At 55.9% G+C, this 115,343-nt stretch carries 84 protein-coding genes and 4 pseudogenes (1 of these 88 only partly in view); 46 read left to right on the top strand and 42 right to left on the bottom strand.

Going from position 1 to position 115,343, the window contains the following annotated elements:
- The 4 genes from OSO_RS0115580 to pilM all read right to left on the bottom strand — a co-directional run.
- On the bottom strand, positions 1-458 hold the start of the coding sequence (locus tag OSO_RS0115580; RefSeq protein ID WP_010584176.1) for a serine/threonine-protein kinase. The gene continues 745 nt to the left of window position 1, outside the view; the window shows 458 of its 1,203 coding nt (coding positions 1-458); it begins with the start codon at positions 456-458; its stop codon lies beyond the left edge, outside the window.
- Positions 451-1,161 carry a sigma-70 family RNA polymerase sigma factor gene (locus OSO_RS43680; RefSeq protein ID WP_050986117.1) on the bottom strand — a complete coding sequence of 237 codons (711 nt, stop codon included), beginning with the start codon at positions 1,159-1,161 and terminating at the stop codon, positions 451-453. Before OSO_RS43680 ends, OSO_RS0115580 begins: the two co-directional genes overlap by 8 nt.
- 155 nt (positions 1,162-1,316) lie before the next feature.
- The gene (locus OSO_RS0115570) at positions 1,317-3,017 is read right to left on the bottom strand and encodes an Ig domain-containing protein (RefSeq protein WP_010584174.1); all 1,701 of its coding nucleotides are present in this window, start codon (positions 3,015-3,017) and stop codon (positions 1,317-1,319) included.
- 38 nt (positions 3,018-3,055) lie between these two features.
- Positions 3,056-4,576, bottom strand: coding sequence for a type IV pilus biogenesis protein PilM (gene pilM / locus OSO_RS0115565; RefSeq protein WP_010584173.1), 1,521 nt, complete (start codon positions 4,574-4,576; stop codon positions 3,056-3,058).
- A 547-nt stretch (positions 4,577-5,123) separates the two neighbouring features.
- Here pilM and OSO_RS0115550 point away from each other — a divergent pair.
- Complete coding sequence (locus OSO_RS0115550; RefSeq protein WP_010584172.1) at positions 5,124-7,838, top strand: zinc-dependent metalloprotease; 2,715 nt, start codon at positions 5,124-5,126, stop codon at positions 7,836-7,838.
- Positions 7,839-7,950: 112 nt separating this feature from the next.
- The gene (locus OSO_RS0115545) at positions 7,951-9,558 is read left to right on the top strand and encodes a hypothetical protein (protein WP_010584171.1); all 1,608 of its coding nucleotides are present in this window, start codon (positions 7,951-7,953) and stop codon (positions 9,556-9,558) included.
- Between the two features lie 25 nt (positions 9,559-9,583).
- On the opposite strand, the gene coaE is transcribed toward OSO_RS0115545, so the two are convergent.
- The 4 genes from coaE to OSO_RS48045 form a co-directional block, all read right to left on the bottom strand.
- Entirely contained in the window at positions 9,584-10,288 is a 705-nt protein-coding gene (gene coaE / locus OSO_RS43675) for a dephospho-CoA kinase (protein WP_010584170.1), read from the bottom strand.
- A gap of 100 nt (positions 10,289-10,388) precedes the next feature.
- Positions 10,389-11,192, bottom strand: a complete 804-nt coding sequence (locus OSO_RS0115535) for a hypothetical protein (protein WP_157605204.1) — start codon at positions 11,190-11,192, stop codon at positions 10,389-10,391.
- A gap of 178 nt (positions 11,193-11,370) precedes the next feature.
- Positions 11,371-14,985: an isoleucine--tRNA ligase gene (locus OSO_RS0115530; RefSeq protein ID WP_010584168.1), complete on the bottom strand. Its 3,615-nt coding sequence runs from the start codon at positions 14,983-14,985 to the stop codon at positions 11,371-11,373.
- Between the two features lie 319 nt (positions 14,986-15,304).
- Complete coding sequence (locus OSO_RS48045; RefSeq protein WP_010584167.1) at positions 15,305-15,958, bottom strand: Maf family protein; 654 nt, start codon at positions 15,956-15,958, stop codon at positions 15,305-15,307.
- 375 nt (positions 15,959-16,333) lie between these two features.
- On the opposite strand from OSO_RS48045, the gene OSO_RS0115515 reads away from it, so the two are divergent.
- From OSO_RS0115515 to rsmD, 11 genes are all read left to right on the top strand, one after another.
- Complete coding sequence (locus OSO_RS0115515; RefSeq protein WP_010584166.1) at positions 16,334-16,612, top strand: hypothetical protein; 279 nt, start codon at positions 16,334-16,336, stop codon at positions 16,610-16,612.
- A 179-nt stretch (positions 16,613-16,791) separates the two neighbouring features.
- A complete protein-coding gene (gene pheA / locus OSO_RS0115510) occupies positions 16,792-17,946 on the top strand; it encodes a prephenate dehydratase (protein ID WP_010584165.1) in 1,155 nt (384 codons plus the stop codon).
- A gap of 4 nt (positions 17,947-17,950) precedes the next feature.
- Complete coding sequence (gene tpiA / locus OSO_RS0115505; protein ID WP_083842909.1) at positions 17,951-18,730, top strand: triose-phosphate isomerase; 780 nt, start codon at positions 17,951-17,953, stop codon at positions 18,728-18,730.
- A gap of 35 nt (positions 18,731-18,765) precedes the next feature.
- Positions 18,766-19,416 (top strand): preprotein translocase subunit SecG, encoded by a 651-nt coding sequence (gene secG / locus OSO_RS51725; protein WP_010584163.1) that lies wholly within the window; start codon positions 18,766-18,768, stop codon positions 19,414-19,416.
- A gap of 41 nt (positions 19,417-19,457) precedes the next feature.
- A complete protein-coding gene (locus OSO_RS0115495) occupies positions 19,458-20,339 on the top strand; it encodes a YicC/YloC family endoribonuclease (protein WP_029247058.1) in 882 nt (293 codons plus the stop codon).
- A gap of 6 nt (positions 20,340-20,345) precedes the next feature.
- Positions 20,346-20,933, top strand: coding sequence for a guanylate kinase (gene gmk, locus OSO_RS0115490; protein WP_010584161.1), 588 nt, complete (start codon positions 20,346-20,348; stop codon positions 20,931-20,933).
- Between the two features lie 75 nt (positions 20,934-21,008).
- Positions 21,009-21,275 carry a DNA-directed RNA polymerase subunit omega gene (locus OSO_RS0115485; protein WP_010584160.1) on the top strand — a complete coding sequence of 89 codons (267 nt, stop codon included), beginning with the start codon at positions 21,009-21,011 and terminating at the stop codon, positions 21,273-21,275.
- An 18-nt stretch (positions 21,276-21,293) separates the two neighbouring features.
- Complete coding sequence (locus OSO_RS0115480; RefSeq protein WP_010584159.1) at positions 21,294-21,854, top strand: flavoprotein; 561 nt, start codon at positions 21,294-21,296, stop codon at positions 21,852-21,854.
- 16 nt (positions 21,855-21,870) lie between these two features.
- Positions 21,871-22,506 (top strand): phosphopantothenoylcysteine decarboxylase domain-containing protein, encoded by a 636-nt coding sequence (locus OSO_RS0115475; RefSeq protein ID WP_010584158.1) that lies wholly within the window; start codon positions 21,871-21,873, stop codon positions 22,504-22,506.
- Positions 22,507-22,883: 377 nt separating this feature from the next.
- Positions 22,884-25,610 (top strand): DNA translocase FtsK, encoded by a 2,727-nt coding sequence (locus OSO_RS0115470; RefSeq protein ID WP_010584157.1) that lies wholly within the window; start codon positions 22,884-22,886, stop codon positions 25,608-25,610.
- A gap of 48 nt (positions 25,611-25,658) precedes the next feature.
- Positions 25,659-26,279, top strand: coding sequence for a 16S rRNA (guanine(966)-N(2))-methyltransferase RsmD (gene rsmD, locus OSO_RS0115465; protein ID WP_010584156.1), 621 nt, complete (start codon positions 25,659-25,661; stop codon positions 26,277-26,279).
- Between the two features lie 289 nt (positions 26,280-26,568).
- Here the strand turns inward: rsmD and OSO_RS43660 are convergent, their stop codons facing one another.
- The 5 genes from OSO_RS43660 to OSO_RS0115440 all read right to left on the bottom strand — a co-directional run bounded on the left by OSO_RS43660 (position 26,569) and on the right by OSO_RS0115440 (position 30,297).
- Entirely contained in the window at positions 26,569-26,991 is a 423-nt protein-coding gene (locus OSO_RS43660; RefSeq protein WP_010584155.1) for a TadE family protein, read from the bottom strand.
- Between the two features lie 55 nt (positions 26,992-27,046).
- Complete coding sequence (locus OSO_RS0115455; RefSeq protein WP_010584154.1) at positions 27,047-28,273, bottom strand: vWA domain-containing protein; 1,227 nt, start codon at positions 28,271-28,273, stop codon at positions 27,047-27,049.
- Positions 28,270-28,698 (bottom strand): TadE/TadG family type IV pilus assembly protein, encoded by a 429-nt coding sequence (locus OSO_RS43655; protein ID WP_010584153.1) that lies wholly within the window; start codon positions 28,696-28,698, stop codon positions 28,270-28,272. The genes OSO_RS0115455 and OSO_RS43655 overlap by 4 nt, the downstream gene beginning before the upstream one ends.
- Before the next feature lie 152 nt (positions 28,699-28,850).
- A complete protein-coding gene (locus OSO_RS48035; RefSeq protein ID WP_050986116.1) occupies positions 28,851-29,591 on the bottom strand; it encodes a class I SAM-dependent methyltransferase in 741 nt (246 codons plus the stop codon).
- Positions 29,592-29,958: 367 nt separating this feature from the next.
- A complete protein-coding gene (locus OSO_RS0115440; RefSeq protein WP_029247057.1) occupies positions 29,959-30,297 on the bottom strand; it encodes a hypothetical protein in 339 nt (112 codons plus the stop codon).
- A gap of 205 nt (positions 30,298-30,502) precedes the next feature.
- Here OSO_RS0115440 and OSO_RS0115435 point away from each other — a divergent pair, with 205 nt between their 5' ends.
- The gene (locus OSO_RS0115435) at positions 30,503-32,158 is read left to right on the top strand and encodes an aldolase/citrate lyase family protein (protein WP_162130548.1); all 1,656 of its coding nucleotides are present in this window, start codon (positions 30,503-30,505) and stop codon (positions 32,156-32,158) included.
- Between the two features lie 272 nt (positions 32,159-32,430).
- On the top strand, positions 32,431-33,084 hold the full coding sequence (locus tag OSO_RS0115430) for a phosphatase PAP2 family protein (protein ID WP_010584149.1): 654 nt from the start codon (positions 32,431-32,433) through the stop codon (positions 33,082-33,084).
- Between the two features lie 207 nt (positions 33,085-33,291).
- Here OSO_RS0115430 and OSO_RS0115425 read toward each other — a convergent pair whose 3' ends face one another.
- From OSO_RS0115425 to OSO_RS0115415, 3 genes are read right to left on the bottom strand one after another with little or no spacing between them, the layout of a single operon-like run.
- Positions 33,292-34,731: a proton-conducting transporter transmembrane domain-containing protein gene (locus tag OSO_RS0115425; RefSeq protein ID WP_010584148.1), complete on the bottom strand. Its 1,440-nt coding sequence runs from the start codon at positions 34,729-34,731 to the stop codon at positions 33,292-33,294.
- Positions 34,728-36,134: a proton-conducting transporter transmembrane domain-containing protein gene (locus OSO_RS0115420; protein WP_010584147.1), complete on the bottom strand. Its 1,407-nt coding sequence runs from the start codon at positions 36,132-36,134 to the stop codon at positions 34,728-34,730. Before OSO_RS0115420 ends, OSO_RS0115425 begins: the two co-directional genes overlap by 4 nt.
- Before the next feature lie 45 nt (positions 36,135-36,179).
- Positions 36,180-39,281, bottom strand: a complete 3,102-nt coding sequence (locus OSO_RS0115415; protein WP_010584146.1) for a DUF2309 domain-containing protein — start codon at positions 39,279-39,281, stop codon at positions 36,180-36,182.
- A gap of 207 nt (positions 39,282-39,488) precedes the next feature.
- On the opposite strand from OSO_RS0115415, the gene OSO_RS0115410 reads away from it, so the two are divergent.
- The 9 genes from OSO_RS0115410 to OSO_RS0115355 all read left to right on the top strand — a co-directional run bounded on the left by OSO_RS0115410 (position 39,489) and on the right by OSO_RS0115355 (position 51,228).
- Positions 39,489-40,190, top strand: coding sequence for a response regulator transcription factor (locus OSO_RS0115410; RefSeq protein ID WP_010584145.1), 702 nt, complete (start codon positions 39,489-39,491; stop codon positions 40,188-40,190).
- Between the two features lie 123 nt (positions 40,191-40,313).
- A complete protein-coding gene (locus OSO_RS0115405) occupies positions 40,314-41,789 on the top strand; it encodes a sensor histidine kinase (protein ID WP_010584144.1) in 1,476 nt (491 codons plus the stop codon).
- 25 nt (positions 41,790-41,814) lie between these two features.
- Positions 41,815-42,897: a tRNA dihydrouridine synthase gene (locus OSO_RS0115400; protein WP_010584143.1), complete on the top strand. Its 1,083-nt coding sequence runs from the start codon at positions 41,815-41,817 to the stop codon at positions 42,895-42,897.
- A 680-nt stretch (positions 42,898-43,577) separates the two neighbouring features.
- Positions 43,578-44,591, top strand: a complete 1,014-nt coding sequence (locus tag OSO_RS0115390) for a DUF1559 domain-containing protein (RefSeq protein ID WP_050986151.1) — start codon at positions 43,578-43,580, stop codon at positions 44,589-44,591.
- 226 nt (positions 44,592-44,817) lie between these two features.
- On the top strand, positions 44,818-45,246 hold the full coding sequence (locus tag OSO_RS0115380; protein WP_157605203.1) for a hypothetical protein: 429 nt from the start codon (positions 44,818-44,820) through the stop codon (positions 45,244-45,246).
- A gap of 103 nt (positions 45,247-45,349) precedes the next feature.
- A complete protein-coding gene (locus OSO_RS0115370; RefSeq protein ID WP_010584140.1) occupies positions 45,350-46,711 on the top strand; it encodes a sulfatase in 1,362 nt (453 codons plus the stop codon).
- Positions 46,712-46,776: 65 nt separating this feature from the next.
- Complete coding sequence (locus OSO_RS0115365; protein WP_010584139.1) at positions 46,777-49,470, top strand: PSD1 and planctomycete cytochrome C domain-containing protein; 2,694 nt, start codon at positions 46,777-46,779, stop codon at positions 49,468-49,470.
- 87 nt (positions 49,471-49,557) lie between these two features.
- The gene (locus tag OSO_RS0115360) at positions 49,558-50,961 is read left to right on the top strand and encodes a DUF1501 domain-containing protein (RefSeq protein WP_010584138.1); all 1,404 of its coding nucleotides are present in this window, start codon (positions 49,558-49,560) and stop codon (positions 50,959-50,961) included.
- 63 nt (positions 50,962-51,024) lie between these two features.
- Positions 51,025-51,228, top strand: a complete 204-nt coding sequence (locus OSO_RS0115355) for a YezD family protein (RefSeq protein WP_010584137.1) — start codon at positions 51,025-51,027, stop codon at positions 51,226-51,228.
- Between the two features lie 168 nt (positions 51,229-51,396).
- On the opposite strand, the gene OSO_RS0115350 is transcribed toward OSO_RS0115355, so the two are convergent.
- The 8 genes from OSO_RS0115350 to OSO_RS0115315 form a co-directional block, all read right to left on the bottom strand.
- On the bottom strand, positions 51,397-52,965 hold the full coding sequence (locus OSO_RS0115350; RefSeq protein WP_010584136.1) for a permease: 1,569 nt from the start codon (positions 52,963-52,965) through the stop codon (positions 51,397-51,399).
- Positions 52,966-53,073: 108 nt separating this feature from the next.
- Positions 53,074-53,598 carry a hypothetical protein gene (locus OSO_RS0115345; RefSeq protein ID WP_010584135.1) on the bottom strand — a complete coding sequence of 175 codons (525 nt, stop codon included), beginning with the start codon at positions 53,596-53,598 and terminating at the stop codon, positions 53,074-53,076.
- 51 nt (positions 53,599-53,649) lie between these two features.
- A complete protein-coding gene (locus OSO_RS0115340) occupies positions 53,650-54,615 on the bottom strand; it encodes an AAA family ATPase (protein ID WP_010584134.1) in 966 nt (321 codons plus the stop codon).
- Complete coding sequence (locus OSO_RS0115335; protein ID WP_010584133.1) at positions 54,612-57,068, bottom strand: transglutaminase-like domain-containing protein; 2,457 nt, start codon at positions 57,066-57,068, stop codon at positions 54,612-54,614. Before OSO_RS0115335 ends, OSO_RS0115340 begins: the two co-directional genes overlap by 4 nt.
- On the bottom strand, positions 57,058-58,362 hold the full coding sequence (locus tag OSO_RS0115330) for a DUF58 domain-containing protein (protein WP_010584132.1): 1,305 nt from the start codon (positions 58,360-58,362) through the stop codon (positions 57,058-57,060). Before OSO_RS0115330 ends, OSO_RS0115335 begins: the two co-directional genes overlap by 11 nt.
- 78 nt (positions 58,363-58,440) lie before the next feature.
- Positions 58,441-58,836 carry a hypothetical protein gene (locus OSO_RS0115325; protein ID WP_010584131.1) on the bottom strand — a complete coding sequence of 132 codons (396 nt, stop codon included), beginning with the start codon at positions 58,834-58,836 and terminating at the stop codon, positions 58,441-58,443.
- Positions 58,837-58,968: 132 nt separating this feature from the next.
- On the bottom strand, positions 58,969-59,943 hold the full coding sequence (locus tag OSO_RS0115320) for a DUF1559 domain-containing protein (protein ID WP_010584130.1): 975 nt from the start codon (positions 59,941-59,943) through the stop codon (positions 58,969-58,971).
- A gap of 733 nt (positions 59,944-60,676) precedes the next feature.
- Complete coding sequence (locus tag OSO_RS0115315) at positions 60,677-61,108, bottom strand: RbsD/FucU family protein (protein WP_010584129.1); 432 nt, start codon at positions 61,106-61,108, stop codon at positions 60,677-60,679.
- A gap of 257 nt (positions 61,109-61,365) precedes the next feature.
- Here OSO_RS0115315 and OSO_RS0115310 point away from each other — a divergent pair, with 257 nt between their 5' ends.
- Positions 61,366-62,901: a DUF1501 domain-containing protein gene (locus OSO_RS0115310; protein WP_237729288.1), complete on the top strand. Its 1,536-nt coding sequence runs from the start codon at positions 61,366-61,368 to the stop codon at positions 62,899-62,901.
- A gap of 232 nt (positions 62,902-63,133) precedes the next feature.
- Positions 63,134-64,069, top strand: coding sequence for an alpha/beta hydrolase (locus OSO_RS0115305; protein WP_157605202.1), 936 nt, complete (start codon positions 63,134-63,136; stop codon positions 64,067-64,069).
- 23 nt (positions 64,070-64,092) lie between these two features.
- Here the strand turns inward: OSO_RS0115305 and OSO_RS0115300 are convergent, their stop codons facing one another.
- On the bottom strand, positions 64,093-64,302 hold the full coding sequence (locus tag OSO_RS0115300) for an RNA-binding S4 domain-containing protein (protein ID WP_010584126.1): 210 nt from the start codon (positions 64,300-64,302) through the stop codon (positions 64,093-64,095).
- A 459-nt stretch (positions 64,303-64,761) separates the two neighbouring features.
- On the opposite strand from OSO_RS0115300, the gene OSO_RS0115285 reads away from it, so the two are divergent.
- Both OSO_RS0115285 and OSO_RS0115280 read left to right on the top strand, forming a co-directional pair.
- A complete protein-coding gene (locus OSO_RS0115285) occupies positions 64,762-65,592 on the top strand; it encodes a 3'-5' exonuclease (RefSeq protein WP_010584123.1) in 831 nt (276 codons plus the stop codon).
- 222 nt (positions 65,593-65,814) lie between these two features.
- A complete protein-coding gene (locus tag OSO_RS0115280) occupies positions 65,815-66,888 on the top strand; it encodes a PfkB family carbohydrate kinase (protein ID WP_010584122.1) in 1,074 nt (357 codons plus the stop codon).
- Between the two features lie 207 nt (positions 66,889-67,095).
- Here the strand turns inward: OSO_RS0115280 and OSO_RS48030 are convergent, their stop codons facing one another.
- From OSO_RS48030 to OSO_RS48025, 3 genes are all read right to left on the bottom strand, one after another.
- Positions 67,096-68,223 carry a TPM domain-containing protein gene (locus OSO_RS48030; protein ID WP_010584121.1) on the bottom strand — a complete coding sequence of 376 codons (1,128 nt, stop codon included), beginning with the start codon at positions 68,221-68,223 and terminating at the stop codon, positions 67,096-67,098.
- Positions 68,224-68,306: 83 nt separating this feature from the next.
- Entirely contained in the window at positions 68,307-69,776 is a 1,470-nt protein-coding gene (locus OSO_RS0115270; RefSeq protein WP_010584120.1) for a DUF1501 domain-containing protein, read from the bottom strand.
- Positions 69,777-69,990: 214 nt separating this feature from the next.
- Complete coding sequence (locus tag OSO_RS48025) at positions 69,991-71,361, bottom strand: DUF1501 domain-containing protein (RefSeq protein WP_010584119.1); 1,371 nt, start codon at positions 71,359-71,361, stop codon at positions 69,991-69,993.
- Between the two features lie 528 nt (positions 71,362-71,889).
- On the opposite strand from OSO_RS48025, the gene ilvB reads away from it, so the two are divergent.
- On the top strand, positions 71,890-73,677 hold the full coding sequence (gene ilvB / locus OSO_RS0115250) for a biosynthetic-type acetolactate synthase large subunit (RefSeq protein WP_010584117.1): 1,788 nt from the start codon (positions 71,890-71,892) through the stop codon (positions 73,675-73,677).
- Positions 73,678-73,812: 135 nt separating this feature from the next.
- On the opposite strand, the gene OSO_RS0115245 is transcribed toward ilvB, so the two are convergent.
- Positions 73,813-74,331 (bottom strand): OsmC family protein, encoded by a 519-nt coding sequence (locus tag OSO_RS0115245; protein WP_010584116.1) that lies wholly within the window; start codon positions 74,329-74,331, stop codon positions 73,813-73,815.
- Positions 74,332-74,489: 158 nt separating this feature from the next.
- Between OSO_RS0115245 and OSO_RS43630 the strand changes: the two genes are divergently transcribed.
- Positions 74,490-75,602 (top strand): glycosyltransferase family protein, encoded by a 1,113-nt coding sequence (locus OSO_RS43630; RefSeq protein ID WP_010584115.1) that lies wholly within the window; start codon positions 74,490-74,492, stop codon positions 75,600-75,602.
- A gap of 57 nt (positions 75,603-75,659) precedes the next feature.
- Here OSO_RS43630 and OSO_RS0115235 read toward each other — a convergent pair whose 3' ends face one another.
- Positions 75,660-77,051, bottom strand: coding sequence for an aspartate aminotransferase family protein (locus OSO_RS0115235; protein WP_010584114.1), 1,392 nt, complete (start codon positions 77,049-77,051; stop codon positions 75,660-75,662).
- 763 nt (positions 77,052-77,814) lie between these two features.
- Between OSO_RS0115235 and OSO_RS50820 the strand changes: the two genes are divergently transcribed.
- Entirely contained in the window at positions 77,815-78,150 is a 336-nt protein-coding gene (locus OSO_RS50820; RefSeq protein ID WP_157605201.1) for a spore coat protein, read from the top strand.
- 148 nt (positions 78,151-78,298) lie between these two features.
- Here the strand turns inward: OSO_RS50820 and recG are convergent, their stop codons facing one another.
- Positions 78,299-80,398, bottom strand: a complete 2,100-nt coding sequence (gene recG / locus OSO_RS0115225; RefSeq protein ID WP_010584112.1) for an ATP-dependent DNA helicase RecG — start codon at positions 80,396-80,398, stop codon at positions 78,299-78,301.
- A 1,188-nt stretch (positions 80,399-81,586) separates the two neighbouring features.
- Here recG and OSO_RS43620 point away from each other — a divergent pair.
- A complete protein-coding gene (locus OSO_RS43620) occupies positions 81,587-81,934 on the top strand; it encodes a DNA polymerase ligase N-terminal domain-containing protein (RefSeq protein ID WP_010584109.1) in 348 nt (115 codons plus the stop codon).
- 38 nt (positions 81,935-81,972) lie between these two features.
- Here the strand turns inward: OSO_RS43620 and OSO_RS0115200 are convergent, their stop codons facing one another.
- The 4 genes from OSO_RS0115200 to OSO_RS0115180 form a co-directional block, all read right to left on the bottom strand.
- The gene (locus OSO_RS0115200) at positions 81,973-83,133 is read right to left on the bottom strand and encodes a hypothetical protein (protein ID WP_157605200.1); all 1,161 of its coding nucleotides are present in this window, start codon (positions 83,131-83,133) and stop codon (positions 81,973-81,975) included.
- A 332-nt stretch (positions 83,134-83,465) separates the two neighbouring features.
- Complete coding sequence (locus tag OSO_RS0115195; RefSeq protein WP_010584107.1) at positions 83,466-85,616, bottom strand: HEAT repeat domain-containing protein; 2,151 nt, start codon at positions 85,614-85,616, stop codon at positions 83,466-83,468.
- Between the two features lie 177 nt (positions 85,617-85,793).
- On the bottom strand, positions 85,794-87,080 hold the full coding sequence (locus OSO_RS0115190; protein ID WP_010584106.1) for a Gfo/Idh/MocA family protein: 1,287 nt from the start codon (positions 87,078-87,080) through the stop codon (positions 85,794-85,796).
- Positions 87,081-88,182: 1,102 nt separating this feature from the next.
- Positions 88,183-88,638 carry a SecDF P1 head subdomain-containing protein gene (locus tag OSO_RS0115180; RefSeq protein WP_010584105.1) on the bottom strand — a complete coding sequence of 152 codons (456 nt, stop codon included), beginning with the start codon at positions 88,636-88,638 and terminating at the stop codon, positions 88,183-88,185.
- Between the two features lie 883 nt (positions 88,639-89,521).
- Between OSO_RS0115180 and OSO_RS0115170 the strand changes: the two genes are divergently transcribed.
- The 3 genes from OSO_RS0115170 (at position 89,522) to OSO_RS0115160 (ending at position 94,430) form a co-directional block, all read left to right on the top strand.
- Positions 89,522-90,655 carry an efflux RND transporter periplasmic adaptor subunit gene (locus OSO_RS0115170; RefSeq protein WP_010584103.1) on the top strand — a complete coding sequence of 378 codons (1,134 nt, stop codon included), beginning with the start codon at positions 89,522-89,524 and terminating at the stop codon, positions 90,653-90,655.
- 54 nt (positions 90,656-90,709) lie between these two features.
- The gene (locus OSO_RS0115165) at positions 90,710-93,880 is read left to right on the top strand and encodes an efflux RND transporter permease subunit (protein ID WP_010584102.1); all 3,171 of its coding nucleotides are present in this window, start codon (positions 90,710-90,712) and stop codon (positions 93,878-93,880) included.
- Between the two features lie 220 nt (positions 93,881-94,100).
- The gene (locus OSO_RS0115160) at positions 94,101-94,430 is read left to right on the top strand and encodes a DUF952 domain-containing protein (RefSeq protein WP_010584101.1); all 330 of its coding nucleotides are present in this window, start codon (positions 94,101-94,103) and stop codon (positions 94,428-94,430) included.
- Between the two features lie 226 nt (positions 94,431-94,656).
- Here OSO_RS0115160 and OSO_RS0115155 read toward each other — a convergent pair whose 3' ends face one another.
- Both OSO_RS0115155 and OSO_RS0115145 read right to left on the bottom strand, forming a co-directional pair.
- Positions 94,657-94,878 carry a hypothetical protein gene (locus tag OSO_RS0115155; RefSeq protein ID WP_010584100.1) on the bottom strand — a complete coding sequence of 74 codons (222 nt, stop codon included), beginning with the start codon at positions 94,876-94,878 and terminating at the stop codon, positions 94,657-94,659.
- Between the two features lie 735 nt (positions 94,879-95,613).
- Positions 95,614-95,925, bottom strand: coding sequence for a hypothetical protein (locus tag OSO_RS0115145; RefSeq protein ID WP_010584099.1), 312 nt, complete (start codon positions 95,923-95,925; stop codon positions 95,614-95,616).
- Between the two features lie 1,171 nt (positions 95,926-97,096).
- Between OSO_RS0115145 and OSO_RS43615 the strand changes: the two are divergent.
- From OSO_RS43615 to OSO_RS50810, 5 genes and pseudogenes are all read left to right on the top strand, one after another.
- A pseudogene (locus OSO_RS43615) lies at positions 97,097-97,810 on the top strand (ISL3 family transposase); the annotation flags it as partial.
- A 971-nt stretch (positions 97,811-98,781) separates the two neighbouring features.
- Positions 98,782-98,928: pseudogene (locus OSO_RS52615) on the top strand (hypothetical protein); the annotation flags it as partial.
- Between the two features lie 7 nt (positions 98,929-98,935).
- The gene (locus OSO_RS52005; RefSeq protein ID WP_237729286.1) at positions 98,936-99,076 is read left to right on the top strand and encodes a hypothetical protein; all 141 of its coding nucleotides are present in this window, start codon (positions 98,936-98,938) and stop codon (positions 99,074-99,076) included.
- A gap of 15 nt (positions 99,077-99,091) precedes the next feature.
- The gene (locus OSO_RS0115120) at positions 99,092-99,589 is read left to right on the top strand and encodes an IS5 family transposase (protein ID WP_162130546.1); all 498 of its coding nucleotides are present in this window, start codon (positions 99,092-99,094) and stop codon (positions 99,587-99,589) included.
- A 98-nt stretch (positions 99,590-99,687) separates the two neighbouring features.
- Positions 99,688-100,566, top strand: coding sequence for a leucine-rich repeat domain-containing protein (locus OSO_RS50810; RefSeq protein ID WP_010584094.1), 879 nt, complete (start codon positions 99,688-99,690; stop codon positions 100,564-100,566).
- Between the two features lie 406 nt (positions 100,567-100,972).
- On the opposite strand, the gene OSO_RS51330 is transcribed toward OSO_RS50810, so the two are convergent.
- Positions 100,973-101,599, bottom strand: a complete 627-nt coding sequence (locus OSO_RS51330) for a hypothetical protein (protein WP_010584093.1) — start codon at positions 101,597-101,599, stop codon at positions 100,973-100,975.
- 147 nt (positions 101,600-101,746) lie between these two features.
- Here OSO_RS51330 and OSO_RS52795 point away from each other — a divergent pair, with 147 nt between their 5' ends.
- The 5 genes and pseudogenes from OSO_RS52795 to OSO_RS49865 all read left to right on the top strand — a co-directional run bounded on the left by OSO_RS52795 (position 101,747) and on the right by OSO_RS49865 (position 109,387).
- Positions 101,747-102,202: a transposase gene (locus tag OSO_RS52795; protein WP_010584092.1), complete on the top strand. Its 456-nt coding sequence runs from the start codon at positions 101,747-101,749 to the stop codon at positions 102,200-102,202.
- A gap of 245 nt (positions 102,203-102,447) precedes the next feature.
- Positions 102,448-107,757 (top strand): RHS repeat domain-containing protein, encoded by a 5,310-nt coding sequence (locus tag OSO_RS0115095; RefSeq protein WP_010584091.1) that lies wholly within the window; start codon positions 102,448-102,450, stop codon positions 107,755-107,757.
- Positions 107,758-107,841: 84 nt separating this feature from the next.
- Positions 107,842-108,480, top strand: coding sequence for an ankyrin repeat domain-containing protein (locus OSO_RS0115090; protein WP_010584090.1), 639 nt, complete (start codon positions 107,842-107,844; stop codon positions 108,478-108,480).
- A 98-nt stretch (positions 108,481-108,578) separates the two neighbouring features.
- Positions 108,579-108,833, top strand: a pseudogene (locus tag OSO_RS52605) (transposase); the annotation flags it as partial.
- 41 nt (positions 108,834-108,874) lie between these two features.
- Entirely contained in the window at positions 108,875-109,387 is a 513-nt protein-coding gene (locus OSO_RS49865; protein WP_237729285.1) for an IS5 family transposase, read from the top strand.
- A gap of 219 nt (positions 109,388-109,606) precedes the next feature.
- Here the strand turns inward: OSO_RS49865 and OSO_RS0115080 are convergent, their stop codons facing one another.
- The 4 genes and pseudogenes from OSO_RS0115080 to OSO_RS0115060 form a co-directional block, all read right to left on the bottom strand.
- Positions 109,607-110,233 (bottom strand): hypothetical protein, encoded by a 627-nt coding sequence (locus OSO_RS0115080; RefSeq protein WP_010584087.1) that lies wholly within the window; start codon positions 110,231-110,233, stop codon positions 109,607-109,609.
- A gap of 372 nt (positions 110,234-110,605) precedes the next feature.
- A pseudogene (locus OSO_RS43600) lies at positions 110,606-111,847 on the bottom strand (IS4 family transposase).
- 632 nt (positions 111,848-112,479) lie between these two features.
- Entirely contained in the window at positions 112,480-113,400 is a 921-nt protein-coding gene (locus tag OSO_RS0115065; RefSeq protein ID WP_010584086.1) for a leucine-rich repeat domain-containing protein, read from the bottom strand.
- 216 nt (positions 113,401-113,616) lie between these two features.
- Positions 113,617-114,639: a DUF1214 domain-containing protein gene (locus tag OSO_RS0115060; RefSeq protein WP_010584085.1), complete on the bottom strand. Its 1,023-nt coding sequence runs from the start codon at positions 114,637-114,639 to the stop codon at positions 113,617-113,619.
- Positions 114,640-114,967: 328 nt separating this feature from the next.
- Between OSO_RS0115060 and OSO_RS51995 the strand changes: the two genes are divergently transcribed.
- A partial coding sequence (locus tag OSO_RS51995) for a transposase family protein (protein WP_010584083.1) occupies positions 114,968-115,343 on the top strand: 376 nt, incomplete at its 3' end.

The raw sequence follows: 115,343 nt of genomic DNA, 5'->3' as shown, positions 1-115,343 counted from the left end.
ATGTTGGGGTGTCTGAGCTGTGCGATCGTGGATGCTTCGCGCTGCAGATGGTCTTTCCACGTCGACATATCTGCGGCGAAACGCCAAGGCAGAAGCTTGATTGCAACCGTCCGCTGCGAGATGGCATGAACGGCCTCGAACACGACTCCCAATCCGCCGCGTCCCAATTCATGAATGAGCTGGTACTCGCCCAGGCGATCAAAGGAAAAATGTCGAGGAACATTTCGCCTCAAACACTCGACCTCTTTGTCATCTTTCCACCGTTCCAAGTTTTCGACGAGCGGAAAGAGGTCGCGAATTTCGTTCGCCAATTGGGGATATCGCAGGGCATAGGCTTCGATCGAAGGTGACTGTCCTTGCCGCTTTTCCTCGGTGAACTCGGACAATGCCACTTCGAGCGGATCGCGCGCATTCAGGTCGACGTCTTGCTTGGGCGGTTCAGGCACGCCGTCACCCATTCGCCTTCTTGCTGACTTTTGAATCAAATGCGTCTGGAAGGACCAGTTCGAGGATTTGTTTCAGACGGCCGAGTGCCCGGATGTAGCGTACGCTGGCCGCCTGTTCCGAAAGGTTCAGCAGTTTGGCAACTTCATTGTTGTTGAGCGCTTCGAAATGGCGAAGTGCCAGAATCTCGCGATCCACTTCGTTCATGCCGAGCAACACCGAATCGAGTTGCTTTGTCAGCTCGGCATGCGACGCATTACTGCTGGGGGAGCGAGCCGAATCCGACAAATGGAAGGCCAGGCATGACGACGTCGAAGCGGATGTCCAACCTCCATTGATGGATTGCTCACGCGTGGCAGATCGTTTTCGCGCCCCGAGATGAAACCGCTGCAAATCGATCAGCGTTTGAGTCACGATGGTACGAAACCACAGAAATGACTCGCCCGCGCCTTCGTAAAAATGATCGATTCGTTCGATGGCCCGCAACCATGCGTCCTGCAGCACGTCTTCCGCGTCGATTCGTCCTTGCAGGCTGGGGTGCAAACGAAATGTGACCAGCCGCCAAAGTCGGGGACGGTAGATTGCGAATAGCTCACCCAATGCTTCTTGATCGCCAGTGAGGATTCGCTGGACGATTTCGCTATGTTCCGCGCTGCCATCCGGCACGGAGTGGCCCGAGTGGGAATCGATCGGTGTTGGTTCGTATTTGTCTGACATGTCCAAATCGTAACGCACGAATGCCATTCACGCACAGTGCATCTGACACTGTTGTCGTCCTTTCCGTCATCTCCGCGAATCCGTTGTGAGACTCATTCCACCGGAGAACGACACGCTACCGCGATGACACGAACGTCTCGGAGTCAGCAATTGAATCAATTGCCTTTAAGACGCGCCTGGGCTTCGCGGAGTGATTGTCCCATGTCCCAGCGAATTTCACGCTGCCCCAGGGTCATGATCAGGAACTTGCGGTCAATTTGTTTGATTGTTCCCTGCAGGTCCGAAATGGCAAATGCGTCCCCTTCGTGCAGCTCGGTCTTCCGATCGGTTGACTGATCTGTCAGCAGGGCCCGTTTGTTGTCGCCGAGTGCGAAGATCCCCGTTAATCGCGTGAACTGCGCGGCGTCGTCCTGAACGTTCAGTTTCAATGTCAGTGTTGTTGCTTGAGGCGGCGAATCATTGTCGCTGATGATCATGGCAACGGGCAATTCGCCGATGGCGATTTCGTCACCCGGCGTCCATGTCAGTTCGCCTGTCTTGGCGTTAATCGCCAGTCCCGCAGGGGCTCGGTCGCCCAGTTTCCATGTATAGGTCGACGGATTGTCATCCGACTTGGTCAGCTCGGGTTGAAACTTCCACTCGCGGTTCAGGTAAACCTTTGGTGTCTGGTCTGTAACAAGCTTGGGCGGAGTCTTGGGGTCTCGCAGGCGGATGGCTTGCGTCTCTGCCATTTGGCCTTGGGGGGCTGAAGGATGACGAACTTCGAATTTGAGCTCATATCGCCCAGCTGGAATGTCATCGGCAGGCTTCCAACTGACTTTGCCAAATCGATCCAACTTCAGACCTGGTGGGGCCGTACCGACCACCGCGAATTCAGGCTTCCCTTGTGATGTGTCGTAACCCGAAACCCCAATGGTGAAGTCGAGCGATTTGCCACGGGTCAGCACTTTTTCTCCCGAAGCCATGAGCTTCATTCGGTATGCCGGCGGCGGTTTGACGAAGATGTTGCTCGCGATCAACGCGCGAAATTCTTCCAGTGTCCGTTCAGATTGCTCGGGCTTCATTCGCACCAGATCGATCGTCGTTCCTTCTGCTGCCGCACTCGGAACGGTGCGTTCCACACCTCGCTCGACCGTCCAGCGGTTGCCATTCATCTCCACGACCTTCAGAAATTCGTTCAGCACCTGGACCCGAAAGCCGGGTTCTTTCGGGAATCCGGTCGATGAGACCACTTCGAGTGTCGTGTCGCTATCAGAGATGTCGGCATCAAGAACGGTCTGAGGGAAAATCGTGCGTCGGGAAGGAGCTGCGATCAGTGCCAGGCCTTCGGCATCGAGACTGATCTTCAGTGCGGGGTCGCCCTCAAATACCTTGTTGGAGATCGTGAGTGACGTGACGCGGTGCATCAGTTCCGTCCGATAGAACAGGTCCAGAAATCGGACCAGTTGATCGTACTTTGCTTCGGCATCCAATTTGACGACGACAGCAATGTAGACATTCCCCTTTTGGGTTTGGCCGCTGGTCGTCACCTTAAGCTCTTCGAACCCACAAAGCTGTGCCAGATCGGTCAGCCATTGCATGTAAAGCCGCTGTGCATCCCGGGCGCTCGGCTTTTTCGATTTGGCGAGATCGTCGGGAGGAAGGCTGATCGCTTGCCATTCCTTGAGTAACTTTCGAGCGCGGGCCAGCGACAGCAGCTTGTCTCCCTTGTCGGCAACGGCCTGCTGCAGGCGGGTCAGTTCCTCGCGACGTGTTTCAAAGGGGCCAAAAATCGCAGACGCGACCCATCCGCTACCCTGCCAGATGAGGACAACGGCAATCAAACCACCGAGCAGATATTGTTGACGACGCTGCATCTTTCACTTCCGCAAACGGGCCAGGATTGGCCCGCCGACTATTGGCCTGGGTTCGCTGACGATGCGGGTTGATTCGAAACGGGGGGCACGATGGCGGGTTTGGCCGCGGGTTTCGGCTTCAGCTTGACTGCCACCAGATCGGCTTCGAGTTCAAAGCGACTGACATATTCCGAGTCACGACTCATTCCGGGGGCGGAGCTTGGCGACACGCTGAACTTGGGCAAGTCTGCCAGGCTTTGTCCAAGTTGCTCGGCATCGGCTCGGCTTTTCGCCATCCCGGTCGTTTTCAATCGTCCCAACACGTTGCCCAAACCGGGCGAGAACTTGTATTCACTGACCAGGACCCGCGGTGTTCCATGCATCAACTGATAGAGCTCGCCGATCTGATTCAATTGGTTGATGTTGCGTGACTGCCAGTCTTCGACGTTTTTGGCGGCCTCCAGCGTTGGCTCGCTTTCTTTCACGCGGAGGCCTAACTGGTTGTCTTCTGTTCGTAATTCCTTGATGCGCGCGTCCATCCCCACCAGTCCTTGGTGCATAATTCCCATTGCGAGCGCGGTCAGCACCAGAGCCGCTACGGCACCGACTGCCATCAATGGCTTACGGGGATCTCGCTTGCGAGGCGGCTGACGGGGATGTAGCAAATCGATTTTTGGCGTCAGCGGATGGGACTGGATCAGAGCGAGTCCTGTCGCAATCGCGAATTCCGTCGACGCGCCGTCGATCTTGGTCGACCCCAATGCCACATGTCCGTCGCGCCACGGATCGAACCGTTCGACGGAACAGTTCCAGCGCTGCTGGATCGCCGCAGGCAATTCACCCACGTCGACATCGTCACCGAGAACCCAGGCGCGCTGCAACGTCCCATTGGGCAGCCACGCCTGCACTTGGACAAGGACTCGCGAGACTTCCGCCAGCATTTTGGTGACGGGAGGAATCTCGTTTATTGAGGACCATTTCACCGCATGGGCCGCAATCAACTGCTGTTGGCAAACGACCGCCAACTCCATCCGAGCTCCCTGCCGTAGAACGACCAGACTCGCTTCCGCCGGATCAAGCGACCGCCGTGTCGCACCTCGCGCAATCAGTTCAGACAGGCACAGTGAACTGAGCGTCAGTTGAACCACGTCCAGCCCGGCTTCGCTCAATAAACTTCGAATCGGGGCGACCGTGGCCAGTGATGTTGTCGCCAGCCAGACCTCTTTTTGAGCGACGCCCGGACGTGATGGGAGCGGTAGGTAGTCGAGCAGTAGTTGATCGATCGACTGAGCGGTGCGCGCAGCGGCCTGAAAGCGGACCAGCGTGGGCAGTTCATCATCGGGAACACTGGGCAATTCCAACAATCGCAAAACGACATCTTCGCGAGGAATTGCGATGGCGACATGCCGCGCTTTAATTTCAAATCGTTGCAACGTTCCGCGTAGCCATTCGGCCGTAGGTGGCTGTTCAGGCCAGTCGACCCTGAACCCCTTCACAACGCGAGGGCCGGCAACCGACGGAACAACTTCCAGTCCGCTGAGCTGCTTTCGATCCCAACTGAGGGCCAAGATCTCGGCCATGACGGACCCTTGTGCGCTGTTTTCGGTGAGAAAATTACCAAACCCCTTCACTGTGGAAGAGTTGCGAATGCCTAAGTTGGCGGCTGTTCCACGGATCGAGATTATTCAGGCTATTCGCTCGTCCTGAGCGGTGCGACTCCGAATTGACCGTTCACGCGGAATTCAGGTTTTCTGGGCATCGTCATCCGTCGTGAACTGTCACGACATCGAAATTCATCGCGTTCGGTGACCTCCATTATCGGCCGTTTAATCAATCCACAGAGAGCGGAAGCTGTTGCGGCGAACCACGACAACCCACTTTGCATTGGGAGTCCGGCAGATTTCGATCGCCATCGGCGGCAAATTCAGCTCAATTGATTCATCCGGAGCGTTCTGCACAGCCTATAATCTGACAGAAATGTTGAAGTTCCGCCGGAACCTCTCACTTTTCCCAGTTCGCGTATGCCTCCACCACTTCTCTCGTGCCATAATGATGTTAAATTTAGGCAGAATGCGTAAATTGTCCGGAGCGGTTCTACCTGCGATCACTTGCTCAGAAGGTTTCTTCATGCCTCGACCTGCTTGCCTGTTGATGTTTGTGGCACTCACAGCATGCCTTTCCTCCATGACCGTCGAGGCGCAACAGCCTGCCGCCGCCACCCCGTCGAAGTTCGAGACGTTGACGACCGGAATGAAGAAGGTCGACGGGCTGTTTACCGTTTATTCCAAGGATCAGCAGATCCTGATCGATCTGAAGCAATCGAAGTTGAATCAGGATTTCCTGATGCTCAGTTCGATCGCCCGGGGGGCCAGTCAGGGAATGGTGCTGGGTGGGATGACCTGGGGCGATGATGTCCTTTGGTCGTTTCGAAAAGTCGGCGAAAAGATCCACGTCCTGCGGCGGAATGTGAAGTTTAAGGCGAAAGCCGGAACCCCTGAAGCGCAAGCGGTGAAACTCGCGTACAGCGATGCCGTGCTGTACGCGCTACCCATTCTGACGGATACGCCGGGTGGCCATCTGGTCGATATGACGCGCATTTTCTTGAGCGACGACGAATTGATCGGACGAATGCTGGTCGCGTCATTCGTCTACGACCGAAGTACGATTGCGAGCGTCAAAGGATTCGATAAGAACATTGAAATCGACGTCGCCGCCGTTTACTCGCGCGATCCCATGCATGAATCGGATGCGGTGCCCGATGCTCGTGGGATGCAGGTGATGGTGCACTACAGCATCAGCCAGCTTCCTCAGACTGGTTATCGCCCACGCAAAGCCGATGATCGGATTGGATACTTTCTGACGGTGACGAAGGATTTTAGCGACAATAGCGACGATCAAAACTTCGTGCGTTACATCAATCGCTGGGACCTGCAGAAACTCGATCCGAGCGCGAAAATCTCGCCGCCGAAGAATCCCATCGTCTTTCACTTGGAAAAGACGGTTCCCGTGAATTTGCGACCCATCGTTCGCGAGGGGATTGAAGAGTGGAACAAGGCGTTCGACAAACTAGGCTTTGACAATGCCATCGAAGTGCGTCAACAACGTGACGAAGACACGTGGGATCCGGAAGACGTCGAGCACAACACCTTCCGCTGGATTACCGCCGAAGCCGGTTTTGCCATGGGCCCCTCGCGCGTCAATCCGTTGACGGGCCAGATTCTCGATGCGGACATCATCTTCGACGCCAGCTTCCTGCGGTCATGGAAGACGACCTACGAAAACTTCACCCCTTCCACCGTGGGTGTGCTGCTGGGCGAAGAACCACCACAAGGGGCATCGCGACTCAGCCATCTTCCTGCTAATCACCGTCACAATGAATGCCGACTGTCCTGGGGCATGCAGCAGCAGACCAGCTTTGCCGCCGCGGTGTTTGCCGGCATGGGGCTGACCGAGAAACGCGGTGAGTTGCCTGAAGACTACTTGAAACAAGCCTTGAAAGAGGTCGTGATGCACGAAGTGGGGCACACACTTGGTCTGCGTCACAACTTCAAAGCGAGCACCTGGAAGACACTTGCCGAGATCGAAGATCCCGCCAAAGTTAATGAGCCGACCGTGGCCAGCGTTATGGACTATTCGCCAGTGAACATCGTTGCGGCCGGGGTGAAGCAGACCCCCTATTACACGACAACGCTCGGTCCCTATGACTACTGGGCGATTGAGTACGGTTACAAGCCGGTCAGCGGCGACGAAAATGCCGAACTGCTAAAAGTCGCAGTGCGCAGCGGTGAACCCGGTCTCGATTACGGGACCGATGAAGATACCGAGGCCAATGATCCCGACCCGCAATCCAATCGATTTGATTTGGGGAAAGATCCGATTGCGTATGCTCAGCGCCAGGTCGCGACCGTGAATGCGATTCTGCCGAAGCTTCTGGAGCGGACGGTTGACACTGGCGATGGTTATCAGCGGGCCCGACAGGCCTTCGCGATCCTGTTGCGTGAGCACTACCGTACCGTCCACCTTGCCGCGCGGTTAATTGGTGGTGTCCAGGTTTATCGCGATCATAAGGGCGATAACCAGGCACGAATCCCCTTCAAGCTCGTCGATCCCGCACAACAGCGTGCGGCCACCAAGCTGTTGCTCGAGCAAGGATTTGTCTCACACAAGTTCGATCCGACCGTTTTGAATTCGCTCGCCGCCACGCGTTGGTCACACTGGGGTTCACCGGAAGTTCGACGCGTCGACTTCCCGATTCACAGTTTGATTGCCGATTTCCAAACCGGTGGCGGGGGGATGCTGAACCACTGCTACGGGGCCGCCGTGTTGGCTCGATTGCAGGATGGCGAACTGAAAGCCGCGGCCACAGACGATGTCTACACGTTGGCTGAGCATCTGAAGTCGGTGACGGAAGGCCTGTTCGCGGAACTGGCCGCACCACCTGCGGGGGAATTCACCAATCGCAACCAGTACATCTCGAGCTTCCGCAGGAATGTGCAGCGCGCCGCCTTGCGACAGTTAAGCGATATCGTTCGCAAGACTCCGTCAGACAGCGCGCTCCAGTTGAAACTTCCAGAAGACGCGCGGGTTCTCGTCAGACTGCATCTCGTCGATTTGCAGTCGCGCATTGATGCCGCGGTGGCAAAAGCCGATTTGAAACTGGATGACTATTCGCGGGCACATCTGCTCGACTCGAAGCTGAGAATCAAGCAGATTCTCGATGCCGAATCTGAAGACTATGGGAAGCCACAGTCGTCACGCGGTGGCGGGTTCTTCCTGTTTAGCGAGCCCAATGGAAAAGAACGTCAGGAACCGATCGAATTGATTCCTGCGAACGAACCTTGAAGTTGTTGCCAGGACCTGATCTCTCGGACTTCACTTGTCGGACGATTTTGTTGAGGATGGGCATTCGTGGTCGAAGAATGTCACATCGAGACGTCGTGCAGGTAACCGGGACGTGAAAATCTGGCTGTCTCTCCTCATTGGTTCACTGGCGATGCTCGCCGTGCTCTGGTGCACGTCCCTCCCACTGGGAGTTCCAGGGGAGTGGACGTGGGATCGTGCCGCGACTGAACCAGATTCCCCTTGGAATCTGGCGAGCGGGCTCGTGATCAGCTCGATGTTCATTGCGTTCGTCATTCGTGGCCGACAGCGGTTTGAGGCATTTGCCGAATCATCGAGGTATCGCTTCGAATCGGTCGCCTGGCTCGCGGGACTTGTCGTGTTGGGCGTCGCCTGGTTGTGGCTGGTCCAAGAGATTGCGCCGATCAAGAACCGCGTCGGGAAATCGGCCTTTGTGCTCTACTACCCCAGCTCGTCGGGCTATTTCACGCGGGCGCGTTACGATGATCCGCGTGCCGGGGCATTGCTGGCCCGCTATGAGGAATTGATGCGTGAAGGGGATGTCCTGCACACCGGGACTCATCCGCCGGGCCTGTTTCTCGTCTTTCACGGCCTGTTCATGCTCTGCGAATCGTCCCCGGTCCTGTCTGCTTTTCTTGATGCGACACAGCCCGGATCGTTCCGTGAATCGTGCGACGTGATCGCCACGAATTCGTTGCGAGGGCATCCGCCGAGGACTCTGCTGCCGCTCGATCGACGTGTGCTCTGGCTTGCGACCCTGATCGTGATGTTCTCGGCATCGTTGACGGTGGTACCGCTCTACGGCCTGATTCGGCGATCCGTTTCGGCCGCCAACGCCTGGACCTGTGCCGCTCTTTGGCCCGCGGTTCCCGCGCTGGCCATGTTCATTCCCAAATCGGACGCGGCCTTTCCCTGCCTTGGCATGCTGCTGGTCTGGATTTGGCTGACCGCGTGGGAGCGGCGTTCATTGTGGCTGTCATGGCTCGCGGGGCTGATGACCTGGTGTTGCCTTCTCTGCAGTCTGGCCTTCTTGCCGGTCCTTCTTGCCGCATTCTGCTTGACGCTGGGGGGCAACCTCTGGCAGTTCGTGCGAGACCGGCGAGGCCGTACTGCAATCAATTCAGGGACAGCGTTCACCTCTCCACTGACCTTGCGACACGGCCTTTGTTTATTAGCCGCAGTTGTCGGTGGCGCAATTCCCACGGTGCTTCTGGGCGTTTTTGCTCACATCAATCTGCTGACGGTTTGGTGGTGGAACTACCAGAATCATGCGGGATTTTATCGGCAGTATCCCCGCACCTATTGGAAGTGGCTGCTGGTCAATCCGCTCGAACTCTCATTCGCCGCGGGCTGGCCGATCGCATTCCTGGCGCTATTGGGCTGTGTTCATGGATTGAGTTCTGGCTTTCGCGGTCGCGGAAGCGGCTGGGGGACTCAAACTCTCAAGATCGTGACTTCGTTGACGCTGGTGTGGGGCATCCTGTGGGTCACAGGAAAAAACTCCGGCGAGGCGGCAAGGCTTTGGCTGTTGTTCATGCCCTGGCTGATCTGGTTGGCAAGTTTCGAAATCGAATCGATGTTGTCGCAATCAAACGATCCCGACGTTCGTCAGCGAATTTCGCTCCGCATCCTGGCGATTCAGTTTTTGGTGTGTCTGCTGACGGTGACACGAATTAGCGGGTTTCACATGGACTCGAACTAAATCGCTGTGCATGACGTCGTGATTGTCATGCGCTGCTTCGACGATCCGATTCCGTCAGCCGATACGAGTTGCGAGGTATGATGCTGCGTTCTTCCAGTGCCGTCAAAAGTTGCTGTCCGGCATGATCGAGGTCGCGATCGTTTGCGATGATCAGATCTGACTCGCGTCGTTTCTCCATCAGGCTCCACTGGCTCGATTCGCGTCGCCGCAGTTCCTCTTCAGACCATCCGCGGTTTTCCTTCACGCGTGACAGGCGAATCTCATCCGGCGTGTCGATAAACACCACCAGGTCACAGCGAGTTCTCCAGCCCGCTTCCAGCAGAATGGCGGCATCCAAGAGAACGGCGTCTTGATTGGCCACAATCGCCGCGTCGACTCCGGCCATGATCTGGCGATGGATCTCTGGATGCACGATCTGTTCGAGATCCTGCCGAGCCTTTTGATGACTCGCGTCATTTCCGAATACCTGCTGCGCCAGCGCCGCTCGCACGATTTCTCCATCGCTCCCCAGGATGGAATCGCCGAATCGCTGACACAGCGCCTGTTTGACGGTCTCTGCCCGCAGGGCGAGATGGCCCAACGCGTCGGCATTTAAAACCGTCAATTTGGCGCGTTCGGCGACCCAATTGGCCACCGCGCTTTTTCCAGAACCGATTCCCCCGACAATCCCGACAACAGGAATTCGACGTTGAGATTCCAACGTGGCCGAAGCAGTTGATGCACTGGCCACACGGGCCTCACTTTCTCATTCGTAGTCAACACTCAATCTGTCGCACGCCGGAATCGACGGTCTATTCGTCGAGGAATCTCGCTGCACGCCTGTTGCGGGTTCAGCGGATCGAACGCAACATGGCATGAATTTTTGCTTCGTCATATTCGTCGGCGTTTAACTGCAGATCCAATTTGCATCGCCCTTTTTTGCCAGGAAACTCGCCATGGATCCACCAGGTTTTCTGCCCCCCTGTTGTCGTCGGCAGCGCCGTGTCGATTGGTTCCGTCGTTGATGCCGCCGTGGCAGGCGAGTCGGATGGAATTGCAATCGGCTGATTGGCATCCACATCCGACGAGGCCTGTTCTGAGGATTTTGATTCCATGTCCTCGACATCGTCATCCGTCGTGCGTTCCGCGGGTGCTGGTTTTGCCTCGCCGAAGACGAAGGTGAACGGATACGCCTTGCCACGTATTTCAAATTCTTGGACTGTTCTCGTGTAGTGAATGAAGCGCTCATCGATCGTATCGTCAAACGTGGTGTCCACCTCGAAGTGGATCCCATTGCCGTCCTTCGAATTGGGAATGGAAACCAGGGCCAGTTCAGACGCGTCCTCGTCATTGCAGGTGCCCGACGGGCACCAGTGGTACGAGATGATTCGAGTGCCCAGAAACGAGATGGCGTTTTTAGGCTGCAGTTCGCGAGGCAGCTCAATCTCGACGATCTCTGCGGTCAGTTCACGGACTTGCGTCGGATCAGTCATGTGAAGGTGCGCAAAGCTTCGCTGCAACCAGATGTAGCCCGCGACCCCCAGTCCCGCACAAAGTAGAAAACCGCCTCCGCATACGACCACCAGTGTGATCAGCACGGCTTTCATCGTGCTTCCACCGCGAGCGTGAGACGCCTTCAATCGATTCTCGGTCACGAAGCTGCGTTCATTCCTTGGTGGAATCCTTGGGCAACGTGCCCGCGCAAAGCGGTCATTGATTTGGCGCACGGAGTCGGTCCCCCCAGTACGAGCGGTGTCGAATAGGTCGTTCTCAATCAGACACACTGCCGTTTCGTTCAGCCTGACTGACGCGAAACGATCGCCCGGTGACAGTTCAGACTCGTTCAATCCAGACAAAGACTTTGGCTTCGCCCACGTTGACTGCGGCGCTATCAGACGCTGCCGTCCCCGCGGATGTCAATTCATCTGCCAGGGTCTCGCTGCGAATCAGATCTGCCCATTCGCGCAACATCCAAATCACTTGATCGTCGTCGGACATGTATCCGATTCGGATATGATTTTCGATTTCCAGGTCCGCGTCCTTGCGCAACTGTTGAACCTGTCGAATAAAGTCGCGCGCCATTCCTTCGCGAATCAGCTCGGAAGTCAGCTCGGTTGAAAGAGCGAGTTGGATTCCGCGATCGTCAGCGCAGACCCAACCCGTTGCCTGCTCCGTACCAACCTGCACATCTTCAGGGGCGAGCGTCACGGTGTGGCCATCGAGCGAGATCGTGACGGATTCTCCGTTTCGGACAGGGGCCAGCAAGCTCGGATCGACTGTCGGCAATTTTTCTCGCAGTAGGTTCAGCAGTTTTCCGTATTTCGGCCCTAAAGTCTTCAGGTTTGCCTTGTAAACATACTTGACGATATCCGCGAGGCTGTCGCAGAAGGTCACGCGTTTGACGTTCAATTCTTCACGAATCACGTCGTTCAATTGCTGGATCGCGTCGCGCTGCGCGGCACTGCTGGCCGAGACGCGCAGTTCCAAAAGTGGCTGACGCACGCGCTGATTTGTTTCGTCACGCAATTTGTGACCGAGTGCGACAACCAGTTGGGCGGTCGACATCCGGTCGTTCAGGTCACGATCTAAATAATCGAAGTTGGGCGTCGGATACGCGCAGAGGTGGACCGATTCAGGCACCGTGGCCCCGTCCTTGTCCTTTGCGGGCTGAACCACAAGATTTTGATACATCCGCTCGGCGAGGAACGGGATCATTGGTGCGAGCAGCTTGGTCAAAGTCACCAGGACTTCATACAGAGTCTGGTATGCGGCGAGTTTGTCGGCGTCGCCCGCGTCTTTCGACCGCCAGAATCGACGTCGATTGCGGCGGATGTACCACGAAGACAGGTTATTGATGAACTCGGCCGCCAGTCGTGCGGCGTCGGGCGAGTTGTAGTCTTCGAACGCGGTTCTCATCCCGCTGATTAATGCTTGCAGGTTGGACAGCAACCACCGATCGATCTCGGGACGGTTAGCAACAGGTACCTGCGGCGCATCGGGGTGGAATTCATCCAAGCGAGCGTAGTTCACGAAGAACGCGTAGCTGTTCCACAGTGGGATCAGGACCAGGCGCCGCGTTTCGTCAGCCGGCGTGCTGGTCACGACGTGCGTCTTCACCCCGTCGATCGTCGTGTCCGTCGGACCATGCACCGTTTCCAGTGTCACGGGCTTATCGGGATGGCGGGTACCAAAGCGTAAATCGCTGGCGGGATTTTGAGCCAGGTACATCCAGCGCATCGTATCGACGCCCAGTTGCTCGGCCGCTTCTTCAAACCAGATTGCCGTGCCATCCGACTTGTGCATCGGCTTGCCTGCTTCGTTCATGACCAGGCGATGACCGAGCAGCGTCTTGAACGGCTTTTTCTGTTCCGGATCTTCCGTACGGTCCCAGTTCATCATCGTGGCCATCGACAGCAACGAATAAAACCAGTTTCGGAACTGTCCCGGAAAACATTCCGTGACCAGATCGGCCGGATACCACTTGCGCCAGTACTCGGGGTGCGTATTGAATCCCAGTGTGCTGAACGACACGATCCCGGCATCCAGCCATGGATTGCCCACGTCAGGAATGCGTGACAAGACGGCGCCCGTTTTCTCGCTACGGATTTTGACGAGATCGATCCAGGGCTTGTGAGGTGTGTGGCCTTCGAATTGATCCCAGCCTTCGACGGCGCGCGACTTCAACTCGGACAGTGATCCCATCACTTCGAAGTCGGTGGGATCGTCGGGGTTGATCCAGATCGGTAGCGCCAGACCCCAGAATCGCTTCTTCGAGATCATCCAGTCGCGCATGTTGGTGAGCCACTCGCGCTCACGCTCGCCCCCCTGAATGCTGTCGGGCAGCCAGCGGATGCGATCGGTGACTTGCATGATTTCATCACGCCAGTCCATATCGATAAACCACTCATCGACCAGACGGAAGACCAGTTCATCACCGGTCCGCCAGCAGAACGGATAGATGTGCGGATACTTCTCGTCCGCGACGAGCAGATGTTTTTCTTTCAGTTTGGCGAACACCAGATCGACCGTGGTGGGATCGGTCGCTTCGCGGCCCGTGAAATCACCGAACCCATCGACAAAACGTCCGTCTTCGGCCAGTGGCGCGATCCCGACAACGCCGGCGGCGATTCCCAATTGATGATCCACGTCCCCGCAACCCGGTGCGATATGGACGATGCCCGTTCCTTCGCCTGCGACGACATTGGGATTGCCTTTGAAGTCGCGTCCGCCATCGATCACGCGATGGCAGGTGATCCCCGTTTTTTCGCCCAGTCGCGGATCGCGCGGAACGCCGCCGATGGAAGATTGAGCCGGTAGGTCGTCAAAGGGGCCTGTGTATTGCCAGCCGACCATTTCGGCACCTTTGATCGTTCCTTCGATCTCGTAGCCGCCTGTTTCTTTGAAGAGCTGGCCGAGCGTCTTGAGCTTGGGTGTGCCGTGAGGCCAGTTCCATTCCGGTCGTCCAAATCCTTCTTTGAACTCTTTGGCGAGCCGCTGGAATTCCAGGTTGTCTTTGGCGAAGTAATAAATCGCTCCATCGCGCTTCGTCTTCAGCTTCACATAATCCAGGTCGGGATTCACCGCCGCAGCGACGTTGCTCGTCAGCGTCCAGGGGGTCGTGGTCCAGACCAGCAGGAATTCCGGCGGCTGACCTTCAGGGGCCGGATCACGGACGACAGGAAAGCGGACGAAGCAACTGCGGTGCACGGTCAGTTTGCGGCCGTCGGCCACTTCCATCTGGCTATAGGCGCTTCCCCCGCGCCCCGACCACGGCATCACGTCGTGACCGCGGTAAACTTTGCCGCGTTCGAAGCATTTCTTCAGGAAGGTCCAGATTGTTTCATTATTCTCGGTCGAGAACGTGAAATAGCTACCGCCCCAATCCGGATTCCCCAGCCTGGAAACGATTGCTTCCGCCGTGTCGCTGATGACTTCGTTGGGAAGCTTGGGAGGCGTGAATTCGACACGGTCGTCAGTGCCAATGGCCTCGGCCAACCGGCGCAACTGTTTTGGATCGTCCCACTCCATCCAATAGCCAAGGCGGATGGATTGTTCCGTCTGAATCGCGGCGTATTTCAAGACACGCTGCTTACAGGCATGGACGAACTTGTCGATGCCATAGGCTTCGATCTGGCTCTTGGCCCCCAGTCCCAACTGCTTTTCGACTTCAACTTCGACCCACAGGCCCTGGCAGTCGAAGCCGTTTTGGTAGCGGAGATCTCGACCGTTCATTGCCCAATAGCGTTGAAAGGTGTCTTTGTAAGTGCGTCCCCAGGCGTGGTGCACACCCATGGGGTTATTGGCGGTGATAGGACCGTCCAGGAAGCTCCAGGTGGGTTTCCCGGCAATTTGTTCGCGCAGCTTGGCAAAAATCGACCGTTCGTTCCAGAACTTGAGCGCTTCATGCTCACCGCGAACAAACTCTGCATCACCGACTTTTTCAAACATCGTAAGCCGAATCCTTGTTCATTTCGTTCCCGCCGGATGGTTCCGTAGGAGTGCGATTGATCAATTCTATCTATGGCAATTCGAACAACTTCAAACGTCGTCGTCTCGACAGACGCTTTGGCTGATTATTCAGCCCTGTCGCCATCGTCGGACCAGTTAAGACACTTCGCTGCGAGCGTGGTGATTGCTCGCGTCGCCCCAGTTCGTCGATCGCGGAATTCTCGCCACCCACATGGACGAGGGCAATACCTGCGATCCCTGATGTACGCGAAAATTGGTGGGTTGCGGGGCGATATGCTGCGGGCGGAGAGATGTCACATCACCTCAAGGCCACTTCTGCGAACAGTTCGAGAAGTGCTTCCAGAGGCAATCCCACCACGTTGGTGAGGCTGCCTTCGACGCGCTCAACAAAAACGCTACCTGCTCCTTGCAGTGCGTAGCCTCCCGCCTTTCCTCGTGGTTCGCCGGTCAAAAGGTACCAATTGAGCCACGGCGAAACATCCGAGCGAAACGTCACGCGTGTTTCCACAATCCGCTCTGACGATCGGCCATCAGGCGTCACGACATATACCGCCGTCGCGGCGAGATGGGTTTTGCCTGCCAGGTGTGTCAGAAACCAATCGCGCGTGATTTCACGCCAGTCCTCTGATTCTGGTGGCTGCCCCAGGACCTGGGGGCGGCTGAGGCCTTCTGTGATAATGACCGTCGTGTCGGCGGAGATGATCAAGGTGCGAGGCCGTTCGAAGAGCCCTTCTTCTTCTGCGTTGAGCTCATTGCGCACCTGATTGGCCTTGTGCCGGGCAATCTCGAGCATCCTTTGGCGAATGGAAGCGAGGTCTTCGCAGTCGTCGAATCCCGCCTCTTCGGACGAAGCGGGTGGGCGAACGGCGATCAGGTCTGGGTGAACAATTAATTGCAAAAGTTCGAGTCGACGTGGTGATCGCGACGCGAGGAGGTAACGGCGAAATGACATAGCTTGCTTATGTTGACCAAAGTAGGTGGGCTGCCCAAATTCGCGGCAGATGATCGGCGTGTTGGCAGCAGTTCTAGTCGTTGCACGAGGTGATCAACAGCAGAACACGGCGAGACAAGTATCCGCTCGTCGGGGTGGTCTCACAAGACTGGTCTTCGGCGATTTCAGCCGCTCTGTACGATCAGGGGATGTGTGCAGGGGGTCCGAAGATCGATTCGGAATGTTTTTTGAGAGAAAAAGAAAATCGTTGACATTTACCCCCATGATCTTAACAATGCCCGGTCGAAATTGAGATTCCGCGACCATAGTCGGCGGTCTCATTGCATGGAGCAGTGCTTAAAACTCGTCTAGTATAGCGGCTTGTGGAGCTAACGAATGTCGTTTGACTTTGAAGTTGACGAAATGGAATCCGATTTGGATTACGTTGAAGGTCTCGAAGAGTCTGAACTCGAAGGCGGCGAAAGCTTCGAGGAAATTGATTTTGAATCGCTGGGCATTGATCCCGGTGCTCCGACTGTAGCCAAGCCTGGTTCTGAGGAAAAAGTGCTGATGCTCGCCGCGCGATATGCCGCGGGAGTACCTTTGTGGCATGAGAAGGATTGCTATGACCACAGCCCCGGCGCGATGGCCGCGCGCTTGGTTCAGAAGGGTTAAATACCCCGAATTGCCGAAGCCCTGGCAAACGGAAGTCGTTTGCCAGGGCTTTTTTCGTTGCATGGGCGGTCTCCTTGACAATCAGCGAAGCTCACCTGTAAAAAGATTTCCCGTCAATTTGACGATCTCTCTCATTTAGATTCGGTGAAGCGTAACGAACCCATCTTGGAGTCGCTTGGATGGCCAGTAAACCGGTGCCGAAGAAGCCCGTAAAGTCAAACACTGCACCGGCTTCCGCGAAAGCGCCAACCAATACTGCCGCGAAGGCCTCGGCCGGTTCCGCCCAGGAAATGGCACGGCTGGACAACGAAATCCTCAAGCTGCTCAATCGCCGTGCTGCCGCGACTGCGAAATTGATCGAAGCAGACCCCAACTGGTGGTCAGCAACGTACGATCCGCGTTCCGACGACGATCTGCTGAAGCGGATTGAAAGTGAAAATCAGGGGCCCCTGCCTGCGGATGCTGTACGCGGTGTGTTCCGCCAGGTTTTGAGCGCGGTTCGGAACCGTGTTCGGCCTCGTCGCGTTTCATATCTCGGCCCTGCATTTAGCTTTACGCACATGGCGGCTGTTGAGCGATTCGGCGAATCGTCTGATTTGATTCCGGTGAACACGATTGCCGCCGTCTTCGAAGAGGTGAACCGCGGTCATGCCGATTTCGGAGTGGTTCCAATCGAGAACAGCACCGATGGTCGAATCATCGACACGCTCGACATGTTCACTCGTTTGCCGCTTCGAATCTGTGGCGAAATCCAGTTGTGTATTCATCACAACTTGCTCGGAAAAGTTTCGCGGGGCGAAATTAACGAGGTTTACAGTAAGCCGCAGGCGCTGTCGCAATGCCGTGACTGGTTGAGCCGCAATATGCCGCAGGCCCGGTTAATTGAAGTGACCAGCACTTCGACCGCCGCACAGTTGGCTCGCGATAAACCCGGGGCGGGGGCGATTGCCAGTAAGCAGGCCGCCGTTGAATATGGGCTGCAGATCCTCGCGGACTCCGTCGAGGACAACAAGAACAACGTCACGCGATTCGCGATGATTGGCGATAAGCCAATCGGCCCAACGGGTCGCGATCGCACGTCGCTGTTGTTGCAGATTGGTGATAAACCGGGAGCGTTGGCCGATGCGTTGGCGTCGTTCAAGCAGAACAAGATCAACTTGACGTGGATCGAGTCGTTCCCTTTACGTGGCCCCGAGAGCGGCTACATTTTCTTCATCGACTGCGAAGGCCACTCGAAAGACGCCAAGGTCAAGCGAACGCTGGATGACCTGGCCCGCCTGGCAGTTCGAATGGAAGTCTTAGGCTCATATCCTCGCAGCGAACTGATTGGGTAGTCATTTGAAACGGTCCTTGTTTATCGTCGGCAATTGGAAAATGAACACGACCCTGCAGTCCGCGAAATCGCTGGCGGCGGATGTCGTGAAGGGCCTTGATGGGAAGCTGTCCGGTGTCGAAGTTGGGGTGTGCCCTCCTGCTCCGTTCCTGCTACCTGTTGCCGAGGCCCTGCGCGGCTCGCAAGTCGTGCTGGGGGCACAGAATGCCTCCAACGAGAAGCCCGGCGCATTCACTGGCGAAGTCGCCATCGAGATGTTGCTCGACGTTGGCTGTCAGTGGGTCATTCTGGGCCACAGCGAGCGTCGTCAGTTCTTCGGTGACACCGATGAAATCATCAACAAAAAGGTGCTGGCGGCATTGGATCGCGGCCTGAAGGTCATCTTTTGCATTGGTGAATTGCTGGACGACCGTCAGTCTGGCCGGACCGAGGCGGTGTTGGAAGTTCAGCTCGCGAAGGGGCTGTTGAATTTGACTGCCGCTCAGATGGAACGCGTCGTCATTGCCTACGAGCCGGTTTGGGCCATTGGCACCGGAGTCACGGCATCGCCCGAGCAGGCGGAAGAGACCCATGCGTACATTCGCAAGTGGTTGACGACCCGCTTCAGTTCGTCTGTCTCGGATGCAACTCGCATTCAGTACGGGGGTAGCGTGAAGGGCGACAACGCCAAGGAACTGCTGGCCAAGCCAAACATTGACGGTGCGCTGGTCGGTGGGGCGAGCCTCAAAGCAGACCAGTTCCTCGCCATCGTGCGGGCTGCCAGCGAAGTCGCTACAATCTCGTGAAGCTCGTTTTCTGAGCCTGGAAGGATGTCGGTTTCATGGTCATGTTTTCGTATGTCCTGATGACGTTGTTGATGTTCTCAGGATTGTTTTTGATCGGTCTGGTGCTGCTCCAACGCGGACGCGGCGGCGGTCTTGCCGGTGCGTTTGGCGGGATGGGCGGACAAAGCGCATTCGGCACCAAGGCCGGCGATGTCTTTACACGCATCACCATCGGCGTCGCGACCGCTTGGATCCTGTTGTGCGCTGGCAGTGTTGTTGCGCTGCACCATGCCAGCACCGGACGGACCGATTCTTCGGTGTTCAAAGACGAGAAGAGTGACGCGATCAAGCCGGGTGACGTCATCAAGGCAGACCCGAAAGAATCGACACCCGGTGACGAAGCCGAGATCGGTATTGGCAAAGATCAGCCAAAAGCTCCTGTGGTGATCCCTGAAGGTGCGAAGACAGACGGCGACAAGAAGGCGGAAGAGAAGCCGGCCGACGCGAAGCCGGCAGTCGACGCCAAGCCGGCCGAAGACGCGAAGCCCGCTGAGCAAGTCAAACCAGCAGAGGAAGCGAAGGCTGGTGAGGCGGCTAAGTCCGAAGCGGCACCCGCTGACGAGAAAAAGTCAGAGACTCCAAAGGTGGAAGAAGCAAAGCCTGCTGAGCCGACACCAGAGCCAACTCCGGCAAAGCAGCCCGAGTAGGGCTTTCGGGGCCTGCGCAAAACTCTTTTCGGGTAGATTCCGTGCTGCTCAGTATGACGGGTTATGGCGAGGGGTCTGTTCAGAATGAACAGGCCTATTGCCGTGTCGAGATCCGAACAGTCAATAACCGACATTTCAAGCTTTCGCTCCGCTGCCCCGATGGGTTGCAGCAGCAAGAAGCGGAATTCGAACGGCTATTGCGCGACTCGATCTCACGCGGGACGGTGCACCTGTCAGTGCGCATTGACCAGTCGGCCACACTCGGCGGACCGCGACTGAATGCCGAGATGCTGAAGGCTTACTGGCACCAGTTAAATCAAATTGCGCAAGAACTGTCCGTGCCAGCACCCGATCCCGTTCGCCTGTTGAATCTACCCGGGGTCCTCAACGAGAACGGGTTGAGCTCGGATGCGGTCGAGGCTGTCTGGCCACTTGTCGAGCAAGCGGTCAAAGCCGCTGCACTGCATCTGCAAGAGTTTCGCCGAAAAGAAGGGGAAGCGACGGCCGGTGAGTTGAGACAGCTTCTGAAGTCTGTGGAGGATGTACTGGGGCAGGTTGTCAAAATTGCACCACAGGTAGCTCAAGAGTATCACGAAAAGTTGGTGCAGCGGACGCGTGATTTGCTCGCGGGAACAGATGTTCGGGTTGAGCCTGCGGATGTCTTGCGTGAGGTTGCCCTCTATGCGGATCGATGCGATATCCACGAGGAAATTACTCGACTGCGCAGTCATATCAGCCAGTTTCTGACGCTGATCGATAAGGCGAACGCACCCGGCCGCAAGCTCGATTTCCTGTGCCAGGAAATGTTTCGAGAAGTGAATACAATTGGCTCCAAGGCCAATCATATTGATCTGTCCCATTCGGCGGTCGACATGAAGTCGAGCATCGAGCGAATTCGCGAGATCGTTCAGAACGTGGAGTGATGTGGCATGACCGAACGTGTCGGGCCCAATAACTTTCAGATCCTCGTTTTGTCGGGACCTAGCGGTAGCGGCAAGACAACTGTCGTCGAACGTCTGATTCGCGAATCGCCGGTGAAATTGGTGAAGGCGGTGTCGGCAACGACGCGCCCCCAGCGAAAAGGGGAAATCGAGGCCGAATCCTACTATTTCCTGACGACAGACGAATTTGTGAAACGCCGCGATCATGGGGAATTTCTGGAAACTGCGGAAGTCTTTGGTGCCGGATACTGGTACGGTACGCTAAAATCAGAGATCCAGCGCGCCAAAGATCTGCAGGGTTGGGCGTTTCTGGAAATCGACGTTCAAGGTGCATTAAAGGTTATCGAGTTCTACCCGGACGCTTTGACGATCTTTTTGCAGCCACCGTCCTTGGAAATTTGCGAACAACGTCTGCGAAACCGTGGTACCGATTCAGAAGAGACCATTCAACGGCGGCTGCGGAAGGTGCATGAAGAGCTGGCCTTGGCCGATCGATACTGCTATCAAGTCGTTAATGACGATTTGAATCAGACTGTGAACGAGATCAATGCAATAATCGCGAAGCATCGCGTTTGAAACAGAGACGGCAACTCCGAAGATCAATTTGGGCCCAATGGGGTCAGGCTTTTAACGAAGAATTGGAAGACGGTTATGCTCGACGAACTGAAGGAAGAAGAGATCGTTAAGAAGGTTGGCGGCCGTTTCAAGCTGTCCTCGTTGATTCAAAAGCGGATGGTTGCGTTGAATCGCGGAACCCGCCCTCTGGTGGAACTGCAGTCGAAGAACGCGATGGAAATCGTCGTTCAGGAAATCATTCAAGATAAGATTTTCCTCGACGCCAGCGGTGCTGTGATGACCCGCAATGACGAAAACCGCGAGCGTCACTTCTCCAGTGGCCCGTCGCTCGACGACATGTAATCTCGACGACACCGAATTATGAACGGTCGCGAAATATTGCTGGGGGTTACAGGTGGGATCGCTGCTTACAAAGTGGCTGACCTGTGTAGCAAGCTGATCCAGACGGGTGCGTCGGTCTCGGTCGTTATGACCGAGTCGGCAAGCCAGTTTATCGGTGCGACAACGTTCGAGGCCTTGACCGGGCGTCCTGTGTACTCGAGCACATTTCGCCCTGTCGAGCACTTCCGTGGTGAACATATCGGACTGGCCCAGCGTGCCGATCTGTTCGTCGTGGCTCCCGCGACGGCACATTTTCTCGCGCAGGCCGCGGGTGGGTTTGCGGGTGATCTGCTCACGACGCTCGTGCTGACGTCTACCTGCCCCATGCTCGTGGCACCGGCCATGAACTGCGAGATGTGGGCCAAAAAATCCGTCCAGCGAAACGTAAAACTGTTGCGTGAGGATGGCGTTCATTTTGTGGACCCCGGTTCTGGATGGTTGAGTTGCGGGCAGGTCGGCGCAGGACGCATGGCGGAACCAGCCGAGATTCTGGCCGCGATGACAAAACTGTTGGCTTCTTCGTCGCAACCATTTACCTAGATCCCACGGCAGCGCTATGCGAATTCTGATCACAGCCGGACCTACGCGCGAGTATCTGGATGATGTTCGCTATCTGTCGAACGCCAGCAGTGGACGCATGGGCTATGCGATCGCGGAAGCTGTGCTGGCCGCAGGCCATGAAGCGGTTCTGGTCAGTGGGCCGGTCTCGTTGACGCCGTCGCTCGGATGCGAAGTGCATCAGGTTGAGACCACCGAAGAATTGCATACCGTCTGTAATCGACTGTTTGTCGGGTGTCAGGGCGTAATCGCCACGGCGGCGGTCTGCGACTATCGACCACGTGAACGCTTTCAAGGAAAACTCGCGAAAACAGGCGTGTCACTGGAGTTGGAGCTGGTCGAGACGGCTGACGTTCTGGCGGATCTGGGGCAACAAAAAGGACCTCGGTGGATCGTGGGGTTCGCGCTCGAATCCGACGAATTTGCACACATTAATGCCCTGCGTAAGCTGAAGCAGAAGAATTGCGACGCGATTGTGTTGAACCGCCCGACTGCCATTGGTTCGACCGACAACCAGATCGAAATCATCAATCAATCCGGCCAGAGCGTCGTCAAATACTCGGGAACAAAGTCCGATGTCGCCCGCGAGCTTTGGCAATGGATTGAAAACCACTTAGTGGAACCGTTGGCCTAAACTTCTGTTGAAGTAACGGGGACTGGCTCCGGCTAGCGTAAAAAACGCCATAACATCGTCAACGCCAAGGTGCCTGTCCCCCCTTACGTCAACAGACTGCTAAGGTGGCGTCGCGATGAACTCGCGGCGAGCAGATCGGCTTGCCTGCGGACGACGATCACGAACCTGTCGGGGCAGTGCGGCGAAGCTTTGGCCTTCCCTTTTGGCACAACCGGTGGTTTCGGTTTAATTGGCGTGACCCGATCAGGTGTGGCGAAAACGCGTCGCAACCTGTGGCTTTTTTTCATCGTCTCGCGAAATCGGTGCTAGGTTTTCTCAAGAGAGTTTTCTCAGGTGGCGAGCGGTGTTCGCTCACATTGAGGAAACTCGGTCCTGGTATGCCGTTGGACCCTGGATTTCGACGGCAGAGCCAACAGGCATCAGCTCGCGACCGCATTGTGACGGGGTGGGTTGGCCTGGTGAGCTCGACAGGCGAAGGGACTCATGCTGGCGAGGGAATCATGATCGACTACGGGCGGCTCAGGACCGATCTGCTGGCGCTCGCCGTGCTGGCGATGGCCGTCTTTGTCGGATTGAGCCTCGTCAGTTATCACCCTGCAGATCCGCCTGCCCATGTGATCTATCCTCCCCACGCACATCCGACCAATTTGTGCGGATTCGTCGGGGCACGCGTGGCTCATGATCTGATCGTTTCGTTTGGAGCCGGGGCGTACTTCGTCCTGATCGCACTGATTGTCCTCGATATTCGCCTGCTCGCCCGCGACGTTTATCGTGATCCCGTCGTTCGGTTCTGTGGTGCGTGCCTGATCGTGACCGCCGTTTCGGTCACGGCGCAATGGTACATGCCGCTCTCTGTGTCCGGTTCGATGACGGGTAGTGGTGGCTATCTGGGGGCTTGGGGCGCGATCTTGCTCGACCAGCACTTCTCTCGTGTTGGCAGCCTGATTTTGTTGGCCACGATGACTTTGGCTGGCCTCTTGCTGACGGGTGAACAGCACTTGGCGAAAACCGCAGTCTGTTTTTCTTTGCTCCCGATCACAATGTGGAGTCGCCTGGCATTCGGACGTCGTCCGTCTGATCCGCCGCGCGTCAAGCCCGCGGTACCCGTTGATCCTCGTCCCCCGGTTCAGGCCGTGCCCAATGAGGCAGAGATCCAGACCATCCCCATGTGTGAGTCGGCGTTTGAACCGGTGGTCGAGCCGGAATTGGTTGCGTCACCGATTCGGATCAACGCGCCCCCGGTCTTAGTCCCCGCTCAGACAACGCAAATCATTGTGCAAGATGGTGCGTTGTCGCCGGAAGCGGCAGCGGCCATCGCGACGATCTTGACGCCGTGCGAAGAACCTCTGGAATCGATTCCAGAGGCGGTCGTGGATTCAATTCCACTGGCGGAAGAGATTCCGGTCGAAACCGTTGCGCTTCACGACGAAATCGTCGAGGAACTCGAACCTCTGCCGATTCCCGCTGACGAACCCCACGTGACCGAGTTCTCGCTGTCACCCGATCGTTCACCGATTCGTGTCAATCCGCCTGTGGGGATGACGCCCGTCGATGTTGCCTCATTGCCAGAACCCGCGTTCGAACGGGTTCCGCATCGTCTGCCCGAGACGGCGATTCTCGAAGACGCCGAGGCGTTTCCGTATGATATCCTGGCTGCAAAAGCGCAGTCCGCCGCGGCGAAGCTGGAAAAGACATTCCAGGAGTTCGGGCTGAACGTCAAAGTGGTCGAAATTGACACTGGGCCCGTGATCACTCAGTTCGAACTGGAGCTTGAAAAAGGGCTGCGGCTGTCCAAGGTGACGTCGCTGGCCGACGATTTGGCAATTGCCTTGCGCGTCCCGTCTGTGCGCGTGATCGCGCCGATTCCGGGCAAGAACACGGTTGGGGTGGAAGTTCCCAACGATGTGCGGGTGATGGTACGTTTGAAGGAGTTGATCGATTCGTGTCGCGCCGACATTGAATCGAAGGCGATTCCCATGTTTCTGGGCAAAGACGCGAGTGGAAAGCCGCTCGTCGTCGATATGTGCAAGATGCCGCACCTGTTGATTGCCGGCCGCACGGGGACAGGAAAAAGCGTCTGCTTGAATACGCTGATCGTGTCGATGCTGATGACGCGGACACCCGAGCAGGTCAAGATGCTGATGATCGACCCAAAGATGGTCGAATTGAGCCCGTATAGCCGCATCCCGCACCTCATGCATCCGGTGATTACCGACATGAAGAAGGCGGAAGCCGTGCTGGGGTGGGCCGTCGAGAAGATGGAAGAACGCTACCAGTTGCTGTCGGCCGTCGGTGTTCGCCACATCGACAGTTTCAACAAGCTGGGCCGTGAGAAAGTCCTGAAAAAGCTGGGGTTGGAAGCCGATTCCGAAGAAGCCGCGTTGATTCCGGAATCGATTCCGTACATTGTCATCGTCGCCGACGAGATGGCAGATATGATGATGACTTCCGGTAAGGACGTCGAAGGCCATATCATACGGCTTGCGCAGAAATCGCGTGCCGTCGGGATCCATCTGGTTCTCGCGACACAAAAGCCAACGGTGGATGTGATCACGGGACTGATCAAATCCAATCTGCCGGCCCGAATTTCCTTCCAGGTGGCCAGCCGCATGGACAGCCGCGTGGTTTTGGATGAGATGGGGGCCGACAAACTGTTGGGCAAAGGAGATATGCTGTACATGGCCCCAGAAACGAGCGCGCTTCAGCGTGCTCAGGGGACGTACGTCAGCGACGACGAAGTCAACAAAGTGATCGAGTTCTTCGCAGATCAGGAACCCGAATACGATGAAGAACTCGTTCAACTGAAAGCCGCTCCGGCGTCGGGCAAAGGTGGAAAAGGCGGCGGATCGAGCGAGCCGCGTGAGCGGGACGATTTGTATGACGATGCCGTGGAAACCGTGATTCGCGAAGGACGCGGAAGTGTCTCGCTGTTACAACGAGCACTTGGCGTCGGATACGGACGTGGAGCCAGAATGATCGACTGGATGGCCGAAGACGGCATCGTCGGCGGTTATAATGGCAGCCAGGCTCGGGAAGTCGTCATGTCCCTGGCGGAATGGGAAGAGGTCAAAGAATCACGCGAGATGGCTGGCGGTCGCAGGTGACCGTTACCGGTCATCGCGTCGTGGGTGTTTCGAGTGGAAAGACCGTGAATGCGAATCATTGCCGGACAGTTTCGTCGACGAACATTGCTGACCAATCCTGGTCAAACGACTCGTCCGATTATCGATCGCGCCAAGGTGATGTTGTTTGATCACATCCGTCATCGGATGCCGGGCAGCAAGGTGCTCGACATCTATTCCGGAACAGGCTCGCTTGGCTTTGAAGCCCTGAGCCGTGGTGCGAAAAGTGTCGTATTCTGCGAGCAGGACCATCGCGCCCACGAATTACTCGTGAAGAACGTTGCGAGCTTAAAGGTCGAGGATCGAACGCTGTGCTGGCGCGTTGACTGTCTGCGGTGCTCGTTCAAGGCCCAGGGCGGCGAATGGTATCCGTACGACATTGTCTTTTTCGATCCCCCGTACGTGATGATCGAAAAGGAACTGCATCCCGGCACCCTGCTGTATCGATCGGTGGATCGTTTGACGCGTCCGGAATTGACCAGTGATGACGCCCTGCTGGTCGTGCGCACGCCCAAAGAGGCCAAATTCATCATGCCGCTTGCCTGGGAAACGACGCAAGTACTGACCATCGCCAGCATGGACATCCATCTAATGCGAAAGCGACTCGACCTGATCTCGACACCCGTGGCTGAAGAGCCCGCGGACGAGTAAGCCGTCCGAGAAGGATCGAGACGAGCCACCACGTTGTTCCGGTCGTGGTGGCAACAAATGGGACAGGCACCTTGCGGAGCCAGTCCCATTTATTGTTCTCCTCGTTACCTGAATTCCGCTTGGTGACGCCTCATGCGATCTTGTTTTCTGTCGAGCAGCAGCGTGACCTGGGAACCTCGCACTCACTTCCGATGAGGAGGACGCGTTGCCGAACGGGAACTTGGTGACGAGCAGTTTGAAGAGAAACTCCTCGCGGTCCGCGACCCTCCGAAATCAAAGCGGACTCGGACTAGTTCCCGGCGGTCTTTTCTCGTGTGAGTGTACAGCTTCGAAGAATCGTCTTTGACTTCGTGAACATCGGCGTGATCCATCCCACACTGTCCATGCTGACCGCCACACCAACGGTGATCGTGGTTGTGGTGTCGGTGATCGTTGACGGCGTCACCGTAATGCTGCTGCGGCCGATGAAATTGGCGTCCAGGATCGTTTGCGCGGCGGACGTTGCGGCCGTTGCCGAACCACCGGGAATAATTCCCTGGCGACAGCCGGTATACGCCGAAAACGCGGCCGCATTTGCGATCTGGTTGGCCCGGGCGAATTCGATGGCCCCCACAAATACCGCCAGCACGATCGGGGCGACGATCGCAAATTCGACCGTCGCGGCGCCTTGCCGACGTGACGGGGGTGATGGCTGTCGTCGAATCACGTTCATGGTGGATACTTCGCCGTCAAATCGTCGACGTGGCAATGCACGTCGAGCCGTAAACTTACTTGGTCAGGACGACAGGCAACGAATACGCCAGCTTCTGAAATGCGGCCGTTAAGCTCGCGGCGTCACTGGCATAGTAGAACTGGCCACCCGTCATCGATGCGATCCGTTGAGTCGTCGTTTGATCCGAGTTCTTCAGAAAGCAGATGCAATGAATTGTGATGTTTTTCGCCAGCGCATCCGATGCAGCGACCACCGGGTCGCGTCCCGAGTTCCATTGCCCATCGGTCATCAGAATCATCACTTTTTTGGCGTACGGCCGAACATTGCTGGCGGTCAGGATCGCCGTCCCTTGATCCATGCCGGCAGACATGTTGGTCGCGCCCAGCATCACGTTTGTCGAACGGGCGCGGACCGCGGCACTGACGGCTGACATCGTGGACGTCAGCCCCAGATCAACTGTCACTGCGGGGGACGTCTGTCCGGTCAGAGAATATTCCGTTGTGTTCGTGCCGATCGTATCCGCCCAGGTGACGACGGCTACACGGGGTGGTGCATTGGCGGCACTAAGAATTTCACAGAACGAACTCACCGCCGCTTGCAGTGCCAGCCAACGGCTGCCGGTCACAGGTGGTGTTTTGATTCCCTGATTGATATTCGTGTAAATCGGCGGCGGATAACTGAATTGGGTTCCAGTCTGGTCAAAGCACATGGAGTGCGATCGATCCATGACCAGGCAAACTTCGCAGGCAAATGCCGACGCAACGGACGTGTTTGACGTCGAATACGTTTTCGTGCCCAGGATCGGGCCGAATAGCAGCGGGACGCTGCCGTTTGTACTGGCGTTCGACAGGATTGATGTGACCTGCACGGCCTGCGAGGGCTTCAATCCCGCGACGAAGGCCCAGGTTCGATCGGCCTGCTGAATCGACTGTCCCAGCACGATGTCCGAGGCAGAGATGGAGAGCGGTTTTCCGGCAACTTTGTTCAGCGATGCCATGGCGATGGCCGCAGCGGTGGCCTCCGCGTCCGCTTTCCCCTGCACCAGTGCGGATGTTCCCGCCTTGGCGGCGGCATCCGTCGCCGCTTTCAATTGCGTTCGGACGAGTTGAATGTAGGCCACGTCGATTGACAGCGCGGCCATCGCGATCAGCACCACGACAAAGACGGCAACCAGCGGAATGACGGCGCCGCGTCGTTCAGATTGTGAGTTCGCCCCCATTCCAGGGCGATGCTCAATTCCACCGAGCATTTTTTTCCGACTCCAAAATTCAATCCAGTTCATAAGCGAGGGACCGTGTAGTTTGCTGTAAAAGTACGTCCGCTTAGACACCAACTCGTCACAGAATTGCTGCTGAGCTTCGCCGAACAGGTAATGACGATTGTGGTGCCAACCGGGGTGTTGGCATCGACATTGGGGTTGACCGCAATCGTCGCGGATTTAATTCCCAGTCCCGTCAGAACGGTGTTGGCACGCGCGATACCCGATGCCGATGTACCCCCGATTGCGGAAACGACATTCCCCGCTTCATAGGCCGAGGCGGTCAATGCCTGCTGTAGAAAGACAGCGTTGGAAGTCTCAATGACTCCGAACACGAGCGCCGCGATCATGGGCAGGCACACCGCAAATTCGACCGACGCCGCGCCGGAACGCCGATCTGTTCGCGGACGTCTGGCCGACCGACGGGCCATTTGAACGTTGAGGGACATCAATTCAACTCCGAGTATGACGACGACAACCGCCGCCCCCGGAACCTTACGTCAAATTTAGAATGTGGCAAATGAAACGAGGCGAATGCACGGTGATCTGTGAATTCGCCAGCTGTGAGCCTCAATGTCACCCAAGTTTCTGAAACAGGCGACTAAGGGCGTCTGGCGACAAACCACGTCTGTCGAATGGAACGTCCGGTAGCGACGCGGACGTCCTGAAAGCCCACGTTCTGCAGCATCGTGTGGACTGCCGAGGCCGGGTGATAATGCCGCATGAATTGCGGGCTGGTTGGCCAGCCGCGCCATTGCTTCACCCCGATCCCATAGAGGACGGTTCTGAGTGCCAGGCTGGCACGCGTCACCAGCGAGAATGGCTCCATATTCATTTGAAAGACATACTCGCCATGCGGACGCAGCAACCGATACGCGTCCTCGGAATAGCGTGTCAGCGTTTTCCAGTTCAGATAGTGGAAAACTTCGTTGGCAAATATCGTGTCGTAGGTTCCGTCCTGTCCCGGCTCGATGGTGGTGAGCGACATTGGGCGGAAGGTCACATTGGTCGAGGAATTGTGTGATTGCGCTTCGACGAGCATGGGCTCTGCAATATCAACGCCGACCACTTCGCCGAAATGCTCAGCGAGGCAGTACGACAGTCGGCCGATCCCGCACCCGATATCGAGCAGGCGCAACGATCGCCCGGTCTTCATTTTTGCCGCACTGAGAGCGAGTGCGACTTCTTCGCGGCCCGATTGCAGAATCTCGTCCCAATTCGCGTTGGCACTCAGCGTGCGATCGATGGTTTTCACCCCGACGCTGGCGAGCGACTGTCCCCAGTATGGATCATCTTTTGCAGGTTGAGAAACAGGTGCATTCATCGCGTGACTCTGAGACATTTGCCAACTCGTCAACCAGGGCGTCTGGATCTGTTTCGACACAACAGCTGCTCATTCAGCGAACAAGAGACGTTGCGCAATCAGGGCTCTGAGAATCGAGTTCTCGTGGAGCGTCAAATCGGAACTGATACGTGGATGAACTCGCTGTAAGCCAGCCAGTTTGCGGGCGAGGCTCACGAACCTGTCTGGACCGTGGGGCGATGCCATTAGTGACTATATCACGCCTTTCGCAAGCGGGCGGACATCCTGATCGCCCTTCCGTCAAATGCGGCGGGCCCGCCGTTACGACCTGCACGACTGGACTGATCCCGTCAGGTTGATCAACCGATGTGATCCATCAGACGGCGATGAACGGCCGGTGATCGCATCAGTTCTCAGGTGCGAATTGCTCGTAGCCCAGTTCACGTAACCTGCGTGAGAGGAGTTGCAGCCGTTCTGATTCCTTCAACCCGTTCAACACCCCGAACAGGACGCACCCCATGACGATGCTGGTCACATCGACGACGCACATCGGGAGGTGGAATGGTTTCAGGTCCGCGAAGATCTCATCGGCACTACAGTACTCGCCAAATTTCTGGCCATTGTACAGCATCTCGACGCCACAAAAATCCGGAGCCCATTCGTAGTCGAACGGGCCGTATATGCGCCGGCGATGCTTCACCCAGAAACGGGTGCCGTCCATTTCGATACCATGGCTGCCAGACACGATGGAGCCTTCACAAATGGCCACAAACTCTCACAGAGATTGATTTGATGATAGAGATCGCGTCGTTTTCATCAAGATGGGATGGTTCCCTCTGTTGAGCGGCACAAGCCCCTGTCGATACGATCCCCAACGAATTGTGTATCGAATTTGCAATGCGGCAATTATTGCCGATTTCTTCGCCCAGGTGCGCTTTCCGAGGTTGTCGATGAAAACCGCCGCCTTGACCAAATTTCGCCGCAAGCTGGCCGAGGATCAACCGGTCTTCGGCATGTGGATCACGTTGGAATCGCCCAGCGTCACCGAGATTGCGGTGGGCCTGGGGCTCGATTGGGTCGTGATTGACGCGGAACACGGGCACCTCGACTGGAAAGAAATTGTCGAGCATCTGCGGGCGACGGTTCGAAGCGACACCGTCGCGCTGGTCCGCATTGCCGAAAACAACGTGGGATTGATCAAGCGAGCCCTGGATATTGGCGCTGACGGCGTTGTCGTCCCATGGATTGAAACCGCCGAACAGCTTCGACAGGCCGTGGCGTACTCGCACTATCCCACGGACGGGGTTCGAGGAATCGGTGGCGAACGTGCGACCTGCTGGGGGCAATGTCTGGTCGAACACACTGCCGAAGCCAACGAAAATGTGCTCGTGGTTCCGATCGTGGAAACCGTTCGCGGCATTCGCGACGTGCCGTTGATGTGTCAGGTCGACGGCGTCGAGGTGATGTTCTTCGGTCCAGCCGACCTTTCCTCGAGCGCCGGGCATCGCGGCCAGTGGGAAGGGCCTGGTGTCGCGGAACAGATTCTCCAGGCCAAAGACGCGATTCGCCGCTCGGGGCGACACTGCGGATTACTCGCAACCAGTCAGGAAAACCTGCGCGAACGTCAATCGCATGGGTTTCGAATGATCGGTCTGGGGATGGACACCGGGCTACTGGTCCGATCGATCCGTTCGTCTCTGGTGGCAGTTGGACGCGATCGCGCGATCCAGGCGTCGTTTGTCCCAACGGCGTCCACGGTGCCTGCAGCCCCGCTCACCCGTCCCCCCGAATCGATGCGTCCCGACCGCGACGAACTGATGAATCCGGTGGGCAGCGGGCCACGTGTCGAAATTGCGCGCGGAGTGAATTTTGAGTGTCTGGTCGGACGCCATAACAGCGCGCGCAATTTGACGACGGGCATCGTCACGTTGACGCCTGGCGCCGTCTTGCCCTATCACACGCACACCTTCACCGAGTCGATCACACTGCTGAGCGGATCGGTCACGATTGACGTGGAAGGCCGTTCCTACGCAATGAAGAAGCTGGACAACGCCGTCATTCCGCCGGGCGTGGCACACGCCGCTCGAAATAGCTCGATGACCGAAGCGGCCGTGCTTCATATCGCGATGGCTACGGACACCCCCGCGCGAACCCTCGTGGATCGGTTTTTCACGCGCCGGTCGATGCCCGATGATGCGACCGGGATTCCCGGTGCGGAACGCGTCAATCGGTTCGCAACGGCCAAACGAGGCGTTGCGGGGCCGAATACGGAATTCATCGACTGCTTCAACGAAGATCTGATGCCGGGCATCGAAATGAGCGGCGGATACGGACTGTTTCAACCGGGCGGACGCCTTCCCGCGCACGTTCATGATTTCGATGAATCGATCTGCATCATCTCGGGTACGGCGATGTGCATCGTGGAAGGTCGGCGATATGCGATGAGCGATTGTTCGACAGCCCTGCAGCCACGCGGACGCGTCCACTACTTCATCAACGAGTCAAAAGGCCCTATGGAAATGCTCTGGGTCTACGCCGGCCCTCGTCCAGAGCGGATCATCGTCGACGAACGTTGCGCGACGGTTGAAGGAAATCCATGGAAATGAATGACTGAGCGACCGATGTAATCGTGTGGTCGTTTCGTCGATTGATTCAGGTGAGCCGGTTGCGCCAGGCGTGTTGAAATCCTAAGGACGGGCTCCGCTCAGACTCAAAAAAACAAGACAACATGAACGTCCGGCTGCTTGCCTCTGTAAGTTCAACACGCCGGTCAGATCTCGACGTTTCGATTCTCAGACAAATCGAACTTCCCTGTCGAAATTGATCTGAACTATGATCCGCGCAGGACGTCATTGAAGTGTCTGTGGAGCGCGTGCGGATGGATGCTGTTATCGGGGGCGAATCATTGAATCACGGTGAGCGATCCCGACTGAAGCCGGGCTGGCTGGTGCCGGGTCTGCTGCTGGTGGCAAGTGCCTGTTCGTTGCTCATTGATGTGCCGCTTGCGACTGTGTTTGCCGCAAAGCAGTTGCCGGAAGGAATCGACCGTCCGTTGCGCGAGATGCTGGAGATCTGCGAGGCATTCGGGCACGGATTTGGTGCTTCGCTTATTCTGATTACGGTTGTCGTATTGGACCCGCGTCAGAAGCGATGTCTCGGTTGGATGATTGCCGGCTCGCTGGGGGCCGGACTGATGGCGAACTGTGTCAAACTGCTCGTTCGCAGGACCAGGCCACGCGATTTCAACTGGTCTGCGACATCGGTCTGGGACACGTTCGTCCGTGATTACAACGAGAGTGGGGCGATGCAGAGCTTTCCCTCGTCCCATACCGCACTGGCCGTGGGGTTGGCCGTGGTTCTGACATCGGCCTACCCGCGTGGTCGCTGGTTGTTCGTCGCGATGGCAATCCTGGTTGGAATGCAGCGGATTGTTTCGTCCGCACATTTTCCCAGTGATGTTTTTGCCGGTGCAGCAGTTGGATGGATCGTCGGTAAAGCCAGTGTCTCGATGATGCGGCCTCGCTCGGAGTAAATTCGAGCCAAGCTCCTCGTGCGGCGTCACGAACCGAAACTCGAGTTGTGAGCGATGGCAGCGGCGCAGTCGGTGAAGCGGTGGCTTCTCGACTGCTCGTGTTTCGCGGACTGCTCGACGACGGGGGGGCGAGCAACGGCATCCGATCCCTCATTCGTGATCCCGCCCCCGCCCCATGCAACTTGTCAGTATGTGCATGGTTCTGGCTTATCCGGCCTCGTGTCCCGAGTGAACGTCCTCTGGGATGGGGTGGCCTGAAATCGCGCTGCGTGATTTCAGAATTCGATCCGACGCACGCTGGCGTGATGCCACGTTGTACTGCGGCATCAGGCCGCCGATGAAGATCAACGCCATCAGCGTGAAGACGGCGAATCGTTCACGTCGACAAATCCCCAGTGAAACCATCGAGTGATGCTGCGTTCCGGTGAAGAGGCGGAAGTAGGCATGTACAACGGCGATGCCACTGAGTGTTGATGCAATGACGACGGCAACCCCCACGAAGGGAAAGGCTTCAACAGCGCCATCGACCAACATTTCCGTTCCCACAAAACCGAATGTTCCGGGAAAGCCGACGCTCGCCAATCCCGTGATCAGGAACAGGGCCGCAAGGGCGGGGGTGTGGTTGTAAAGCCCTTGAAAATTGACGAGCGACAATCGGCCACGGCGGGCCTCGAGCGCGCGAAGTGTCAGGCCGAATCCCCCCAGCGAGACGCTGACAGCCATCCACATGCAAAGAGCCCCCGTCAGGCTGATTGGCGTGACCGCTTCCAGTCCAACCATCACGATTGCGGAATAGCTCAGGAACAAATAGCAAAAAAAACGGCGGGCATCGGTCTGCACCAAAGCGATTCCCGCCGCATAGACCGTCGTCATCAGAGACAACAGGCCGATGGTCCGCATGACCCAGTCCGGGGCGATCGGAAGCACCAGGCGAATCGTGGCATAGGCTCCGACAAGTGGCATGGCAACCAGTAACGCGGTTCCGAACGTGGCGCGCTCAAACAGGTCACTCATCCAGCAGTGGAAGGGAGCGATCCCGCTACGGATGAAGACGGCGATCAGCAGCGGAATAATGGCAACAAGCGAATGGACGCGCTTCTGGCTTTCCATTTCCACGAATGTCCAACCGATGACCAGTAGGATGACGAAGAGCAACATATGCTTGACGTAAACGCCGGTATTTTGACCACGAGCCCGCAACTCGACATACGGCGGGATCGTTCCCGCGGCAAGCAGGGCAATGATCAACCACGGGTCTTCACAGCTGAATGTTGCCAGGACGATCGCTTCTGAGACCAGCGTCCAACCGAACGAGAACCGTCGGATCTTCGTCCGCAGGGTTGTTAGTGTCACCAGAAAATAGAGGAGCGCAACCAGAGATAGCAGCGGTGCACTTAGCGGGTCGATCACGAAGATGGGACGCCCCACCAGATCTGTCAGCGGATTCCACAGATCCTGAGCATCGCCTTGCGGGAGCAGGAATTCGTAGTCAATCCACGCACCGACCGATGTAAACAGTGCCAAGCTGTTGAAGACCAGCGAACGCCGACTGGCGACGAACGGATCACGAACAAAGGCGACCCAGATGGCGCCGAACAAGCAGATGAAGACCGATGCTTCGAGCCAGGGAAAATTCAGTTCACTCATAGTAATTCCTCCAGCGTGGCGGGCGTCTCTGAAGGAATTGGTTCCACCGTCTTTGTTCCGGACAACTTCTGTGTCCAGCGGCGTTCGAGTGCATCACAGTGCCGCAAGACATCGAGGAATGGCCGTACGAGCTTCACTTTGAGAAACGCGTCGAGGTACCCGCGCTCCAGGGCCAGACGATAAAACCAGGTGCGCTGCTGTTCGCTGATGCGACTGAGCCAGGCACCGGAAAACTGCGGCAATCGTTCGCCGATCGCGTCTTCCATGATGCGGTAGTCGTGCAGAATGGTCGGGGCACGCAGGAACTGCAGTGTTCGTAGACAACCGTGACCGAGGATGTGAATCAACGCCAGGTACTGAAATCCCAAACCAATTTCGACGAAGATCAATCCGACTTGCGTCATCGAGGCGAACGTGAGTGCGCTTTTGATATCCGTCTGAACTTCCCCTGCGAACTTGGCGAAGATCGCGGTCGTCAAGCCCACCAGAACGACAATGACCTGCAGTGGAACAGACTGGTGCAGAATGGGGCTGAAACGCAGCAAGAGAAAGGCGCCCAAGTGAACGGACAGGGCGCCATAGAACACGGCACTGGATGGCGTGGGGCCTTCCATGGCGCGGGGTAGCCAGCCTGAGAAAGGGACCATCGCCGATTTTCCCATCGCGGCGACCAGCAACAGCAGACCAACGAAAAACGCCTGACCCGACGTCAGTACGGTAGTGCCAAAAGGCCATTCGCCAATCAAGAATTGATCGAAATCCCCTTCCCCCTTCATGTGGTGCAGCGCGACGGATGCTAAGAGCAACGCCGCATCCGAAATGCGATACACAATCCAGACGTGCAGTCCGTTCGAAGCCGGGGCCGGACGTTCGTGAAAGTACGCGACCAGCAATGCAGACGACAATCCAATCAGTTCCCAACCGCTGAAGAGCGTTTCGATCGTTCCGGCCAGCGACGTGGTGACCATCCCGACGACGAAGAGCGACAGCAGCACGAAAAAGCGATTAAAACCGGGTTCGCGGTGCAGGTACCGATTGGCGAATGCGCCGACCGTGCCACAGAGCACAAACGTGAGAATCACAAAGGGAACGGACAGACGATCGAATTCAAATTTGAAGACGAAGTGATAGTGCGCGTGCACATGATCACTGACGTGGACCCAGCTGCCAAACGCAATCGGCACCTGCGTGTCGTCGTAAACGAGCATCATAGTTAGCATCGCGACGGCCGCAACGAGCCCTGTCAGAATGCCCGATTGCACGCAGCGTGCAATCGTCCGCTCGGACAGTGGGCGTTCTCGCAGCAACGATGCCAACCCAAGTATCGCGAACATCGCAACGGGGGCACCCACGACAAGCAACCCGAGTGCTTTGAAAGCAAGCTCGCGATCAAACATGGACATGGTTTTGGATTCTTCTCCGATTATTTCATCCGTGGCCGGCCTCGATCAGGCCTCGATCTGTGCAAATCCCAGATGTTCGCGCCAGCCACGATACCAGTCGAGTGACGAATTTGCTTTGGGTAAATCGGTCACGCTGGGGTCGAAGACATGAAATTCATCATCGCGGTAGACAAGAATCTTACTCGAATTGGCGTCAATCAGGGCAAGTTGCACCCAACCATTGTGAATGATATTGCGCACGGTCTCGCTACGGGCCATGATTTGGCGAATGCCGTTGGGAGTCGTTTCTATCACCATTAGCAACCGGACTGGTTCGTGGATTTCCACGCCTTGCCAAGGCAGCCCGGGGCGCAAGTCGCTTTGTGCACCGTCCATCACACCCATCAGCGACGTCACGTTGTGGGGCAGCTTGGTCCCGCAGCCCCAGCCGGGTGAATCGATGTACGAGAAAAAATACTGAAGGTTAATGCCCGAACAGACCGGAACGACGGCACCGAGAATCCGCCCCAGGATCGTGCACTGCTCGTCATCAGCGGCGGGGTCATACGAGTGCATGAAGCAGCGTCGGTCGAGGTACAGACCGCGCGTGCGGCCGCGTCGGCCGACGAAACAGATTGCATTCGAAGCGTTTCCGAACTCGGGCCGCGTTTGCGCCAAGTCCTCGGATCGTCCTTCGACATGCCGACGTGCGCCCGCGAACGACAAATCCAGGGGGGCCGATTGAAACCGCCGACAACGTTCGTGCGCATTTCGTTCGCAGGTGTTTTCCAATTGCACTTTCGCGAATTCGAAATCGGCCTTGTGTGATTCGGGCAGGCGATCAATGTCGTAGAACGTCAATGAATCATTGCAGGTATTGTGCAATCCCCCGAGAAAATGAGTCTCGTCGGGGATCACCAATCCATGGCTTTTGACGATCTCACGCACGCGTGGATCATTCAAGATCGCCGCCAAGGCCCGCGCATTCGGCGCGCCGGCACTGCCCGAACAGGCACCGCAGTCGTAGCAGGACTTGTGCGGATTGTTCAAGCAAAACGAGCCATGTCCAAAGAAGAAAACCAACCTCGCAAAATTGCTGGTCAGGCCGATGTCTTGCAGCAATCGCTCGCCCATCGTCGCCATTTCGTCGACGGTGAAGCCGATTCCGTCACCCGTGGGACCGGGGTTTGGTGATTTTCGTTCCAGTCTCAATCGTGTGATTTGGGGCGGCTGCACAAAGGCACTGGCGCGTCGCCGGATTCTTGATGTCAGACGCGGGAAGAGCACTCGGGCAACCAACGGAATCGAGGCAAGGACACCAAAACTCGTCGTCAACAATGCCCCTGCGGCAATGCTGCGGCTGCGGACATGGACGCTGTGAGACGCGGCACCAAGGACGCGCCGCGTCTTGGCACGGCGAAGGTGCAAGGCTTCTAAAGTCGCGTCGACTTCTTCCGTAATCCAGTGTTGAGGCATGATGACGATGGGGCAGAGTGCGGCATAGTGTGCATCGGCCACGCCCTTGTAATACATCGGCACGCTAAAAAATCCCGCAGCGCCGAATGTTTCCGCCTGGGGGCAGACCTCTTCCAGGTGGCGTCGGAATGATTCCTCGCGCGAGTCGATGCAATAGACCGACTGAAATCTCGGCGATTCAATTCGCTGCGACGGTGACTGACAGTGTACTGATAGTGCGTCGAGTGTTTGCGCCCGCAGGTGTCGCTCGAACGCCTGATGGAAGATCCGGCGGCGCTCCATGCAAGTGAAAGATTCAATCTCGTGAATCAAATCCGTCCAGTCGTGGGCCTGCAACCTGCTTAATGTCGCTGGCGACCAGCCCAGGACCTGCGCCAACTGGAAAATTTGGAATGCTCGCTGCTCGACGCTGGTGTGTGTGACGGTCGGCAAGAACGAGGTTGCAACTTGCCGCAACTCAGCCAAAGGACCGTCGAATTTCAGTAGCTGGCTGGCCGAATACTTCAGGGCCATTCGTTCCAGGATCAGGCGGATGGCCAGAAATTCGATCAGGCTGCCGGGATTGGCTGACAGGGCCTGCCGATCAGGACGAACTTCCAACTGCCAGATCAGACCAGCCCAACCTCGCAAGGCAAGCAGGCTGGCGGTGATGAAATCATTCCACTCATGGTGCGAAACCCCCAGCAGATCGAGCGACTCCATGACCGATTCGATCGGTGTCATGTTGGCATTTTGAATGCGTGTGAGTTCTCCAGGCAGCTGCGCCATCCACTCGTCGGGAGGGCCGCTGGGCTGGGAATACAGCGTCAGGAACGATTTGAAAATTCCTCCGTCTCGATTGGGCAGCGACCAGTTCGCAAATCCTTGATCGGCGAACGAGGCACAGAATCGAATCAGCACGGGGTGGACCAGGCTGTCCGTGTCGAATTCGGTGGCGCGTATGATCAGGTCACGATGTCGCGCGGGCATGAGTACCTGTTCGGCCGAGGGGGCCACGCCGAAGATTCCGTTCCGGCAGATTCGCCAGAGCGCTTGCAGCGAGAAGGCTTCCCACGTGGCGGGTGTCCATCGTTCGATCGACGACTTGCCGAACCGATCGATCAATTCGATGATCGACAACGGATGTTCGCTGGGGGACTGTGGCTGTCGCGGTGCATGATTCAGCTTGGTGCGTAGATCTCGCATCACCCAGTGTTTGGTGTCGATGAGAAAATGATCTCGAACCGACGACGGTGTGTCGGGCCGCAGTTTGGTGAGTGCGTCGGTTTCGGCGACGAACCACTGAAGTTCCTCGGTGGGGCCGGTTCGCAGGGGGTGTTTGAGCATTGCCAGACGCAACTGGTGACGTGTCACGACCGTGCTCACGACGACATCGGCCTGCTCTTTCAAATCGCGGCGAAGCGCCAACGCCAGATCGTCCAGGTGGATTCGATCTTGTGCCAGCTTATCGCGATAGTTGTCTTCGGTCAGATAGGGCTGGCAGCCGAACAGTCTCGCCCCTTTTTGGACGCCTTCATCGAAGGGCAGATCCTCCATCGCCTGCAGCGTGTTCAAGAACACGAATGCCGTGATGGGGCCTTGCGAGGGAAGTAACGCTCCCGCATGTTCGATCAGGCGTTTGAGTTCGGCCGTGAAGTCTGAGTGGGCAGTGCCGGGTGATAGTGGGTCTGTCTGGGGGATGGAATCTTGCACGTGAACTGCTTTACCCTTCGTCCCATTTCTAAAGAATGCGTCATAATTAATATATGAGGGCAAGAAATCGGCGAGAAGGATGGATACACTTACATCCCCGACAGGTGTCACTCTCACTGTATTCGACAGTCAACAATTCTGCTCAGATTCGTCTTAGAGATGGAATAGGCCCCTTGCGCAAATGCGTGCATACAGGAGTGTCAAGAAATGCGAGTTTTGGTCATCGAAGACGACCCGGCAATCGGGAAAGCGCTTGTCAAAGGTTTCACCGAAGCTGGTTATCAATGTGACTGGATGCAAGACGGTGAATCGGGCGCCGCGGCGGCGCAATCGCAACAAGCCGACGCGATTGTGCTCGATCAGATGTTGCCCAAAAAGAGCGGTCTGGAGCTATTGCGAGAGATTCGAAATGGGGGGGTCATGACCCCCGTTGTCTTGCTCACGGCGATGGGGTCTGTTCAGGACAGGGTGACGGGGTTAAATTCCGGCGCGGATGACTATATCCCCAAGCCGTTCGAGTTTGCGGAACTGCTGGCCCGATTGAATGCGGTTGTCCGAAGGACAAGCGTTCGGCCGACTCCTGTCCTGGCCGTCACCGACCTGACACTGGACCTTTCGACGCGGCGTGTATCTCGCGACGGGAAAGACGTCGACCTGACACCCATTGAATTCAGTTTGCTCGAGCTGCTGATGCGATTCGCGGGGCAAGTTGTCACGCGAAAAATGCTGTGTGAACATGTTTGGGGGTTCAACTGGGACGGAACGACGAATGTCATTGAGGTTCACGTCAATCGCTTGCGAGGAAAGCTCGACCAGGGACGTTCGGAATCGATCATCAAGACGATTCGCGGTCGCGGGTATTCGATTGCCGCGGAAGATGTCGTGCCGGTCGAGAAGGTTTCCAGTTGAACCGCCTCAGGCTTAATCGAACTGCCAGGTGCAGCGAAGGTCGCTCATTCGCTGCACCGCCGACGATTCGTTATCCTCTCCTCGATTCGGTGTTGAAAACAACGGGATCGGGTGAGAGTTCTCATGAAGGAAACTAGTCCAATCGCGCGGTCCAGGTTCGCCAGCGGATTTGATTCCGCGGCTTTGTCCTGGCGGCGTTTTGTTGATTTCAGCCGGTCACTGCGATTTCGCCTAACCGTGTGGAATACGCTTGTCGTACTCCTCACGGTGATCATCGCCCTGATCGTCGTTCGTGAAGGTCTCAGGCACTATCTTCTGATTGAGATCGACACGGTCTTGGATGATGAGGTCCAGGAAATTCTCTTGACGGTCGAAAAGCTGTACCCCGATCGCGATCAGGTCGAGGCATTTCTCAGACGCAAGGACCAAGCGCATCTCGTACATGGATGGCACATCCGCTGGCTCGACGAAGATGGCGTCACCACGCTGTGGAAGAGCGAGCTTGCTCCCGATCAACCCCTCTCGAAGCTGGCGAAGAAAACCAACGGTCGCAATGTTCTAGTTTCAGAGACGCATCGCTCGGTCGAGCGTGAAATTGATAGCCCCGGTATTCCCAACTATCGCATCCGAGTGGGAACCCTGGTGGCATTTGTCGATGAAGATGTCGGTCGACTGACGCGCGTTCTCGCGCCGGTCGGGCTGGCGATTCTGTTGCTGGCGCCTGTCGGCGGACTGCTGCTGGCCGAACGCGCCGTCGAGCCACTTCAGCGGTTGATTCAAACGACCGAACGACTACGTCCCAGCCATCTCGAAGAGCGCCTTGAGCTGCGCGGAGTTGGTGATGAACTCGATCAGCTCGCCTCCAAGATCAACGAGTTTCTGGACGAGATTGCCGATCATCTGCAGAAAAATCGTGACTTTGTGGCCAATGCGGCGCACGACCTGCGATCGCCACTCGCTGCGATTCAGAGCCTGGTGGAGGTCACCGTCGAAAAGCCACGTTCCGTCGAAGAGTACGAAGATTTGCTGTTCCAGATTAACGACGAAGTGCATTATCTGGGACAGTTGGTGAACCAGTTGCTGCAACTGGCCGAGACCGAGTCGACCGCGTCGGACATGCCGATGGAACCGGTGAGGCTGTCGGAAGTCGTCGCACGTACGGTGGAGATGTTTGAGCCCGTCGCCGAAGAACGCGGGGTCGATCTGAAGTTTGATCTGCTCGAAGATCTCGTCGTGACAGGCGTTCCGAGACAGTTACGTCAGGTGCTCACGAACCTCGTAGATAATGCCGTTAAGTTTTCTGTTAAAGGGGGCGTTGTGACAGTGACACTTGGGCGTGACAATAAGCCCGGGTTTGGCCTGTTAACCGTCTGTGATACAGGGTTGGGGATCCCTGCCGAATCCGTCAGTCGGGTATTTGATCGCTTCTACCAGGTCGAAAAGGCCCGCCAGCGTTTCGGGGAAAAACGCGGCAATGGATTGGGGTTGAGTATCTGCCAGTCCATCGTGCATGCTCATAGTGGATCGATCAGCGTGGTGAGCGAACTTGGCAAGGGTTCGACGTTCTCCATGTCGCTTCCTCTGTCCTCAGGCACGTAACTCTTTGAAAACAAGCCTATCGACTATGTCTGCTTCGTCGACAGCCCCGCCATTGCCCGAAATTGTCGAATCGGCAGGGCTTCTCATCGGTCACCGCGAACTTCCTTCGCGCTACTTTCTGGCTCCATTGGCGGGGTACACCCACCTTGCGTTTCGTCGAGCGCTGCGTGAAGTCGGTGGATTGGGGCTGGCGACGACGGATCTGGTTCATGCCACGCAGCTTTGTGGAGAACATCGCCATTCGCTGGAGCTTGTCGCAACTCATCTCGATGATAACCCCTTGACTGTCCAGATCTTCGGTGGAGGGGTTGAACAATTAGTGGGGGCGGCCCGCTGGTTGGAATCGCACCGCTATGCGGGAATCGATATCAACATGGGGTGTCCCATGGCGAAGGTCAACGGGCAGGGCGGCGGTGCGCGACTGCTGTGCGATGCGGACAATGCCTGCCGAATGGTCGAACAGGTCGTTGCCGCCGTATCGTTGCCTGTCACGGTGAAAATGAGGCTTGGGTGGGATCGCGATTCGATCTCCTCTCCGTATCTCGCGAAACGATTCGAAGAGGTCGGTGTCCAGGCGATCACAATTCATGGACGGACCCGGCAGCAGGGGTTCCAAGGCGTCGTTGACCTTGAGGGGATTGCAGCGACGGTTGCAGCAGTCAAATCGATTCCCGTCATCGGAAACGGAGACGTTCGACCCCCCGCCGATGCACTCCAGATGCGCCGCGTGACCGGTTGTGCGGCCGTGGCGATCGGCCGCGGTGCGATGCTCGACCCCTGGATTTTTCGTAAACTGGCGGATCACCACCGAGGTCAGCCGATGCGCGAGCCCACGCGCGATGAGCAAGTCGACTTTCTCGCTCGCCATTTTCAACTGATGACAGAACAGCACGCGGAACGAAGTTGCATCTTGTTTCGCAAGTTTGCGGCGTGGTACGGAGCCAAGCTGGGGATACCGGAAGATCTGGAACACCGGCTTCGGCTTTTCAATGACTTCACGGAATTCGAACAGATCGTCAGCGAAATACGCGAGCGACACGGCGAACGGCGAAACACCATTGCAACGGCATTGATCAAGGTCCCGAATGGACCGGTCGAGCGATGGTAGCGTGTCGACTTTGTGAGGGCTGTGCTTGGGGTTGCTACGTCTCCTGCGCGCACGCCTTGGGCGGCGTGTGACGGGTTTCGACAGAGTGTCCGCCTAAGGTTTGGTGCATAATCTGTACGCAAGAACACTTTCGGCTTGAGTGTGCGTCTCGCTTGAATAAATCACGACTTGTTGTGTGAAACTAAAGTTCCGAGCGTGTCAATAATTCAGGGAAAGTGTGATTGACAAGCACAACAAATCCCGAAATAATATTGCACCCACTAAATGGGTGGTATATTCCGCTGTGGCCGAGGGCCACGCGATTGACTCTGTGCTGCTCACTGGACGACTAGAGGCGTGCACGCATGACGAGGAGCTTGCGTATGTCGATCCTTCGCTGTTGTCGTTGACCCCCCAACTGGGACGTGCGGTCATCGCTCTGGCCGTACGAGCAGAAACATTGATCTGAATAATTCCATGCGCCCTTCTGTAAAGGGTGGTGGCGCGTGGTTGTGTGCCTGTCGCCCCAACGCTGTTGGTTCATCTCGGACCGGCAGTTGATGTTGTCGGGGCTTTCTGAATTGCCATTTCCGGGGACGCTTCGCGAGGGCGTTTTCGTGAGCAAATCTGTCGCGTCGCGCTGATTGTGCGCGCCGGCATCGTGTATTTCGAATTTTGAATGGAATTTTGAGGAGATGAACATGTATTTCAGTCGGGTCACGGAACGGCGTCGTTACTCACGCCCACGTGCATTTACGCTGATCGAGTTGCTGGTCGTAATTGCGATCATTGCTGTCCTAATCGCCTTGCTGTTGCCGGCAGTTCAACAGGCGCGTGAAGCCGCTCGTCGTACCCAGTGCCGTAACAATCAGAAGCAGATTGGTCTGGCACTGCACAACTACCACGACATCTACAACACGCTACCGCCAGGGGTCGTTCATAAAGTTGGCAATCAGAACGTGGCCGCACTCGGCTCGTATGGATGGGGGACGTTCCTGCTGCCACAGCTTGAGCAGGCAAACCTGTTCAACGCCATGCAAACCAACGGTGTTGATCTCGATCAACTGCTTCGCAATACCGCAAATCCTGATGCGCAGAGCCTCACAAAGAAGACCATGCCGTTTTATCGCTGCCCGTCTGATACCGCTCCGGATTTGAATTCGAAGCGGGAATGGGATACGCCCTACAGTGCCTTTTTCGGGAATCAGCCGGTCTATCTGGCAACGGCCAACTATGTGGGCGTTTCCGGATCTCGCTGGTCAACACCTGAAAATTGGATTGTCAGCAGCCAGGATCCATTCGGCACGTTCTGGGGCGATAGCGCGGTCAAGTTTCGTGACATCACCGACGGTCTGTCGAACACCTTCATCGTGGGTGAACGCGATTGGCAGCTTGGTTGGGCCGCGAACTGGGTGGGACAGCGAAACTATACAGGCACCGGAATCTGGGGTTCGCGTCAGAATCTGGCGATCCTGAATGTGAAGATCAACGATCCAGTCCTGCAGCCAAATGGAAATCCTGCCGTCAGTCGTGGGTTCAGCAGCCGACATTCGGGGGGGGCCAACTTCCTGTTTGCCGATGGCCGCGTGCAGTTCATCAGCGAAAACATCGATTTCAATGATGTCGATACCACGATCGCGAATGCCTCCAGTTCGCTTGGTTTGTTCCAACGTTTGGGCCGCCGCAACGACGGGCTGACCTTGGGCGAATACTAGTGAAACCTCAAGCCTGATCTGACAGGTTGGAGTGCTCGTCACGAACGCACCAACCTGTCCGGACTGTGTGACTGTGCCACTCGGCGGCTGCAGTCACCACGAGTCGCCCGGTTCCTGGACTGCCACCACAACCACCAGGGATCGGGCGACCATCTCCTGATACTTCACTTTGCCTGTCATGAACACAGGTGAAGCGACCCGCCTCAATTCTCGAACGGTGATTCCAATGAACTTTCGATCTCTCACATGTCTATTCCTCGCGGCCATTAGCCTGACGATGGCCGCGGGTTGTGAGCGCGGGCCGCACCTGGGCACGGTGAAAGGCCAGGTGACAATGAATGGCACTCCCGTCCCCTTCGCCTACGTCAAGTTTCAACCGATTGCTCCGCGCGGGACATATGGATCGGCCTATACCGATGCGAAGGGAGTCTACTCCCTTCAGTTCTCGCAGACTCGCCAAGGAGCGTTGGTTGGCAAGCACAACGTCTCTGTTCGCACGTCCAAGCGCGATGAGATGGAAGTGGAGGATAAGAGCACTGGGTTGCTGGTCGTGACTCAATTGCCCAGCGGCTACAAGGAAAACATGCAAGTGCAGTACGAACGAGACGTCAAGTCGGGCCACAACGTCTTGGATTTCGAACTGAGTCAAAAGTGATTCTATGGTTCGCACACTGAGGTGCTTCGGTTTTCTTCCATCTCGATTCCAGGGCGAACCAATCGTTCGCATTCTGATCGCCACATCGAACTGAAGGGTAGACATGCCGGTATCAATGACGGTTGGCCGCAATCTGGCCGCGGCCTTGCTTTTCTCCATGACGGCTGTCGTGGGCTGGGCCGCTGATGCGTCCTCCAAACCGAACATCGTGTTGATCGTGGCCGATGATCTGGGCTACGGCGATCTCGGCTTTCAAGGTGGTCGTGATATTCCCACTCCACGAATCGACGGGCTTGCCCGTTCGGGGGTAACCTGTTCGTCAGGATACGTCTCGGGACCTTACTGCAGTCCAACGCGCGCCGGGTTGCTTACAGGACGCTATCAACAGCGGTTCGGGCACGAGTTCAACCCGGGCAACGCCGCCCGCGTCACGGAAACGTTTGGCCTGAGTCTGGAAGAACGGACTTTGCCGCAGCGTTTGAAACAGGCGGGCTACGCGACGGGCATTGTGGGCAAATGGCATCTTGGGTTTGCTCCGCAGTTCCAACCGCTCGAGCGTGGTTTCGACGAATTCTTCGGGTTCCTTGGGGGGGCTCATCCGTACTTCCCAGATGCCAATAGCAATGATCCGATCCGCCGCGGACGCGAGGCCGTCGTCGAATCCGAGTACCTGACCGACGCGTTCGCGCGTGAGTCGGTGGCCTACATTGATCGGAACAAAAATCGACCGTTCTTTTTGTATCTGGCCTTCAACGCCGTTCACAATCCACAACACGCCAAGCCCGAACACCTCGAACGGTTCAAATCGATCGCCGATGAGCGTCGACGGACTTATGCCGGGATGTTGACTGCCATGGACGACGCGGTTGGGCAAGTGCTCGACAAATTGGCCGCCGAAAAGCTCGAACAGAAAACGCTGGTTGTCTTCATCAGCGACAACGGTGGTCCTCCTGCTAATGGTTCGACGAATACGCCGCTAAACGGTCAAAAGGCGACCACGTGGGAAGGCGGTGTTCGAGTGCCGTTCGTGGTGTCGTGGCCGGGCCAATTGGCTGCGGGCAAAAAGTATGAAGAACCGGTGATTCAGTTGGACCTATTGCCGACCATTCTGACCGCCGCGGGTGTTGTCGCAGACGATGCGGCGAAGCTCGACGGTGTCGACCTGGCTCCGTTCCTGAAAGGTGAAAAGGCGGGGGCTCCCCATTCCGCGTTGTACTGGCGGTTTGGTGAGCAGATTGCCTTGCGACAAGGTGACTGGAAGTTGCTCAAAGTTCGTGGCGACACCAAGCCACGCCTTTACAACCTGAAAGAGGACATTGGCGAGCAGCAGGACCTCGCCGCGACAAAACCAGAATTGGTCGCACGTCTTCAATCGGAATGGGATACCTGGAACTCAACGCTGGTTCCCCCGTCTTGGATTCCTGCTCCGCAGCAGCAGGCCCGTAATCGCCAGAACGACAAGTGATCGATTCGAATTGGAATTCCGCGGCCACGTGTCGCGATTAACTCATACCACCAGAAAGTCGGTTCATGTTCCCACGAGTGAAAGCATTCGCAACGATTGCGATGGCGTTGTCAGCCGGTTCGCTTGCTGCCAACGACGCGGTTTCTCCAGCCGCACCTTCCCCAGCGGCTTTGGAGTTCTTCGAAAAGAAGGTACGTCCGCTACTTGTCGAGAATTGCTACAACTGCCATTCGGCCGACAACAAGGCCGCGGGGGGATTACGGGTCGACGACCGGAACGGTTTACTGCAAGGTGGTGGTCGCGGGGCGGCGGTTGTTCCCGGTCATCCTGAAGACAGCGTGCTGCTGAAAGCGATCAGTCACACTGATCCCAAATTGAAGATGCCACCCGAGTTCAAGTTGGCGGATGAGCAGATCGAAGTGCTCACCAAATGGATTCAGGATGGCGCCGCGTGGCCCAAAATCGACGTCCCCTCGGATCTTACGGTCGAGCGAGCGGACTATGACCAACTTCGGCGCGAGCACTGGTCCTGGCAGCCAATTCGGACGGTCACTCCTCCGGTAGTGAAGGAAGCGAGCTGGCCGCGCGATGACGTTGACAGATTCCTTTTGGAAAAGCTTGAGCTCTCCGGGCTGAAGCCGGTGGAGGACGCCGACCGCGCTGCGTGGCTTCGCCGCATTACCTATGACTTGACCGGCCTGCCTCCATCCGCCAATGAAATCACGTCGTTCCTTCAGGATCATGATCCGAAGGCGAACGAGCGTGCCGTTGATCGTTTGCTCCAATCACCCGCATTCGGCGAACGATGGGGCCGACACTGGCTGGATGTGGCTCGTTACGGTGAATCAACCGGTTCCGCACGCAATTTGCCTTATCCCTTTGCTTGGCGATACCGCGACTACGTCATCGACGCGTTCAACAACGACAAGCCATATGATCAGTTCGTACGCGAGCAGATTGCGGGCGATCAGTTGCCGTTCAACTCGGAAGAGCAGCGACAAGAGCAATTGATTGCCACCGGGTTCCTGGCGATCGGTGTCAAAGATGTGAATCAGCGGTTCAAAGTCCGATTCACCATGGACAACATTGATGAGCAGATCGATACGTTCTCGCAGGCGATTCTGGGGCTCACCATCAGTTGCGCGCGGTGCCACGATCATAAATTCGACCCGATCTCGGCGAAGGAGTATTACGGCCTGGCGGGGATCTTCCACAGCACCGACTTGTGCGGTGGTTTGAAAAACAAGATGGGTGGCGGCGGCCTCGATTACTACGATCCGCAAATGCTGCTGATCTTGTCGCAATCGACCGAAGTCGATCCCAACTACGATGTGAAAATCGCCGAGGCAAGGAAGGCTGCTGACGAAGCCAAGGCACGGTTTGAAGAACTGCGCGATAGCGAAGAAGGTGCGAAACTGGCACCGAACGGCAGACCGATGCGACAAGTCGCTCGCCAGAAATGGAATCGGCTTCAAGCCGAATTTGTCGCGATCAGCGACCCGGCGGCTCGTGGCAAAGTGGCGTTGGGGCTGCGTGATTCAAAGACCGTCAGCGATACGGAAATTCGTTTGCGAGGTGAAGCCGAGAAGCTGGGGCCGGTGGCGCCCCGTGGGTTTCCGAAAGTTGTGGAATATGAAGGCCAGCCACAAATTCCGGCCGATCGAAGTGGTCGACTTGAGTTGGCTCAATGGCTGACCAGCCCACAGAACCCGTTGACCTCACGAGTGATCGTGAATCGCGTTTGGCATCATCTGTTCGGTCAGGGATTGGTGTCGAGCGTTGATAACTTTGGTGTCAACGGCGCCAAACCAACACATCCCGAATTGTTGGATCATCTGGCTCAGCAGTTCGTGGCGGACGGCTGGTCGATCAAGAGGCTCATTCGAACCCTCGTCCTGACGCGAACGTATGGGCTGGCCTCGTCAGCCACGGAAAATCATCTCGCCGTTGATCCCAGCAATCAGTTGCACTGGCGTCACAGCCCTCGGCGACTGTCGGCTGAAGAGCTGCGTGACTCGATCCTTACTTCGGCGGGAACCTTGGATCGGGCACGGCCTGAAGGATCTCCGGCCCAGGAATTGAAGGTCATCGAACTGCGGAACAACGGCCCCGAATCTCAGCGGATCATGGAGCTGGTTCGAACCAGTCGCTATCGCAGCGTCTATCTGCCCTTGTTGCGAACGCTGGTTCCACCTTCACTCGAAGTGTTCGACTTTGCAGATCAAGGTCTGGTCACTGGCCAGCGCGAAATTACCACGGTCGCGACGCAGGCCCTGTACCTGCTGAACGATCCATTTGTTCGCGGCAATTCGCAAGTGTTTGCCGAGAATTTGCTGGCACGATCTGATCTCGACGATTCGCAGCGAATCGACCAGTCGTACCTGGTCCTGATCGGGCGTTTTCCAACGAGCACGGAACGGGATCGCGTCCGATACTACCTGGCCGACTATGCGTCCGTCGCGGCCGCTTCATTGCAAGAAGAATTTGCAGCGGTTGCGGAACGGGAACGTCAGACCGCGATCGCCGCGGCACAGCCCGCCGATGCCTCAACGCCCAGCAACTTGGCTGCCGGGGCCGCGAACCAATCGTTGGCGGCGGCTCAGCAGCGCACGGCACAGGCGCTGAATCCTGATGATGTTGAGCAAACCGAATCGACTGCTCAGGAAGAAAAGGTTCTGTCACGCGACGCGCAATCCGCCGCTTGGACCAGCCTGATCCAAGCTCTGATTGGATCGGCTGAGTTCCGTTACACGCGATAGATGCTCCTGGTTGGAACCCTATCGCGATTCAGCAACCCAAACGTTCAATAATTAACAGATCAAAACCAAAACTCGGAGAATCTCGTCATGTCTGACGATCAACGATTGAAGACTCAGGTGGCATCCGTCACTCGCCGACAAGTCCTGCAATCTGCAGGGACTGGATTTGGCTATGTCGCGCTGGCTGGGTTACTCGGCTTACAACAGCGAAAAGCGGCCGCTGCCAACGTTCCTGCCGAACTGGCCAACAAGCCACTGTGGCCAAAACCCCAACACCGGCCCGCCAAGGCGAAGCGAATTATTTTCCTCTTCATGGAAGGTGCGATGTCGGGCGTTGACACGTTCGACTACAAGCCAAAGCTGCAAGAGAACGACGGTAAGGCTGGGACGGGCGGCGGTAAGCTGGTCGCCTCGAAATTCCAGTTCAAGCAACACGGTCAATCCGGTGCTTGGGTTTCTGAGTTGTATCCACATGTTGCACAGCGGGTGGATCAACTGTGCTTCATTCGCGGTTTGCATACCGACACGCCGGCGCATCCTCAGGCCGTGATTCAATTGCACACCGGTGCACGTGTTGTTTCGCAGTCTCGCCCATCAATGGGCGCTTGGCTGCTGTACGGTTTGGGGACCGAAAATCAGGATTTGCCGGGCTACATCACGATCAATCCGTCACCGAATTTCGGTGGCGCGGTCAACTATGGAAGTGCCTTCCTGCCAGCCCATTTTCAGGGGACGCGGATCAACGACACTGGCTATCTGCCGAACCTGAAGGCACAGACGGCTAGCCCACTGCAACGACGTCAAATCGATCTGGTGCAAGAGCTGAATCGGAACCAGCAGGCCGATCTTGGTGCGCCGGAAGGATTGGATGGGATTATTCAATCGTACGAACTGGCATTCCGGATGCAGGGCAAGGTTCCTGAACTGCTGGACCTGTCGAAAGAACCTCAATCCGTTCTTGATGCCTATGGAGTCAAGCCGGGCCCCGCGGGCAGCTTTGCGCGTCAGTGCTTGATGGCACGTCGGCTGAGTGAGGCGGGTGTCCGGTTTGTTCAGATTCGACAACCCGGTTGGGATCATCACAACAACTTGCATAAGGGGCTGATCGCCAACGCGTCTGCCACCGACCAACCCACCGCCGCGTTGCTGGATGACCTGGGACAACGCGGACTGCTCGACGACACGCTGGTTCTCTTCGGCAGCGAGTTTGGACGACTGCCCACGGCGCAGGGGCCTGATGGTCGCGATCACAACATTACCGGGTATGGCATGTGGCTCGCAGGAGCGGGCGTCAAACCAGGCTTCTCGTTCGGCAGTACCGATGAGTATGGCACACATGCCGTCGAAGGCCGAATGCACACCATGGATCTGCATGCGACGCTGCTCGCACTAATGGGGCTTGATCATGAAGCGCTGACATACCGGTACGCGGGTCGTGACTTTCGGCTGACCGATGTGGCCGGCGAAGTCGCCAATGAGATCTTTCTCTGAAATATCACCCTTTTAATGACACGGAATTTGGTTTGATCGCTGACCTCACTCAATGGAGTTGCCATGAATAGTTCACCACGCCTGGAAAGTGCACCAACACAAGCCCCGTCCGATTCCGATTCCTCAAACCCAGGCTTTGGCCAGGAGCTGCGTCGGCTGCTTCGCGGTTTGGAGCATGGAGAACTGACAATCAAAGTCCATGAAGGCAAAATCGTTTCGATTGAACGACTCAGCAAATCGAGGCCGAAACCGTTTCGGCGAATCTGAACAAGCGATGCGTGAGCTTGGGCGCGCAGGCGAAGGATGTGATCACCACGATCAGATCCTTCGTTTGCGCTGTTTGAAGCCGCTCGTTTTTACTGGTGAAGATTGTTTTGTGGGGGGCCGCGGCTTGGTCAGCAACGTTCGCTGCATCGTCGTTTCAGGGCCAACAATTCATTGGGATAATTCCTCGCGATAGGCTGTTGCCAGTCGCAGAAATGCGCGCGATGTCAGCGAGATCTGCCGACGGATCTCTTCGTCAGAGTCGCGGTTTTCGATCATGTGTTCCAAGACTTCCAGGCGATCGCGAAAAACCCGTGCTTTCATGCGATGGTAGTCGCTCAGATGCCAGTGACGCAGATAGGCTCCGACTTGCAGCCGACGATTCCAGCTCTCGCATACCGGAATCCAGTGCAGTGCATGTTCCCGGTGACCAGTGAGCGCCGCACCAAGTGCTTCCGTCTTCGCGAGACTCAGTTCATCGAGAGTTTCGTGTGGTGTCGGATAGTAGGCGTAACATCCGACAATGCTGAACGCGATGATTGTGGCCAGTCCGATCCCCGCAAGTATCGGGCCTGGAATCGTGACGTCCCACGTTCGTCGCGCGGGATTGGCCGTGGGCTCTGTCGGACGATTTAACCACGTCTCGATCACCCAGTACCGATCCAAACAGGCCAGGAACTCGCCCAGCGTGACCATCAGAAATAGTATCACCGCGCCTGCGGCCTCGTGTGGCTGTGTTTCCAGTCGGACACGGCGCCAGATCTCGGAGGGATAGCCGCCAGCGGGGGGGGATGCAGAACTGAGGAACGGCTGGCAATAGGTGTCGAACGCATGCGTGTGATCTGCGGCTTCCAACTCGTTGGGATACAGGGGGCGTTCGATTCCGTAAGACAGCCCCAGGACGATCGCGAGCATCAGGCCCATCCACACCAGCGATTTTTTAATTCCATAGTTGAGAACGATCCAGGTGAGCAGACCCAGATTCAATCCGGCTCCGAACACAAGCAGGATAAATGCCGCGCCAATCGAATTTCCGTGCTGAAACATCGAACCGAGTTGCCCCATGGCCGTCATCGGAGTCGCATACGCCGGGATCGCGATTGCCGTCATCACCAGCGGTGACCAGGGATTGTCGTGCGCCATCGTTCGCTGCAGGCTTCCCGGTGGCAGCAGCACACTGAGCAGTCCCACCCCGGCGAGTCCGATGGCGATGAGTCCGGCCGTTCCGCTGACCGATTCGCGGGCCATGACGACCAGGATCGCGAGCAAACGTTTGATTCCATGTGGCGTTGCTGGCGGCTCGGAAAGTTCCGGCTCAATCGCGGGAAACATTCGATCAAACAGACTTCCAGAGATCGTGACAACGACCAGCGAGCACAACGCGAAGGCGACGATCGTAAATGGTTTCGAGAGCGTCAGTCCGTACAAGATGGAGAGCGGATCGAACAACGGCGACGAGAGTGCAAAGGCGAGAATGGTTCCGGCTGCGATCCCGCTACGACGCAACTGTTTCACGATCGGAATCGCGCCCAGTGAGCAGCCAGGCAACAGCAGTCCGATGACCCAGGCTTGCAGCAGCGATGCCACAGAATTCGAACCAAACAACCATCGCGTATGTTGTTGGCCCATCAACCGGTGCAGCAGGCCCATGATGCAAAGCCCTGTGAAAATAAACGGGGCTGCCTGCAGCGATGCTTGTGCGATTCGTAGACAGGTTCCCCAGACAATGGCTTCCCACATGTGTCCCTCACTTTGACAAAAGAGCCACGAAACAGCTCGCGGAACAGAGTGAATCGAGTTCGTGACGGGCGATTCGCGCGAGCTCGATCCATTGAGTGAACGATGGATTCAATTCGTCGGCTTGATTGCGCTTGGACTATTGGCTGACGATGCCGATGGCGATTTGTCGTCGGTTCCCACGTGGGCTTCCGCGGCAGCAGGCATCAGCAATTCCAGACTGCGAATGACCGCATCGACCTGAGTCATGGTGTTCTGCCAATCGGCCTCTTGCGTCCCGGCATTCGCGACGTGAAAGGCCCGCAGCAAGTCCTCGGATCTCGCCTTGGCCCGTTCCCAGTCTTGCTGATTCAGTGGACTCTCCGCCGCGAGTACGGGCAGCCAGCCTGTAATCTCGATCAGCTCCTTGATCTCACGCTGTCGTTCGATTGCTGAGTTGTTCGGGGGCGCTTCTGCGATCCTCATTAGTCGAGGACGCAATTGACGGACGCCATCGCCGAAGGTATTTGGCCGATGCGCTGGGACGTGATGCTCAAGCCGCTCGTCATGCTCGGTTGCAGAGGACGTGCAGCCGCAGACCTGTGCGGCAATCCAAAGAAGCAATGGGATGGTGTGGATTGGCTTGGTGGCGGACATAATGCCTCGTGTCTTCGTGTAACTCGTACGGGAATTCGGTTCGTGAACCATTCAGCGGCCTGCGGGAACAGGAACTTGTTCGAGCAGCTCATCGATCAGGGCGTGTGGATCGTCCCGTTCAATGCCCAATCGCACGGACAGCACCGGCCACGCCACTTCCTGAATGTCGCGAGGTGTCACGAATGTGCGGTCGTTCAAATAGGCCCACGCTTGAGCGACACGCTGCCATGTCAAAAGTCCGCGCGGACTGAGTCCAAGACTAATCTCGCGATGACTTCGCGTAAGCTCCGCCAGTCGCACCAGGTACTCCTGTACCGAAGCGATTACCGCCACTCGGGCCACGGATCGTTGGATCTGGTTCAAATGAGCTAAATCCCATGTCGACTCGACGTCCGTCTCTGTGATGTCTGTCACGGGAATCGCGTCTGCCAGCATCGTTAGTTCATGTTCGCGCTCGGGATAGCCGATGCTCAGTTTCATCGCGAAGCGGTCCAGTTGCGCTTCGGGTAACGGGTACGTTCCATGTTGTTCATGCGGGTTCTGAGTGGCGATCACAAAGAATTCATCACGCAGCGGATGCCGGACGGTATCGATGGTGACCTGCCGTTCGGCCATGGCTTCCAGCAATGCACTTTGTGTCCGCGGCGTCGCACGATTGATCTCGTCGGCCAGCAGGATTTCTGAAAAAACGGGACCTGCACGAAATTCGAATTCGTGCGTTCGCTGATTGAAAAGCTGAAATCCCGTAATGTCGCTGGGCAAGAGATCGGGCGTACATTGCACCCGCGCAAAACGTCCTCCGAGACAATCAGCGAGCGCTTTCGCCAGCGTCGTTTTCCCCAAGCCCGGACGATCTTCGAGCAACAGATGCCCGCGTGCCAATAGGCATGCAATGACATATTCAATCACGTCTGACTTGCCTCGCAGGGCCCGATTCAGACGCGACCGAACGAGGTCAATGTCGTCCTGATCTGCCGTTGAAGGACGGCTTGAATGCCGATCCAAGATCGAGTTCATGCTGTTGTCATCTCCCGTGTACGAGCAAGTGGATTCGGATGTGTGATCGTCTCTGGCCATCGACGGTCGGGTCGCTTCGTGGAGCGAAGTTGCAATTGCGTCGTGGGCAATCGCCACCAGATTTGAACCGTGTGGCGGCAGACGGCTTCAGCATCGGGTTCCGCGAGCGATGTTAGTTCGGGCGAGAACTGAGCCCAGTCGGCGAGCCGTCCGAAGTAGATCAGCGTTTGTCGCTCGATTCCTCTCTGCGGGACCGACAAGGACATCAACCACATCGAGCCCGAAATCGATTGAGGGCACGCTGCTCCCCACCGACGAGCGCGACGTTCCATCAGTCGGAGTGTGGCCAGAATCCGCGCACGCACATTTCGGGTTGAACGCCATGACCAAACCAGCACTTCGACTCGATCGACCAACGTTCGCCGCATCAGGAACAGGACGACCGCCGTGCCCGAACTGACGAGAACCAGGACGGCATGAGAAACCAACCAACGCCAGAATGTGTCGACGATGTCACTGAGAATTTCCCAGACGGTTGGCAAGGGGCGAAGTAATTCGTACCCAGGTGTCGGTTCGATGGGAATCCATGTTCCTCCGATGGTTGAGACCTCCGCCCACACATGGATGTCGTCGCTGTGTACTGGCGTGTGCTGGGCGCGGTGGTCATAGCGGCTTGGGTTGGCATAGAAGCCTGCAACCAGTCGAGCGGGATAGCCCAACGAACGCAGCAACAGAACCGCGGCCGTGGCGAACTGATAGTCGGGGCCACGTTTCGCCGTGAATAAAAAGTCGATTGTCGTGTGGGTGCAGTCTGCCGCAGGACGTTCGTCATGATCATGGACATAGTCGCGACGCAAATGCTGGATCACCTGCTGAATTTGCGGCCAGCCCGTCGGTACCGATTCGGTCCAGAGGCGTCCCAGTTGTTCAATTCGGTCTGAGGATGCACCCTTCTCTGTCTTCCGATAACGCCCGCTGTCACCGTGCGCCTGAAGTGCAAGTTGTTCAAGTTTCCCTACATCGGCGATCCGCGATTGAAGGTGGATCACCGTCAACGAGGGCAGGCGTTCCCGGTCCATCTGCAGAATGTCGGGCTGAGCCCAGCGATAGAAATCCGTTCGATCGAGTTTATCGATATGAACGCCGAGCAACTGAGTTGGCGAAGGGATTCGGTTGGAGTTGAGGCGAATGATTTTAAGGGCATGAGTTTCCGGCCGAGCAAAGACCGCTCCATCCACAGGTCGCGAAATTTGCAGCCACGGACGCTCGTTCAGCCGTTCCATTTGCAGCGACGGACCGGAGCCAAGGAATTCGTCGACCGTCCAATCGTGGCCGTCAAATCGATCGAATGCCTCCAGTCTCAAGTGGAGCGGGACGCGCCCCTTGACGAACAACAGGGCGTTGTGCGTGCGATTGCCAATCTGGCCACTGTTCGGTTGACCTGACTTTCTGACTGTGGAAAATTCCTTCCCGACCGACTGAGACTCGGCGAGGTCACGTTCGGACGGCTGAGCGGAACGCGGATTCGAGATCGATATCGCTCGTTCCTGTTGTTCGACCTTGACCGGTTCGTTGTACGAATCGTCGAACATGTCGTAGAGACTTGGTTCATGCGAATTGAGAAAAGGCGCGTCGTCGATCGCGGCGAAACTCTGGATATTCTCGATTCCGGCGACAAGCGAATCGCCATCACCGACCCCTCCTTGAGCCGTTTCGAAATACCAATCCTTTCCACCAGAACTCGGCATGAATCCGGGCAACGCGCGCGTCGAGAGTCCCGCGACCGGCAGTGCCAACAGGAAACCCAACGGAAGCAACAGGACCGCTCTCCACCGCGACGGTGTCTGGTGGGATGTCGATCGGATGATCGACCGGCCTCGCAGTGTCTCGCGGTGAAGATCCGACAGCCAGAAGACTCCGATGACGGCAAACAACACGAATGAACCGATCAGCCAATTGTGAGCCGACAGGGTGGATGTGAAAATCGTGAGAAAGAGGCTGAGCGAACAGGCGGCGCGCTGACAGTCTTGCCGATTTGCAAAGAGCAAGAGTGCCAGGATGGCATTGCGGATCAGGATGAGCAGCAACTGCTCAAGCGGCAGCATGCTGTTCGAAACGGCTCGAACAAGAAGTTCGACCGCGAAGACCGCGATTGTCAGACAGGCGATTGCAGTGAGTCGTGATTCATGGGACGTCTCGGGTCGAGCGAATCGTCGAACAAGTTTGCCCGACAACGCCACGGCAAGCACCTCGGCCGTCACGAGCGATAGAATCTGTGCGTAAGTTCGTTCGCCGTCCCCCGCCGAATTTTCGAAAGTCAGAATGGCGAGCAGCGCCAGGGACCAGGTCAGGCGCGGTGTCGTCCTGAGGGCCATCCCGGCGGAAGGCGGTGCGTTCGCAGCATCCTCGCGAAGGCGTCGCACGGCGCGATGGGAAAGTCGTTCAACCCACATGGCAGGCCAGTCTCCACTTGCGACGAAATTCGGCAGCGATGTCGTCCGAACGATCAAGGATGATGGAGTGTCGTTGTGGCGTGTTGTGCGAATCGCCACAGATCTCGCACGATTTCTCGCTGGATCGTGTTCTCAGTACCACCCGTTTTTGCTCACCATGCACATGCCGATGCTCGACTCGATGGCCGACTCCACGATCTGTCGTAATCGTGAGCTGAAATACACCACAATTTCGATGATGAATTCGATGACAGGCCGCCTGTCGATGATCATGCTGGCACGCTCGGGCGTGATGTGAGTGGCAGGGTTTCCATTTGGCCAACGAATCGAGGAATCGAGCCAGTCCCAATGTTCCGCCACGCAACTCGATCGACTCATGGCCGAAACAGCACTCGACGAGCGCGTTCTCGCGGTGATAGGCGGCGCAGACACTCGCAGCAATGCGAATCGACCATTCGAGTGTTCCATCTGGATCAGATCCATCGTGAAGCTGGGGATCAGAATCGAAGACAACTCGGATGGCGGGTTGCGTGGCCATCTGCCGTTCGCTCACGATCATCTTGCCAGTGCGCGCGGTCTGGACCCAGTGAACGCGTCGCAACGAATCGCCATCGCGGAACGGACGCGTTCCAATAACGTCGCCACGATCGCCTGTACGCACATCGCTGAATGCATCGGCCGTTGGTCGAGTCTCGGCGGCATCGAGCAGTGTTTCCAGAGAAATCAGGCTCGGCCAGACGATGAGCTTGTCGAACCGCCTGATGGGACGTCGCGTGGTTCGCAGTCCGAACGGAAAATCTGTCGCCATGTCGGGAGCCCGCAATGGATACTCGCCGCGACTCGGTGGAATCACCTCCCAGGTCACTTCCTGATTCGACCAGCCATGGATGAGGTGAATCACCACCGATGAAGAACGCGACTCGGCGTCCATCGCGAAGCCAGGGTCAATCACCAGCCCCCAGACGGGCCATGGGCAGCGGTTCGAAATCTGTACGACAATCCGAACCCGCTCCCCTTCTGTAACCCGACGTTCAGAAAAACGGACAGTGCACGACACACCGCAGGTCGAGATGACGGGCCAGAACCAGCCGAGACACACGATTGCCGTGAGAACAACAAACGCCAACAAGGCGATCGATTTCACAAACAACCCACAGGCCAGCGCCGCAATGGCGGCGAATGCCAGGTTGGACACGGGATGCCTAAGACCCGCCAGCCAGCGATTGGCCCATGGGCAAAAGTCGTAGTGCAGAATCGCGGTCAAGCCTTGCCAGATTGATTGATCACGACGCATTCACACTTCCTCTGACATCACGCAGCGCGAATTTCCGGACGACAAAGACACCTCGCGATTGTTTCGATGGACGTCTCGTCACGCCGATTTCTTCTCGCCCCGTTTTTTTCGTGATCGCTCTTTCAACCGCTCACGGTCTTCGGCGGTGGCTGTTTGACCTTCACTGAGTTTGAAGCTCTCCACTTGTGCCTGTTTCCAGTCTCCTGAGCGTGCACGATCGATCACGGAGATGAGCGCTTTCAATTCTCGATCGGGAATGGCACTTCGATTGTGTGTGGCAAGGATTTGATCTTCACACGCGTCGAGCCATGCGGTGTTCTTTGCGGAAACCGCCGTTTGCAGACGCTGCAAAAGTTCGCGACTGTCGGAACCAAGCTGGGGTGTTCGCTGGCAGCCACTCAACAGCAACAGGCCGCAGAGAACGTAGCATTGGGGGCAGAGCATTCCATGAGGTGATATTGAAAACTTGTCCACAGTTCGACAATTCCTGGTATTGGACATGATGGGGTTCTTGATCACGGAATGGTGAACGCTTACGACAGCGAGCGTGATGCGACATTCGAGTCAGGCTCCAGAGAAGTACCGACTGGCGACAATGAGGTTCTGTCACCAGTCACCCACGACTTCACCACTGGCGCGGGTTGCCAAACGAGACCATGTCACCCCGTCCATAAACTTGGATGCAAAACGCACGCTGCCGTCACCCAACAGGACGTTGCCACCAGAATCATGTTGTGAATACATTTCGTCGACATACCCAAAATTGCTGTTGGGGGGATGAATGATCGGAGGAAATTCGTTGATGCCGGGTCCCGAGTGCACATTCACCTGCGGAGCAGCTCCGTCGCATCCGGCATAGGCAAACAATGGCGACGGACACGTTACGGAATTCGGTACAACACCCACCCAGGTGGAGTCACTGTGATAGGGAGTCTGCTCGCCAAAAAAGACCGTGTTGGTCAGGCCATCCGAAATATCGCGGATCCTGGTTGCACTGTTTCGATAGAGCGGCCCGTCGGCCTCTGAGGAGAGGTCGGCGTCGGTCAGATCCCAGACGTCGATGCGCCCAGCGTTAGCCACGTAGTTGCTGCGTGCGAACTTCGCCAGCACCGTTCCGCCTTCGTCGACGACGTTGTAGACGTTGTTCCCGTTCGTGGCCGAAGGGCAAAGGTACGAGGGGATCGTGCGCTGCACGAACGACGCATTCGATGCGGACCAGCACGGAGCATTGAAATCGAGCGCGTGATACAGGTTGGCCTGCTCAAGTTGAGGCAGTAGTAGCGCCAGGCCCGCCCATCCCGGTCCCGCGTCACCGGCGTCAGACGGCGGCCCCAGCGTGGCATTTCCCCCGGGCTGAATCAGATACGAAGGCGGAAAGATGTTGTGAACATCGTGATAGTTATGCAGCGCCAGGCCAATCTGCTTCATGTTGTTCTTGCATTGTGTCCGCCGCGCGGCTTCTCGAGCTTGCTGAACCGCGGGTAATAGCAACGCAATCAGAACCGCGATGATGGCGATCACAACGAGAAGTTCAATCAACGTGAATCCGCGTTTGCGAACGATGTCCGATAAGAAACGCATCAAAATCTCCCGGAAAAACAGCAATGCAAACCACGCCCGCCTCGTCTAACGTCGCAATTGTAGTGTTGATGCATACGATATGCAAATATGTTTTGGATGCAGATCGTCGAGGTGTGCGAAATGTAAGCCGGAGCGAACTGCTGGTAGATTGCCGTGAGGCGACCACGCCCTGATTTTCCTCGTTACCAAGCTCCCGCTTGGTAACGCCTCCGCGTTCTCGATTTCAGCCGAGCAGAAAAGTGTCCTGGGGCCATCGCACACGCTTCCTCGTTATCGGAAACGCACAGGATGGGCCGCGTCAGGTCGTTGGGCGCTGGGAAAATTCGTGCGAAGAAGCATGACCAAGCGGGAGCTTGGTAACGACGGGAAGCGAGGGGGAGTCGTAAACCAGTGTCGCGCAACGAGAGCGGTCACTTGGTGACGAGTGTTACCAAGTGACCATACCCTCATTTGTCCTCGTTACCATACTCCCGCTTGGTAACGCCTCCTGCGTTCTCGATTTCAGCCGAGCAAGAAAGAGTCCTGGGGCCAATAGCGCACGCTTCCTCGTTATCGGAAACGCACAGGATGGGCCTCGCCAGGTCCTTGGACGACGGGAAAATTCATGCGAAGAAGCGTTACCAAGCGGGAGCTTGGTAACGAGGGGGGCGAGGCAGGCGAGGGGAAGCGAGGGGAAGCGAGGAGAGTCGTAAACCTGTGTCGCGGAATGAGAGCGGTCAGTTGGTAACGAGTGTTACCAGCTGACCACGCCCTTTTTCAGGATCAGGTTCGCGTACACCGCGGTCTCGCCTGTCGCGACGATCGCATAGGCGGACTTGGCAAAGTCGTAGAATCGAAATCGCTCGATCGGTCGCAATTCGACATCATGTCCTTCATGCCGCGTCAAAATTCGCTGATACTCGGCCCAGATGGGGGGATCCGTTGCGACTTCGTCGACTGGTTGCATTACGCTCGCGGGATGGTCGACAAACGAATCGAGCGGAAAGAAGGTCATGATCGCGTCGAGCAATTCCACCCCACCGTGACCGTCGGCGCGGACGATGCGCTGTGCGCAGCTTTCGGCGGGGAAATTGCCGTCCGCGATCACAAGTTCGTCACCGTGGCCCATCCGCATCAAAATCGACATCAGTTCAGGGGAAATGATGGGGGGAATCAGTTTCAACATGGTGCGATTTCATGACAAGAAGGTACGATGCTTGAACGCGAGCAACTGGCCATTCTAAGTCGCAGGACAAAAGATTCCAGCGACCCCGATTGAGGGTGGGCGAGGGTCTGAGGTGAAGTGGTGGCGGGCGAGTGTGATTCGAGATGACGAGTTGATGTTTTACGATCACACCCTGCATTTACGGTCGACGTGTTTGTCTTCAGTTCCCTGCAAGGGTGGTTTCGGCGACGGCCAATTGAACAGGAGTCATCGTATCGATGAGTACCCCAATGGAGCTTCAAGTCCGAAGTGACACGTCGAACTCGCGGCAGACGGACTCACATGCCTCCGGGCGGTGGTCGCTGACCTGTCAGGACCGAGTGGCGGCGACATTCGAACTCTCGCGGCGACAGATTCTGTCGTCGGCCGCCGGGGGATTTGGTGCAGTTGCCCTGGCGGATCTGTTGGGACGCTCGTCGGCCCTCGCCGATGAACCCCGTCCGGAACTAAACGGTGGTTTGCATCATCGCGCCAAAGTGCGCCGCGTCATTCAGTTGTTTATGAATGGTGGCGCGAGCCAGATGGACTTGTTCGACTATAAGCCCGCTTTGTTTCAGCAGGCGGGCCAGAAATTCGATCCCGGCCAGAACGTGCATGTCGAGGCTCCCACGAGTGCTCCGGGCAATGTCCTGAAGCCGCCCTTTGAATTCCACCAGCATGGTGAGACCGGACGCTGGATCTCGGACCAGTTGCCGCATCTGGCCAGGCATGTCGATCGGCTTGGCTTCTTCATGGCCATGCAGTCGCGGACCAACGTTCATGGCCCTGGCAGCTACTTGATGAATACAGGATTTCTGACCCCTGGTGCCCCTTGCCTCGGCGCTTGGACAAGCTACGCGCTGGGCAGTCTGACAGAGAACTTGCCCACGTTCGTCGTGCTGCCAGATGCGCGCGGGTTGCCGTACAATCAAAAGGGAAATTTCCAGAATGGGTTCCTGTCGGCATCCCATCAGGGAACCATTCTGAACACCGCATCGTCCGAGCCAATTGCCGACCTGCACGCCCCCGCTTCGGCGCGGTTTATCACTCCTGCAGCCGACAGCGATGGGCGGGCGCTGTTACAAAAAATGAATCGTGAGCATCTGGCCGCCAACCCGGGCGACTCACGCTTGGAAGCCCGGATTCGGGCTTACGAACTGGCTGCGAAAATGCAGTTGAGCGCCCCCGAGGCCTTTGATCTCAGTCGCGAGTCGGAAGCGACTCAGAAAGCGTACGGGCTGCAGGAGAAGCCTTCGGAAGACTTCGGCAAGCGATGTCTTCTGGCCCGACGGCTTGTCGAGCGGGGCGTCCGTTTTGTGCAGGTCTGGAGTGGTGCCGGTGGTCCCACAAACAACTGGGACAATCACACGAGTATTCTCAAAGAACTTCCACCGATGTGTCAGGCCGTCGATCAACCAATCGCGGCACTCTTAAACGATCTGCAAGAGCGCGGGTTGCTGGAGGATACCTTGTTGCTGTGGAGTACCGAGTTCGGTCGCATGCCATTCTCTCAAGGAAGCGAGGGCCGCGATCACAACGGAGGGACCTTCGTCGGTTGGATGGCGGGTGCGGGGGTGCGCGAAGGGGCGACCTACGGTGAGAGCGACCCTTGGTCCTGGCGTGCGGTGAACGACGTCACGACGACATACGACTTCCACGCGACCGTGTTGCACCTGCTTGGCATTGATCACGAGCGATTGACGATTCGACACAATGGAGCCAACCGTCGGCTGACCGATGTGCACGGTCACGTCATTCATGCCCTGCTGTCTTGAAGAGACCGCTTCGATTCGGGAGCACGGTTCACGGTTCGGAACGGACGCGATTTTCATCGCAGAGAATCCGTGGCCCGTAAACGGATCTTGACAGTATTTGAACGATCAGCGATGTCATTGTCGGCCGCTGCGGGCCGCGATGCGTCACGAAGTGCATGCATCGCGACCCGACGAACAGCGTCGTCTGATTGGCTACGAGCTGGCAGCCGTACCCTGCGCAAATGGAATCGCCATGGAACACCGCCTTCCTTCCCAGCCGCGTGTGCGAACGTTTCGTCGAGTCCGCTGGATCGCGTTCTCACTCAGTCTGCTATTCCTCGCCGTGGGACTCGCATCCTGGCTGATCGCCGGGGCTTTGGTGGCGTCCGCGAATCAGGTGGTCGGTGAGGCACCTCCTGACTTCCCCTTTGTCGCGGCAAAAATCCCGAGCGATTCGGGGTCGCAAATTGCAACCTGGTATACGAACTCACCCGACTCCGTGGCGACGGTTGTGCTTGTCCACGGAATTCACGGCAACCGCAAGAAGTTGCTGAAGCGCGCCAAGCTGCTGATCAACGAGGGGTACGCCGTGGTCTTGATCGATCTTCAGGCGCACGGAGAAAGTCCTGGCCGTCTCATTACTTTGGGGCATTTGGAGCGTCACGACGTTCAGGCGGCCGTTGAATTTGCGCGACAGAAGAACCCAAAGCACCGTGTGGGCGTCATTGGGATCTCGCTGGGCGGGGCGTCGGCCGTGCTGGGATCACCGCTCAAGGTCGATGCGATGGTACTTGAATCGGTGTTCCCCACGATTGAAGAAGCCGTGGGCGACCGAGTTCAAGCGAAACTTGGACCACTAAGCTGCCTGATCTCGCCACTTCTGCTCTGTCAGATTCAACCCCGACTTGGCGTCTCGGCTGATCGCTTGCGACCGATCGAGCACATTGGCGAAGTGGCCTGTCCGTTGCTGATCGCCAGTGGTGATCGGGATCCGCACACGACAATCGCCGAAACACGGCGATTGTTTGCGGCCGCGTCCGAGCCAAAGCAACTGGTCGTGTTCCAAGGGGCGCGACATCAAGATCTGCTGGAACAGAATCCGCCGCTTTATGAAAACGAGGTGCTGACGTTTCTTGATCAGTACTTATTGGCCCAGCCGGACCCTGTGTCGTCGGCTCGAAGCGAGTAAGGCGTCGAGCGTCAGGGTGCGCATCAGTCCTGGGGGACTCGCAGGACTTCATTGCCAATCGTCACGACGTCTCCAGGCGACAATTTCTTGCCACGTCGAGTTTCGACGACGCCGTTCAGCAGGACTTCCCCTTCCTGAATCAGAATTTTGGCTTGGCCACCCGACCCGACGATTCCAGATTGCTTCAGGAATTGGTCGAGCGTAATCGGACGGGCGGATGATGGCGGTATCATGGTGGAGCTCAATGATTTGGTCACGTTTGGGATTAACACAGCCCACAATTGGACTGAATCTTGGAATGCGAGCGTGCACTCCGTGGCATTTTGTGATGCGGCAGGCCTTCTCGGCAACGCCGTGAACGATTTCTGGTCGCGGAATGAGCCCCATCTGGTCACACCGTGGCATTTTCTTGCGGGCTGAAGACCCAACCAAGCCACCAGATCCAAGGAGGCCGTCGGATGCCAGAGGCTCCCTTTCACGCGGGCACGTGGAATGGCCGCATCTGCGGCAATCAAGAGAATACCCGACAATGCCTGTATTTGATCGGCGGGGACGTCCTTGTGATTGTTCCAGAACGCTTCGCAGGAACGGACCTGGTGAATTCGCGGGGATCGTTGGATTTCGCAATCCTGCTTTGCGGGATATCGTGTTTTCTTCTCCCGCTCAATTCTTCTGGTTAGGAATGCCCCCTGATGTCAGGCTCCGATCGCAAGCCCGTGATCTCGTACTTCATCTTTGATATCGAGACGATTGCGGACGGTGACTTGGTCGCCAAGATCCGGTATCCGAACGAAACGTTGACGGCGGACGAGGCGATCGCGAAGTATCGCGCACAGCTTCTTGCGGACACAGGTAAGGACGTTCTACCCGTTACGTTTATGTTGCCCATCTCTGTCGCCGTGGCAAAGGTCGATGCCGAATACAAGCTGCACGACGTGGCAGTGCTGGATTCGCCCAAATTTCGACCGCATGTCATCACCCGCCATTTCTGGCAGGGATGGAATGCCTACGGCCGCCCGACACTCGTCACGTTCAATGGCCGCGGCTATGACGTCCCGGTGATGGAGTTGGCGGCGTATCGCTATGGATACTCCGTCCCGGCATGGTTTAACGTGGAGGCCCGCACGTATGAACAGGCACGCAATCGGTACAACGCAAACGCGCATCTCGACCTGCTGGATCTGCTGTCAAATTTCGGGGCCTCGCGGATCAGCGGGGGGCTGAATCTGCTGGCGAACCTGATCGGCAAGCCCGGTAAGACGGGCGTCGATGGATCGCAGGTGCAAGGGATGTACGACGCGGGCGAGGTCGGGGCGATCAATGACTACTGCCGCTGTGACGTGCTCGATACCTATTTCGTCTTTCTTCGCACGCGCGTTTTACTGGGAAAATTGACCGTCGAGGATGAACATCGACTGGTGAGTGAAGCGAAAGTGTGGCTTGAGGCCGAAAGCGAAAATATTCCTGTGTACAAAACCTATTTGTCGCACTGGGGAGACTGGAAACCGCCCACAGACGCCTGATCCGCGGTCGCGCCCCGGCGAAGTTCCGGCCGGAACTGGCGAAACGGAATGGTTTCGCCCCTTTTTCACGGTGCCACGAGCCATTATTATGCGACGCGACTGAAAACTGACGGATTCCCTCTTTTCACCAGTTTGGGATGAAGAGATTGAGTGCTCGATCCGTCTGCCACGGTTTGCCGCTGGCGATGTCCTGACTCATACCATCACTTGTAAGGAAGAACGATGTTGAAGATTTCCCCCACTGGCGCACTGGATTTCCTTTCGTTGGGGGCCTTGGTCAACCGCCTCGATCCCGGAATTATTCCCTTTCGCAAGGCGACCGAATGTCGGATTCATGTCAGCGGAGGTGAATTCAACGTCGCCGCGAACTTGTCGGATTGTTTCCGGCTGAATACCGGTGTCGCATCGGCAATGGTGAACTATCCGATCGGTGATCTGATCGCCGAACGCGTTCGCGCGATGGGTGTCAAACCGTTCTACAAGTACTTCGAACACGACGGCGTCACGGGCCCGAACATGGCGACCGTGTACAGCGACCAGGGACTGGGCGTTCGCGCCCCTGTCGTCTTCTACAATCGCTCGAACGAAGCCGCCGCCAAACTGAAGGTCGGTGATTTCGACTGGAAGACAATCATGGCTGGCGGCGTACGCTGGTTCCATAGCGGAGGAATCTTCTCCGCGCTGTCATCGACAACCCCTGATCTGATCATCGAAGGGATGAAAGCCGCGAAAGCGGCGGGCGCCATTGTTTCATTCGACCTGAATTTCCGCGCCAAGTTGTGGCAGATCTCGGGCGGGTTGGCGACCGCGCAGCAGACGCTGCGTCGAATCGTCGAGAATGTCGATGTTCTGGTCGGTAACGAAGAAGATTTGCAGAAGGGGCTGGGATTGAAGGGACCTGACGTCGAGTCCAAGTCGAAGATCGACCCGTCCGCATTCCTGGCAATGATGGACGACGTGGCCAAGCAACTGCCGAACATCAAGGTTGTCGCGACGACGCTGCGCGAAGTGCATACGACCAATCACCATGACTGGAGTGCGGTGTGCTGGATCGAAGGCAAGACTTACAACGCGCCGACATGCCAGTTGGATGTCTGTGACCGTGTGGGTGGTGGCGATGGCTTTGCCGCGGGCTTCATTTATGGATTGCTCAGCGGGAAGTCAGCGGACGAAGCGTTGCGACTGGGTTGGGCACACGGTGCGTTGCTGACCACCTTCCCCGGCGACACCACCATGGCGACGCTCGAGCAGGTCGAATCGTTCGCGAAGGGCGGCTCGGCACGGATTCAGCGATAATCGTTCAGCGCAATCGTCGACTGACAGTTGGGCAATCAATGACAGGAGCGAGGAGGCCCGTGACTTCCTCGCTCCTGTTTTTTGTGCGCCTGGCGCGTTGTGTCTGGCCTCTCGTTCCCCCTCGTATCCTCGTTCCCAAGCTCCCGCTTGGGAACGCCTCTTCCGATCTCAGTGACATCGAGGGGAAGTAACTCAATACGAGAAGGCTTAGAAATCGCCGCCACCGCTATCACCGCCGGAGTCGCCGCCACCGGAGTCTCCTCCGCCGAAATCGCCACCTCCGCCCGAGTCACCGTTGTCATACCAGCCGCCGCCGGACGAGCTACCGTCATCGGTCCAGCCGCTATTGCCTGGTGGCTGGTCGCCGCCGCCGAGCGTGCGGCTGCCACGCAGTGGATCAGACCCATCGGCCATCGGTCCCTGGGCGTGAGCCGATTGTCCCCCAAAGGCGTTGTACAGCCAGTTCCCCGCGACCGCTCCGAAAAGACCTCCTGCGGCACTCCGCATGAATCCACCGCCACCGCCTCCATAGCCGGGCTGGCCGTATCCTCCACCGGGTGGGTAACCCCCGGGTGGATATCCACCCATCCCAGGTTGTCCAGGACCGCCTGGGTATCCGCTGCCGCGACTGCCGAACAGTCCCGAAAGCATTCGAATTGCGAAAATTGCAGCGATGACGATCCCGACCACATAAATCCAACCCATGGAATTCACCTGCTTAATGGGAGCTGCGTGATGGATGGGCCCGGCCTCACGGGCCGGAGTCGATGACGTCGTTGGGGGCAGCGGCTCTCGGTGCCCGGCGTCGCTGCGTAATCGCGAAGCGGGCGACAGCTTCGCGTAAACTTCACCGAGCTTGGAAACGGTGTCATTCAGTGCGGCATCAAAGTCTTTCGACTTCATGCCACTGACCGCTGCGTCAATCACTCGTTGGCGGTCGGCTTTGGTCATGCCGCTGTTCGCCAATCGGCCGCTGAACCACGTTTCAATGCGGGCGGGGTCTTTGCAGATCAGGACCAGCGAACCCGTTTCTTTGACGGCTTTCGCTCGTTCATGGACCCAGCGGTCCATGAACACCTGCCGTTCGGTGTGGTCCATCTTCGCCACCGCATCGATCTGGTCCTTCGGAACCGTGGCGTGTGTTTCAATGCGAATGTCGTGACCCGACTTCTTTTCAATTTCCCGGATGGATGTATTGGCTTTCTCGATTGCGGCTGCACTGAAGAAGCCGGCTTCATCCGAGATATCTGCAGCGCACACGACCATTGGTGCGATCAGCATCGCACACCCGACGAATGCGGCTTTCCACATCGATCCCAAACGTTGTCCCAACATGGTTGCGGACTCCCACAAAAGTTTCCCTGGCGCAGTCAACAAACTGCTCCTCAAGTCCCTAACGTGGTCCGCAGAATGTCGGATCACGCCAGAAGTTCAGATACCACATGTGCAGGCTCGACCCCTGTCAGTTTCTGGTCGAGTCCCTGGAATCGGAATGTGAACCGCTCATGATCAAAACCGAGCAAGTGCAATACCGTGGCGTGAAAATCGCGAATGTGGATCGGGTCCTTAACGATGTTGTAACTAAACTCGTCCGTTTCGCCGTAGATTTTGCCGCCTTTCGATCCTCCGCCCGCCATCCACATGGTGAAGCAACGCGGGTGATGATCGCGGCCATAGTTTTCTTTCGACAATCCGCCCTGGGAATAAATCGTGCGACCGAATTCGCCGCCCCAGACGATGAGTGTGTCGTCAAAAAGTCCACGTTGCTTCAAATCCTGGACGAGTGCGTAGCAGGCCTGGTCGACGTCGCGACACTGGTCTGGCAGTCGACCCGCCACATTGGCATGCGTATCCCAGTTGTTGTGATAAATCTGGACAAATCTGACACCGCGTTCGACGAGACGTCGCGCCTGCAACACAGTATTGGTGAATGTGCCGGGCTTCTTCGCGGCGTCACCATACAGCTTGAACGTTGATTCGGATTCGCTGGCCAGATCCGTTAGCTCTGGGACGCTCGCCTGCATCCGAAACGCCAGTTCATATTGCTCGATCCGCGTCCGCGTTTCGGGATCGCCAAGTTGAGCGAACGTTTGTTCGTTGAGTTGCTTCAGTCCGTCCAGTGTGCGTCGCCGGATTTCGGGCGGCACACCCGGTGGATTGTTGATGTACAGGATGGGATCGCCCGAACTACGGAACGAGACCCCTGCATGTTCACCCGGCAAATAACCGGCTTGCCACAATCTCGCCGAAATGGCCTGCATCTGCTCGGTGTTTGTCGGGCGCGCCACCATGACGACGAACGTGGGCAAATCCTCGTTCAGCGAACCAAGCCCGTAGGAGGCCCATGCGCCAAGACAGGGCCGGCCCGTGATCTGGTTTCCTGTTTGCATGAAGCTGATGGCGGGTTCGTGGTTGATCGCTTCGGTATTCATGGAACGGATGAAGCACATGTCGTCGACCATTTTCTTGGTCCACGGCAACAGTTCGGTGACCCACATGCCGCATTCACCGACCTGCTCAAATGCGTATTTCGACGGTGCGATTGGAAACCGGGCCTGTCCTGACGTCATTGTGGTCAGGCGTTGCCCGTTTCGGATCGATTCAGGCAGGTCCTTGTCGTACCAGTCATTCATGACCGGCTTATAGTCGTACATGTCCATCTGCGGCGGGCCGCCGACCATATGCAGATAGATGACATGTTTGGCCTTGGGAGCGTGATGGGTCATCAGAGATTGCAGGTGCGGCGCCGGCTCAGCGGCGTTGATCACACCATGGGTGGCAGATCGACCAAGCAGTGAGGACAACGCCGCCCATCCCACGGCATTCGACCCCTGTCGAAAGAAGTGACGTCGCGTGACATTCGTGGCGTATTCTCGAAACAAATCCATCGTCTTGACCTCGTGGCGGTATCTGATCAGTCGCTTGGCGACGTCTGTTCACGGCTGGTTTTGATTGTGTCGCGGTTTTGCGAGTCGTCGCGGATTTCTGTGTGAGACTCCCATTTTTCACGCAGGGGCTCACACACCAAGTATAGCAAAAGTTCGATGTGAGGAATGGATTTTCGATCCATTGAATCCGCGCCAGACTTCGCAAACGGCGATTCTAAAGAATCGCATCAATGACTCGGCCCTGGCTGATGGCGTGAGGTCGAGACAATGCGTCGACGATTTCCGTGCCCGGGTCGAGTCCCAGCCGATGAAACAGGGTCGCGTGAACATCGATCGGATCAACCTTGTTGGCCTTCGGATAGGCGGCCAGTGCATCCGATTCACCGAAGACGGCGCCGCCGCGAATCCCGCCGCCGCACAACCAGGTCGATGAGCAGTGCCCCCAATGATCGCGGCCAGCGTCTTTGTTGATCTTCGGCGTGCGCCCGAATTCACCGTAGCACGCGACGAGGACGTCGTCGAACAGGCCTCGTTCCGTCAAATCGTCCATGAGTCCCGACAGGCCTTGATCGACGATCGGCAGCAGCTCCTGTTCGCAGCCTTCGAAATTCTTGCCGTGCGTGTCCCACCCATCGCAACGTGTCATGTGATTGAAGTAGATGCTGACAAATGGAACTCCAGCCTCGACGAATCGTCGGGCCAGTAACAGACTCTGGCCAAAACGATGTCGGCCGTAGCGGTCTCGGACACGGTCCGGTTCGCGGTCGACGGAATACAGACGTTCGTCCGTGGGCGATCCCGTCAGTCGAACCGCGGTGCTTTGAAGCAAATCGAACGGACTCGATCTGCTGCCGGCCGGATGACGGGAATTGATGGTCGAAAGGAGTGCCAGTCGTCGGTCGAATCGCAATCGATCGACGTCCTCTGGCAACACGACTTCGGGTAGTGATTTGGCCATTCGCGGATCGCCGTTCAGGATGAACGGGTCATAGGCCTGTCCCAGGAATCCCCCTCGTCCACCTCGCAGAGGATCGGCCGCTCGAATGTTGTCCTCATTCGAGCGAATTCCGAGCTCGGGCACCGCCAGACAACCTGGCAGGCCGCTGGGTGCGGGCTTCCGCTTCGCGATGATCGATCCGATGTTCGGGAAGTCCGTTCGCCGCGGTGGGCTGATGTCGTTGTCGATTTCTGGCTGATCGACATGTCGTCCCGTCAGTGTGTAGTAGATCATCGGTGTGTGATGAGCGTTGGGATGGCTTACCGCACGCAATAATGCGAATCGGTGAGCGCGCGCTGCAAGCTTCGGCAGGTGCTCGCAGATCTGCAAATCGGGCACACTGGTCGAAATGGGCGAAAACGGTCCGCGGACTTCCACCGGCGCTTCCGGTTTCAGGTCAAACATGTCCAAATGAGGCGGACCACCCAGCAAATAGACCAGAATGCAGGCTCTCGCAGGACGTCGCACATTCGCCTCCGCCGCCAGTCCCGCCGCAGGCCATGTTGACGTGCCCGCCAGCAACCCACCCCATTTCAGGCAATGGCGACGCGACAGGGCGGTTGAGGCGAGTAAGGAAGGCGTGTTCATCAACCGCACCTCATGAGTTCAGTCGTGATTCGTTCAGTCGTGTTTTGGGACAATCGGTCTTTGAACGCAAATGCGGTGCTGGTCCCGCCACCTGGTGAGAGGTCTTTCGGATGGAATTTCTTTTCCTGCAAGATCTTATCGCCCGTTTTTCTCGGCGAGTATCGAAATCACTGTTTCCCGCCGATACTTCTATTTACCGACGAAGGTTTGTGACGCCACCGAACCTGTTCGACGATCGAGCCTCATTCATCTGCAGGGATTGCAGCCATTGAAGACTGTCGCGACGTGCGACGCCCGTTTTCGTGAAGAAATGGGGCGACGTGGCGTCCCACAGAAACTCGAGTGGCCAGTTCGCTGCGTTTGCTTTAACTTGTTTTGCAATAGTCGATTACGCCAGATTCAAAAAGAAGGCTCGAATCTGAGAATCGCAATGGATAGACTTGTGAGTCGTTTGTGGCAGCGAGCGTCTGCCAGTTCTTTGCCCCAGTACATCACCGGGGCTTACCGTTCGATTGAGGGATTCTGATCGTGTCGACCATCACCAGCCAGCCCGTTTCTACCACCACGCGAACGCTGACCGGGGCCGACGTATTCGTAGAATGCCTCATTCGTCATGGAACGAATGTCATTTTCGCTTACCCCGGCGGTTGCAGCATGCCGTTGCACCAGTCGCTAACTCATCGCAGTGCGGATATTCGCACGATCCTGCCACGACATGAACAAGGTGGCGCCTTTGCCGCTCAAGGAGTCTCGAGAACGACCGATTTGGTCGGTGTGTGCATGGGGACCAGCGGTCCTGGTGCGACGAATCTCGTGACGGCCATTGCCGATGCCAAGATGGACAGCATTCCGATGGTGGCGATCTCGGCTCAGGTGCCCACGCATCTGATCGGCAGCGATGCGTTCCAGGAAACGCCGATGGTGGAAATCTGTCGCGCGATCACCAAGCACCATTATCTGGTGACCAAGACCGAAGATATTCCCCGTATTATCAAAGAAGCGTTTTATATCGCTCGTACCGGTCGTCCTGGTCCCGTGTTGATTGACGTTCCAAAGGACGTTCAGTTGAACGAAGTGACTTGGGAAGTCGACTACGATCCCGAGATGAATCTTCCCGGCTATCACCCGGAAGTGCGCCGTCCGCATCCGAACCAGATTCGCGCAATCCTGAAAATGATTCGCGAATCGAAGAAGCCGATTTTCTATGCCGGCGGCGGAATCATCCAAGCGAACGCTTCGGAAGAGTTCACCAAGTTCGCACGTAAGACAGGGATTCCCGTCGCGACAACCGTGATGGGCATTGGCTGCTTCCCCGGCGATGACGATCAATCGTTGCACATGTTGGGGATGCACGGGACGGTCTATTCGAACTACGCGATCAATGACGCTGATTTGCTGTTGGCGTTCGGCGTTCGCTTCGACGATCGCGTCACCGGCAAGCTCAGCGAGTTCGCCAAGCACGGCAAGATTGTGCACGTTGATATCGATCCGTCCGAACTCCATAAGAACAAACGCGCCGATATCGCGGTTGTCGCGAATATCAAAGAAGTGCTGCAAGGTTTGAACGCCATGATCGCGGACGACGATGTGCCGCAGATCGACGCCTGGTGGGAGACCCTGCGAGGCTGGAAGAAGCAGTATCCGCTGCAGGTCAAAGACAGCGGCGATTTCATCATTCCGCAGTACGCGATCGAAGAGCTTTGGCGACAAACCAAGCAACGTGATACCTACATCACCGTCGGTGTGGGCCAGCATCAGATGTGGGCCGCACAATTTTACAAGTTTGATCGACCACGTCGCTGGCTCAGTAGTTCCGGATTGGGAACGATGGGCTTCGGACTGCCCGCGGCGATGGGTGTGCAAGCCGCGCATCCGGAATCACTGGTGGTTGATATCGACGGCGACGGTTGCATGCTGATGAATGTGCAGGAACTTGCCACATTGAAGTGCGAGAATCTGCCCGTGAAGACGCTGCTGCTGAACAATCAGCACCTCGGGATGGTGATGCAGTGGGAAGATCGGTTCCTCGAAGGAAGCCGCGCTCATACCTACCTCGGTCCCGTCGATCATCCAGAAGCGGTCGGTGCGGGGGCTGGCGGTCACTATGAAGAGACCTATCCCAACTTCGTCCAGATTGCCAAGGGGTTCGGGCTTGAGGCGGCTCAGGTTCGCAGCAAGCGAGAGTTCCCTGCTGCTCTCAAGAAAATGCTGGAACATGACGGCCCGTATCTGCTCGACGTGATCTGTCCTTACCAGGAACACGTTCTGCCGATGATTCCCGGTGGTAAGACGGTGAAAGATATCATCATCGAATAGTCTGTCTGCATCGGCCTGAAATCCAAATCCCCTCGATCATCCTTCCGCAGGAAGCTGGTCGAGGGGGTTTTTGTTTTGAACGGCAGGCGATCGTTGATCATCGCCGCAGATTCCGTTTGACGATCTTGCTCGCTATTAGGCCTCGTGGGTGACCCGCTCAGACCGACTGATGACCCGTGGTGAGTTCTTCAACGTTTGGTAGACAACGCAGTAACGCTCTGCAAGTTCGATCAGCTTTTCCACCTTTTCTGGCGCGGCGTCCGTATCGAGTTGAAACGCCAGGCGAATCTCTTGGAAGCCGACAGGGACGTCTCGACTGATCCCCAGAGTGCCGCGAAAATCGACGTCACCTTCTGCGACAACTTGGCCGCCTCGTATCGGGATCTCCATGGCCGTTGCCACGGCACCCAGCGTGACCGCCGCACATCCGACAAGCGCATGCAGCAGCATTTCGGCAGAGCAAGCCTTGGTTCCATCGCCTCCGGCGCAGGGATGCAGTCCCGCTGTCTGCGGAGGGACCGAGAAGATCAACTCGCAGGTCACATCCGGCCCCAAGGTGCCGACGGCACGCAATGTCTGCAGGGCGGACGCAGGATTGTCTTTGAATTGGTTCTTCAAGGGGGCTTGAAGTTCGCGAAGCTGAACGCTGTTCATGGTCGTTATCCTGGATGAAAACTTGTCGGTCTTTCGATCGTATCCGTTCCCTGTATTGCATCAAGTGCGCCTGCCCCGGCGAAGGCTGATGACGACATTTTCCCGCGTTCGAGTGTATACTCCCGCCGACCGAGGTCGCTCAGTGTAAGGAGATGCGGGTGGCAAAGATCTTCTACAGCATGGCCGGCGAGGGGCGTGGGCATGCCGTCCGTGTCCTGGCACTTGTCGAGCAACTGCGTCATCAGCACGAATTGGTGCTGTTCGCTCCTGGTGATGCGTACGATTTTCTCGTTCGCCAGTATGGTGACGGGCGATTTGCGAACGTGAAGCTGATTCGCGTGCTGGGGCTCAATTTTCACTACACCGGTGGAAGGCTCGATCTGTTCAAATCGACCGCCGGCGCATTGACGTTCGCCATGCGTGAACTGCCAACACTCGTCCAGGCGATGTGTCGCCAAATCGAATTGGAGCGGCCCGATCTGGCGATCGCCGACTTCGAGCCGATCTTGCCGCGCGCGGCGAAGCTGACCGGACTGCCTTGGATGAGCCTCGATCATCAGCATGTGTTGCTGGCCTACGATCTTGGAAAGCTTCCACTCGTTCTCCGCCGCTATGCATGGTGGATGAGCTGGGCGGTGAGATGGTTTTACGGCTGGGACAATGCGGTACCGGTCGTGTCGTCATTTTACTCGCCTCCGCTCAAACGTGGCTTTGAGCATGTCCGACAAGTCGGTCCGATGCTGCGGAGTGAGATTGTTTCGGCGATATCTACGACGGGCGACTATCTCTTGTCCTATCTGCGCCCCAATACCCCGCCGAGCGTGATTGATGCTCTGGCACGTTGCGGTTGGCCGATTCGCATTTATGGGCTTGGTTCATTGCCGCCGCGCGGTGGACTGACATATCACGCCATTGACGAGCAAAAGTTCGTCCATGACCTGACCCACTGTCACGCCATCGTCAGCGCCGCTGGAAATCAATTGCTGGGTGAAGCACTGCACTTAGGGAAGCCGTTCTTCGCGCTGCCTGAGGGAATGCACCACGAACAGCAGATCAACGCCTGTTTCTTGAAACAGATGGGGGCAGGTGACTGGACGGTCATTGAGTCCTTCCGGTCAGAACGGCTGACGCAGTTTTTGAGTCAACTGGATGACTACCGCCGCAATCTGACACCGCTCATCGGACAGCTGAACGGCACACCCGACGCACTTTCCGCGATTGAAAATTGTCTATCGAAACGTCGAACTCTCGATCTGGCTGTCTCGGCGTGATTTCGCGGAAGTAAATCGGATCGGACGAAGAGGTCACCCGATCCGAATGAACGGCACTCATTTCAGTTTCTTCGCCAGCGATGACACGAGATCGTACAGCAATTCGAGCGAGTGGTTGGCCTCGGCAGTCGTAATCGTCAGCGGCGGGCTGACGCGTAAGACTTTGCCGGCGAGCGCTCCCAGCAAGTGAATTCCAACGTTGTCCCGGCCGATGTAACACGCTTCAACGATCTTTGCAGCGACTTCCGCCGGGGTCAACGAACCGAATGGTGCGCATTCGAATCCGAAGACCAGGCCTTCACCGCGGACGTGATTGACCAGGCCGGTCGACTTCAGACGCTCAAGCCCCTTAAGGAAAATCGGGGTCAATTCACGCGTATGTTTTAAGACTTCGGTCGATTCAAACTCGTCGAGCGTCGCAAGCACCGCGGCACAGGAAAGTGGGTTTGCGCTCCAGGTGTCCGAGGCTTCGCCGTATTTCATCACGCCAAAGACATCGCCTCGCGTGGCGACTGCCGCGACGGGCACGCCATTCCCCAGTCCTTTCCCCAGGACGACCATGTCGGGTTCAACCCCGTACGCTTCGAAGGCGTACATCGCACCGGTGCGTCCGAAGTTGGCCTGCACTTCGTCGAAGATGAACAGCATGTCGTGCTCTCGACAGAACTGCTGCAGCATCTGGTGATAACCCGCAGGAGGGTGGAAGCTGCCGCCCCCGCCAAGATAAGGCTCGGTGATCAAGCAGGTCAGCTTTCGACCAAACTGCCGCCACAACTCGTCGAGTTCATTGCGGTATCGATCGAGATTGACGGAATCGGTGCGATAACCCGCGTCCAGAATCTCTTCCATCGGAAAGCTGATGAATTTCACGCGCGGGTCACGTTCGGCATCCTTCTCTGAGCCGGTGACGGCGTTCGCCAGCCCCTTCTTTCCATGAAAGCCAAATCGCGTTGCCACGATCATGTCGCGGGTCCGATCGCGGGCCAATGAGGCCCACAGCGCCTTCTGGATCGCTTCTGAGCCCGAGGCGGCCCAGACGATCGTGTTCAATCGATTGCTGCCGGGGCTTCGATGCAGATTGGCGAGCAACCGCTGCACGGCCTGGGTCTCGACTTCCGTGATTCCGTTATAGGCCGTCATCGTCAGTGCCGGGACGTAGTCATCCGCTTGCGCCGGCTTGCCGCTGAACAGGTCCGCCGACCATCCCATATATTTTCCAAAGGACTGCATCCACCGTTTGGGATTGTGGCCCAGATTGGCGACCAGCACACCGGAGGAATAGTCGTACAGCGTTCGACCTTCTGGAGTCCAATGAAAGACACCTGCGGATTTGGCGAAGACGGCTTGCGATGGCGTGAAGGTTCGTAACGCGACCGGCTCGGTCTCAGCGATAACTCGGCGAACGGCGTTGGACTGCGTTTCACCCGCGAATTCAATCAAGTGCGTCACGTCTATCAATTCCTCGATACCAGAAAGTCGTTGTCGTCCTGCCACGGCGTCTGGGTAAGCCCTGTCGCCGGAATCTCGCTCATCTTCCTTAGGTCAGGTGTGCTGGCTTGCGCCGACAAAGTCCTGTTGCTTGCCCGACACTCCTGAATGTTCAGACTGAATTGTCTCCCGCCACTTGAGAGTATTCCAAATCTTGCTTGGCGGATAAAGGCAACTCTTGATTCCCTTGCCGTTTTTGACGCGGATTGTTCAACACTTGTTTGGGCAAATTCCGGATTCATGACATCGTCGCGGAAGCCTCCGTCGGCTGAACGCGTTCCGTTGTTCCGTTGCGACGAGTCGCCGTGCGGCGATTCTCGAACTTCAGATCGTGTGGACGGACGGTTCAAGTTCCGCCGGTAGAGTCGCACTATTCGGAATCGTCGTTCGGCTGAACGGTCGTGCGCGAGGGCATTCGGCCGAACTGGCGATAAGTGATGTCATTTCCAATCAATTCGATGACATGCGCCGTGGTCGCTACGTGTCGTGCTCCATTTCCTGTGCAACGCTTGAGCGATGCCTGCATGAAGGCTGTCAGCAAGAATTGCCTGTTTCTCAGGTCATTGCTGGGCAAGTCGGCTCAGGAGCGGATCGCGATGGCGTGCTGATCACGGCCGCTTCCGAACCCAACAAATCGTATTTCAATTTATTGGCACGCTGCATGCGATTACCTGTCTGCCGTGCGATCGGGATGATGAACAGTTTCCAAGAAAGGGACAGAATCATGTTACGCAAAACAGTTCTCGGGATGGTGGCAGTTGCTTCGATGTTGGTCCTGTCCGCCGGAGTGGCATCGGCGAACTACGGTCATGGGCATGGCCATGGTCATGGGTATGGAAATCATGGCTACGGATATCGTGGTGGGTACGGCGGTGGATACGGTTACCGCCCACCCGTCGTAGTCGCTCCTGCTCCGATCTATGGGTATCCTGCCGTTGGCGGGTATGGCTATGGCGGCTGTGGTCCGCAAGCGGGGTATGGTTATGGCGGTTACGGATATGGTCGACCAGGCGTTGGTGTGGGTGTGACCACTCCTGGGTTCGGTTTCTATGTCCGGTAACGCACGCCATTCCTGATTGCCCGTTGATTGCGTGAGAAAACGGGAGGGCACGAAGAGGGCTAACGGCTCTCATCGCCCTCCCACCAAGTTTGATCTGTCTCGTAACAGGCCCCGTCAGGATCGTCTTGATGGGGCCTGTTCGTTGATGTCAGCCGCTTTGAGGAAGGTTCATGATCTGGCTGAAGCGTTCGAGCACGCAAATCTTCAGGGGCGCGTACTCGGGTTCGTCGAACTCGCCGGTTTCGACAAGATTGAAGGCCGCCGTTCGCGCTTCCAGCAGCAGTTCGCGATCGCGGATCAAATCCGCAACTCGCAGCGGCAATGATCCGCTTTGCCGAACGCCCAGCACATCGCCCGGACCGCGAAGTTCGAAATCGACCTCGGCGATCCGAAAACCGTCGGATGTGGATTCCATGGCGGCCAATCGTTTCGTCGCCTCGGGAGTGTCGGTGTCCGAAAATAGGAAGCAGTATCCCTGGAACTTACCGCGACCAATCCGCCCCCGTAGCTGGTGCAGTTGCGACAGGCCGAATCGTTCGGCCTGATTGATGACCATCACTGTTGCATTGGGGACATCGACACCCACTTCGATGACGGTCGTGGCGATCAGCAGGCCCAGCTCTCCTTCACGAAACGCATCCATCGTGCGTGATCGGGCGTCACGATCCTGTTGGCCGTGAACGAGTCCGACTCGGAACTCTTTGAACTCGCCCTGTGACAACTCTCGATAGACGGCTTCGGCGCTCCCGCTCGCATCAACGCCCATCGGCAATGTGGCATTCTCTTCCACGCGAGGGCACACGACGTAAGCCTGACGGCCTTCACCCAGTTTCTTCTTGATGAACTCCCATGCTTTCTGGACCGAACCTCGTCCGAAGACACGACTGGTGACAACTTTTTGACGACCGGGTGGCAAGTCCGAGATCGAAGTCAGGTCGAGATCTCCAAATTGAGTCAAACACAAGCTGCGTGGAATCGGTGTTGCCGTCATGACGAGAACATGGGGCGAAACGTCGCCGCTATTGAACTTGGCTCGCTGCATCACCCCAAACTTATGCTGTTCGTCGATGACTGCGAGCCCCAGTTTGTGAAAGCGAACGGCGTCCTGGATGACCGCCTGAGTACCGACCACAAGCTGAGCGGTCCCGGTGGCGATTTCGTCGAGCGTGGTTCGGCGCTGTGCGGCGGTCAGCGATCCTGTCAGATAGCGTCGGGTGACACGACTTTCGGCCAGTAACTGGTCGATCGTTTGCCAATGCTGTGATGCCAGGACTTCGGTCGGGGCCATGATGACCGCCTGAGTTCCGGCAGCAATTGCCACAAGCATTGAGTACACAGCGACAGCAGTCTTCCCTGCTCCAACGTCCGCTTGAAGCAGGCGATGCATCGCCTGTTCTTTCGCGAGATCTTGACTGATCTCATTGACGGCGTGGTTCTGTCCTGCCGTGAAGTGGAACCGGAACAAACGTCGGATGCGGGCATCCACTTTCGCGGTCGTCGGCAGGGGAATCGCGGGACGATCCTTTTTCCAGAACCGACGGCGCATCGCCAGCCCCAATTGGAACTCGAGCAGATCGTCAAACAGAATGCGGCGCATTCCAGAGCGGTGTTCGTCGACCGTATTCGGAAGGTGGGCTTGCTGCAGCGCATTTGCCAGCCCGATCACGCGCGCCCGTTCTCGAAACGATTCCGGCAGTGGGTCGGGGATCAGGTGAGCGTATTCTTCGACAACCCCCTTCATCAACCGCCGCATCTCATGCTGTGCGAGCCCCTCGGTCAGCGAGTAGACCGGCAGGATTCCGCCACCATCACCCGGATCGTCTTCGCCCAGCCATTGGATGCGTGGGTGAGAAAACTCCCACCGTCGCGAACTGAACTTGGGCTTGCCCGATACCAGCAGCCGTTGGCCCAGCTCGAACCGCTTAAACATGTAAGGCTGGTTGAAATAGACTCCACGGATGAATCCACCATCGGCCTGCAGCAGGACCGCAACCATCGTCTTGCCAGTCGAGGTCTCTTTGGCATCGCGATCGACGACGACCCCGAAGACGGTCTGCAATTCGCCTTCCTTCAATTCAAAGACAGGCGTGACGTGTGAAAGATCAAGGATGTCGCGCGGCAGGTTGAACAGCATGTCCGTGACGGTGATCAACTGCATGCGCGCCAGTAATTCGGCTCGCGCTGGACCCACTCCGCGAACAAACTGAGCGGGGGTCTGCAATGGATCGCTGGAAGGATTCACGGACATGGCGGCGTAGCGCGGGCTAAGGGTGTCAGAGAGGCGTAACCATCGGAGGCAGGCAAAAAAAAGGGGGGGCTGGAAATCCAACCCCCTCTTGCTTGTTGTAGTACGGGTGTCACGTGAGTGACACAGCGAGGCGTGCGGTCAAGCCGCGGCCTTTGCAGCGAAGCACCTGAAAATCAGGCCTTCTTCGCAGCCTTCTTGACTGGAGCCTTCTTGGCGGCAGCCTTCTTCGCTGGAGCCTTCTTAGCCGGAGCCTTCTTAGCTGCTGCTTTCTTCTTAACCATTTTAACAAGCCCTCTATTCCAAGAGACCATGAGTGACTTGTCTCAACCGCTGACGCACCGGGCTAAGCAGTTCGGTAAAGACTTATCGCTCACATCGATTCCTTTCGACCTGTCAACCATGACAGATCGCGACTCAGCCTCGTCATGATCACCGTCGTTATCGACTTCGTCGTTAACTTGTCGACTCCATCAGGTCGCGGCAGCGACTTTCTGTTGTCGACTTGACAGTGACGTTATCACGAGAACTGACATCGAACTGGGCGTCATCCTACGTATTTCGTTTTTTTGTTCAAGCCATTTCTGCTCATTGCGACGCAGAAAATCGACGTTTTTTCAAACTTGATCATCGCGCGAAGGCCATTGATCGCTGCAGATACCGGCATCGTACCCTCGGATGTTTCGTCAAATTACGACGTGTGTAGTAGAATGACGTCGCTGTTCATGTGGCCGTGTTCCGCAGCAGATCGCATGCGCCGAGTGCCGTAAAACGTAGTGTTTTCGACGTGATTGTTGCACGCGACGCTGAATCGCTCATCGCTGATCATTCCTGATGATAACGCGACGTTGCTCGTCTTCCGACGTGTGATCCGATGATCGATCGAAGCGTCGTCGCACGCCGCGCGCTCTCTTCTCACATTTTTTAAAAAATGAGAGTCGTGATTGAACGTGATCCTCGTTGCGCGCGCTGAATGACGCGCGTTGATCGTCGTGTGATGACGTCTCGCATCGTGATCGTCGTGTGTGATTATGATCGTCGCATGAGTCACATGTTGGTGGGACGTCGATCGCGATGCGCGTGTCCAAGCTGATCGTGGCCTACACAACGAGACCTTCAAATGACTATCGTCGATGACCACGATCACGAACCCTCCACACCGAATCCGTTTGTTCCTTGAGGTCGCTCGACATGCTTCGCTTTGCCATTCTTTCGCACGATTACCCCTCGCTGCATTGGGATTTTCTGCTGGAAAACGGCGATAAATGCCGAACATGGCGGTTGTTGAATGCCCCCGATGCGACCTCGGGTGAGATGTCTGCAGAAGAGATTGCCGACCATCGACTGTTCTATCTCGACTACGAAGGTCCGGTCAGCGGTCAGCGTGGAAGCGTCACACGATGGGATGCAGGCACGTTCGAGTGGCTGAGGAATGAAGCGGATCATTGTCTCGTTCTTCTTGATGGACATCGCTGGCACGGACGCGTTCATCTTCGGCGTGAGCAAGGAGCCATGTGGGTTTGTCGACGCGACGCGTAAACAACTTCATTCGCGCGAGTCATCGAGTGCTCGCGCTACTAGTAGCGAATGCCGACGCGGATCATGCTGGTATTGCTCAGATCGAACGACGGTGTCGATCCTGCGAACTTGATCTGTCGATCGAACACGTATCCTCCTTCCGTAAAGAAGGTGTAACGACCCGAGTCCCAGCGCAAGCCGAGGCTGACGCGTTCATCCGTCATCTGCATGCGGTCGCTGTAGCCCGGATCACCCACGATCGCCTGCCAGGCCTCGGCGGTGTACTCGGCCTGTCCATACAACCAGAAGTCGGCGTTCCAGCGATGGCCCAGGAAGTAGCTGATTCGTGATCGCGGGAACAAGATTCGGAATTCCCATCGGTCATCGGGAGTCCAAATGACTCCCGTGTGAGGGACGATAAGCGTGTTGACGCGATCCCAGATCGCCACCCCGCCAACCAGGCTAAGTTGAGGCGATGCCTTGTAGGTCACGACGACGCGCCCGTCGAAATTGAAGGCGTTGCGATCGAGTCTCGCTTCATAGGTTTCGACAATCTGGGGATGGAAGGCAATCTGACCACTCCACGGCCCGTCGTTGAAGAAACCGAGTTCCAGGTCCGTCGAAATCTGATCGACTTGGGCAGGCAGGTCGACTCCGCCTGGTCCATCCCACCAACGCGCATTAAACCAACCCGTTCCGCTGAAGATCACCCCCGGGTTGATCACCTGCGAATACTTGACGTACGAATTCCATTCGACAATCTTCATGTCGCCGGTCGTCCCTTGCGCCGATGCGGCGGGAAGGACGGTGATGTCGTTGTAGCTTAGCCAGCCCAGCCGATAACCCTGTGGCCCACATGAACCTGTCCCCATCTGAAACCCGAAGGGATCGTAGTAGCAGGGAAGGGTCGTCACGTCTTCAGGGGCGAAAGGGTTCATCGACCTGATGAATCCGCTGACGAACTCGCTTTCCCAAAAATCGTCACAGCAATAGCCTGCCACCGGGGGCGGCATCCCGTCTGAAACGGTTTGCCCACGCACTGTCAGTGGTCGTGAATGTGCGGGGTCATCTTGTGCGAAGTACGAAGTTCTCGCGGATTTCTGGTCTGCGTCTGTTGGTACCGCGATCTCACTCGCCGCCCAAGGCACGGCGTCACCGATAAAAACTTGACCTGGGTCGGTCCCCCAAATCGAGACGGCGAGCATTAATGTAGTCAACATGACGCGCGTGTTTTAATCAGTTTTCGGAGATCGGGCGAGCCGAGTTTTGTGTGACGCCATCAGGATTTAAGAGTACGGATTGATCGCTGTGATCCGTGCCCGTCGCTCAACGCCACCTATCTCGTCGACATCGAACGCGAAATATCACGCCATCAGATGACACTTTCGTCAGCCATTGCAAACACCAAATGAATTCACGACTCGACTTGACTGACCGTCAGGGTCGCGACAGTCGGCATCCATAATGCAGTCAGCCTTCGGCAATCTCTGCTGAAGGCTGACTGTTCAAACTTATGTCGATTTCAACGAATCGTCGTGCGGCCGATGCTGCCTTACTTCTTCGGGACAGGTGTCGGGAAGATTAGCAGTGCATTCTCGGCGAATGAGAGTTCTCCCGCTTTGTCGTCGACCTTGTACTGGATCTTCAGCTTCTTCGCCGCCCCTGGTGCCGGGTCGCCACCGAAGCTGTCGTTGTAGTTCTCTGATGGCAGAGTCAACAATGGCGATTCACCAACCTGCTTCTGCAATATCTCGGTGACATCTTTCAGCGACGTTCCGGCCCCATACTCGGCCTTCACGATTTCGAGCTTCGTCTTTTGCAGTTCAACACTGTTCAATTGTTCCCGCACTTCGGCCGCGTTGCCGCCCAGCTTCTGGGCGATGACCAGTGTTGCCTGATAAGCATCGTCCTTGACTTCCGGCAATTGAATGGCCTTGATCGACATCCGCAACGTTTCTGGGTGTGGGTACCGCTTGAAGACGTCGAGCACCAGCTTTTGTTCTGCAGGACGGCGGCATGCTTCGAATGCCTTTTCGCAGATGACCATGCGGTCCTTTTCCTCCATCGCAAACTGACGTGCGATCTTGATGTATCCGCGCATGGCTCGGATCTGGAACTTTTCGGCGGGAGCCGTCTTGGCCAGGTCGAGCAGGACAGGCGCTGCGTCGATCGTCATCCACTCGCCCAGCAACTCACTGGCGACGTCTTGAAGCTGCGGATCATTGTTCTTTGCGGCGGCGGCGATGGTCTGCAGTGCTTTGGTTCCCGAGACTTCGCCCAGGATCTTCAGCAGCACAATCTTCGTCGGAACCGAAGTGCGTTCTGTGGCGGTTGCGAGTTCGGTCGCACAGGCTTCGCGATCTGGCATCCGAATGCTGGCTGTCTTGAGTGCCGCTTGTGCCACGGGGGCGTCTTCGGCATGTTTCGGTGTCAGGACCTGCTTGATCAGAATAGAAAGCTTGTCAGGAGTTACGGTCGCTCCCAACGATGTCAGAGCGGCGCTCCGCACGGCTCGGTCGGAATTTTCCAGCGCCTTGGTCAGGATCGGCAACGCCGCAATGCGTCGCTGGCCGATCAAGTCGAGCAGCAGCGAATAGACCTTTGGTTCTGGCTTTGCCAAACGGGCCACGATCTCTTGATCAACACTCTCACCGGGCAGTTCAATCAGTGACTTCTTTGCCGTTGATGCGACGTCGGCATCGGAGTCCAGGGCCGATTCCAGCAGAGATGGCAGGCAGGTTGGATTGCCGACTCGGCCCAATGCCGAGATCGCGGCGATGCGAACGATCGGCTTCGAGCCACGTCCAGCGGCCTTCATGATTGCGGCCAGGACGACGGTTTGTGGACGATCGGCCATGGCGCTGATGATGAGTGCCGCATGTTCGGGAGAAGCCTTCGCCATTTCCGTCGCCAGAGCTTCGTCCACTTGGCGTCCTGGGAACTCGCGTGCGGTCGTCAATGCGATGGCAAACAGTTCCTTGTCAGGTGACTGGAACTGTTCGATCAGTAGTGGGATTCCTTTTTCACGGCGAGCAAGGATCGAGCCTCGGGTTGCTTCGAGGATTCGCTGCTTGGGAAGTTCAGCCTTGCGGATATCGTCGTAGATCGCGACTGCTTCCACATCGTGTCCTTCTGCCAAGGACCGTTCCGCAGCCAGCACGCATCCTTCGGCAACGGCGGACCGCACGGTGGCAGGAGCTGATGCCAGCAATGGCGTCAGTACTTTAACGGCCGCACTGTTGCCAATTTTTCCCAGAGCGACAGCCGCGGCCGAAGCGACGTCGGCATCGGGCCCTTCCAATCGCTTCGACAACAATTCGACGGCACTCGAGTCACGGCGAACACCAATCGAATTGATGGTGCCGATCAGGAGGTTTCCTTGAAGCGATTCCGTCGCGGTTCTCAGGGCTTCATCCGCTTCGGACCCGGGGATCACTTCCAGCGGAATCCGCGCCCAGGACGCGAGTTGTTCATTGGTCAGCAGCTTGGCCAGTTCTGGAACGGCCTTGTTCGTGCCGTGAACGGCCAAATGTTTACAGGCCAGCGCCTTCTCTGCGGGAGGAGCCTCGGACTGCAGCAGTGCAATCAGCTCGGCTTCTTTTTCGGGCGATGGGTCGTTCGCGGCATGGGTCGTGGTGATCGTCGAGACGACGATGACAACGAAGAGCGATGCAAGGGAAAGGAATCTTCGAGGCAACAGCATAGGTGCGTTCCGATCATCTGGTGGCTGGCAATTCAGCGCAAGAAATATCAATTCACCGACGTACATGGACGTGCGGCGGATTACAGAAGAAGGACGGTTTCGATGCCGGACGGCCCGCAGTGTGGTGCGGGCCGTCGACGCGGCATCAAGTTTCCGTCGCGAACTGTCCCGTCAGGGTCAGATTCGCCAAGGTTCGCGCAGTGCTTCTGAACGCAACCGATTCGCCTGCTCGTCGCCAATGAACTCGTTCGTCTTCGGATCGAGCTTCACCTGGCGGTTGAGGAACAGCGCGATGTTCGCCGCGTGGCAGGCGATGTGAGCGTTGCAAGCCGCTTCGGCATTCCCCTTGGGCTGACTGCGTGTCTTCACGCAATCGAGGAAGTCGCGCACATGGAACGTGGCGGGATAGCCATCGATCTCGGCCACCGTCCGACCAGCCAGCAGGCTTGGTGAGCTGAGCACCATTTTGCCGCTGTCTCCCGTTTCCACCCAACCGGTTTCGCCTTCGAAGCGGACAGGGCATGACCCGAGCGGGATCCAGCCTTTTTCACGGAAGATCAGTTCCACGCCGCTTTCGTAACGTGCGACCAGTTCACCGTCTTTTGGTGCGTCGTATTCAACGGGAGCGGGAACGTCGCCGACGGCCCATTGGCACAGGTCGACGCAGTGAGAACCCCATTCCAGCACGCCACCGCCGACCAGTCCGCCACCTTTTTCAAAGTTGAAACCATCCAGCAGCTTCGCGTTGAACGGCCGCCAGGCTGCGGGGCCCAGATACATGTTCCAGTCGACGACTTCTTGTTCAGGTTCGGTTTCGGGAACGAGCCAGCCACTGGTCATCGCCTGCATCCCGGCTGGGTGCGCGTAGACCTTTTTCATTTTGCCAAGCTTGCCGGTACGAGCGAGCTCGCAGGCGAACGCGAAGTGTGGCAGGTTTCGGCGTTGAGTCCCCGCCTGGAAGACGCGGCCCGTTCGCTTGATCGTGTCTTTCAGAATCAGGCTTTGAGCGATGTTCTTCGTACAAGGCTTTTCACAGTACATATCCTTGCCGGCTTTGGCGGCGTACATCGCGGCGGTACAGTGCCAGTTGGGACCGGTCGCAATCAGGACGGCATCGATGTCTTTGCGATCGAGCACCTCGCGGAAGTCGCGATACATTTCGCAGTTCGTGTTGCCGTACTTTTCGTCGGCGATCTTCTTCACAGCGGTCCGGCGCTTTTCTTTCACGTCGCAGACCGCGGCAAACTGAACGTCTTTCTGCTCCAGGAAGCAACCCAGGTCGTATGTCCCGCGGTTACCAATCCCGATCCCGGCGATGATCACGCGTTCGCTCGGCGGCACGTTGCCATCCAGGCCCAAGGCGGAGCTCGGGATAATCATCGGTGCAGCAAATGCTGCAGCCCCTGCCGAGACTGACGCTTGCAAAAACTGGCGCCGATGAAGCTTCGAGACGTTTTTCGACATAACAGCTCTCCGGGTGAATCGGGATAGAAGGCGGCAAGGGCTCAATCTGTTGCGAATCATGCGTTCACACGGATTCACATTCGACGTTGCTTGGAGTTGCAACGTTTCCGCGTTGAGGAATTCGAGCCCTCGACATTCACGGGTTCCACGTAAATGTCCTCGATTTTCACGCTTGTTTTCTGAAAATCCGGAACGTTTGCGCTACCAGCGTATCCAGAAACTGCAATGAGAACAAGATGCAGCCGGGTTGATGCGTTCGCCCTCGACGCCGGTTGTACTGACATTGCACTGACAGAACCTGAACCGCATCGGGCGGCGTTCATCTGGCTTTTTTCGCAAGATGTCAAATTTGTTGAAGCCCACCCCCTAAGAAATCGGGAATACCTTGAGCATCTTGATCGACCTGTTGCGATTTCCTCTGTGCCACAAGGATTTACGTGTGCTCGTGGACTGAGATGCCGTTGAGCACCTTGATCGACTTGAGCATCTTCCGTGATCCCTCCCTTGAGGGCCTGCTTCGGAGTTGCTTTCAACCGTAAATGCAACCGCAGACTTTTGTACACCCAACATTGAGAGGCGATCGGATGTCGATCGTGCATCGATGCAGCCGGCGTTGAAAGCGGCCATTCGAATATCCCTTCGCAGCATGTTTGATTGTCTACTGTGCGTGTCTAACAGCCTGTTGAAGTCACGGGGACTGGCTCCGGCCAGACTCAAAAACGCGATGACTATCGTGAATGCCAGGGTGCATGCCCCGCTTACTTCAACAGGCGGCTGATTCACTGAGCACGGTCAGATGCCACTTGGAGCACGGTCCAATTGTCCGTCTGCGTCCCTCGCGCCCGCACACATTGACGATCTTACAACCTCCGTTGATTGAGTCAGCACCAAGTTGGTCCAATCTTCCAAATGATTAGAAGACTCGTCGGGCTTAGCCGTTCACAGTCCGAAGAGCGGGGGGACAGGCACATTTTCCCGGTTCAAATGGAATCCACAGTGCATCAACTAGGGGAAGCCTGCTCTTTACCGCGGGAAAATGAGCCAGTCCCCGGTCTGTGGACGGTTACAATCGGGCGATGTCCGCAGTGTCGATTTCCTGACGCTACTCTTTGGTCAGCGCGTCCAAGGTCACTTCTAACTTGTCACCAGAAATGCTGACGCTGTTCGACAACGTCGCGCGAATGGCGGGCGCGCTCACGATCTTATCGTTGACGGCGATTGCGAGCCTCATTCCATTGGGGGTGGCCGTTGCGGCGGAAAGTTTGCTCGCACCATTCGGTGTCAGGTTCACGTTGAGTCTCTTTTGATCCGGCATATCTGCTGAAAGGGAAACCGATTCGACGTCCGACGAAGTAATCACGGCGGGTGTGGTCAGGTAGATTGTCGTCCCTGTTTGAGGATCCGTGTCCGTTTTCGTATTCGCGCCGCCGGTCGCCGACACCACGTAGAGTTCAAACGTCGCCTTCTTCGCCAACGGCCGGGGAATGGATTTATTGTTTTTGGCGTCGCACCCCATCAGCAGCAACATCGACGTCGCAATCATCGCAATCGTTCGCATGACAGATCTCCACTGGAAGTTGCTCAAGGAACCGTGTGAGTAACCGTTCACACGCGGGGGACTGGCTCATTTTCCCGCGTCAAAGGGAAGGCTAACAGTCTGTTGAAGTAACGGGGACTGGCTCCGGCCAGCTTAAAAAACGCCATGACATCGTCAACGCCAAGGTGCCTGTCCCCCTTACTTCAACAGACTGCTAACCAGAGCGATGCACTGTGAACTCCGTTGACCGGGAAATTGTGCCTGTCCCCCTCTCTTCGTGCCCCCCGCTCGTTGAGTTGTAAATGACGACACCCTGTGGCGACTTCGTTGAGACTCGTTGCAATTGAATGTCGATCAAAACAAAGCCTGCGGCCTCAGCCCGTGACCTCTCAACGGATTCTGGATCGTAGCGGTTCACGGAGTACCGTTCGCAATCCAACCAGATAGGGACGGCTAACAGCCTGTTGAAGTAACGGGGACTGGCTCCGATCCGATTCAACAACGCCATGACATCTTGACCGCCAAGGTGCCTGTCCCCCGCGCTTCGGGCTGTGAGCGGTTACACCGTCTGGCGGCTTCGTTTGGACTCGTCGCGATTGAATGACGATCCGAAACAAAGTCTGTGGGTTCAGTCTTTGACCTTGTAACGGCTGCTTGGTTGTTCTGTCACAAGTTTGATTCCTGAGAAAATCGTTGGAATGCGCAGACGCTTGATATTCGTGAGTCATCAATTCAGACTTGCCGACGTCGGCTTGTCTGGATTGTTTGGTCGCCATTTGTGTTGAAGTCAGGGGGATAGGCACCTTGGCATTCTCGATGTCATGGCGTTGTTGAATCGGATCGTGGCTGGTCCCCATTACTTCAACAGACTTCTAAGACTCGTGCGTGTGAGAGGACTGTTCTGGTGAAACCCAATCCAGGATTTCTGCCATTGTTTCACGAACGGCCACGCGGCGATGTCGCCACGCTCCTCTTGATTCTGTGCCCGTTGTTCGTGCTTGGCTGCGATGCTCAAAATGCCGAGCCCGCGATCGAGACACACACGATTGTGGTGACCAAGCCTGAAGTGAGGTCCATCACCTTAAACCAGCGGTATGTCTGTCAAATTCACTCAAGGCGACATATTGAGGTCAAAGCTCTTGAACGCGGCTACCTTGATGCGATCTCGGTCAAAGAGGGGCAAGAGGTCAAAAAAGGTGACGAGCTCTTCAAAGTCATCCCCATTATCTATAAGGCCAAGTATGACGCCGAATTGGCCGAACAAGCGATTGCACAGATGGAGTTCGACTTTTCGCAGAAACTCTCGACGGAGAAAGTCGTCTCCACGAATGAAGTGTCGCTAGAAAAAGCCAAGCTACTGCGTGCCAAAGCCAAGACGGAATTGGCGGCGGCGGAACTGAATTTCGCGACGATCAAGGCCCCCTTCGATGGGATCATTGACCGACTGCAGCATCAGGAAGGAAGCCTGCTCGAAGAGAGCAGTACGTTAACGACCCTGTCAGATAACAGCCTGATGTGGGTCTATTTCAACGTGCCCGAAGCACGCTATCTGGAATTTATGGCCGACAAAGACCAGCACGGGCCAGAGATGAAAATCGATCTCGTCCTGGCGAATGGAAAGAAGTTTTCCCAGGAAGGCACGATCGGGGCGATTGAAGCAGACTTCAATAACAGGACTGGGAATATCTCGTTCCGCGCCGATTTCCCCAATCCCGATCGCTTGTTGCGTCATGGCCAAACCGGAAACGTGTTCCTCACCCATGTGCAGAAAGATGCCATGGTCATTCCCCAGAAGTCAACCTTTCTGATTCTCGACAAACGCTTCGTGTATGTCGTCGACAAGGACGACATCGCGCGTCAGCGCGAACTCGAAATCAGTCACGAGTTGGACGACATCTTTATTGTCAAATCGGGAATCGAGGTCGACGACAAGATTGTTCTCGAGGGGGTTCAGCAGGTTCATGATGGTGTCAAAATTCAATACGAAACCCGCAGTGTGGCGCAGGTCTATGAAAACTTGAAATATCACGCCGAGTAACCTTCGATCATTCTGTGCGGTATTCCGAAAACGAAATCGAGTCACTCTGAAATCATGTTCGTGCAATTCCTCCATCGACCCACACTGGCGATCGTGATTTCGATCATCATCCTGTTCCTTGGGGGGCTTTCCATTCAGACACTGCCGATTGCGCAGTTCCCTTCGGTCGCCCCCACAAGCGTCGTCGTGACCGTCTCTTATCCTGGTGCAAGTGCGCTGGTTTTGGTCGATTCCGTGCTGGTGATTCTGGAGCAATCGATTAACGGCGTACCGAACATGCGGTACATGATTTCCGATGCGACCAGCGCCGGCGAAGGAACGATCACAGTCGTCTTTGAACCTGGGACGGATACCAACGCCGCGGTCGTGAACGTTCAGAATCGAGTGCTGACGGTCCGGAATAATCTTCCGCCCATCGTCGAACGCGAAGGCATCATCGTCATGCAGGCGATGAAAAGCATGTTGATGTATGTGAACGTGAACAGTACGAACAAGCAGCACACGCAAAACTTCATCTACAACTACACCTACGCGAACTTGTTACCCGAGATCAAACGCGTTCAAGGTGTCGGCAGTGCTCGTATCCTGGGCAATCGCCAATATGCCATGCGGGTTTGGCTGGACCTCGACCGAATGCGTGCGTACGACGTCTCGGCCGAAGAAATTATGCAGACGCTGGCGCAGCAAAGTATGATCGGCTCGCCTGGAAGGCTTGGCCAGGCAACCGGGAAGACCTCGCAATCGATCGAGTATGTCTTGACCTGGGTCGGGCGGTACAACAAGCCAGATCAGTACGAAGATATCATCATCCGTGCGAATCCCAAGGGAGAAGTGCTGCGCCTGAGAGATGTGGCGGACATTGAACTGGGGCCGTCGTACTACGACATCTATTCAGATATCGACGGCCATCCCTCGGCCGCGATCGTGCTGAAGCAATTGCCTGACACGAATGCGTCCGTCGTCATCGAAAACGTCAAGAAAAAGCTCGAGAAAATCAAAAAGGCATCGTTCCCGCCTGGGATGACATTTGAGATCAGCTATGACGTCTCGAGCTTCCTGGACGCATCGATCGAACAGGTGCTGCATACGCTGTTTGAGGCGTTCCTGCTGGTCTCGCTGGTGGTCTTCATTTTCCTTGGAGACTGGCGATCCACCCTGATTCCCACACTCGCCGTTCCGGTGTCGTTGATCGGAACCTTCTTCTTCCTGCAATTGTTTGGCCTCTCGATTAACCTGATCACACTCTTTGCCCTGATTCTGGCGATCGGGGTGGTTGTTGACGACGCGATTGTCGTTGTCGAAGCCGTTCACGCGAAGATGCATGAAAAGGGCCTGACGCCCTATCTGGCCACTCGAGAAGTCGTGACCGAAATCAGTGGCGCGATCATTGCTATTACGCTCGTCATGACGGCGGTTTTCATACCAGTGACGTTCATGACAGGACCGGTGGGAACCTTCTACCGGCAGTTCGGGATCACGATGGCGACGTCGATTGTGCTCTCTGGAGTCGTGGCGCTGACGCTCACTCCGGTCCTCTGTTCCATGATTTTGAAACCACACAAGAACGTTGAAAAACGTGGACCATTGGGGCGGCTCTTACATTTGTTCAATATCGCGTTGGAGAAGATCACTGGTCGATACGCCGCACTGCTCTCGCAGATTGTCACGCGACGCATGCTGACCATGATCTTGATCACGAGTTTTGGGGTGGGCATCTATCTCGTGAATACACGTCTGCCGAGCGGATTCATCCCGATCGAGGATCAGGGAATGATCTATGGAATCATTCAAACGCCTCCCGGCTCGACGCTGGAATTCACCAATTCAAAAGCCCACGAACTGAAAGAGCTCGCCAAGTCCATCGATAGCGTGATCTCGGTCTCGTCGTTGGCAGGTTATGAAGTGCTGACAGAAGGCCGAGGCTCGAATGCAGGCACATGCCTGATCAATCTGAAACCGTGGTCTCAACGCAAATTGACGGCGAAACAAATCATCGAGCAACTCGAACGCGAATCGACCAAAATCGCAGACGTCAAACTGGAATTCTACGAGCCGCCTGCGGTACCCGGGTTCGGAGCGGCCGGGGGCGTCTCGGTCCGTGTGCTCGACCAGACGAACACGGGAGAATATCAGCGACTCGGAGAAGTGACGGCGAAGTTCATGAGCGAGCTGCAGAAACGAAACGAGGTGAAAGGCCTGTTCACGTTCTTCGCCAGCAATTATCCGCAGTATGAGCTGATCATTGATAATGACGCCGCGATGCAAAAAGGGGTTTCGATCGGCAAAGCGATGGACAACCTGTCGATCGTGATTGGAAGTACCTGGGAACAAGGCTTCGTCCGCTTTGGCCAATTCTATAAGGTCTTTGTTCAAGCTAAGCCCGAGTTTCGACGTTACCCGTCCGACTTCCAGGATTTGTTCGTCAAGAATGAAGACGGCGAGATGGTTCCCTATTCGTCGTTCATGCAGCTTCAGCCGACCCAGGGTATGAACGAGATCAGCCGCTACAACCTGTACCCCTCGGCTGCGATTCAATGTGCACCCGCCTCTGGCTTCAGCAGCGGCGAAGCGATTCGAGCCATCAAAGAGGTGGCAGAGCGAACGCTGCCCCAAGGCTTCGACCTCGGCTGGGAAGGCTTGTCCTATGACGAAGAATCCAAGGGCAATCTGGCAATTTACATCTTTTTGATCGTCGTCGTCTTCGTCTACCTGGTTCTGGCTGGACAATACGAGAGCTTCATCCTGCCTTTGGCCGTGATCTTTTCATTACCCGTCGGCATCTTTGGGTCATTTCTCTTTCTGCGCATGATGGACCTTTCAAACGATGTCTATGCCCAGATTGGACTCGTGATGCTGGTCGGCCTGCTGGGCAAAAACGCCATTCTGATCGTCGAGTTCGCCGTGCAGCGACGCAACGAAGGCGAGAGCGTCAAAGACGCTGCGATCGCCGGCGCCCGTTTGCGGTTCCGTCCGATCCTGATGACGTCGTTCGCCTTCATCGTCGGCCTGATTCCCCTGGTCCGCGCGACAGGTCCGGGCGCCATTGGGAATCGCACCATCGGCACGACGGCAGTGGGGGGAATGCTGCTGGGCACCACACTCGGAGTCATTCTCATCCCCGGCCTCTACTACGTGTTCGGAACCCTCGTCGGCAAAGGCCGAAAACTCACCCTCGACGAATCCGACGCCCCGTTGAGTGAAACCGTGCAAGATCGAGCCGAGTAAAGTCTGGTCAGAAAATACGACAATCGAGCGTAACCGTTCACAGCCCGGGGACTGGCTCATTTTCCCGCGGTAGAAGGAAGGCATACCTTCGTCGATTTACTGTGGATTCCCATTGAACCGGGAAAATGTGCCTGCACCCCTCTCTTCGGGCTGTGAACGGGTAACCCGGAGCCCGTCCCCGATCTGTGAACAGTTACGTTCCGAGTCAAGGTGAATTGAAATGCCAATCCTGTATCACATCACGACTCAGAAGCAGGCGACTGATGCGAAAGCCGTGGGGATTTACACGCCCACCGAGTATGAGAAGGATGGATTCATCCACTGCTCGTACGTGACGCAGGTCGCCGGCGTTGCTAACCGCATCTTTCGCGGAAAGTCAAATTTAGTGTTATTGAAGGTGGACTCTTCGGCTCTGGCCGCGCGCGTTGTGGATGAGAATCTCGAAGGCGGAACAGAATTGTTTCCGCACATCTACGGCGAACTTCCCTGGGCCGCGGTAGTGGAAGTGATTCCATTTGCCCCGGACCCCGATGGAGTGTTCCGACTATGAAAAGGCGACGGTTCCATTGTTCTGTTTCAGCAGGCTCTTAACCGCCTGCTGAAGTAACGGGGACTGGCTCCGACCAGACTCAAAAACGCCATGAAATCGTGAATGCCGAGGTGCCTGTCCCCCTCGCTTCAACGGCCTGTCAACCGCCGAGAAATGAGCCGGTTCCCGGCGGACCAGGGAAAAGATTCAGGCACATTTTCCATGGCGCAAATTTCTGGAGAGCCATTTAACGAGGAAATTGCTGAGCCCAAGCGGGAGCTGGCAGCGGGTTCGGCTGTCGATCATTGAGATCGATCAGCACTTCGTCCGTCGAATTCACCCTGCGGAATAGTTTTCCATCGTGCGCATAAACGATTCGATGCGATTGATCTCGACCATACCAGTCGGCCCCTTCGATCTCGCTTTTGGATTCGTATGGAAATTTGCTCCAGTCATGTTGATGGACCACGAGCTGCCGCGGCGGTCGATGTCCCGAATGCGGCTCCAGGGGATATCGTGAGAGAAGGTTCAGTTCCGAATTGCCGGAAAAGCGGCCACCGCCAGGCCATGCACCGTACGGGCTTGGCTAAAGAGTCAATGCGTAAAGCCATGGTGGTCGACTGACAGCCTGTTGAAGTAACGGGGACTGGCTCCGACCACACTCAAAAACGCCATGACATCGTGAATGCCAAGGTGCCTGTCCCCCTTACTTCAACAGGCCGCTAACCGCCGTTCAAGCATGGTCGTATTCATCATCGCGACCATGTTTGGCTGCAAAATAAACGAACAATTGTCCATCCGGAGAAACGTCACATGCGTGCTCGTCGATCCGCCCGTGAAACCATGCCCCTTCCTCGAACGTATCCTGTCGAGTGTCCCACCTGATGATCTGAACTCATTTTGATGGCCCCGACGCAAGATAACCCCGACCTCGGCATCACGAGCGAGCACCACAAAAATACGACAATGAGCTTTCATCGACATCAACTCGGCGAATCTTACGAAAGCGAAATCAGGCAAAGCCTAGTCGAAATCTTCCGTGATTTGACCATAAACGGTTCCTGACACCTTTTCCACCTCTCGATGCCCAGAATAACAGCTTAAAGAAACCGTGCCCTGCAAACGTCGCAGATCGCCAAGGGGGTGACTAAACTCCTGCATTTGCTTGAAAATAACTATCGATTTCCAGGCTTTGAAACTGCCTCTAAAAGTCTTCAGGGGCGGACCATTCAAAATCATTTTCGGTCAAGCCTCCATCCGGCATATGTTCACGAACGCCTGAAACAAAACTTGTTAACAAGTCGGCAACCGCCCCGTCAATCGTATTGGAGAACCCCGAAAGATAATCAGTTTCGCCTGAAAACCTATCTCGTCGATGCACGTTCATTAAGGATAAATAGCTGCCCTCCGATTCCTCGACAACTTTCACCTTCATTTTAGGGAATGGAAACAGTTGCCCATCTACCCAGATATCCAACAAGGCCACAATTCTTGTAATACGAGCAATACCATCCATATTTCTCCTCACCATCTATTGGCATCCGAACGAAACAATCTTGCCGTCTGGGGCAAGGTCAATGTACTTACCCTGGGAGGGAATGCAAAAGGTGTCAGGCAACTTATTCGCGATTTGGTTCCTGACACCTTTTTACTCTCCGCTCCAGGAACACAAGTCCTCATTACAAACCTGGCTCTCACTACAACTGGTGCTGAATCCACCAGCAGGCCAGCAGCACTGACGGTTGTACGGGCGAAAGTTCATAAGTTGGCTTCCCCCAAAAAGAGGTCCGCCTGATTCCCTTGACTGTGCCAGAGATTTGGCACTTCATCGAACGACTTTTGCTCATTAACCTGCCTGAGCAACGAAATGTTCTGAAGTGGTCAGTCTGGCCTCGACGGCATCAACGCTCTGCACAACTCTGCTATTATCGTGCACGCGGCCACGATCCACCCAAGAGGCAAAGCACAACTGTAGTAATATAAGAAGCCCCAAAAGATAATGAGAGTTCCATGGCCGCGATGAATTCAGATTGGACAATTTGCGCGCTGATATTTCCGACATCTAACGATCGATTACCCCACCACTATTGTCGATGTTATTTGACAAGAACACAATATCAATCTATAATCCGGTGCGCATGCGACAAACAAATGCCGTCATTACATTTGTTGTCGTTTCTTCACTATTATCGAACGCTTTCGTGATTAAGGTCAAGAAATCAATGTGCACCTGTGTACGCAATCTTACATCGTTTTAACGTAAGTGTACTTAATGTGAATGAATCTTCAGGGATTGATAATCATAGGCAAGCATTCTGCTGCCGATCTGGGATGTCGCGTGTGTGTTTGGGGGCGTACGTCTTATACGAGAGCACTTTGTACGCTGCAATGCTTGTGAATCCCAACGCTGGATACTTCTATCCATTAAATGCGACCCTCATGTTGATTGGCGAATTGATGCGTTGTCCATATATATTCTGGGGGCCATATTTAATGTCTCCATTTATAGGCCTTGCGCTCGTTGTCAATGGTGTGGCAAAACTTTCGGCTGCGGGACTCATTAAGAAAACATCGCAATAGAAAACCCTCGGCAAGACCACTTGAGAGCCGCAGAGCGGGGGAATACAAAAGGTGTCAGGTGCCTTATCCTCGGTTTGGTTCCTGACACCTTTTGACTCTGTGGCGAAGGCTGCAAACGTCTGTTGTGGATTGGACGCGAGCGAACGGAAGTCAGCTTGACGAAGTTATTCCGGATTTTGCCGGACGATGTGAGGCAGGGCATTCAATTTGTGTGCAGTGACATGTGGAAACCGTACCTGAAAGTGATCGCTGAACAGGCCAACAATGCGGTGCATGTGCTGGATCGGTTTCATCTGATGGTGCACTTCAACAAGGCCCTGGATGAAGTGCGAGCGAACGAAGCCCGGCAATTGAAACGCGATGGATACGAGCCCGTTCTGAAACATTCACGTTGGTGCCTGTTGAAACGCCCTGCGAATCTCCCTCCAAAGCAAGTCGTGAAGCTGGCGGAACTGATGAAATACAATTTGCGTTCGGTGAGATCGCACTTGTTGAGAGAGGAGTTTCAGCGGTTCTGGGAATACGCTTCGGCAGGGTGGGCTGGGAAGTTTCTCGACGAATGGTGCGTTCGAACGATGCGGTCTCGCCTGGAATCGATGAAGCGGGTCGCTCGCATGCTGCGAAACCATCGCAACCTAATTCTGAACTGGTTCCGAGCGCGAGGAGCGATTTCCACAGGTGTCGTAGAGGGATTCAACAATAAGGCGAAACTGACTACTAAAAAAGCTTATGGCTTCCGAGTCTATGAAGCGATCGAGATCGCTTTGTATCATCAACTTGGAAAGCTGCCAGAACCAGAACTCACCCACAGTTTTTGGTGAGGAGGCACAAGTATATTGCAATTGCGCAAAAAAGAATGCGACTCAGGTCGCACTGACTAGAAACAAGACAATCTGCGGAATGTTAATTGTGGTAATTACCGCAAACACTACGGCTAGTAGAGCCGTCCTTCTGACTAGTGTGTTGGTTTGGCTCGTGATAACACATGCGACTGCTACTGCATGTTTAACGAATATAAACATATTAAGCATGAGCGCGCTCTTTGTGCTGTTGATTGTGCCTCCTGCGCTTCTAAACCTCACCTTTCGCGCCATTGTGCTTTGTGTGCTCTGTACTGCTTCGATTACCATTTCATCGTTGTTCGTCGGAGATGGCGCATCGTGGATCGCTTATGTATTTGTTGTGCTGACTGCGACATATTGGATACACGTATGTATGTGTATGCTGAATCGGCCATTAAATATGAGCATGGCCGAAATCGGAGCCGTAATAGCTTCTTCGGGAGGTATTTGGGGGGCTCTCGGGGGTGGAGTATCGAGTTGTCGAGATCGGTTGGTTCTTGCTACCTGTGGCCTATGGATTTGTTATTGCGGAGTAATGTTCATAGTCGGCGGACTGATTGTTGGTGCGGTAAAGCGAAGTCGATCCGATGCATGAGATCACAGGGAACACAGGGTAAATGCGAGGATCAGACTTGTTCTGAAATCAAAGGCCCAAGCGTGCGGCGACACAGATCGAAAAAGAGCTGCGAAATTGAAAACGGTTTCTAGTATCTAGCAACGGTCTTGAATTGTCGGTTGTGTTAGAGTTGAAACGAATGCTCGCACACCTATTGTAGATCGATGGTTCCTGGGTCCCAGAGACCGTGTGTCAGCCAGATCGCAAGAGGTTCATTTGAAGCCCGAACCGTCGCAAGAGCTGCCTCAGACAAGCTTGAATTTACTAGAGCACATTTCATAACAGCGATTGGCAAGGAAACTGCGTACCAGTCTGAGCGAAAGGAATTTCGCCCATGGCTGACACACGGAAGATCGAGTTGACTGGTTACACGTATCTCTCGGACGCACAATGGGATCGCATTTCTCATTTCTTTCCGGAACCTGCGGACCATCCGCACGGCGGACGACCGTTTCACAGTTCGCGAGCCTGCCTGGAAGGAAGTTCGTATGTACTTATTACAGGCTGCCAATGGTCAAGGTTACCAAAAGCTTTCCCTCGCCCAGCACCTGCTGGCGGCGATTCGACGAATGGACACGAATGGGGATTTTCGATGGACTCTGGTTCGAGCTCCTGAGCGAACTCGATAAACGCGATGACATCGATTGGACGGAAGCTGCGGCGGACGCTTGGTTCGCACGGGCGAAAAAGGGGGCGACGGAGTCGGCAATACCAAGTGTGGCAAAGGTACCAAGGTCGTTGACATCGTGGACTCGCGGGGGATACCCCTTGCCATCCATGTGACCGCAGCAAATCACGACGAGGTCAAGTTGATCGAACCCACCCTCGATCGATTGCAGATTCCCAATAAGGTTCCTGAACATCTGATTCATGATCGAGCCGCCGACAGCGATCCCTTGCGCCAGCGATTGAGCGAGGAACGCGGGATCGAATTGGTGTGTCCTCATCGCAAGAGTCGTAAGAAGCCTCCGACGCAAGACGGTCGCGCGTGTCGGCGATACCGCCATCGGTATGTCGTGGAGCGAACCCATAGTTGGTTTCACAATTTTCGCCGCACCGTGATTCGATACGAAACCACATTGGACCGATTTGCCGGTTGGATTCATCTCGCCAGCGCTCTCATTACAATGAGGCAGTTATGAAATGCCCTGTAGTCGAAATCTACCGTGATTTGACCATAAACGGTTCCTGACACCTTTTCCACTTCCCTGATTTACTACTACAATAGCGAGAGGGCAGAATGGGTACAATCGAGTTTAGTGATGGGGTTTATGGCGTGAAAGCGGCGATCACGTCTATGTGGTCTCCAACTATGCTTGGTGAACTTGTTAATGCAAATATTGCTGAACTGGAATTGAATCATGGAAATGGGTGGTGTGGGTCAGATCTTGCGTTTTTATCGCGACTACCCCAGTTACTGGCGTTTAGCATTCTTGATATGAGGATTGAATCAGTAGAGCCCATTCACGTATTGCACTCGTTAAAGAAACTTGGAGTTTTAACATACTGTAAGTCGGAAATCAGGTTTTCGGAATTTCCAGAACTTGAGACATGTTCATTGGAATGGCGAGAAAAAGCGTCTTCGCTTTTTGATTGCGTTTCATTGAAGAAATTGTTTCTGGACAATTATACAGGAAAAGATGCGTTAAAATTGGGGCAGTTGACAAAACTTAAAAGCTTAGATCTCTTGAGCGCTTCAGTTGAGAATATTGAAGGATTGCGCACCCTAAAGTCTCTATATTACCTGCGTTTAGGTAATTTAAAACGTCTGACATCCTTGCGTGGTCTTGAAGCCTTAACAGAACTCGAGGAGCTGGTTATCAACAGATGCCGGCTAATTAAGTCGATAGGAGAAATATCCAAGCTACATAAATTACGGAGGCTCGGCCTTCCAGATTGCGGCGGTATTGCGTCCCTGCAGCCACTTTGTGCATTGTCGGAGCTGAAAGCAGTGTGGTTTTACGGCTCGACAAAGATCCTAGATGGAGATTTGCGGCCTCTTTTGGATATGCAACTAGAACGAGTTAGCTTCATGAACCGGCGTCATTACTCACATGCACGCGAAGAATTTGGCGAGGCATGGAGTTCTCCATGCCCAGATTTTAACCGGAGAGAGTAAAGCCTAAAGGAAGGACTGCAAAAGGTGTCAGGAACCATTAATGGATATTGGTTCCTGACACCTTTTCGTCACCCATCTAGGGCCGTTTCGCCGAAAATGCGCGTGATCGAAGTACGCTCGCGTCTGACATCGCCAAAGTAAGAGTTTGGATCCTGTCACCTCGGCTTTGAGCTATCAACGCACTTCGCTCGTGTTTAGTAAAGTGCAGCGTCCCATCGACATATTGACGTTTGCGTTCGACCAGCGGGTTCCACCATCTCAGTTCAAGCAGTACTTCAAAAAAGGCATAAAGACTTGATTTTCTGCAACCGGATCGTACGGCTGCAATCACAGAGATCCAATCTCATTACCGCTTTCGTCAGCCTGTTGTTGCCAAAAAAATGTTCGTCTTTCGGCACGCTCACAATTAGTGATCGCCTATCGATGAACCCTTTCGCCTTAAGAGACATCCTCTCCCCAAAAGTGTTTGATCGAATTCTGGGTCACTTTCATATGTATGACATTCACGATCGACTATCGCAAACAGCGAAGCAGATGGCGGTTGCCCGGAACTGATTCTCTTGGAGCCGACATTGGCACCGATTTCGCCATACGTCTCGATTGCCAATACCGGAAGGTGGAACCAAGTCCGAAGACACCCCTTCAATAATGGTTCGCAATTCTCAACTGTAATCTCGTCTTCGGGAACAATACAGTTGAATTCAATGTTGGCTTTTGAATTCACAAGGAAAATGCGGCACTCAGAAAATGGCATTACTCGCATCAAGATTTGGCGATAATCGTGCGATACGTCCTGTGTGAATCCGATGGTGAAATCACCGTCGAGTTTCATTTGATTCCAGGAAACAATTTCTTCGAATGGCATCTTTTCATCGCAGCCCCAAGGAAAGACTCCATCAAATGAGATACTTTCGTCAATCAACGCTGCGTAAAACCGAGAGACGAGCCCTTCGCGGTCACGTTTCGCGAATTCCCATGAAATGGTGGTGTATGCGGGCATCGTTTTGATACGCAAAAGGAATTCGATCGCCAAATCACATCAGGAGCCTACCGCAGTTCGACAATCTAGCATACCCTACAATCCTCCATCGGTCACGCTGAAAAAGGTCGGGCAAATCAGGAAAATCAAAGGGGTCAGGACTCATTGAATCCTGTTAGGCGGGATGTGATCTTGTCCTGCATGACACAACCACCACGAGCCGATGAAGCCGGCGGATTGTACCATACCTTGAACCGAGGCAATGGACGGCAGGAGATTTTCCATAAGCCCGAGGACATTGCCGCATTTGAGCGAGTTCTTGCGGAAGGGTTAGCTTTTTATGATGTGACACTCTTTTGCTTCCAGCTAATGCCCAATCATTGGCATCTTGCCTTGCGCCCGAACGCTGATGGTGAGCTAAGTCGGGTCATGCGCTGGATCACCGCGACGCACACGATGCGTTACCGGGCTCATTACCACACCTCGGGTGAAGGGCATGTTTACCAGGCACGATTTAAAAGCTTTCCAATTCAGGATGATGCGCATTTTCTGGCTGTTTGCCGTTACGTCGAGCGCAATGCCGTTCGAGCCGGGCTTGTTAAGCAAGCGGAAGACTCGAGATGGGGGGGCACTTTGGCGATGGACGCAACCGACTGACCCCGGTCCGCCATTGCTGTCGGCGTGGCCAATCCCCCGGTCCCCCAATTGCGTCAATCGAGTCAACGAGCCTTTTGCGGAGCAAGAACTTTCTGCCATCCGCAAATCCGCTCAGAAAGTCAACCCACACAGATCACTCGAATGGATCAAATAGACCGCTGCACGACTGGGCTTGGCCTCGACACTCAAAAATCCAGGTCGACAGAGAATCCACTTTCCAGAAATCGACGACCAAAACACCAACATTGAGTCCTGACCCCTTTGATTTGCCCGAACATGCCGACATCCAACGGATGATGTCGACTCTGTCGCTCAGCGCGCCAGAAGGCGTCATGACGCTGTCGGATCTCTCAGGGACACCCAAGGTCAATTCGTTCGCCGATCGAAGCTTCACGTACTACAGCAGCAGTGTGTCCACATCTTCTATCAACACCCCCTTTGCAGCTGGTGAAGACCTGAACGCCACCTACGGAGGCGGCGAATCCAATGAATACAATTGCGTTGCGAGCGAAACCACTCGCGGTTGCGGATCTTGCAATTCCACCGGTTCGTTGACGAAGAAATACTTTTATACCTCTCGGGTCAGCCAGGGTGGCGCGAATGGCGTGAATCACATCGTCATTGAAGACACACAAGATTCTAATGGCGTCGCGATTTCACGTACTGTTTACGGACTTGAGTTCACTGGCCGACTACTGCGGAAGGCATTCATTCAGAATCCCATCAGCTCACCGAAGTACTGGTGTGAATCCTGGACCATGACGGACAGCTCCACCAGTTCCTCGTACTTGACGGGCGCGCATCGATATCCCAGCGCGCACACGGGGATCACAACTGCGGCCAACCTGAGAACGTTCCTGCATCCGTACGATGGCACCAGTTGGGCGAATGATACCAGTACGCTCAATTCGAATTCCGGACTGATTAGCACTCACTCATACAATTCGAATTTCCAACGCACCGATTCCTTCGTGCAGAATGGATCGGCAGGGACCCGATATTATGTTGCGGCCAAGGACTATGGTGACGCGACCAATCCTTATCTGATCACTGCCAGCTACGCCTACCCGACCCAGACAACTTCCCGATCCAGTGGAAAGCTGCGGGCTTATAGCTACACGTTTTACGATACCGCACATCAACAGATGAAGACGCGGACGACGACCTGGCCCACGGTCTCGACGTCACAAAATGGCTCGGGTGTCGCCACAACGACGAGCGACTATTTCGACAATCTTGGCCGCTTGCGATGGACCCAGGACGGTGAAGGCTATATCGACTACTACAGTTACAACCCGAAGACGGGCCGATTGGCGTATTCCGCGATCGACGTAAATCCGGCAAGCCCCGGAAGTGAGATCACGAGCGGATCTGCGGGAAACTGGGATCCCGTCACGTTCGGAGGCGCGGATGCGAACATGCCAACACGGAGTGGTTCGTTGCCGCCTCCGCTGGCCCTGACCCAAAAGCGGTACTACGACGCGCAGGGGCGGTCGACACAAATCACGGATGTCAGTGGAGCGACACACTTCGCAGCCTATTCGAATTCTCAAACGATTCAGTTCCCGTACTGGAACAGTACATCCAGTAAATGTGATCTTCCGATCCGTGTGACACAATATAATGCTGGCGGTCAGGTGACAGATCGGTGTCGACTGAGAATTCCATTTTCGACAATTTCCACGTCGTCTGGGGTTCCGACTGGGTTTTCGACAGCTCCCACCCAGAGCGACTACGTCAACTGGAGTCGTACAACGTATGACGCGGTCGGTCGACTTTCCTCGGTCGACAGCTACGCGACGATTCCGCCCTCAGGCAGCGGGACGTTGGGTTCCGATTTCTACCGGAGCATTGTCCAGTACGACTCACTGGGGCGATTGCAGTATGGCATTGACGTGATCAAGGGCTCAACCTCTAGCAATCGCGTCGAGCAGGTTACGCAACTTGTCTACGACGCTCTGGATCGTGTCACGCAAGTCAATACCGGCGTGAGCGGTGATTCATCCGCAAACAGCCACGATATGACGGACAGCTACAACGCCTATCCGACTCTCCGCACCAGAAGCCAGGTCGTCTATGACGGAGGCGGGGTGGGGGATGGGCACGTCACGAAGGGGCGGAAGTTTTTCGGCACGGGAAGCTCGGATTACACGGGCGCCAATTACTACAGGACGTATCGAGGGGATCTGCGCGGCATCGAACCATTCTACGTCAGCAGTTCTACGGAAACGCCGATCGGCCCCTATCCGGTCAAAGACGTCGATTGGCTTGGAAGAACGACGACGGCCGCGTTGTTCGATGCAGCTCCGACCTGGTCCACTGTGTTAACGGGTGACGGATACAGCGCGTATGCCGCATCGACTTCGGCCAATCGTCGAACTCAAGTCGATACGCTCTACGACGACCTTGGCCGAGTCTTTCAAGCGAAGAAATTTAAAATTATTGCATCGACGGGAGTTGGGACCAATCATCTCTCTCGCAGAAACTACTTTGACCGAAATGATCAACTCGTCGCCACCGGGATCGAGTACGCCAAGGGGACGGAAATCGCCTACGACGGCGCGGGGCGTGCCTACCAGCATCGAACCGTCATCGCCCTGAAATCAACTCCATTCACATCAGGCGCCTTTAACTACAACGCCCCGATTCCGAAACCGTCTTTGGGATCGATGAGCGGTGGGGATTCTGGGGTTCTAACACTCGACCACGAAACTCTCGATGCTAACGGAAACACGACTGAAGCCAATCACTTCGAAGACAATCACGACGATCTGGCTGGCTCGTCAAAAGGTATTAATCTGACGAACAACAACGATTACGTTCGTCAGACGGTGTTTCAATGGTTTGACTCGGTGGGCCGGTTGACCACATCAGCGGATTTTGGGTCCGGCGACACGGCGGCAGGAGCGGGACAGTGGAAGTCTGCGTCGAAGCCGAGTCGACCGTCCACGGAACCGACGACCTCAAGCAATACCTCGCTCGTTTCGCGGATGATCTACAACGCAGATTCGGGTCTCACCGAAAGTGAGATCGATCCCGCTGGAATCACGAATAAGCGTTTTTCCGATCGACTGGGACGCATCACATATCTCGCGGCCAATTTCAGCAATTTCAATGCGTCGACAGAATCCGGAACTGGCGACTCAACCGATCCGTCCAAGGACCAGGTCACAAAATGGATTTATGACGGCCCCAATCGCCTCAAGCAATTGATCGCGATGGACCCCAATGCGGACGGAAATCTGGCAGATAATCAGGTCACAACCTATCTGTATGAAGATGCGGTCAGCGCTGATCGAACGACGAATTCCATCTATCCAGACTCCTCTGATACGACGTCGTCCGGCAGCGATCAAGTCAAATTGGCCTACAACGTCGATGGGAGTCTTAATCAGCGAACGGATCAGCGCGGTACGGTGATTGGGTATTCGTATGCGACTACTCGACTTCCGTCAATGCAGTCCGTCTCGACCTTGGGTTCGGGGGTCGACGGAAGCGTCCGTTCGATTGGTCGAACGTACGACAATTTGCGTCGTCTCCAGAAGCTCACCAGTTACGCGAACGCCGCGGGGGCAGGTACGATCGTCAATGAGGTGCAGTTCACTCTGGACGAGATGGATCAGATCGCGGTGACGTACCAGTCGCACAGCGGTGCCGTCAATACATCCACGACCCCCAAAGTGCAGTACGTCAACAACAATAACACAGCGGGTTCTGTCTACAATAAACAGTATCGTCGGCAATGGATCACCTATCCCAACGGGCGGATTATCTATCATGACTTTGGCCCTGCGGGGAATCCCTATGATGTCCTGAATCAGGTTCGCACGATCTCAGAGACCAACACTCTTGGAACGATCTTCGCGCAGTATGACTACAATGGTGCAGGTTCTACGCTCGCATCTGTGACGCTGCCCGAGCCCTCGCTGAAGCTGGATTATTTCCAAGGCACGGCCGGTACCTACGCCGGGCGTGACCGATTCGGTCGTGTGGTCGACCACTATTGGAAGGGATCCGGAACAACTGCGGATGCCGATCGATTTCGTTACGGCTACGACTACGCAAGCCGTCGAGTTTTCAAGGACATCGACTCGTCAATTTACGCCACGAACACGAAGGACGAGGCCTACACCTACGACGGCCTCCATCGACTGAGCACCACGAAAGTGGGGACGCTATCTGGTTCGACGATTTCTGGCACACCAGCTACAGAAGAGGCATTCACGCTGGACGCGCTCGGGAATTGGCCGAATTACGTCACCAAAGCCGCAGGCGCGACGAATCTCAATCAAACAAGAACAGTGAATGCCGCGAATGAGATGACGGCGATCGCCGCGTCCGTTGGAGCGACCTGGGCGACTCCGGCCTACGACGCCGTCGGAAACATGACGACCATTCCAAAGCCAGCAGCACCGGCGACAGGCTATACCGCGACTTATGACGCCTGGAACCGCCTCGTCAAATTGGTGGATGCGCCAACGGGCCAAATTGTCCAGCAAAACCAGTACGACGGACGGAATTTCCGAACGGTCATCCAGAGTTACACGAGTGGCACGCTCTCGGAAACGCGCCATTCCTACTTTACGGATGACTGGCGTTGTGTCGAAGAGCGAGTTGGGACTGCGACAACCGCGGACCGACAATTCGTGTGGGGTAGCCGATACATCGACGACCTGATCCTACGTGATCGAGGCTCTGAAAGACTCTACGCACTCCAGGATGCGAACTTCAATGTCACGGCCGTCGTCGATACGTCGGGTGTCCCGCAAGAGCGATTTACATACTCCAGCTACGGAAATCCAACATTTCTAACGGGAAGCTTCGGTGCTCGCTCCGGAAGCAGTTTCGACTGGGAAACGCTCTTTGGCGGCTACCGCTACGACGGCGGAACGCAGCTTTCCATGGTGCGAAATCGCGTCTATAATTCCACCTGTGGCACTTGGTGCCAACGCGATCCGATTGGTTATTCGGAGGGACTCGCCCTATATGAATATGTCTCTAGCAATCCAGTATCGGCGGTTGACCCGCTGGGCCTAGAGGGATGCCGGCCATGGGATTATAAGCGGCCCCCAGTAAAGAAAAAGGGCGATCCTGATTACAAGGACCATACTCATGGGACCGTTGCTTGTGAAAAAGAGGACAATTGCGGGCTCTTGGCTGCGAAGCTTCAGTTGTGGATAACTCATGCAGTTGTGCGTGCTGCGGAACTTGCGGAGGATCAGCATAACTTAAAGATAAATAATCCTAAGGCGTACAATAATCATATTTCAATGCTCGAACAAGCAAATGTGGGGATCGCCAAGTGCTGGGCACTTCTTGTAAAAAAGTGTCGCGGCGACAAATATCGAAAATTTCCAGACCCGCTCCCGGTTCCAATCAGGCTTCCAGTTCCGGCGCCGATTCGGGTAGGTTACCCAAGTAGAGCGGCTTATGTGTGTGGTATGATAACTACTGTAGTCGTTGTTAGTACCACTGTTGTGATTCGTAGTGCTGAGGTCGCTACTAGGTCTGTGTTCATACCTGTATATTGTCCAGCATTGAGTGATGGTGCGTAAATGCAATCTAGTCGCACAAGTGTTGCGTCGAGTTCTTGTTCGCTTTGCGAAATTTGTGTCATTTAAATATCGATCGGTTTTACTGTGTGGTCAATTGTTGATCAGATATGGGGTGGCTATAAGTTGCACGAGGATGTTGAATCTTTGCGCGAGGAGATATTGACTTCGCCGTGGTATGAACAGCCTAGCGACGCTGATGACAGCTTATTAAGGCTTGCAATTGGGGCAACGGATCTGGAAGCCGTAAGAATGCTGCTCTCAATTGGGGAGAGACCTTCGGTACCCTCTAAAGACGGATCTTCCCTTCTTCATCAGGCAGTTGATCACGTTTCAGGTTCAAGCACCTTGAGGGAACGTGATCGTGCGCTGGCGATTCTCGCGAGTCTGCTTGACTACGGTGCGGATCCTAATGTGTATGGAATGGACGGATCGCCACTACACCGTGCGGCAGGTGCGGGTTGTATTGACGCTGCTCAAATACTTCTGTCTCACGGCGCTAATATTGAGATGCGTACATTGGTTGATGGAGAAAGGACGCCTTTAATTCATGCGGCATTAATGCAGCAACCAAAGATGGTTCGATTCTTATTGAGCGCCGGGGCAAGTAAGAACACTGCTATTTCCTGTACGCTTACGGACGGGCCGACGACTCTGCAAGAGGTGTTGACAAAGGAAAATACTCCAGTTTCTAAAGATATTTTAAGTGCTTTAAATTCAATGTAAGAGCCGCTAATTGTTGTTTGACAAGTATCTAGAGAGCATTTCATAACGCGTATTGGCAAGGAAACTGCGTACCATTCAGAGCGAAAGGAGTTTCGCTCATGCCAGTCACACGCAAGATTGATCTCGCCGGATATACGTATCTCACTGACGCACAATGGGATCGCATCGCGCACCTGATTCCCGCCCCCGAGGAGCAACCTCGCGGTGGGCGCCCTTTCCACTCGTCACGCGCGTGTTTGGAGGGAATCTTGTATGTACTTATTACAGGTTGCCAGTGGTCAAAGTTACCAAAGTGCTTTCCATCCCCGAGCACTTGTTGGCGGCGCTTCGATGAATGGACTCGAATGGGCATCTTCGAAGGACTTTGGTTCGAACTCCTGCACGAATTGCAGGAGTGTGGCAAAATCGATTGGTCGGAGGCTGCGGCGGACGCTTGGTTCGCACGAGCCAAAAGGGGGGAGACGGAGTTGGCAAAACGAAATGTGGCAAGGGAACCAAGGTTGTCGATGTTGTCGATTCGAACGGAACTCCTCTCGCCGTCCATCTGACCAGTGCCAATCACAACGAAGTGAAGTTGATCGAGCCAACGCTGGATCGGCTTCAGATTCCACATCAAGTCCCCGAACATCTCATCTATGACCGTGCGGCGGATAGTGATCCACTTCGCAATCGATTACTGAACGAACGCGGCATCGAGTTGGTTTGCCCGCATCGTAAAAGCCGTAAGAAGCCGCCCACTCAAGACGGGCGTGCCTGTCGCAGATATCGCCGACGATTCGTAGTCGAGCGAACCCATAGCTGGTTCCATAATTTCCGTCGTACTGTCGTCCGCTACGAAACCACACTGGCTCGATTTACGGGATGGATTCATCTTGCCTGCGTGCTCATTACAATGAGGCGGTTATGAAATGCTCTCTAGTAAAGTGCAGCTTCCCATCGACATACTGACGTTTGCGTTCGACCAGCGGGTTCCACCATCTCAGTTCAAGCAGTGCTTCAAAAAAGGCATAAAGACTTGATTTTCTGCAACCGGATCGTACGACTGCAATCACAGAGATCCAATCTCATTACCGTTTTCGTCAGCCTGTTGTTGCCAAAAAATGTTCGTCTTTCGGTACGCTCACAATTAGTGATCGCCTATCGATGAACCCTTTCGCCTTAAGAGGCATCCTCTCCCCAAAAGTGTTCGATCGAATTCTGGGTAACTTTCATATGTATGACATTCACGATCGACTATCGCAAACAGCGAAGCAGATGGCGGTTGCCCGGAGCTGATTCTCATGGAGCCGACATTGGCACCGATTTCGCCATACGTCTCGATTGCCAAAACCGGAAGGTGGAACCAAGTCCGAAGACACCCCTGCAATAATGGTTCGCAATTCTCAACTGTAATCTCGTCTTCGGGAACAATACAGTTGAATTTAATGTTGGCTTTTGAATTCACAAGGAAAATGCGGCACTCAGAAAATGGCATTACTCGCATCAAGATTTGGCGATAATCGTGCGATACGTCCTGTGTGAATCCGATGGTGAAATCACCGTCGAGTTTCATTTGATTCCAGGAAACAATTTCTTCGAATGGCATCTTTTCATCGCAGCCCCAAGGAAAGACTCCATCAAATGAGATACTTTCGTCAATCAACGCTGCGTAAAACCGAGAGACGAGCCCTTCGCGGTCACGTTTCGCGAATTCCCATGAAATGGTGGTGTATGCGGGCATCGTTTTGATACGCAAAAGGAATTCGATCGCCAAATCACATCATGAGCCTACCGCAGTTCGACAATCTAGCATACCCTACAATCCTCCATCGGTCACGCTGAAAAAGGTCGGGCAAATCAAAGGGGTCTGGACTGAATGGCACTGCCGCATACCCGCTAAGAAGTTACGTCAACTGGCGCATGGTGTGAATCGATCCGTCTCGTGTCGGCGGTTGGCTTGAGCGTGCGATTGAGTTCGTGATCGAAGGGGCGTTGTGTTGGGGCGCGACGATCCACGATCTAGACACTCGCCGCAGTCATCGCGAGCGTCGGAACCTCCCAGGACGTTTTCTCGTGCGGCGTCATTTTCGTGACGTTGTAAAGAATCGACTCCTTCAGGATGCGGTGTTGAACGTCATCCAGAGCGTCATGACGCCTGGTGTTTCGCGATCAGTTTCTTTCGCGCAATTTCTCGCAGTTCGGTCAGAAGTGCGATCGGGGCGGGACGTCGTTTGACGGCGCGTGGTTCAATCCGATTGGGACGATTCGCGACGCGGTGGCAATACCCGTTGAGGATTCGCAACGCAATCAGGCGTTCACGATCCTCGATTCTGATCAAGGGGGGGACGGCAGCCAAGACCCACGTGTTCGTGATCATCTGTAGCGACGCGGCGAAGCTCAATTGGTTCGGTCGGCATTCGCTCGCGAGCGCCGATTGCAGCATCGATTGACGGATGAGGTTATAGGCCAAGAGCCCCGTCCAGAGTTCTTGCCTGACGGCAGCGGGGGTTTTTCTTCGAAGGATACCCAGGCCCATCGTGATCTTGATATCGCGCAGTTCGAGCTCCACAATCCATCTTCGACGGTAGAGTGCGGCGATTTCCTCGCGAGGATACGCGTTGTCATCACGCAGAGACGTGACCACGATTAACGACTGGCTGCGGAATCCCGGGACGTTGACCGTCACTTCAATTTCGCGCACCTCAAGTTGTGCCGGAAGACAATCGTACGACTCTTGATCAAGCCACTCGGGTTTCGCGGGCTTGGCCCACGTCGTGAGGTGATCTTTCTTGCCGAGTTTCTTCCCTTGCTCGAAGTCCGCCTGCCGAAGTTGATGTCATCGCGTGACGACCTCGATTCCGAGTTCCTGGAGAAGCGCCAGCATGAACCAACCCCCGTAATACCGATCGGCCAAGACCAAGTCTCCCTTTCGAAGCTTGTGGAACAGGGGGCGAAAGAGTGCCGTCTCGCCGGACTCTTTGCCTTGATAGGGCCCCGTCGTGTGGCCAAGCACCATCCCCGTGGCCAGTGAGGTCAAAGCGACCGCACGCAGGATCGGAAAGCCGAGCCCTTCGGCTTGCATGCTGGACTGCGGATACTCCGCCTGGTTTTCCTCGGTGTCCGGCATGGAATGGGTCGTGCCATCCACGACCAGGGCTCGAAAGCCTTTCCACCGCCACTCCTCAGGGATCGCTGCCTCACATCGTTCCGCGACGCTTTCGGTCAGACGTTGGACGACGCCTTCCGGTACCTTCGCACGGGCACGGCTGTAAGCGCCGGTATTGGTCGACGAGACGTCATGCCCCAGCAGCGCGTGATAGACCGCAACCCGCTGGACTGCGGCCCGGCAAGATCGTTGGACGCCGCCAAACAACGCTTGCGACAACATCGCCCACAACGTCACTCCCCTGGTATAGACGAGTCCAACGTCGTCTGCAGAGGCGGCCGTCTCGTGATTCGATTCAGCGTCGTTGAACGACACGCCTTCGTCTTCGAAGGCCTGCTCAATCTGTTCAACACTCAGGGCATCGGCAAATGGCAAGCCGTCACGCTGCAATAGCGAACGCATCACTAAATCAATTGATCTATCCGCGCTGCGAGCAGTCCATGTAAAAGACATGAGGCCTTCCTTGGTCCAAGCTTGCCGGCAACGCCCAAGAAAGGTCTCACATAAAGCGAAATATTAGGACAAAATGGTCTCACAACCAAGTCGAATTCCCGATTTTCGCCTTCAATCCAAAACTCACACACCACGACAACGCATGCACCGCGCGCGGGTCCTGTCGTTCTGCGCGGACGATGACAACAACAATCGCGGCAGTGCCATTCGTGTCAGGAACCATTAATGGATATTCGTTCCTGCCACCTTTTCGTCACTCCAAACGCCGGTAATCGTTCACAGCCCGAAGAGAGGGGGACAGGCACCTTGGCGCTCACGATGTCATGGCAGGTTTCAATCTGATCGGAGCCAATCCCCGGGCTGTGAACGGGTTCCAAACGCCGTCACACGTACATGGTATATTACCGTATCATATACGACTTCAGAAGTTCGACATCAGGCAAAGCCTGCTTCAAACGAACTCCCCCTTGTACTGATACCTTCGTTTTACATAGTGAGACATGACGAAGCTGGGAGAATTGCTTTAAATGTTTTATACAGTTGTCTGTGAGTTCATTATCAACGAGAGTAAGTTCTCGCAGTTTCGGCAGTTGCCGCATCGCCATCACGCCAGTGTCTGTGATATGGGCTCCAACAAGCGAGAGTCTCTCCAACTCGGGCAAATCCTGAAACTCCCTGACACCATCATCAGTTATCTCAGAGCCGTATGCCTCGAAACCAAAGAGTCGAGCTACCGTCGGTCGCAGTGCGCGAAGATGATTATCCGTAATCGGGGTGTAACTAAACACCAGCCGCCGAATGCCCCGGAAGGTGTTTATCGAACGTATTTCGTCGGAAATGTTCTTGGCAGAGGCAATTCGTAACGAATGAAGCTCCGAGGTTTCTGGAAATCGATGAAATCCTCTGCCGCAGATATTGCCCTCTACGCTCAGGTCCCCCAATTCTGTCAGCGCCGCCAGATCGCTCAAAGCTTCGTCGTTTGGGACCGCGAGTCGCAACGATATCAACTTGGTCAGTGATGCAAGTCGACGACATCCATCTTGAGTTAAAGTCATGGGTTCGAGCGAAAGGCGCCTCAAGCGATCTAGAGGAAGAAGATAACGAAGAACGGTATCTCCGACATCTGAAGGCAGTTTCCCATCCTCATTCGCCTCGAACTCGACTCCCACAACTCGGCCCTCCCTGTCAAACCCGAGAGTCGCACCCAGCAAGAACAGGTTTCTAGCGCTGTTGTAATCTTTAACCCCAACACCGCTTACCAGCGTGTCAAGATATCTGTAATAACACAAGTACAGCAACGTTCCAAAGATGATAAGCGGCATCAGCCGCCTCGTCGTCCTGCAATAAATGTGATGCTCCAGTATTCTGTTAAATGAAACACGTAGTAGTGCTGCCGCTTCCACTCATGATTCGCGACGAGATCAGAGAGGCTCCGTATCGTGTCCACGCACAACCACTACAGCTTTGCAAGTACTAGGGAAAAAAGGGTGTCAGGGAACCAATGACCGCCATTCGTTCCGGACACGTTTTCGCTTTCCCTATTTCGCTGGTTGGGCTTCCGGAAACTTCCAGGTGCCGTCGAGGATCGCGTTGCGCGGGCGGTACATCCGGACTGTATAGTTCCAGCCTGGCATGATGGGCAGGTAGTTCGATGCGTTCTCGTCGCCGCCGAAGTGGATTGTTACTGATCCGTCTGCGTTGGGTTTGGCGGTGATGTCGTTGAACGTGTACGCGTTCTTCGCATTCTTTTCGAAGAATCCCTCCTTGTTGTAGACACTGACGGACCAGAAGCCGTCCACCGGCACGTCTCTCACTGTGAGCGAGTAAGCGACTTTCCCGTCGTTCTGCTTCGGCTCGCTGCCTGCGTACATCGCCGCGTACTGCGGATTGCCTCCCCAACCTGCGGCTGTACCGATCAGATGTTGGACCTCATCAACTTCGTTCTTGCGGCCGAACATACGGCTGGAATCGATTCCCCCGTTCGCCGCCGCCAGCGCCAAGAGTGCGTTGCGGACATTTGTCAGCGACACTTGGTCCCAGTTCGGTACCTGTAAGCTGCCAGAGTGCTTCTGCTCGGCCTTCAACCCGTCTTGCAACGCGTGAACCGTTTTCAGGTCCGCCGCGTCACTGGGGTTCACGAATGTGCGGACCGCGAGTGCGACATACCGCGTGCCGACCTTCTCTTTTGTGAAGATGTGCGTGCCGGGTTTGTAGATCACGTCGGTCGAGTAGTGGTCCTGGTTGATGACCTGAATCGCCATGTATCGCTTTCCCGCGTCCGGGAGCGTGACGGTCACCGGCCCCGCCTCCAGATCAAATACGCCAAACGAGTAGAGCGTGTCCCGGTTAAGGCGAATCACCGTCTGCTTGTCGATCGGTGCAAGGCCGCGTTCGTGACTGAACTTGCCGAAGCCGCCATCCTTCGAGAATTTGACAAGATAGTTGTCGGTTTCTGCGCGTTTGAAGTTGTCCACGGTGACGCGGACGGGTGGCCCGTCATTCGCTTGGGCCGTGGTCAGCCCGCCGAGTGCCATCAGAGCCAGAATCGTTGTCGTTCGCATGATGTTGCCTCAATGAAGTTGTCTTGCCGAGGAGCCGCAGGGAAGAGAGTATCCCGCAATACGGGCACGATTCTACTTCGATGCCGCGAAGTCTCAATCGTCTCAGACGCGTTCGAGCTTTAGAGCACTGGGCCCCTGCAATCAGCAGATCATGTTCTCAATCTGTCGCATCTCATCTTCGGAAAAGACGTTTGCGAGCGAGTCCCTCCCCTCAAGCAGATGCTGAATTCTGAGAACCTCGTCATTTGCAAAGCGTTCGAACACTTTCTCCGAATACAGGGCGCAAAAACCGGTCCATCCGGAAATTCTGTGGGTTTGATATATTTGCATGATTTCTGGGAGTGCGGCGGTGCAGGATCGGGAATTGTATCAGCAGATTCTTGGGCTGAAGAGTCCTTGGACCGTTTCTGAGGTGTCGTTGAGTCTTGAGCAACAGCAGGTCGATGTCTTCGTTGAGCATCCTGGAGGCACGAAGTTTTGTTGCCCCGAGTGCGATCAGTCATTGCCTTGTTACGACCACACGGCCGAGCGTCAGTGGCGGCATCTGGATAGCTGCCAGTTCAAGACCATTCTTCACGCGAGCATCCCGCGCGTCGATTGCCCGACGCACGGAGTGAAACAGGTGAACGTACCCTGGGCCCAGAAAGGCAGTCGCTTCACGATCCTGTTTGAGCGTTTTGCGGTTGAGGTGTTGTTGGCGACTC

The sequence above is a fragment of the Schlesneria paludicola DSM 18645 genome (assembly GCF_000255655.1).
Classification (GTDB): domain Bacteria; phylum Planctomycetota; class Planctomycetia; order Planctomycetales; family Planctomycetaceae; genus Schlesneria; species Schlesneria paludicola.
The sequence above is the reverse complement of the archived record's forward strand: the minus strand, read 5'-3'. Positions and strand labels throughout refer to the sequence as shown.

Excerpts from the sequence above, each read along its gene's own strand:
- OSO_RS43680 (WP_050986117.1), bottom strand. The coding sequence starts at position 1,161 with ATGTCAGACAAATACGAACCAACACCGATCGATTCCCACTCGGGCCAC.
- OSO_RS0115570 (WP_010584174.1), bottom strand. The coding sequence starts at position 3,017 with ATGCAGCGTCGTCAACAATATCTGCTCGGTGGTTTGATTGCCGTTGTC.
- pilM (WP_010584173.1), bottom strand. The coding sequence starts at position 4,576 with ATGGCCGAGATCTTGGCCCTCAGTTGGGATCGAAAGCAGCTCAGCGGA.
- OSO_RS0115550 (WP_010584172.1), top strand. The coding sequence starts at position 5,124 with ATGCCTCGACCTGCTTGCCTGTTGATGTTTGTGGCACTCACAGCATGC.
- OSO_RS0115530 (WP_010584168.1), bottom strand. The coding sequence starts at position 14,985 with ATGTTTGAAAAAGTCGGTGATGCAGAGTTTGTTCGCGGTGAGCATGAA.
- OSO_RS48045 (WP_010584167.1), bottom strand. The coding sequence starts at position 15,958 with ATGTCATTTCGCCGTTACCTCCTCGCGTCGCGATCACCACGTCGACTC.
- OSO_RS0115515 (WP_010584166.1), top strand. The coding sequence starts at position 16,334 with ATGTCGTTTGACTTTGAAGTTGACGAAATGGAATCCGATTTGGATTAC.
- pheA (WP_010584165.1), top strand. The coding sequence starts at position 16,792 with ATGGCCAGTAAACCGGTGCCGAAGAAGCCCGTAAAGTCAAACACTGCA.
- secG (WP_010584163.1), top strand. The coding sequence starts at position 18,766 with ATGGTCATGTTTTCGTATGTCCTGATGACGTTGTTGATGTTCTCAGGA.
- gmk (WP_010584161.1), top strand. The coding sequence starts at position 20,346 with ATGACCGAACGTGTCGGGCCCAATAACTTTCAGATCCTCGTTTTGTCG.
- OSO_RS0115485 (WP_010584160.1), top strand. The coding sequence starts at position 21,009 with ATGCTCGACGAACTGAAGGAAGAAGAGATCGTTAAGAAGGTTGGCGGC.
- OSO_RS0115480 (WP_010584159.1), top strand. The coding sequence starts at position 21,294 with ATGAACGGTCGCGAAATATTGCTGGGGGTTACAGGTGGGATCGCTGCT.
- OSO_RS0115475 (WP_010584158.1), top strand. The coding sequence starts at position 21,871 with ATGCGAATTCTGATCACAGCCGGACCTACGCGCGAGTATCTGGATGAT.
- OSO_RS0115470 (WP_010584157.1), top strand. The coding sequence starts at position 22,884 with ATGCCGTTGGACCCTGGATTTCGACGGCAGAGCCAACAGGCATCAGCT.
- rsmD (WP_010584156.1), top strand. The coding sequence starts at position 25,659 with ATGCGAATCATTGCCGGACAGTTTCGTCGACGAACATTGCTGACCAAT.
- OSO_RS43660 (WP_010584155.1), bottom strand. The coding sequence starts at position 26,991 with ATGAACGTGATTCGACGACAGCCATCACCCCCGTCACGTCGGCAAGGC.
- OSO_RS0115455 (WP_010584154.1), bottom strand. The coding sequence starts at position 28,273 with ATGAACTGGATTGAATTTTGGAGTCGGAAAAAAATGCTCGGTGGAATT.
- OSO_RS43655 (WP_010584153.1), bottom strand. The coding sequence starts at position 28,698 with ATGTCCCTCAACGTTCAAATGGCCCGTCGGTCGGCCAGACGTCCGCGA.
- OSO_RS48035 (WP_050986116.1), bottom strand. The coding sequence starts at position 29,591 with ATGTCTCAGAGTCACGCGATGAATGCACCTGTTTCTCAACCTGCAAAA.
- OSO_RS0115435 (WP_162130548.1), top strand. The coding sequence starts at position 30,503 with ATGAAAACCGCCGCCTTGACCAAATTTCGCCGCAAGCTGGCCGAGGAT.
- OSO_RS0115430 (WP_010584149.1), top strand. The coding sequence starts at position 32,431 with ATGGATGCTGTTATCGGGGGCGAATCATTGAATCACGGTGAGCGATCC.
- OSO_RS0115425 (WP_010584148.1), bottom strand. The coding sequence starts at position 34,731 with ATGAGTGAACTGAATTTTCCCTGGCTCGAAGCATCGGTCTTCATCTGC.
- OSO_RS0115420 (WP_010584147.1), bottom strand. The coding sequence starts at position 36,134 with ATGTCCATGTTTGATCGCGAGCTTGCTTTCAAAGCACTCGGGTTGCTT.
- OSO_RS0115410 (WP_010584145.1), top strand. The coding sequence starts at position 39,489 with ATGCGAGTTTTGGTCATCGAAGACGACCCGGCAATCGGGAAAGCGCTT.
- OSO_RS0115405 (WP_010584144.1), top strand. The coding sequence starts at position 40,314 with ATGAAGGAAACTAGTCCAATCGCGCGGTCCAGGTTCGCCAGCGGATTT.
- OSO_RS0115400 (WP_010584143.1), top strand. The coding sequence starts at position 41,815 with ATGTCTGCTTCGTCGACAGCCCCGCCATTGCCCGAAATTGTCGAATCG.
- OSO_RS0115390 (WP_050986151.1), top strand. The coding sequence starts at position 43,578 with ATGTATTTCAGTCGGGTCACGGAACGGCGTCGTTACTCACGCCCACGT.
- OSO_RS0115380 (WP_157605203.1), top strand. The coding sequence starts at position 44,818 with ATGAACTTTCGATCTCTCACATGTCTATTCCTCGCGGCCATTAGCCTG.
- OSO_RS0115370 (WP_010584140.1), top strand. The coding sequence starts at position 45,350 with ATGCCGGTATCAATGACGGTTGGCCGCAATCTGGCCGCGGCCTTGCTT.
- OSO_RS0115365 (WP_010584139.1), top strand. The coding sequence starts at position 46,777 with ATGTTCCCACGAGTGAAAGCATTCGCAACGATTGCGATGGCGTTGTCA.
- OSO_RS0115360 (WP_010584138.1), top strand. The coding sequence starts at position 49,558 with ATGTCTGACGATCAACGATTGAAGACTCAGGTGGCATCCGTCACTCGC.
- OSO_RS0115355 (WP_010584137.1), top strand. The coding sequence starts at position 51,025 with ATGAATAGTTCACCACGCCTGGAAAGTGCACCAACACAAGCCCCGTCC.
- OSO_RS0115350 (WP_010584136.1), bottom strand. The coding sequence starts at position 52,965 with ATGTGGGAAGCCATTGTCTGGGGAACCTGTCTACGAATCGCACAAGCA.
- OSO_RS0115345 (WP_010584135.1), bottom strand. The coding sequence starts at position 53,598 with ATGTCCGCCACCAAGCCAATCCACACCATCCCATTGCTTCTTTGGATT.
- OSO_RS0115340 (WP_010584134.1), bottom strand. The coding sequence starts at position 54,615 with ATGAACTCGATCTTGGATCGGCATTCAAGCCGTCCTTCAACGGCAGAT.
- OSO_RS0115335 (WP_010584133.1), bottom strand. The coding sequence starts at position 57,068 with ATGTGGGTTGAACGACTTTCCCATCGCGCCGTGCGACGCCTTCGCGAG.
- OSO_RS0115330 (WP_010584132.1), bottom strand. The coding sequence starts at position 58,362 with ATGCGTCGTGATCAATCAATCTGGCAAGGCTTGACCGCGATTCTGCAC.
- OSO_RS0115320 (WP_010584130.1), bottom strand. The coding sequence starts at position 59,943 with ATGCGTTTCTTATCGGACATCGTTCGCAAACGCGGATTCACGTTGATT.
- OSO_RS0115315 (WP_010584129.1), bottom strand. The coding sequence starts at position 61,108 with ATGTTGAAACTGATTCCCCCCATCATTTCCCCTGAACTGATGTCGATT.
- OSO_RS0115310 (WP_237729288.1), top strand. The coding sequence starts at position 61,366 with ATGAGTACCCCAATGGAGCTTCAAGTCCGAAGTGACACGTCGAACTCG.
- OSO_RS0115305 (WP_157605202.1), top strand. The coding sequence starts at position 63,134 with ATGGAACACCGCCTTCCTTCCCAGCCGCGTGTGCGAACGTTTCGTCGA.
- OSO_RS0115300 (WP_010584126.1), bottom strand. The coding sequence starts at position 64,302 with ATGATACCGCCATCATCCGCCCGTCCGATTACGCTCGACCAATTCCTG.
- OSO_RS0115285 (WP_010584123.1), top strand. The coding sequence starts at position 64,762 with ATGTCAGGCTCCGATCGCAAGCCCGTGATCTCGTACTTCATCTTTGAT.
- OSO_RS0115280 (WP_010584122.1), top strand. The coding sequence starts at position 65,815 with ATGTTGAAGATTTCCCCCACTGGCGCACTGGATTTCCTTTCGTTGGGG.
- OSO_RS48030 (WP_010584121.1), bottom strand. The coding sequence starts at position 68,223 with ATGTTGGGACAACGTTTGGGATCGATGTGGAAAGCCGCATTCGTCGGG.
- OSO_RS0115270 (WP_010584120.1), bottom strand. The coding sequence starts at position 69,776 with ATGGATTTGTTTCGAGAATACGCCACGAATGTCACGCGACGTCACTTC.
- OSO_RS48025 (WP_010584119.1), bottom strand. The coding sequence starts at position 71,361 with ATGAACACGCCTTCCTTACTCGCCTCAACCGCCCTGTCGCGTCGCCAT.
- OSO_RS0115245 (WP_010584116.1), bottom strand. The coding sequence starts at position 74,331 with ATGAACAGCGTTCAGCTTCGCGAACTTCAAGCCCCCTTGAAGAACCAA.
- OSO_RS50820 (WP_157605201.1), top strand. The coding sequence starts at position 77,815 with ATGTTACGCAAAACAGTTCTCGGGATGGTGGCAGTTGCTTCGATGTTG.
- recG (WP_010584112.1), bottom strand. The coding sequence starts at position 80,398 with ATGTCCGTGAATCCTTCCAGCGATCCATTGCAGACCCCCGCTCAGTTT.
- OSO_RS43620 (WP_010584109.1), top strand. The coding sequence starts at position 81,587 with ATGCTTCGCTTTGCCATTCTTTCGCACGATTACCCCTCGCTGCATTGG.
- OSO_RS0115200 (WP_157605200.1), bottom strand. The coding sequence starts at position 83,133 with ATGTTGACTACATTAATGCTCGCCGTCTCGATTTGGGGGACCGACCCA.
- OSO_RS0115195 (WP_010584107.1), bottom strand. The coding sequence starts at position 85,616 with ATGCTGTTGCCTCGAAGATTCCTTTCCCTTGCATCGCTCTTCGTTGTC.
- OSO_RS0115190 (WP_010584106.1), bottom strand. The coding sequence starts at position 87,080 with ATGTCGAAAAACGTCTCGAAGCTTCATCGGCGCCAGTTTTTGCAAGCG.
- OSO_RS0115180 (WP_010584105.1), bottom strand. The coding sequence starts at position 88,638 with ATGCGAACGATTGCGATGATTGCGACGTCGATGTTGCTGCTGATGGGG.
- OSO_RS0115165 (WP_010584102.1), top strand. The coding sequence starts at position 90,710 with ATGTTCGTGCAATTCCTCCATCGACCCACACTGGCGATCGTGATTTCG.
- OSO_RS0115160 (WP_010584101.1), top strand. The coding sequence starts at position 94,101 with ATGCCAATCCTGTATCACATCACGACTCAGAAGCAGGCGACTGATGCG.
- OSO_RS0115145 (WP_010584099.1), bottom strand. The coding sequence starts at position 95,925 with ATGGATGGTATTGCTCGTATTACAAGAATTGTGGCCTTGTTGGATATC.
- OSO_RS52005 (WP_237729286.1), top strand. The coding sequence starts at position 98,936 with ATGTACTTATTACAGGCTGCCAATGGTCAAGGTTACCAAAAGCTTTCC.
- OSO_RS50810 (WP_010584094.1), top strand. The coding sequence starts at position 99,688 with ATGGGTACAATCGAGTTTAGTGATGGGGTTTATGGCGTGAAAGCGGCG.
- OSO_RS52795 (WP_010584092.1), top strand. The coding sequence starts at position 101,747 with ATGACACAACCACCACGAGCCGATGAAGCCGGCGGATTGTACCATACC.
- OSO_RS0115065 (WP_010584086.1), bottom strand. The coding sequence starts at position 113,400 with ATGCCGCTTATCATCTTTGGAACGTTGCTGTACTTGTGTTATTACAGA.
- OSO_RS0115060 (WP_010584085.1), bottom strand. The coding sequence starts at position 114,639 with ATGCGAACGACAACGATTCTGGCTCTGATGGCACTCGGCGGGCTGACC.